The 109,528-nt window shown below is 60.2% G+C and carries 106 protein-coding genes and 1 pseudogene; 67 read left to right on the top strand and 40 right to left on the bottom strand.

Annotation, left to right across the window (positions count from 1 at the left end):
* The 13 genes from aspS to FZZ88_RS04340 all read left to right on the top strand — a co-directional run.
* On the top strand, positions 1 to 1,772 hold a 1,772-nt coding region (aspS, locus tag FZZ88_RS04395), incomplete at its 5' end, for an aspartate--tRNA ligase (RefSeq protein WP_230332819.1).
* A gap of 83 nt (positions 1,773 to 1,855) precedes the next feature.
* Positions 1,856 to 2,281 carry an esterase-like activity of phytase family protein gene (locus FZZ88_RS12135; protein ID WP_255453046.1) on the top strand — a complete coding sequence of 142 codons (426 nt, stop codon included), beginning with the start codon at positions 1,856 to 1,858 and terminating at the stop codon, positions 2,279 to 2,281.
* A 58-nt stretch (positions 2,282 to 2,339) separates the two neighbouring features.
* Positions 2,340 to 2,813, top strand: coding sequence for an esterase-like activity of phytase family protein (locus tag FZZ88_RS12130; RefSeq protein ID WP_255453045.1), 474 nt, complete (start codon positions 2,340 to 2,342; stop codon positions 2,811 to 2,813).
* Positions 2,814 to 2,817: 4 nt separating this feature from the next.
* Positions 2,818 to 4,974 (top strand): PhoX family phosphatase, encoded by a 2,157-nt coding sequence (locus tag FZZ88_RS04385; RefSeq protein ID WP_166016204.1) that lies wholly within the window; start codon positions 2,818 to 2,820, stop codon positions 4,972 to 4,974.
* Positions 4,975 to 5,113: 139 nt separating this feature from the next.
* Entirely contained in the window at positions 5,114 to 6,247 is a 1,134-nt protein-coding gene (locus tag FZZ88_RS04380) for an RpoD/SigA family RNA polymerase sigma factor (protein WP_166016202.1), read from the top strand.
* 29 nt (positions 6,248 to 6,276) lie between these two features.
* Positions 6,277 to 6,747 carry a Dps family protein gene (locus tag FZZ88_RS04375; protein WP_166016199.1) on the top strand — a complete coding sequence of 157 codons (471 nt, stop codon included), beginning with the start codon at positions 6,277 to 6,279 and terminating at the stop codon, positions 6,745 to 6,747.
* A gap of 69 nt (positions 6,748 to 6,816) precedes the next feature.
* Positions 6,817 to 8,466 carry a CTP synthase gene (locus FZZ88_RS04370; protein WP_166016197.1) on the top strand — a complete coding sequence of 550 codons (1,650 nt, stop codon included), beginning with the start codon at positions 6,817 to 6,819 and terminating at the stop codon, positions 8,464 to 8,466.
* Between the two features lie 9 nt (positions 8,467 to 8,475).
* Positions 8,476 to 9,093, top strand: a complete 618-nt coding sequence (locus FZZ88_RS04365) for a 7-carboxy-7-deazaguanine synthase QueE (RefSeq protein ID WP_166016194.1) — start codon at positions 8,476 to 8,478, stop codon at positions 9,091 to 9,093.
* Positions 9,094 to 9,238: 145 nt separating this feature from the next.
* A complete protein-coding gene (locus FZZ88_RS04360; RefSeq protein ID WP_166016193.1) occupies positions 9,239 to 10,933 on the top strand; it encodes a S8 family peptidase in 1,695 nt (564 codons plus the stop codon).
* A 3-nt stretch (positions 10,934 to 10,936) separates the two neighbouring features.
* On the top strand, positions 10,937 to 11,791 hold the full coding sequence (locus tag FZZ88_RS04355; protein WP_166016190.1) for an NAD(P)-dependent oxidoreductase: 855 nt from the start codon (positions 10,937 to 10,939) through the stop codon (positions 11,789 to 11,791).
* A complete protein-coding gene (queC, locus tag FZZ88_RS04350) occupies positions 11,788 to 12,468 on the top strand; it encodes a 7-cyano-7-deazaguanine synthase QueC (RefSeq protein ID WP_166016188.1) in 681 nt (226 codons plus the stop codon). Before FZZ88_RS04355 ends, queC begins: the two co-directional genes overlap by 4 nt.
* The gene (locus FZZ88_RS04345) at positions 12,465 to 13,763 is read left to right on the top strand and encodes an anthranilate synthase component I family protein (RefSeq protein WP_166016186.1); all 1,299 of its coding nucleotides are present in this window, start codon (positions 12,465 to 12,467) and stop codon (positions 13,761 to 13,763) included. The genes queC and FZZ88_RS04345 overlap by 4 nt, the downstream gene beginning before the upstream one ends.
* The gene (locus tag FZZ88_RS04340) at positions 13,760 to 14,572 is read left to right on the top strand and encodes an aminotransferase class IV (protein WP_166016183.1); all 813 of its coding nucleotides are present in this window, start codon (positions 13,760 to 13,762) and stop codon (positions 14,570 to 14,572) included. Before FZZ88_RS04345 ends, FZZ88_RS04340 begins: the two co-directional genes overlap by 4 nt.
* A 19-nt stretch (positions 14,573 to 14,591) precedes the next feature.
* Here the strand turns inward: FZZ88_RS04340 and FZZ88_RS04335 are convergent, their stop codons facing one another.
* Both FZZ88_RS04335 and FZZ88_RS04330 read right to left on the bottom strand, forming a co-directional pair.
* Positions 14,592 to 15,383 carry an HAD-IIB family hydrolase gene (locus tag FZZ88_RS04335; protein WP_166016181.1) on the bottom strand — a complete coding sequence of 264 codons (792 nt, stop codon included), beginning with the start codon at positions 15,381 to 15,383 and terminating at the stop codon, positions 14,592 to 14,594.
* Positions 15,380 to 17,119, bottom strand: a complete 1,740-nt coding sequence (locus FZZ88_RS04330) for an alpha-amylase family glycosyl hydrolase (RefSeq protein WP_166016179.1) — start codon at positions 17,117 to 17,119, stop codon at positions 15,380 to 15,382. Before FZZ88_RS04330 ends, FZZ88_RS04335 begins: the two co-directional genes overlap by 4 nt.
* Before the next feature lie 69 nt (positions 17,120 to 17,188).
* On the opposite strand from FZZ88_RS04330, the gene FZZ88_RS04325 reads away from it, so the two are divergent.
* Positions 17,189 to 18,439: a glycosyl transferase gene (locus FZZ88_RS04325; RefSeq protein WP_166016472.1), complete on the top strand. Its 1,251-nt coding sequence runs from the start codon at positions 17,189 to 17,191 to the stop codon at positions 18,437 to 18,439.
* A gap of 19 nt (positions 18,440 to 18,458) precedes the next feature.
* Here the strand turns inward: FZZ88_RS04325 and FZZ88_RS12125 are convergent, their stop codons facing one another.
* Entirely contained in the window at positions 18,459 to 18,590 is a 132-nt protein-coding gene (locus tag FZZ88_RS12125; RefSeq protein ID WP_255453044.1) for a hypothetical protein, read from the bottom strand.
* A gap of 325 nt (positions 18,591 to 18,915) precedes the next feature.
* Between FZZ88_RS12125 and FZZ88_RS04320 the strand changes: the two genes are divergently transcribed.
* Complete coding sequence (locus FZZ88_RS04320) at positions 18,916 to 19,161, top strand: DUF1830 domain-containing protein (protein WP_166016176.1); 246 nt, start codon at positions 18,916 to 18,918, stop codon at positions 19,159 to 19,161.
* 31 nt (positions 19,162 to 19,192) lie between these two features.
* On the opposite strand, the gene urtE is transcribed toward FZZ88_RS04320, so the two are convergent.
* From urtE to ureE, 8 genes are all read right to left on the bottom strand, one after another.
* On the bottom strand, positions 19,193 to 19,903 hold the full coding sequence (gene urtE, locus FZZ88_RS04315) for an urea ABC transporter ATP-binding subunit UrtE (RefSeq protein WP_166016174.1): 711 nt from the start codon (positions 19,901 to 19,903) through the stop codon (positions 19,193 to 19,195).
* Positions 19,900 to 20,655: an urea ABC transporter ATP-binding protein UrtD gene (gene urtD, locus FZZ88_RS04310; RefSeq protein ID WP_166016172.1), complete on the bottom strand. Its 756-nt coding sequence runs from the start codon at positions 20,653 to 20,655 to the stop codon at positions 19,900 to 19,902. Before urtD ends, urtE begins: the two co-directional genes overlap by 4 nt.
* Complete coding sequence (gene urtC, locus FZZ88_RS04305) at positions 20,652 to 21,779, bottom strand: urea ABC transporter permease subunit UrtC (RefSeq protein WP_166016170.1); 1,128 nt, start codon at positions 21,777 to 21,779, stop codon at positions 20,652 to 20,654. Before urtC ends, urtD begins: the two co-directional genes overlap by 4 nt.
* A gap of 4 nt (positions 21,780 to 21,783) precedes the next feature.
* Positions 21,784 to 22,938 (bottom strand): branched-chain amino acid ABC transporter permease, encoded by a 1,155-nt coding sequence (locus FZZ88_RS04300; protein ID WP_166016168.1) that lies wholly within the window; start codon positions 22,936 to 22,938, stop codon positions 21,784 to 21,786.
* Positions 22,939 to 23,032: 94 nt separating this feature from the next.
* Positions 23,033 to 24,331 carry an urea ABC transporter substrate-binding protein gene (urtA, locus tag FZZ88_RS04295; RefSeq protein WP_166016165.1) on the bottom strand — a complete coding sequence of 433 codons (1,299 nt, stop codon included), beginning with the start codon at positions 24,329 to 24,331 and terminating at the stop codon, positions 23,033 to 23,035.
* 119 nt (positions 24,332 to 24,450) lie between these two features.
* A complete protein-coding gene (gene ureG, locus FZZ88_RS04290; protein WP_166016163.1) occupies positions 24,451 to 25,056 on the bottom strand; it encodes an urease accessory protein UreG in 606 nt (201 codons plus the stop codon).
* The gene (locus FZZ88_RS04285; protein ID WP_166016161.1) at positions 25,056 to 25,727 is read right to left on the bottom strand and encodes an urease accessory protein UreF; all 672 of its coding nucleotides are present in this window, start codon (positions 25,725 to 25,727) and stop codon (positions 25,056 to 25,058) included. The genes ureG and FZZ88_RS04285 overlap by 1 nt, the downstream gene beginning before the upstream one ends.
* Complete coding sequence (gene ureE / locus FZZ88_RS04280) at positions 25,724 to 26,176, bottom strand: urease accessory protein UreE (RefSeq protein WP_226397515.1); 453 nt, start codon at positions 26,174 to 26,176, stop codon at positions 25,724 to 25,726. The genes FZZ88_RS04285 and ureE overlap by 4 nt, the downstream gene beginning before the upstream one ends.
* A 105-nt stretch (positions 26,177 to 26,281) precedes the next feature.
* Between ureE and FZZ88_RS04275 the strand changes: the two genes are divergently transcribed.
* The 7 genes from FZZ88_RS04275 (at position 26,282) to FZZ88_RS04245 (ending at position 31,018) form a co-directional block, all read left to right on the top strand.
* Positions 26,282 to 27,217, top strand: a complete 936-nt coding sequence (locus FZZ88_RS04275) for an urease accessory protein UreD (RefSeq protein WP_166016471.1) — start codon at positions 26,282 to 26,284, stop codon at positions 27,215 to 27,217.
* A gap of 18 nt (positions 27,218 to 27,235) precedes the next feature.
* On the top strand, positions 27,236 to 27,538 hold the full coding sequence (locus FZZ88_RS04270; protein WP_115024644.1) for an urease subunit gamma: 303 nt from the start codon (positions 27,236 to 27,238) through the stop codon (positions 27,536 to 27,538).
* A gap of 10 nt (positions 27,539 to 27,548) precedes the next feature.
* On the top strand, positions 27,549 to 27,869 hold the full coding sequence (locus tag FZZ88_RS04265; protein ID WP_115094764.1) for an urease subunit beta: 321 nt from the start codon (positions 27,549 to 27,551) through the stop codon (positions 27,867 to 27,869).
* A gap of 3 nt (positions 27,870 to 27,872) precedes the next feature.
* Positions 27,873 to 29,582, top strand: coding sequence for an urease subunit alpha (gene ureC, locus FZZ88_RS04260; protein WP_166016157.1), 1,710 nt, complete (start codon positions 27,873 to 27,875; stop codon positions 29,580 to 29,582).
* Complete coding sequence (locus tag FZZ88_RS04255; RefSeq protein ID WP_166016155.1) at positions 29,579 to 30,337, top strand: type 1 glutamine amidotransferase; 759 nt, start codon at positions 29,579 to 29,581, stop codon at positions 30,335 to 30,337. The genes ureC and FZZ88_RS04255 overlap by 4 nt, the downstream gene beginning before the upstream one ends.
* A 214-nt stretch (positions 30,338 to 30,551) precedes the next feature.
* Positions 30,552 to 30,719, top strand: coding sequence for a DUF4278 domain-containing protein (locus FZZ88_RS04250; protein WP_166016153.1), 168 nt, complete (start codon positions 30,552 to 30,554; stop codon positions 30,717 to 30,719).
* Between the two features lie 80 nt (positions 30,720 to 30,799).
* On the top strand, positions 30,800 to 31,018 hold the full coding sequence (locus tag FZZ88_RS04245) for a hypothetical protein (RefSeq protein WP_166016151.1): 219 nt from the start codon (positions 30,800 to 30,802) through the stop codon (positions 31,016 to 31,018).
* 79 nt (positions 31,019 to 31,097) lie between these two features.
* Here the strand turns inward: FZZ88_RS04245 and FZZ88_RS04240 are convergent, their stop codons facing one another.
* From FZZ88_RS04240 to FZZ88_RS04220, 6 genes are all read right to left on the bottom strand, one after another.
* On the bottom strand, positions 31,098 to 31,772 hold the full coding sequence (locus FZZ88_RS04240; RefSeq protein WP_166016148.1) for a DUF1028 domain-containing protein: 675 nt from the start codon (positions 31,770 to 31,772) through the stop codon (positions 31,098 to 31,100).
* Positions 31,769 to 33,058: a Zn-dependent hydrolase gene (locus FZZ88_RS04235; protein ID WP_166016146.1), complete on the bottom strand. Its 1,290-nt coding sequence runs from the start codon at positions 33,056 to 33,058 to the stop codon at positions 31,769 to 31,771. Before FZZ88_RS04235 ends, FZZ88_RS04240 begins: the two co-directional genes overlap by 4 nt.
* A gap of 94 nt (positions 33,059 to 33,152) precedes the next feature.
* A complete protein-coding gene (gene asnB, locus FZZ88_RS04230) occupies positions 33,153 to 35,177 on the bottom strand; it encodes an asparagine synthase (glutamine-hydrolyzing) (protein WP_166016144.1) in 2,025 nt (674 codons plus the stop codon).
* A 9-nt stretch (positions 35,178 to 35,186) separates the two neighbouring features.
* Positions 35,187 to 36,302, bottom strand: a complete 1,116-nt coding sequence (locus FZZ88_RS04225) for an aspartate carbamoyltransferase (RefSeq protein ID WP_166016142.1) — start codon at positions 36,300 to 36,302, stop codon at positions 35,187 to 35,189.
* Between the two features lie 161 nt (positions 36,303 to 36,463).
* Entirely contained in the window at positions 36,464 to 36,592 is a 129-nt protein-coding gene (locus FZZ88_RS12120) for a hypothetical protein (RefSeq protein ID WP_255453043.1), read from the bottom strand.
* Between the two features lie 17 nt (positions 36,593 to 36,609).
* Positions 36,610 to 38,040: a sodium:solute symporter family protein gene (locus FZZ88_RS04220; protein WP_166016140.1), complete on the bottom strand. Its 1,431-nt coding sequence runs from the start codon at positions 38,038 to 38,040 to the stop codon at positions 36,610 to 36,612.
* 316 nt (positions 38,041 to 38,356) lie between these two features.
* Here FZZ88_RS04220 and FZZ88_RS04215 point away from each other — a divergent pair, with 316 nt between their 5' ends.
* Genes FZZ88_RS04215 through FZZ88_RS04205 form a run of 3 tightly spaced genes read left to right on the top strand, consistent with a single transcriptional unit; the run spans position 38,357 to position 41,693 of the window.
* A complete protein-coding gene (locus FZZ88_RS04215) occupies positions 38,357 to 39,832 on the top strand; it encodes a circularly permuted type 2 ATP-grasp protein (RefSeq protein WP_166016138.1) in 1,476 nt (491 codons plus the stop codon).
* On the top strand, positions 39,826 to 40,821 hold the full coding sequence (locus FZZ88_RS04210; RefSeq protein WP_166016135.1) for an alpha-E domain-containing protein: 996 nt from the start codon (positions 39,826 to 39,828) through the stop codon (positions 40,819 to 40,821). Before FZZ88_RS04215 ends, FZZ88_RS04210 begins: the two co-directional genes overlap by 7 nt.
* Entirely contained in the window at positions 40,794 to 41,693 is a 900-nt protein-coding gene (locus FZZ88_RS04205; protein ID WP_166016133.1) for a transglutaminase family protein, read from the top strand. Before FZZ88_RS04210 ends, FZZ88_RS04205 begins: the two co-directional genes overlap by 28 nt.
* On the opposite strand, the gene FZZ88_RS04200 is transcribed toward FZZ88_RS04205, so the two are convergent.
* The 3 genes from FZZ88_RS04200 to FZZ88_RS04190 all read right to left on the bottom strand — a co-directional run bounded on the left by FZZ88_RS04200 (position 41,681) and on the right by FZZ88_RS04190 (position 43,864).
* Positions 41,681 to 42,172 carry a redox protein gene (locus FZZ88_RS04200; RefSeq protein ID WP_166016470.1) on the bottom strand — a complete coding sequence of 164 codons (492 nt, stop codon included), beginning with the start codon at positions 42,170 to 42,172 and terminating at the stop codon, positions 41,681 to 41,683. The genes FZZ88_RS04205 and FZZ88_RS04200 overlap by 13 nt on opposite strands.
* A gap of 79 nt (positions 42,173 to 42,251) precedes the next feature.
* Complete coding sequence (locus FZZ88_RS04195; protein ID WP_166016131.1) at positions 42,252 to 43,295, bottom strand: GTP 3',8-cyclase MoaA; 1,044 nt, start codon at positions 43,293 to 43,295, stop codon at positions 42,252 to 42,254.
* Positions 43,292 to 43,864 carry a molybdenum cofactor guanylyltransferase gene (locus tag FZZ88_RS04190; RefSeq protein WP_255606439.1) on the bottom strand — a complete coding sequence of 191 codons (573 nt, stop codon included), beginning with the start codon at positions 43,862 to 43,864 and terminating at the stop codon, positions 43,292 to 43,294. The genes FZZ88_RS04195 and FZZ88_RS04190 overlap by 4 nt, the downstream gene beginning before the upstream one ends.
* A gap of 286 nt (positions 43,865 to 44,150) precedes the next feature.
* Here FZZ88_RS04190 and FZZ88_RS04185 point away from each other — a divergent pair, with 286 nt between their 5' ends.
* Both FZZ88_RS04185 and FZZ88_RS04180 read left to right on the top strand, forming a co-directional pair.
* Positions 44,151 to 45,692 (top strand): NarK family nitrate/nitrite MFS transporter, encoded by a 1,542-nt coding sequence (locus FZZ88_RS04185; RefSeq protein ID WP_166016128.1) that lies wholly within the window; start codon positions 44,151 to 44,153, stop codon positions 45,690 to 45,692.
* 81 nt (positions 45,693 to 45,773) lie between these two features.
* Complete coding sequence (locus tag FZZ88_RS04180) at positions 45,774 to 48,005, top strand: nitrate reductase (protein ID WP_166016126.1); 2,232 nt, start codon at positions 45,774 to 45,776, stop codon at positions 48,003 to 48,005.
* Here the strand turns inward: FZZ88_RS04180 and FZZ88_RS04175 are convergent.
* Positions 47,986 to 48,453 (bottom strand): nitrate reductase associated protein, encoded by a 468-nt coding sequence (locus tag FZZ88_RS04175; RefSeq protein ID WP_166016123.1) that lies wholly within the window; start codon positions 48,451 to 48,453, stop codon positions 47,986 to 47,988. The genes FZZ88_RS04180 and FZZ88_RS04175 overlap by 20 nt on opposite strands.
* Positions 48,454 to 48,731: 278 nt before the next feature.
* Between FZZ88_RS04175 and FZZ88_RS04170 the strand changes: the two genes are divergently transcribed.
* From FZZ88_RS04170 to FZZ88_RS04155, 4 genes are read left to right on the top strand one after another with little or no spacing between them, the layout of a single operon-like run.
* Entirely contained in the window at positions 48,732 to 49,043 is a 312-nt protein-coding gene (locus FZZ88_RS04170; RefSeq protein ID WP_166016121.1) for a hypothetical protein, read from the top strand.
* A gap of 26 nt (positions 49,044 to 49,069) precedes the next feature.
* Entirely contained in the window at positions 49,070 to 49,768 is a 699-nt protein-coding gene (locus FZZ88_RS04165; RefSeq protein WP_166016119.1) for a carbonic anhydrase, read from the top strand.
* Positions 49,765 to 50,241 (top strand): cyclic pyranopterin monophosphate synthase MoaC, encoded by a 477-nt coding sequence (moaC, locus tag FZZ88_RS04160; protein WP_166016118.1) that lies wholly within the window; start codon positions 49,765 to 49,767, stop codon positions 50,239 to 50,241. Before FZZ88_RS04165 ends, moaC begins: the two co-directional genes overlap by 4 nt.
* Positions 50,225 to 51,475, top strand: a complete 1,251-nt coding sequence (locus FZZ88_RS04155; RefSeq protein WP_166016468.1) for a molybdopterin molybdotransferase MoeA — start codon at positions 50,225 to 50,227, stop codon at positions 51,473 to 51,475. The genes moaC and FZZ88_RS04155 overlap by 17 nt, the downstream gene beginning before the upstream one ends.
* Here the strand turns inward: FZZ88_RS04155 and FZZ88_RS04150 are convergent.
* Positions 51,460 to 52,269, bottom strand: coding sequence for a hypothetical protein (locus FZZ88_RS04150; protein ID WP_166016116.1), 810 nt, complete (start codon positions 52,267 to 52,269; stop codon positions 51,460 to 51,462). The two genes, FZZ88_RS04155 and FZZ88_RS04150, sit on opposite strands and share 16 nt — an antisense overlap.
* Positions 52,270 to 52,329: 60 nt before the next feature.
* On the opposite strand from FZZ88_RS04150, the gene FZZ88_RS04145 reads away from it, so the two are divergent.
* The gene (locus FZZ88_RS04145; protein ID WP_166016467.1) at positions 52,330 to 53,193 is read left to right on the top strand and encodes an NAD-dependent epimerase/dehydratase family protein; all 864 of its coding nucleotides are present in this window, start codon (positions 52,330 to 52,332) and stop codon (positions 53,191 to 53,193) included.
* Here FZZ88_RS04145 and FZZ88_RS04140 read toward each other — a convergent pair.
* Both FZZ88_RS04140 and FZZ88_RS04135 read right to left on the bottom strand, forming a co-directional pair.
* Complete coding sequence (locus tag FZZ88_RS04140; protein WP_166016114.1) at positions 53,157 to 53,585, bottom strand: molybdenum cofactor biosynthesis protein MoaE; 429 nt, start codon at positions 53,583 to 53,585, stop codon at positions 53,157 to 53,159. The two genes, FZZ88_RS04145 and FZZ88_RS04140, sit on opposite strands and share 37 nt — an antisense overlap.
* Positions 53,586 to 53,588: 3 nt before the next feature.
* Positions 53,589 to 53,825 carry a MoaD/ThiS family protein gene (locus FZZ88_RS04135; protein ID WP_166016112.1) on the bottom strand — a complete coding sequence of 79 codons (237 nt, stop codon included), beginning with the start codon at positions 53,823 to 53,825 and terminating at the stop codon, positions 53,589 to 53,591.
* A gap of 45 nt (positions 53,826 to 53,870) precedes the next feature.
* Between FZZ88_RS04135 and moaB the strand changes: the two genes are divergently transcribed.
* Entirely contained in the window at positions 53,871 to 54,368 is a 498-nt protein-coding gene (gene moaB, locus FZZ88_RS04130) for a molybdenum cofactor biosynthesis protein B (RefSeq protein ID WP_166016109.1), read from the top strand.
* A gap of 11 nt (positions 54,369 to 54,379) precedes the next feature.
* On the opposite strand, the gene cobA is transcribed toward moaB, so the two are convergent.
* Both cobA and FZZ88_RS04120 read right to left on the bottom strand, forming a co-directional pair.
* On the bottom strand, positions 54,380 to 55,168 hold the full coding sequence (cobA, locus tag FZZ88_RS04125; protein WP_166016107.1) for a uroporphyrinogen-III C-methyltransferase: 789 nt from the start codon (positions 55,166 to 55,168) through the stop codon (positions 54,380 to 54,382).
* A complete protein-coding gene (locus FZZ88_RS04120) occupies positions 55,165 to 55,827 on the bottom strand; it encodes a DNA mismatch repair protein MutS (RefSeq protein WP_166016105.1) in 663 nt (220 codons plus the stop codon). Before FZZ88_RS04120 ends, cobA begins: the two co-directional genes overlap by 4 nt.
* A gap of 27 nt (positions 55,828 to 55,854) precedes the next feature.
* Here FZZ88_RS04120 and FZZ88_RS04115 point away from each other — a divergent pair, with 27 nt between their 5' ends.
* From FZZ88_RS04115 to FZZ88_RS04095, 5 genes are all read left to right on the top strand, one after another.
* Positions 55,855 to 56,121, top strand: a complete 267-nt coding sequence (locus tag FZZ88_RS04115) for a hypothetical protein (protein WP_136987740.1) — start codon at positions 55,855 to 55,857, stop codon at positions 56,119 to 56,121.
* Positions 56,122 to 56,377: 256 nt separating this feature from the next.
* The gene (locus FZZ88_RS04110; protein ID WP_166016103.1) at positions 56,378 to 57,919 is read left to right on the top strand and encodes a ferredoxin--nitrite reductase; all 1,542 of its coding nucleotides are present in this window, start codon (positions 56,378 to 56,380) and stop codon (positions 57,917 to 57,919) included.
* A 27-nt stretch (positions 57,920 to 57,946) separates the two neighbouring features.
* Complete coding sequence (locus tag FZZ88_RS04105; RefSeq protein WP_226423599.1) at positions 57,947 to 58,126, top strand: ferredoxin--nitrite reductase; 180 nt, start codon at positions 57,947 to 57,949, stop codon at positions 58,124 to 58,126.
* A gap of 34 nt (positions 58,127 to 58,160) precedes the next feature.
* Positions 58,161 to 59,048 (top strand): formate/nitrite transporter family protein, encoded by an 888-nt coding sequence (locus tag FZZ88_RS04100; protein ID WP_166016101.1) that lies wholly within the window; start codon positions 58,161 to 58,163, stop codon positions 59,046 to 59,048.
* The gene (locus tag FZZ88_RS04095; protein WP_226423598.1) at positions 59,002 to 59,778 is read left to right on the top strand and encodes a HEAT repeat domain-containing protein; all 777 of its coding nucleotides are present in this window, start codon (positions 59,002 to 59,004) and stop codon (positions 59,776 to 59,778) included. Before FZZ88_RS04100 ends, FZZ88_RS04095 begins: the two co-directional genes overlap by 47 nt.
* A gap of 53 nt (positions 59,779 to 59,831) precedes the next feature.
* Here the strand turns inward: FZZ88_RS04095 and cynS are convergent, their stop codons facing one another.
* Positions 59,832 to 60,317 (bottom strand): cyanase, encoded by a 486-nt coding sequence (gene cynS / locus FZZ88_RS04090; RefSeq protein ID WP_170951222.1) that lies wholly within the window; start codon positions 60,315 to 60,317, stop codon positions 59,832 to 59,834.
* Positions 60,318 to 60,512: 195 nt separating this feature from the next.
* Between cynS and FZZ88_RS04085 the strand changes: the two genes are divergently transcribed.
* Both FZZ88_RS04085 and FZZ88_RS04080 read left to right on the top strand, forming a co-directional pair.
* Positions 60,513 to 60,683: a cyanate hydratase gene (locus FZZ88_RS04085; protein WP_166016099.1), complete on the top strand. Its 171-nt coding sequence runs from the start codon at positions 60,513 to 60,515 to the stop codon at positions 60,681 to 60,683.
* Positions 60,684 to 60,760: 77 nt separating this feature from the next.
* Complete coding sequence (locus tag FZZ88_RS04080) at positions 60,761 to 61,828, top strand: anthranilate phosphoribosyltransferase family protein (RefSeq protein ID WP_166016097.1); 1,068 nt, start codon at positions 60,761 to 60,763, stop codon at positions 61,826 to 61,828.
* On the opposite strand, the gene FZZ88_RS04075 is transcribed toward FZZ88_RS04080, so the two are convergent.
* Positions 61,789 to 62,256 carry a GNAT family N-acetyltransferase gene (locus tag FZZ88_RS04075; RefSeq protein ID WP_166016096.1) on the bottom strand — a complete coding sequence of 156 codons (468 nt, stop codon included), beginning with the start codon at positions 62,254 to 62,256 and terminating at the stop codon, positions 61,789 to 61,791. The genes FZZ88_RS04080 and FZZ88_RS04075 overlap by 40 nt on opposite strands.
* Between FZZ88_RS04075 and FZZ88_RS04070 the strand changes: the two genes are divergently transcribed.
* The 4 genes from FZZ88_RS04070 to FZZ88_RS04055 all read left to right on the top strand — a co-directional run bounded on the left by FZZ88_RS04070 (position 62,255) and on the right by FZZ88_RS04055 (position 67,575).
* On the top strand, positions 62,255 to 63,544 hold the full coding sequence (locus FZZ88_RS04070) for an MFS transporter (protein ID WP_166016094.1): 1,290 nt from the start codon (positions 62,255 to 62,257) through the stop codon (positions 63,542 to 63,544). The genes FZZ88_RS04075 and FZZ88_RS04070 overlap by 2 nt on opposite strands.
* Before the next feature lie 45 nt (positions 63,545 to 63,589).
* Positions 63,590 to 65,728, top strand: a complete 2,139-nt coding sequence (gene ppk1 / locus FZZ88_RS04065) for a polyphosphate kinase 1 (RefSeq protein ID WP_166016092.1) — start codon at positions 63,590 to 63,592, stop codon at positions 65,726 to 65,728.
* Between the two features lie 204 nt (positions 65,729 to 65,932).
* Complete coding sequence (locus FZZ88_RS04060) at positions 65,933 to 66,919, top strand: RpoD/SigA family RNA polymerase sigma factor (protein WP_166016091.1); 987 nt, start codon at positions 65,933 to 65,935, stop codon at positions 66,917 to 66,919.
* A gap of 5 nt (positions 66,920 to 66,924) precedes the next feature.
* Positions 66,925 to 67,575 carry a diacylglycerol/polyprenol kinase family protein gene (locus tag FZZ88_RS04055; RefSeq protein ID WP_166016089.1) on the top strand — a complete coding sequence of 217 codons (651 nt, stop codon included), beginning with the start codon at positions 66,925 to 66,927 and terminating at the stop codon, positions 67,573 to 67,575.
* A 2-nt stretch (positions 67,576 to 67,577) separates the two neighbouring features.
* Here FZZ88_RS04055 and FZZ88_RS04050 read toward each other — a convergent pair whose 3' ends face one another.
* Positions 67,578 to 68,645, bottom strand: coding sequence for a 3-deoxy-7-phosphoheptulonate synthase (locus tag FZZ88_RS04050; RefSeq protein ID WP_166016087.1), 1,068 nt, complete (start codon positions 68,643 to 68,645; stop codon positions 67,578 to 67,580).
* Positions 68,646 to 68,741: 96 nt separating this feature from the next.
* On the opposite strand from FZZ88_RS04050, the gene acnB reads away from it, so the two are divergent.
* From acnB to FZZ88_RS04035, 3 genes are read left to right on the top strand one after another with little or no spacing between them, the layout of a single operon-like run.
* Positions 68,742 to 71,324, top strand: a complete 2,583-nt coding sequence (gene acnB / locus FZZ88_RS04045) for a bifunctional aconitate hydratase 2/2-methylisocitrate dehydratase (protein WP_166016084.1) — start codon at positions 68,742 to 68,744, stop codon at positions 71,322 to 71,324.
* 18 nt (positions 71,325 to 71,342) lie between these two features.
* Positions 71,343 to 72,788, top strand: a complete 1,446-nt coding sequence (locus FZZ88_RS04040) for a ClC family H(+)/Cl(-) exchange transporter (protein WP_166016082.1) — start codon at positions 71,343 to 71,345, stop codon at positions 72,786 to 72,788.
* A 56-nt stretch (positions 72,789 to 72,844) separates the two neighbouring features.
* Positions 72,845 to 74,431 carry a radical SAM protein gene (locus FZZ88_RS04035; RefSeq protein ID WP_226423597.1) on the top strand — a complete coding sequence of 529 codons (1,587 nt, stop codon included), beginning with the start codon at positions 72,845 to 72,847 and terminating at the stop codon, positions 74,429 to 74,431.
* Here the strand turns inward: FZZ88_RS04035 and FZZ88_RS04030 are convergent.
* The gene (locus FZZ88_RS04030) at positions 74,349 to 75,626 is read right to left on the bottom strand and encodes an O-antigen ligase (RefSeq protein ID WP_166016080.1); all 1,278 of its coding nucleotides are present in this window, start codon (positions 75,624 to 75,626) and stop codon (positions 74,349 to 74,351) included. The two genes, FZZ88_RS04035 and FZZ88_RS04030, sit on opposite strands and share 83 nt — an antisense overlap.
* Positions 75,623 to 76,477 carry a formyltetrahydrofolate deformylase gene (gene purU, locus FZZ88_RS04025; protein ID WP_166016078.1) on the bottom strand — a complete coding sequence of 285 codons (855 nt, stop codon included), beginning with the start codon at positions 76,475 to 76,477 and terminating at the stop codon, positions 75,623 to 75,625. Before purU ends, FZZ88_RS04030 begins: the two co-directional genes overlap by 4 nt.
* Positions 76,478 to 76,548: 71 nt before the next feature.
* Here purU and psbQ point away from each other — a divergent pair, with 71 nt between their 5' ends.
* On the top strand, positions 76,549 to 76,998 hold the full coding sequence (psbQ, locus tag FZZ88_RS04020) for a photosystem II protein PsbQ (protein ID WP_115024687.1): 450 nt from the start codon (positions 76,549 to 76,551) through the stop codon (positions 76,996 to 76,998).
* A complete protein-coding gene (locus FZZ88_RS04015) occupies positions 76,995 to 78,065 on the top strand; it encodes an FAD-binding oxidoreductase (protein WP_166016464.1) in 1,071 nt (356 codons plus the stop codon). The genes psbQ and FZZ88_RS04015 overlap by 4 nt, the downstream gene beginning before the upstream one ends.
* Before the next feature lie 43 nt (positions 78,066 to 78,108).
* On the opposite strand, the gene dnaK is transcribed toward FZZ88_RS04015, so the two are convergent.
* A complete protein-coding gene (gene dnaK / locus FZZ88_RS04010) occupies positions 78,109 to 80,034 on the bottom strand; it encodes a molecular chaperone DnaK (RefSeq protein WP_166016076.1) in 1,926 nt (641 codons plus the stop codon).
* Between the two features lie 116 nt (positions 80,035 to 80,150).
* On the opposite strand from dnaK, the gene FZZ88_RS04005 reads away from it, so the two are divergent.
* The 4 genes from FZZ88_RS04005 (at position 80,151) to FZZ88_RS03990 (ending at position 82,369) form a co-directional block, all read left to right on the top strand.
* Positions 80,151 to 81,020: a shikimate dehydrogenase gene (locus FZZ88_RS04005; RefSeq protein ID WP_166016462.1), complete on the top strand. Its 870-nt coding sequence runs from the start codon at positions 80,151 to 80,153 to the stop codon at positions 81,018 to 81,020.
* Between the two features lie 25 nt (positions 81,021 to 81,045).
* Positions 81,046 to 81,522 (top strand): Tic20 family protein, encoded by a 477-nt coding sequence (locus FZZ88_RS04000; RefSeq protein ID WP_166016463.1) that lies wholly within the window; start codon positions 81,046 to 81,048, stop codon positions 81,520 to 81,522.
* A gap of 80 nt (positions 81,523 to 81,602) precedes the next feature.
* The gene (gene rpsF / locus FZZ88_RS03995) at positions 81,603 to 81,989 is read left to right on the top strand and encodes a 30S ribosomal protein S6 (protein WP_115025022.1); all 387 of its coding nucleotides are present in this window, start codon (positions 81,603 to 81,605) and stop codon (positions 81,987 to 81,989) included.
* Positions 81,990 to 82,030: 41 nt separating this feature from the next.
* Complete coding sequence (locus FZZ88_RS03990) at positions 82,031 to 82,369, top strand: hypothetical protein (protein ID WP_166016074.1); 339 nt, start codon at positions 82,031 to 82,033, stop codon at positions 82,367 to 82,369.
* Here the strand turns inward: FZZ88_RS03990 and FZZ88_RS03985 are convergent.
* Positions 82,361 to 83,572, bottom strand: a complete 1,212-nt coding sequence (locus FZZ88_RS03985) for an argininosuccinate synthase (RefSeq protein ID WP_166016072.1) — start codon at positions 83,570 to 83,572, stop codon at positions 82,361 to 82,363. The two genes, FZZ88_RS03990 and FZZ88_RS03985, sit on opposite strands and share 9 nt — an antisense overlap.
* Positions 83,572 to 83,760: a hypothetical protein gene (locus tag FZZ88_RS03980; protein WP_166015584.1), complete on the bottom strand. Its 189-nt coding sequence runs from the start codon at positions 83,758 to 83,760 to the stop codon at positions 83,572 to 83,574. The genes FZZ88_RS03985 and FZZ88_RS03980 overlap by 1 nt, the downstream gene beginning before the upstream one ends.
* A gap of 104 nt (positions 83,761 to 83,864) precedes the next feature.
* On the opposite strand from FZZ88_RS03980, the gene FZZ88_RS03975 reads away from it, so the two are divergent.
* From FZZ88_RS03975 to purT, 6 genes are all read left to right on the top strand, one after another.
* Entirely contained in the window at positions 83,865 to 84,134 is a 270-nt protein-coding gene (locus FZZ88_RS03975) for a DUF3134 domain-containing protein (protein ID WP_115024694.1), read from the top strand.
* Positions 84,135 to 84,271: 137 nt separating this feature from the next.
* Positions 84,272 to 85,306 (top strand): phospho-N-acetylmuramoyl-pentapeptide-transferase, encoded by a 1,035-nt coding sequence (mraY, locus tag FZZ88_RS03970; RefSeq protein WP_226423609.1) that lies wholly within the window; start codon positions 84,272 to 84,274, stop codon positions 85,304 to 85,306.
* Positions 85,307 to 85,615: 309 nt separating this feature from the next.
* Positions 85,616 to 85,864, top strand: a complete 249-nt coding sequence (locus FZZ88_RS03965; RefSeq protein WP_166016068.1) for a hypothetical protein — start codon at positions 85,616 to 85,618, stop codon at positions 85,862 to 85,864.
* On the top strand, positions 85,864 to 86,034 hold the full coding sequence (locus tag FZZ88_RS03960; RefSeq protein ID WP_166016066.1) for a hypothetical protein: 171 nt from the start codon (positions 85,864 to 85,866) through the stop codon (positions 86,032 to 86,034). Before FZZ88_RS03965 ends, FZZ88_RS03960 begins: the two co-directional genes overlap by 1 nt.
* Positions 86,035 to 86,134: 100 nt before the next feature.
* Positions 86,135 to 86,365 (top strand): hypothetical protein, encoded by a 231-nt coding sequence (locus FZZ88_RS03955; RefSeq protein ID WP_166016064.1) that lies wholly within the window; start codon positions 86,135 to 86,137, stop codon positions 86,363 to 86,365.
* A 163-nt stretch (positions 86,366 to 86,528) separates the two neighbouring features.
* Positions 86,529 to 87,707: a formate-dependent phosphoribosylglycinamide formyltransferase gene (gene purT / locus FZZ88_RS03950; protein WP_166016062.1), complete on the top strand. Its 1,179-nt coding sequence runs from the start codon at positions 86,529 to 86,531 to the stop codon at positions 87,705 to 87,707.
* Here purT and FZZ88_RS03945 read toward each other — a convergent pair.
* The 4 genes from FZZ88_RS03945 to recN all read right to left on the bottom strand — a co-directional run bounded on the left by FZZ88_RS03945 (position 87,693) and on the right by recN (position 96,210).
* Positions 87,693 to 89,816 carry an HAD family hydrolase gene (locus FZZ88_RS03945; protein WP_166016060.1) on the bottom strand — a complete coding sequence of 708 codons (2,124 nt, stop codon included), beginning with the start codon at positions 89,814 to 89,816 and terminating at the stop codon, positions 87,693 to 87,695. The two genes, purT and FZZ88_RS03945, sit on opposite strands and share 15 nt — an antisense overlap.
* Positions 89,817 to 90,022: 206 nt before the next feature.
* Positions 90,023 to 91,519 (bottom strand): alpha/beta fold hydrolase, encoded by a 1,497-nt coding sequence (locus FZZ88_RS03940; RefSeq protein WP_166016058.1) that lies wholly within the window; start codon positions 91,517 to 91,519, stop codon positions 90,023 to 90,025.
* Entirely contained in the window at positions 91,519 to 94,482 is a 2,964-nt protein-coding gene (gene uvrA / locus FZZ88_RS03935) for an excinuclease ABC subunit UvrA (RefSeq protein ID WP_166016056.1), read from the bottom strand. The genes FZZ88_RS03940 and uvrA overlap by 1 nt, the downstream gene beginning before the upstream one ends.
* 45 nt (positions 94,483 to 94,527) lie before the next feature.
* Positions 94,528 to 96,210 carry a DNA repair protein RecN gene (gene recN, locus FZZ88_RS03930; RefSeq protein WP_166016054.1) on the bottom strand — a complete coding sequence of 561 codons (1,683 nt, stop codon included), beginning with the start codon at positions 96,208 to 96,210 and terminating at the stop codon, positions 94,528 to 94,530.
* 77 nt (positions 96,211 to 96,287) lie between these two features.
* On the opposite strand from recN, the gene FZZ88_RS03925 reads away from it, so the two are divergent.
* The 8 genes and pseudogenes from FZZ88_RS03925 to purF all read left to right on the top strand — a co-directional run bounded on the left by FZZ88_RS03925 (position 96,288) and on the right by purF (position 106,133).
* Positions 96,288 to 98,147, top strand: a complete 1,860-nt coding sequence (locus tag FZZ88_RS03925; RefSeq protein ID WP_166016052.1) for an AarF/ABC1/UbiB kinase family protein — start codon at positions 96,288 to 96,290, stop codon at positions 98,145 to 98,147.
* A 24-nt stretch (positions 98,148 to 98,171) separates the two neighbouring features.
* Positions 98,172 to 98,753: an alpha/beta hydrolase gene (locus FZZ88_RS03920; RefSeq protein ID WP_166016050.1), complete on the top strand. Its 582-nt coding sequence runs from the start codon at positions 98,172 to 98,174 to the stop codon at positions 98,751 to 98,753.
* A 101-nt stretch (positions 98,754 to 98,854) separates the two neighbouring features.
* Positions 98,855 to 99,913 carry a threonine synthase gene (thrC, locus tag FZZ88_RS03915; RefSeq protein WP_166016461.1) on the top strand — a complete coding sequence of 353 codons (1,059 nt, stop codon included), beginning with the start codon at positions 98,855 to 98,857 and terminating at the stop codon, positions 99,911 to 99,913.
* Between the two features lie 45 nt (positions 99,914 to 99,958).
* The gene (locus tag FZZ88_RS03910; protein ID WP_166016049.1) at positions 99,959 to 100,162 is read left to right on the top strand and encodes a hypothetical protein; all 204 of its coding nucleotides are present in this window, start codon (positions 99,959 to 99,961) and stop codon (positions 100,160 to 100,162) included.
* A 182-nt stretch (positions 100,163 to 100,344) separates the two neighbouring features.
* Positions 100,345 to 101,502, top strand: a complete 1,158-nt coding sequence (dnaN, locus tag FZZ88_RS03905) for a DNA polymerase III subunit beta (protein WP_115024709.1) — start codon at positions 100,345 to 100,347, stop codon at positions 101,500 to 101,502.
* A 1-nt stretch (position 101,503) separates the two neighbouring features.
* Positions 101,504 to 102,262 (top strand): RNA methyltransferase, encoded by a 759-nt coding sequence (locus FZZ88_RS03900; RefSeq protein WP_166016047.1) that lies wholly within the window; start codon positions 101,504 to 101,506, stop codon positions 102,260 to 102,262.
* Positions 102,263 to 102,302: 40 nt separating this feature from the next.
* Positions 102,303 to 104,614 (top strand): annotated as a pseudogene (gene purL, locus FZZ88_RS03895) (phosphoribosylformylglycinamidine synthase subunit PurL).
* A 61-nt stretch (positions 104,615 to 104,675) separates the two neighbouring features.
* On the top strand, positions 104,676 to 106,133 hold the full coding sequence (gene purF / locus FZZ88_RS03890; protein ID WP_230332818.1) for an amidophosphoribosyltransferase: 1,458 nt from the start codon (positions 104,676 to 104,678) through the stop codon (positions 106,131 to 106,133).
* A gap of 7 nt (positions 106,134 to 106,140) precedes the next feature.
* Here purF and FZZ88_RS03885 read toward each other — a convergent pair whose 3' ends face one another.
* Together FZZ88_RS03885 and FZZ88_RS03880 are read right to left on the bottom strand one after the other, a co-directional pair.
* Complete coding sequence (locus tag FZZ88_RS03885; RefSeq protein ID WP_230332817.1) at positions 106,141 to 108,609, bottom strand: DNA topoisomerase (ATP-hydrolyzing) subunit A; 2,469 nt, start codon at positions 108,607 to 108,609, stop codon at positions 106,141 to 106,143.
* A 45-nt stretch (positions 108,610 to 108,654) separates the two neighbouring features.
* Entirely contained in the window at positions 108,655 to 109,524 is an 870-nt protein-coding gene (locus FZZ88_RS03880; protein WP_370629766.1) for a tetratricopeptide repeat protein, read from the bottom strand.
* Positions 109,525 to 109,528 lie beyond the last annotated feature (4 nt).

Below are 109,528 nucleotides of genomic sequence, written 5' to 3'. Positions count from 1 at the left end.
TGTGCGGCTGGGTTGATCGACGCCGTGATCACGGCGGGGTGATCTTCATCGACCTGCGGGACCGCAGCGGCACGGTGCAGATCACGGTGGACCCGGATCTGGGAGCCGACGCCTTCGCCGTCGCCGAGCATCTACGCAGCGAAACCGTGCTGCAGGTGCAGGGGAAAGTTCGAGCCCGCCCTTCCGAATCCCTGAACGACAAGCTGGCCACAGGGGCTGTGGAAGTCCTGGCCAGCGGCATCACCGTGCTCAACAGCGTGAAGGGGAATCTGCCGTTCCCAGTGTCCGTGCATGACGAGGAGAACACCCGCGAAGAACTGCGGCTGCGGCACCGCTATCTGGATCTGCGCCGGACGCGCATGAACGACAACCTGCGGCTGCGGGCCCAGACGATCCAGGCCGCCCGTCGTTTCCTGGAGGACGAAGGCTTCATCGAGGTGGAAACACCGGTGCTCACCCGCTCCACACCCGAAGGCGCCCGCGACTACGTGCTGCCCAGCCGAGTCTGCGGCGGTGAATGGTTCGCATTGCCCCAGTCACCGCAGCTGTTCAAACAGTTGTTGATGGTGGGCGGCATTGAGCGGTACTACCAAGTGGCCCGCTGTTTCCGCGACGAGGATCTGCGCGCTGACCGCCAGCCGGAATTCACCCAGCTGGACATCGAGATGAGCTTCATGGATCAGGAGCAGATCCTGGAGCTGAACGAATCGCTGATCTGCGCCATCTGGAAGGCCGTGAAGGGCATCGAGCTGCCTCGTCCCTTCCCCCGCATGACCTGGCATGACGCCATGGAGCGCTACGGCACCGATCGGCCAGACACTCGCTATGGCATGGAGCTCACCAACGTCAGCGACATCGTCAAGGACATGGGCTTCAAGGTGTTCAGCGGTGCCGTCAAGTCCGGCGGCGCGGTGAAGTGCATCGCAGTGCCCGGCGGCAACGATGCGGTGAGCAACGTGCGGATCAAGCCCGGCGGCGATGTGTTCAGTGAAGCCCAGAAAGCCGGTGCGGGTGGCTTGGCCTTCATCCGCGTGCGAGACGGCGGGGAGATCGACACGATCGGCGCGATCAAGGACAACCTCAGCGATGAGCAGAAGCAGGAGCTGCTCAGCCGCACCGGCGCGGAACCCGGCACCTTGCTGCTGTTCGGCGCCGGCGACACCGCCACGGTGAACAAGGCCCTGGATCGCGTCCGCCAGTACCTGGCCAAGGAGCTGGGCATGGTCAAGGCCGAGCGCGACAACGACCAGTGGAACTTCCTCTGGGTGGTGGACTTCCCGATGTTCGAGTTCAACAGCGACGAGAACCGCTACGAGGCGCTGCATCACCCCTTCTGCGCTCCCAACGCCGAGGATCTCGGCAACGACGCCTCGCAATGGGCTGACACCCTCCCGGGAGCTCGGGCCCAGGCCTACGACCTCGTTCTCAATGGTCTGGAGCTCGGGGGTGGATCCCTACGGATCCACGACTCTGCCCTGCAGCGCCAGGTGCTGCACACCGTTGGCCTGCCACTCGAGGAGGCCCAAGAACAGTTCGGCTTCCTGATGGATGCTCTCGATGTGGGCGCACCTCCCCACGGCGGCCTGGCCTTCGGTGTAGACCGCATGGTGATGCTGCTGGCCGGTGAGGAATCGATCCGCGACACGATCGCCTTCCCCAAGACCCAGCAAGCCCGCTGCCTGATGACCAATGCCCCTGGTGGCGTGGCCGACAAGCAGCTGGAGGAACTGCATGTGGCCAGCACCTGGGTGGAGCCCGACCAGGAGGACTGACCTCTGCGGCTGGACTGAGTCGGTACTGTTCTTGCCACTGATCAGCGACGGGTGCGAAGGTTCGACACCGGTTGCTGAGATCCATGGATCTAGCTCTTCCCTGTCCCCTGGATGCCGGGTGGGAGTTGGTTCGCATGGTGATCTTAACGAGGCAGGGGGATGATGGTCTTCCCCTGGGCGGGTTTTCCGCAGCCGCTTACCAACCGGAGCCAGATCGGCTCTGGCTGCTCAGTGATGCCCCCCAAGGTCATCTCGTTCCATGGGGAGGGTTGGCCCAGCTGCTCAACGGCATGGCCTCCGCGCTGGCCCCAGGGCCGAGGCTGCTGCTTCGCGATGCGAATGGGCAACCATTGCCCGAGGGTTTTGATGGCGAGGGCCTGGTACTGGAGGGCAGCAGTGCCTGGATCACCAGCGAGGGTCGCCGCACGCCGGATCGCACCGCCCGGCTGATCCGCATCGATATCAACACTGGCCAACAGAAGGAGGTGCTGCCGCTGCCGCCGCCTTGAAGGGGCACTGCCAGGTCGCGGTCTTGCACGCAATCAGGGGCCGGAATCCCTAACGGCGTTGGCCCCATCCGAGCTGCTGCTCGCCGCTGAGCGACCTCTGCTGCACAGCGCTAATCCATCGCTCATACCAATGGCGCGCCTGAACAAGGGAGCGGCGGTGCAGGGTGAGGGCGCGTTGGAGATCCACCCCTTAGCCAAGACCGCTGGCCTCACCGAGTTGCTGGCCCTGCCCTCACACCGCCGACTGCTGGCCCTTGTCCGCGGATTTCAACCGCCCATCACGTGGACCGCCCGGCTGTTGCTGTACCCCTACCCCACTGGCAACGCTGCTCCACCGCTGAAACCATTGCATGGCTGGGATCTGCTCACGGCTGGGCTGCCGCCGGACAACTGGGAAGCCCTGGCCGTCGGCCCACAACTGAGCGATGGACGCACCACGTTGGTATTGGGGAGTGACGACAACTTCAACCCTCTCCAGTCAAGCTGGCTCGCGGTGATGGCTCCTCGCCGCACCGAAGCCTGTTCCGACTGATGCGATGACTCTGCGCCGCCGCTCTGTTCTCTCCATGCTCGGCCTTGGCAGCGTGGGCCTGCTCACGGCCAAGGGTTTGTCGGGTTGTTCCTCCAACGGCGTTGGATCCGTCCCCAGCAACAGAACCTTCCCCTTCACACCGGTGCGGGTGCCACTGCCAGTGAACAGCGATGGCCTGACGGCCGCAGAACAGCAGACCACCTACCGCGAGATGGCTGTTGAAGATCGGCTCGTCGTGCCGGAAGAGTTTCGTTCCGATCTCCTCGCCGCATGGGGGGATGCCTTGGGTAACAGTCGCTTCGGGTTCAACAACGATCACCTCGGTTTCGTGCAGCACGATGCGAATCGGGCATCGATGACGGTGAACTTCGAGTACATCAGCCCGAAGCCCTGGGTGGATGGATTCAACGAGGTAGTGGGCCAACCTCTTCCCTATGCCGCTGTGGTGCGGGCGTTGGCGCCCGTGGATGGCGTGATCGATTGCACGGCGCTAGCAGCCAGGGACCCTCGCCTCGCACAGATCCGTGCCGTTGCTGATCAGGCGATGACCGATCTCGGCATGGGTGTGATGACCTTGAAACGGGACAGCCAGGGGCGCTGGGTGCGTGCCAAGGGTCACCAGGACCGGCGCATTGATGGCATCGCCGGCCTTGAGAATCCCGCAGAGCGGCTGCGCAGCACAGGACCAGCCACCAGAGTGTTCGAGGCTGCCAGCCGTCAGGGCTATGACGACGGCTTGGGCAGCGCAGTCATCGGCACTTTCGCCAACTGCGGCGGCGGCACCACCCCATGGGGCACGGTGCTCAGCGCAGAGGAAAACTTTCAGTCCCAAGTTCCAGAGCCGGTGTTTGCAGATGGCAGTTCGGTAGCACCATCCCAGCGACCATTCCTCTGCCGCGAGCGCAAATTGCAGGGGCTCGGCAACGTCTATGGCCTGGCTGGCAACAAATACGGCTGGATGGTGGAGGTGGACCCGGACGCCCCTGCTCAGCAGGCGGTGAAGCACACGGCTCTGGGACGGTTTCGCCATGAGGCGGTGGCCGTGCGTGCGGAAGTGGGGCAACCCCTGGTGGTGTATTCCGGCTGCGATCGACGCGGTGGCCATCTGTACCGCTTCGTCAGTAGCAAAACAGTCACGGATTTAAAGGACAAGGCCAATTCCCTTTTGCTGGAAGGAGGAGAGCTGCAGGTGGCGCGATTCCAGGCGGATGGCACGGGCGATTGGCTGCCGCTGACACCTGATACCAAGGTGGATCCGTTCCTACCCAGTCGGTTTGATCAAGCGGGTCTCACCTGTCCTGTGGAGCTGCCCAACAGTGATCGCGAGCAAGCCGTTGCCGAGCTGTTCCGCGATGATGCGTCCGTTCAGGCTTACCGCAAGCGCTATCCAACCCTCGCCAGCCTCTATCGCGGAGACGGGGAGGCTGTGCAGGGAGCGATTCTGGTGGATGCGCACCTGGCGGCCAGTGCCGCCGGCGGAACGCCGACAGCCCGTCCGGAAGACACCAAGATCGACCCAATCAGTAGTGATCTGTTGATTGCGTTCACCTCCGGTTCACCAGGGATGACCGGCGGCGCTGATCCTGAGGTATTTCAAGGACCAGAAGGGCAGGCCACCTGGCCCAACGGTTGGGTGATGCGTTTGAGCGACCAAGGTGAGAAGGACTTCCGCTGGCGCATGGCAGTCACCGGGGGGACCCCCTGGGCCGGTGGCCTGGGATTCACCAATCCAGACAACGTGGCCGTCGACGCCGAGGGCAATCTCTGGATCGTCACGGATCGCTCGATGAAAGGAGCAGCCGGAGATGTGTTTGGAAACAACAGTTGCTGGTTTGTTCCGCGCAACGGTGACCAAAACGAGACGGCCGCCTGTTTTGCCATCGGACCAATGGAGTGCGAGGTCACAGGTGTTTGCCTGGATCGTCCGGAGGAGACCCTGTTTCTGGCGATACAGCATCCAGGCGAGGTGCATGGATCTCACCAGTCAGGGGATGAAGAGTTCCAGGCCCACGACCTGGTGGATCGTGATGGCAAAGCGTTTCAACAATTGCGCCAGCTGCCGCTCGGATCCAACTGGCCAGCGCAGGCCCCCGGTCGGCCAGCGCGTCCAGGGGTTGTCGCAGTCCGTCGCAGTAGTGGTGAGCCTTTGCTGGGGGCCTAACCCGAGGCTTCACGATCCATTGGGCAGGAGAACCAAATCCATCAGCTTTACTGAGCAGATCCCGAAGGGAATCAGCGCATTTGTCGCACCGCGGTCAACGGCGAGGAACCCTGAAGTTGGACTTCACCAAGGCCAGCTTTTGCCCAGTAAGCCCCGACGGACAGGGGGAACCCGTGAGCGCCGCAGCAGCGGCACGACGGATCTGCTGCGGCTTTATCTCCAGGACATTGGCCGGGTCGACCTTCTCACCAACGAAGAGGAGGTCACCTTGGCGCGTCTGGTGCAGCGCCGCGAAGCACTACTGCACCAGCAACGGGATCTGGCCGAAAGCCATGCGGCCATTGGGGAACTGCATCGTCTCGAAGAGCTGCAGCGCCGCGAAGCGAACCAGCACAGCCACTGGCCGACCAAGCAGGAATGGGCCCGGGCGGCCGGGCTGCCCTTGCCGGAGTTGCAGCAGCGAATCGACGTGGGGTACCAGGTCTGGGCTGAGCAGGCACAACTGGAGGCCAAAGACCTGAGGGTGGCCCTCCGCAACGGGCGACGGGCCAAAGACCACATGATTCAGGCCAACCTGCGGCTTGTGGTGGCTGTGGCCAAGAAATATCAGCAACGGGGCATGGAACTCCTGGACCTTGTCCAAGAAGGGACGCTCGGTCTGGAACGGGCGGTGGAAAAGTTCGATCCCACCCGTGGCTTTCGCTTCAGCACTTACGCCTACTGGTGGATCCGTCAGGGCATCACCAGGGCCATCGCCACCCAGAGCCGCACCATTCGTTTGCCCGTCCACGTCACGGAAAAACTGAACAGGATCAAGCGGGTCCAGCAAGCAATTGCGAGCAACGAAGGACGCATCGCCTCAATCGCGGATCTGTCGAGAGAGCTAGGCATCAGTGAGGACACCGTGCGCCAGACCCTGGCCCGGGTGCCCCGCTCGGTCTCGCTGGACACCCGCGTCGGCCGCGAACAAGACACCCAACTCGGGGATCTGATCGAAGACGGTCATGCCACCCCTGAGCAGACCCTCACCCACGACGAACTCCACAACGATCTGGAACATCTCTTGGATGAACTCACCAGTCGGGAGGCCGCTGTCCTACGACGCCGCTTCGGGCTGGAAGATGACACGCCCCAAACGCTGGCCCAGATCGGAGAAGAACTGAAACTATCCCGGGAGCGCGTTCGTCAGATTGAAACCCGCGCCTTGCTCAAACTGCGACAACCCCAACGGCGCAGCAAAGTCCGCGATTACATCCAGGGCCTGGATTCCTAAACCCAAAGCCCACCTCTACCCACCGCTCCATGGACATCGACATCGGCCTCTCCCAAGAGCAGCGCAGCACCATCGCCGATGGACTCGGCCGGCTTTTGGCGGATACCTATGTGCTCTACGGAAAAACCCATGGCTTCCACTGGAATGTCACTGGGCCGATGTTCAACACGCTGCACCTGATGTTCATGGAGCAGTACACCGAGCTTTGGACAGCACTGGATGAGATTGCCGAACGGATTCGAGCCCTTGGCCTGATGGCCCCCCATGGCGGCAGCACCCTGGCGGCCTTGTCATCCATCACTGAAGCCGAGCAAAATCCAGCGGCCTTGGACATGGTGCGTGAGCTGGTGGCGGGCCATGAAGCGGTGGCACGAACAGCGCGCAGTGTTTTCGCTCTAGCTGACGCGGCAGACGACCAACCCAGTGCAGACCTTTTGACCCAACGCCTCCAGGTGCATGAAAAAACCGCCTGGATGCTGCGGAGCTTGCTCGACAGTTAGAGCAATCACCTCCTGGCCTCTGGAGCACACGACCAATGCCAGGTAATTTGAAGAGTCGCCTGGCAGGTCATGGCCAAATTCGTCTTCATCACCGGTGGTGTGGTGTCCAGCATTGGCAAGGGGATCGTGGCGGCGAGCCTCGGCCGGCTGCTGAAGTCACGGGGCTACGACGTTTCGATCCTCAAGCTGGATCCTTACCTCAATGTGGATCCGGGGACGATGAGCCCTTTCCAGCATGGGGAGGTGTTCGTCACCGAAGACGGCGCAGAAACAGATCTCGATCTCGGCCATTACGAGCGCTTCACTGACACGGCGATGTCACGGCTGAACAGCGTGACCACGGGCTCGATCTACCAATCGGTGATCAACAAAGAACGCCGCGGCGACTACAACGGCGGCACCGTTCAGGTCATTCCCCATATCACCGGCGAAATCCGCGAGCGCATCCACCGGGTTGCGTCCAACAGCAACGCCGATGTGGTGATCACTGAGATCGGCGGCACCGTCGGTGACATCGAATCGCTTCCCTTTCTTGAAGCCATTCGCGAGTTCCGGGGGGACGTAGGTCGCAACGATCTGGCCTACATCCACGTCACCTTGCTGCCCTTCATCGGCACCTCGGGCGAGCTCAAGACCAAGCCAACCCAGCACTCAGTCAAAGAACTGCGCTCCATCGGCATCCAGCCGGATGTGCTCGTTTGCCGCAGTGATCGCGACATCAGCGACGATCTCAAGCGGAAGATCGGCGGTTTCTGCGGCGTGCCAAACCGCGCCGTCATTCCCTCCCTGGATGCCGACAGCATCTATGCCGTTCCGCTAACCCTCGAACAGGAGGGATTGTGCCGGGAAGTGCTGGACGTGCTGAACCTCGCAGACCATGACAGCGATATGGCGGCATGGGAACAGCTGGTTCACAACCTGCGCAATCCCGGCCCGTCGGTGAAGGTTGCCTTGGTGGGCAAGTACGTCCAGCTCAACGACGCCTATCTCTCCGTTGTCGAAGCACTGCAGCATGCCTGCATTGCCCAGGATGCCTCCCTCGACCTGCACTGGGTCTGCGCGGAACAGATTGAATCCAACGGTGCCGATGCACTCCTACGCGGCATGGATGCCGTGGTGGTGCCCGGTGGCTTCGGGAACCGTGGCGTTGACGGGAAGATTGCCGCCATTCGCTGGGCCCGCGAACAGCGCGTGCCCTTTCTGGGGCTATGCCTCGGCATGCAAACCGCAGTGATCGAATGGGCACGCAACCAGGCCGGTCTCACGGAAGCCACCAGTGCCGAATTGGATGCTGGCACCCCGCATCCCGTGATTCATCTCCTGCCGGAACAGCAGGACGTGGTTGACCTCGGCGGCACGATGCGGCTTGGGGTGTATCCCTGCCGAATTGCTCCAGGAACCCTGGCCCAGAGGCTTTACGGAGAGGAGGTGGTCTACGAGCGTCACCGCCACCGCTACGAATTCAACAATTCCTATCGCAATCTGTTTCTGGAATCCGGATACGTGGTGAGCGGCACCTCACCGGATGGACGCTTGGTCGAACTGATCGAACTGAAAGGGCACCCCTTCTTCACCGCCTGTCAATACCACCCAGAATTCCTCTCCCGCCCAGGGAAACCACATCCGTTGTTCCGGGGGTTAATCGAAGCGGCACAACAACGACTACCCGACTCGCCCGCCCAGGCCCTGCGTCAACAAGGAGACATTGCCATCCCATGAGCCCGATCCATGGCTGATGCCTCGCCCCTCCCTGTGGTGGAGACGTTTCATTCCCTTCAAGGGGAGGGCCACCATGCCGGACGCAGCGCTTTCTTCATTCGATTAGCCGGCTGCACCGTGGGCTGTCCCTGGTGCGATACCAAGCACTCGTGGCCTACCCAGGGGCACCCTGAGCATCCAATCGATGACTTGGCTGAGGCAGCCAAAATGGCCGCCGACGAGGGGGCCAGCTTCGTTGTAATCACTGGTGGGGAACCGTTGCATCACGATCTCCATCCACTCACCCAGGCACTCGATGCGCGATGTGGCCTCCCCCTACACTTGGAAACCAGTGGGGTGGATCCGCTGAGCGGACGCTTCGACTGGATCACGCTCTCCCCCAAGCGACACCAGCCCCCCCTGCAGGGAGTGCTGGACAGCATGCAAGAGCTCAAAGTGGTGATCCATGCGCCTGCAGATCTGCACTTCGCTGATGGAATGGCACAAGCAGGCCAGGGTGAGGCGCTTCACTACCTTCAACCCGGCTGGGACAGCCCCGAGGGGCAGCAACTCGCGATTGAGCACGTTCGTCAGAACCCAACCTGGCGCCTCAGCCTGCAAACCCACAAATGGCTGGGCGTGAGGTAACCACCGACCAAAACACTCAGGAAACACTCAGCCAAACCTCAGCCTTTGCTTGCCAGACGTCGCAACTCCTGAGAGAAAATATATAAAATGAGTGGTTGGGACAGTCCCTAATCGCTCCACGAGTTGTTCAGCTAACTCGACAGCCATGTCCACCTTCATCCGCCGCCGCCGATCTCGCCGCCGACGCCGACGCCAGCGAGACGATTTTGGTGCGACCACTGAGCTATCAGGCCAGCTGGATGTTGGTGGCCGCAGCCAAGGGAGGCTGGAAAGCCACGGTGATCGCGATTGGTTTGGCATCAACCTGGACACCGACAGCAGTTATAGGGTTGATCTGAAGGGGCAATCGCTGCTGGATCCACACCTGCGACTGCGCGATAGCCGCGGGGAAATCTTGGCGGAGATCGACGACACCCCCACCAGCCTCGACCCGAGCGTCCAATTCAAGGTCTTGCAAGGGGGACGTTTTTACCTCGACGTGGGCAGTTTCCAGGGAGCTTATAGGGGGAGTTACACCCTCTCCGCCCAACTATTAAAACCTGCAGAACCGAGGCCACAAGACCCACCTCGGCGAACATTCAGCCGCTTGGATGGCTACGGCCAGGTGAATGCCAAAGGTGCCTTTGAGGCTCTGCTGAATCGCCCCCTGATAGATCAAGCTCCCCTCGGAGGCGAGCTTTGGAACCTCGACATGATTGGCGCACCAGAGGTCTGGGCGGCCAGAACAAACGGCACCAGCACGACGGGCAAGGGCGTGACCATCGCCGTGGTCGACACCGGCATCGACTACAACCATCGCGAATTCAAGGGGCGCATTGGAGCGGGCTACGACTTCGTTGATGGCGATTCGATCGCCGAAGACACCAACGGCCATGGAACCCATGTGGCCGGCACGATCGCAGCCGCCAAAGATGGCCGCGGCATCACCGGCGTTGCGCACGACGCAACAATCATGCCCATCCGCGTCCTCGATCAGGACGGTTACGGGTACCTCTCCGACGTGATTCGAGGCGTTCGCTGGGCCACAAACAACGGCGCCGATGTGATCAACCTCTCTCTCGGCGGAACGGGCTACAGCCAAGCCATGGCCGATGCGATCCACCATGCCTCCCGCCGCGGCTCCGTGGTGGTGATGGCCGCGGGCAACGCGGGAGGGGACTCGCCGGAATATCCGGGTGCCCATGCCATCGAGCATGGAATCGCGGTGGGGGCTGTCCAACGGGATGGGCGCATCGCGGAATTCTCCAATCGCGCTGGATCGCAACCCCTTGATTACGTCACGGCACCCGGCGTCGACATCACGTCCACCCTCCCTGGCAATCGCTACGGCCGCTACAGCGGCACCTCGATGGCGACACCCCATGTGGCCGGCGTGGCTGGGTTGCTGAAAAGCCAAAACAGCAGGCTGAGCAGCAGCGACATCGAGGATTTGATTACGGGCACGACACAGGGAAGAAGCAACACCCAGAGCGACCCAACCGGCACGCAGAGCTCAGGGTCGAGATCACTTGGTTCCCGGGTGATCACGTTGGACAACATCGACAGCCTCAATGCCGATGTCTTTGACGACCCTCTGATTGGAAGCCTGAGCGGTAACAGCAAACGTCGCCAATCAACGACGCAAATCATCCGCCGCAGAGTTCGGCGCGACCAAGGCAAATATGCAGCCGTCGACGACTTCATCAGTCTCGACAAAAGCGATCATCTCTTCGCCAGCGTTGACTTCAACAACGCGTCAGGATCGGATCAGCGGGATCTTCTTCGCCACTTGCTCGCCAACAATCACTTCGATTACTTCGAGATCGATCAAGCGATCCAGCTTGATGTCTTCAGCGCTTAAGCCATGAGCGGTGTTGCTCTGCTCGGCACCGGTCTGCTCGGCGAAGCGATCGGCCGACGCCTCCTTCAGCAAGGCGTTTCTCTTTATGTCTGGAACCGATCCCAGGGGCGCTCCAGGGCCTTGATCGATGCGGGCGCCCAAGCCCTGAGCAGCCCCTGTGAGGCCCCACGCTGTTGCAACAGCGTGATCACTGTGCTGCGCGACGGGCCGATCACAGTCGCAGTTTTAAAAGACATCGGACCCCTCGATGGCTCCACCTTGATCACGATGGGAACGATGGGGATCTCAGAAAGTCAGTCGCTGGCCAGACAAGCCGCTCAGCAAGGGGGGCGCTATCTCGAAGCCCCGGTACTTGGCAGCAAACCACAAGCGCTCAACGGATCACTGCTGGTGATGGCGGGCGGCGAAGCCCAAGTCTTCGAAGAACAACAACCGCTTCTCTCTCATCTATCCGAAGAGCCCCTACTCGTGGGCCCCATTGGCAGCGGCGCTGCCACCAAGCTGGCCCTCAATCAATTGATCGCCAGCCTTACCCATAGCTTTTCCCTTTCCCTTCAACTGATCCAACGGGCCGGTGTCCCTGTGGAGACGTTCATGAATATCTTGCGAACGTCAGCGCTCTACGCCCCCACCTTCGACAAAAAGCTGCAACGGATGCTTGATCACAATTACGCCGATCCCAACTTCAGCACCGCCTTGCTGCGCAAAGACCTGCGCCTGTTTCTTGAGGAAGCGACAACCGCTGGCCTCCAAGAGCATGGGCTCACCGGTTTGCTCAGCCTGCTTGAACAAGCGAAGGGCACCGAGCTGGACGACCAGGACTACTGCGCACTGCACGAGCTCACCGTCTTGCCATGAGTCGATGCACCGCGATTGCTCTGCTCTCAGGAGGGCTGGATTCCGCCACAGCTGCAGCGGTTGCCCTTGAAGCCGGCGATCGTGTCATCGGCCTTTCCTTCGACTATGGCCAGAGGCATCGCCGCGAATTAGACGCCGCCACTGCCGTCGCGAAGCACCTTCGATTGGCGGAACATCACTGCATCGCTGTGAATCTGGCCAGCTGGGGGGGCTCAGCACTCACCGATGCAACGATCAGCATTCCGAGCGAAGGGGTGGAAGAGGGAATCATCCCCACCACCTATGTGCCCGGCCGCAATACGGTTTTCATTGCAGTCGGACTCAGCCTGGCCGAAGCCCGGGGCGCCGAACGGCTGGTGCTTGGCGTGAATGCTGTCGATTACTCCGGCTATCCCGACTGTCGCCCCGACTATCTCGACACGTTCCAGGAGCTGGCGGCTCTGTCGAGCAAATCAGGGCGAGAAGGTCGTGGCACGAAGCTGTGGGCCCCCTTGGTGCACTGGAGCAAAACGCGCATCGTGGAAGAGGCACTACGCCTGGGCGTGCCAATCGAGACCACGTGGAGCTGCTACCGCGGAGGCAGCTCTCCCTGCGGCGTGTGCGACAGCTGCCGCATCCGTGATGCGGCACTGCGAGAGGCAGGACGGCCGGACCTCTGCAGCCAAGCGATTGAATGATCAGCCCGAAGCGGCTTGAACTGCCCTGGCAGGAGCCCCAAGCCATGGCCCGAATCCTAAGGGCCAGGCATGGAGAACAAGGCCTGGCCTGGCTGGATGGCGACGGAAGTGCGCTGGGCAGATGGGCAACCCTGGCCGTCGCCCCCCAGGAGATCATCTGCTGCCGCGGCCTCCCCGGAGAACCAGGAGCGACCAATCCCTTCGATGCCCTGCGTGGGCTTGCCCCAGGGCATTGGTGCGGCTGGCTGAGCTACGAAGCGGCCGCTTGGGTGGAACCGGGAAACCCCTGGGCCAGCGATGGCATGGCCACCCTTTGGATCGCCCGCCACGATCCGGTGCTGCGATTTGATCTCCAACAGCGCAAGGTGTGGATCGAAGCCACCAGCACGGCTGCTCTGGAGAGCCTGGCCCAAGAATTGGTCCCCAACGCTCAGCAACCCAGGGCCGAGACCGTATCGATTCCGCTTGCAGCATGGCGTCACCACACGACAACAGAGCAGTACGCCGCAGGCGTGCAACGCATCCGTGATCTGATCGCAGCCGGCGATCTCTTCCAAGCCAATCTCACGGCTTGTTGCAGCACAGCCTGGCCCCAGGAAAGCAGTGCCATTGAGCTGTTTCTCACCCTGCGGGAAGCCTGTCCTGCCCCCTTTGCAGGGCTGATCATCAGCGACCAAAACGAAGCGTTGTTGTCCTCGTCGCCGGAGCGATTTCTGCAGGTGAGTGCCCAGGGAGCCGTGCAAACCCGGCCGATCAAAGGCACCAGGCCGCGCCATTCCGAACCCGAACAGGATGCGAACCTCGCCGCAGAACTCGTCTGCAGCGACAAAGACCGCGCGGAGAACGTGATGATCGTCGACTTGCTGCGGAACGACCTCGGTCGTACCTGCCAGCCAGGTTCAATCCAGGTTCCTCAACTGGTGGGGCTCGAAAGTTATTCCTCAGTGCATCACCTCACTTCGGTCGTGGAGGGACAGCTGAAAGCCGGGTTGAGTTGGGTCGATCTCTTGGAAACCTGTTGGCCTGGGGGGTCGATTAGTGGGGCACCCAAACTGCGGGCATGCCAACGGCTGCATGAGCTCGAGCCCACCAGTCGCGGTCCTTACTGCGGATCACTCCTCCGAATCGACTGGGATGGCAGTTTCGACAGCAACATCCTGATCCGGTCTCTGCTGCGACAGGGCGACACCCTCCGGGCCCATGCTGGCTGCGGGATCGTGGCCGACTCAGATCCCCTGGGCGAAGCGGAGGAGTTGATGTGGAAACTGCAGCCGCTGCTGGAGGCACTGACATGACCTCATCCATTGCCTGGATCGATGGCCAATGGGGAACTGCAGCAAGCCTGAAGCTTCCCCTCGACGACAGGGCCCTGCTCCTGGCCGATGGCCTCTTCGAAACAGTGCTGGTCCGCAACGGCCAGCCACAACTTCTGCAGGAGCACCTGCAGCGATGGAGCGACAGTGCTGCGCAGCTGGGCATGGATGCACCTCCCGAGCGCGACACGCTGGAGCTTCTGATTGAAGACGCGATTCAACGCAGCCAGCTGAACGCAGCCGATGGAGCCCTGCGGCTCAACTGGAGCCGTGGCAGCACACCCCAGCGCGGAATCGGGCTTCCAGCCTCAGGACACCACCGCTTTTGGCTCACGCTCCAGCCCTGCACGCCGACGTTTTCACCCATCAACACCATCACCAGTCGCCATGAGCGTCGCAATGCCTCCAGCCGGCTAAGCCATTGCAAAACATTCGCCTACGGACAAGCCATTCAGGCCCGTAGGGAAGCGCAGGAGCAAGGGGCTGACGATGCCCTGCTTTTGAACACTGCTGGGGCCATGTGCTGTGGAACGGCAGCCAACCTGTTGATCCGGCGGCGCGGACAGTGGCTCACACCAGCACTCAGCAGCGGCTGTCTTCCGGGCGTGATGAGGGGCCGCGCTCTGAGCCAGGGCGTTGCAATGGAAACCGAGCTGGAGGCCGAGTTCGAGGCAGATGATCAGGCCGTTCTGATCAACAGCCTCAGCTGTCGACCGATCGCATCCCACAACGGCAAACCCTTGGCTGCAATGCCTGATGCATTGGAGGTATGGCAATCCCTGCTCCACTGATCAGGGGTCCGTCAAGCACCTAGATCATGAGAATCCGGCGCACAGCCTCATCCCAACCGGTGGCATGGGGGGCGCCGGCCAATTGAAATCGTCCAGCAGCGATGCCGGAACACAACTCCGGGTGGGGGCCATCAGGCCCTGGAACAACAACAGCTACATCGGCCACCTCGAGCAGCGGCAGATCGTTAGGAGAATCTCCCAAAGCCAAGACTTTCACCTGCTGAGCACCCAAATGTCGCTTCAGGGTTGCCAAGGCCTTGCCTTTGCTGATGTCAGGGCCCAACAGATGCCCCATGCGATTGCCCTGCACCACCGTGAGATCCATCTGCTGCGCCAAGGCTTCCAGTCGGCGCCGCCCCTCCGCCGAGGGCGGAACGAACGGCACACTGCAGCAACGCCGCTGGGCCTGGCGCAAGGACTCGCCGCCGAGCCCCAACAACTGCTGACCTTCTTCCTCACTGAGTTCATCCAACGGACGTAGCGGCTCACCCAACTCACGCTGGAGATTCTGCAACTGGGGTTTCAGCTCCGTCCAACCAGGGCCCAGCGGCAACTCCCAGGCATCCCCCTCAGGGGTTTCACCGTGCACGGCTCCACCGTTTTCAACGATGTATGGATCATGAAGCCCCGCTTCTGCGCGAAAGCTACGCACCTCCTCCGCCGTTTTACTGGTGCACGGAATCACAGGAATCCTGCGCTGTTGCAGCTGGCGGATCAGATCCTTTGCGGGAGACCAGTCGTAGGTGTGATCCAGCAACGTGCCGTCGAGATCGGTCACCACCCACCACGTCAACTCGACCTTCGCCGTCATGGCTGAACCAACCAATGCACTGCATAAGGCTCGAGCGAATGCAACTGATGTGGTGCGAACACATGACCGCTCAGACAATCGGCCCATGGCTGGTTCACATCACCCCCCAAGCGACCGAGGCGCAAGCTCAACCGCGACGCCGTCATGTTGTGAACAGCTACCAACGTTTCCCCCCCATAGGAACGCTGCAGGATGACGCGATCAAGGCGGTCAGCGCTCAGCACCTGCATGGGGGCATCAGGATGCAAAGCCAGATGAACAGCCCTTTCGGCAAGCGCACGCTTCAGCACCGGAAGCAGCGTCGTTGCATCGGCATCAGGATCCGCCAGGCGTCGCTCTAAGGCCTGGGCCGTGAATTGGGGCCGATTGAGATCCCGTCGATGACCCGTCCGACGAAAGCGAGTTAGATCATTGGGAGCCGCTAAAAGCGCCGGCAGATAGAACGCAGGAACCCCTGGCAAGGCCAGGATCATGAGTTGGGTGAGCAAAAACCGCTCCCGTTGGAGATAGGTGGGATCAATCCCCCCATCCGCCATGGCACTCCACCAACTGATGTTGATCTCGTAGGGAACTTCTTCTCCAGAACTGAGCACCCTATGGCTGACCAACCCACCCCGTTGCTCACAGCCGATCAACAGTTGAAGCAAACGTTTCTGGGACATCAGTCCCTCCAGCGGCCTTAAACCGATGCCGTCATGACAGGCGGTGAAGTTGAGCAACCCCGTCTGCTGCGGAAGGTCGGGCCATCGACTTAACCAGGCATTCAGGAGATCGGCGCGGCCACTGACGCTGGCCTCCAGCAGCAAGGGCGGCAGTGGAAAGTTGTAGGCCAGATGCGCTTCATCACCACTTCTCAGGTACGAGAGGTTTTCCTGCTCCGGCACGTTGGTCTCGGTGACCACAACGCCATCCGGTCCCACCTGATCGAGGAGCAGGCGAAGCACCTGGACCAGTTGATGCGCCTCAAGCAGATGAATGCATGAGGTATTGGGCTGCTTCCAGACAAAACCCACTGCATCCAAACGGATCCAACGCACCCCATGCCGGGCCATACGCTGCATCAGACGGGCAAAGCCCAGCAGCACCTCCGCACTGCGCCAGTTGAGATCCACCTGATCCGGGCCAAAGGTGGTCCAGACCTGACGCGCACCTTTTGGCCCCCTCAACTGCGTGAACAGATTGGAGCTGCGAGGACGAACGACATCCGACCAACAGGGATCGGGAGCAGCCTCCAGCACACAAGAGCGACCGGGATCTTCATCCCGCATGAACTGCTGCACCCAAGGATGAGACGCCGACACATGGTTGAGAACAAGATCGGCCATGAGCCGTCTCCCCTGGGCCAGGGCGGCAAGGTCGCTCCAATCGCCGAAACGCTTCTCAAGAGACGTGTGACTGGCCACCGCAAAACCTCCATCACTGGTGGATTGCAGGAACGGCAACACATGAATCACTGCTGCAAAGGGGTGCAGATGGCGATTCACAAAGGACTTCAAGGCTTGAAGACCAGGCACACCGTCATCAACAACCGTGTCGGCATAGGTGATCAAGACCACATCGCGGCCATCCCAACGCTCAACACGTCGCGCCGCATCTGTCTCGGTATCGCCATCTGCAGACGATTCGCTCAAGATCTGCAGCAATTGCGACGACAACTCCTTGCCATCCCCGGAAGAATCATTCGGGTACAAATTGCCAAGCAGGTTCCGCAGCGTCTCTTCGCGCGGGGGCTGCATTGCCTTCCTCCTCAACACCGTTCAGGTATGGGGCAGGACTCTGACCTCTGTTGTTGCATCGAACACCACATGGATTTTCAGCAGGGCCTGATCAGCACCGTTCACGACTACAGCTTGGGCAATCTTGATGCAGTTGCCTTTAACCAGGAGTTGAGTCAGCGACCAACCACGCTGCTGATCCCCTGCCTGATGGAGGAATTCAGCCGCCCGGCCCTCGGCCTGATCCGAGACACGCTCTCCGGACTAAAGGGCCTCAACGAGCTGGTGGTGGCGCTGGCGGCCAACAGCCCCGAAGACGTCAAAGCAGCAGAAAAGTTTTTTGAAGGGATGCCGTTCCCGGTACGGGTGCACTGGACCAACGGCCCTGCGGTTCGGGAGCTGCTCGAATCCGTCGGCGAGCTGGGGCTCGATGTGACCGGGCCACCAGGCAAAGGATGGGCCGTCTGGCAGGGGCTGGGGGTGGCTTGCCAAAACGCTGAGGTCGTTGGCCTGTTCGATGCCGACATCAGAACCTTTGGATCGGCGTATCCGGAGCGCATGCTGCGCCCGCTGCTGGATCGATCCCACGGCATTGCCTACGTCAAAGCCTTTTACAGCCGCCTGTCCCTTGAGACCCAGGCGCTTCAAGGCCGCGCCACACGCCTGTTTGTCGGCCCGTTGCTCGCGAGCCTGGAACAGATTTTCGGGCCTCTCCCTTACCTGGCCTATCTGCAGTCATTCCGTTATCCCCTCGCTGGTGAATTCGCCTTTACGAGCGATTTGGCCATGAATCTGCGCATCCCATCGGACTGGGGGCTGGAGGTTGGCCTGCTTTCGGAGGTGTACCGCCATGTGGCCTCCAGCCGAATTGCCCAAGTTGATCTCGGGCTGTTCGACCACAAGCACAAGGAGTTGGGCCATCAACCGACGGAAGGCCTGCAACGCATGGCTGGCGAAATCTTCGGCACCGTATTGCGTGGACTGATGGAACACGAAGGGTGCGTGATGTCGATGGACCAACTGCCAACGTTGGAGGTGCTCTATCGGCGGGTTGGAGAAGATCGAGTCCGTCAGTTCGGCCTCGACTCAGCCATCAACCGACTGCCCTACGACCGTCATGGCGAAGAACTCGCTGTTCAGAACTTCGCAAGCCTCTTGCGGCCTGGCCTCGCAAAACTGATGCAGGCACCCATTGCGCATCAACTGCCCAGCTGGTCACGACTTCGCAGTTGCAATTCAGCTCTGCAGGCTGATCTGGCTGAAGCTGGACAAGCTGATCGAAGATCTCTGAAACGGCCTAACCACCACCCACAACGCTTTGCCTCTGAGCTGGCTGCCTAAAGCAAGGCAATTACAACATTCAGCCCAACTGCTCACGCTGCAGCGTCACCCAGGCCGTTGCAGCCCGTTGCGAGTGCCAGGCCTGAAGCAATTGCTTAGCCAGTACCTGCAGTTGCTGTGCATCAAGCGTTGACTCAATGGCTCGATTCATCCGCTCAAGATCGAACTGCTGAGTAACACTCAAGCTGACTTGCTCCTCCATTTTTCAATCCCTCATATCGACGGAACAATCATGCGCAGGAGCAAGCAAAAGAATTGTTTCATTTGAAACGGAAGGCCATCCTTGTGTCGATCCAAACGTTGAACAAAAATCTGCAATTCAAAAGTCTTGGGCAGAACTGTAATAGTGATTACAAAAATGACTCGATCTGTATCAACGCATCTGTACCAAATCTAAAGCTGTGCTGATTCGGTGACCAATCAAACACTTCGCTTGCATCAAGAGCACCAGATTGGCATGATCCAATATGCTAACAATGATTGAGTGCGTTTATCAAAACGACACCAGCCGAATGGTGATCGTGAAATGCATTGGCAAAGACCACTTCTATCGAGAGAAGGTGGTGATGCCAGCAGAGGTTTTCTGGTTTGAAGCACCTCAAGATGCGCGCTTGGAAATTTGGAAAATGTCGATGACGGGGCAGATGCTGCATGTGCGAGCCGATGTCAGTGACTACGCCACAGATGAAGAGCCTGCCAGGGAATCCCTCTGGGCCAGCTGAACTGACCCGGATGGATTCGAGGAAAAGTGATCTAAACGCTTAGGAACTGGTCGACAACCGCTTGGCTGAGTTCACTTGTTGAACCACTGGCGACAATCCCGCCGCGTTGCATGGCGTAGTAGCGATCGGCCTGACGGACGAAATGGAGATGTTGCTCCACCAACAACACACCAATCCCGGTATCAGCAATAATCCGCCGAACAGCAGCTTCAATATCTTGAACAATATTGGGCTGAATGCCTTCGGTGGGCTCATCCAATAGCAGAAGTTTTGGTTTTCCTAGCAACGCTCTGGCAATGGCCAATTGTTGTTGCTGACCACCACTTAGATCCCCTCCCTTGCGCGGCAGAAACTCCTGCAGAATCGGAAACAGCTCATAGACAAATGGATCAATGTGGCGATGGCGCACCAAGCCACCCGGCAAAGCCTCCATCCCTAGAAGCAAGTTCTCTTCGACCGTGAGTTGCGGAATGATCTCGCGACCTTGAGGCACATAGCCAATCCCCGCCCGTGCTCGCTGATGGGGAGCCTGACGATCCAGTTCAGCGCCGTCGAAGGCCATCGTTCCGGAGCGAGGGCGCAACAAGCCGATCAGCGATTTCAGCAACGTGGTTTTTCCCACGCCATTGCGGCCGATCAAACACACCATCTCTCCCGACTTCACGCTGAGATCAACATCCCGAAGAATGTGACTTTCACCGTAAAAGGTGTTGAGTCCTTGGATCTCCAACAAATTCGTCATGGGTTCTCCTCCTCAGTGGTGCCGAGATAAACCTCAATCACCCGGGGATCTGCTTGCACCTGATCCATCGTGCCCTCACAGAGAACATGACCCTGGTGCAGAACCGTCACCGGACTTTCAAGCCGTCGAATGAATTCCATGTCGTGCTCAATCACCAACACGGTGTGATCCCCTGCCAACGACTTGAGTAGATCCGCCGTTAGGTCGGTCTCCTCATCCGTGAGGCCAGCCACCGGCTCATCCACCAGCAAGAGGTCGGGATCCTGCCCCACCAACATGGCGATCTCAAGCCACTGCTTCTGGCCATGGGACAACGACCCAGCAGCCCAATCGGCACGGTTTTGCAGGTTGACGATGCTCATCAAGTGATGAACACGGTCTCGCTGATCCCCATTAAGGCCGCCCACCAGCAATGACCAGGGCTGCTTCGGCTGGCTCACTGCCAGGGCCAAGTTCTCCTGGACGCTGAGCTTCTCGAAAACGCGGGGGCTCTGAAATTTGCGACCGATGCCCAGGCGAGCAATGCGATGCTCCGCTCGCCCCACGAGGGAACGACCTTGAAACATCACATCGCCTTCCGTGGGAGCCGTTTTGCCCGTGATCACATCCAGGAACGTGGTTTTTCCGGCCCCGTTGGGGCCAATCACGGCACGCAGCTCACCAGGCTGCAGGCTGAGGTTGAGATCTCGCAGCGCCAAAAACCCATCGAAACTGACGGTGATTTGGCGCAATTCCAATAAAGCCGTACTCATGACTGAACCTCCTCCTGACCTTCAAGATCGAGACGTGGATAGGTCTCACTCAGACGAGAGATTCCGAATCGGTTGAGCCAATTGCGAGGACCATCTCCTCGGAACCAACCAATGACGCCTTCAGGCAAGGCCGTCACCACGAGGATGAACAACCCCCCTTGGATGAACAGCCAACTTTGGGGGAGAGCTTCGCTCACCAAACTCTTGGCGTAGTTGATGGCCACAGCGCCAAGGATGGCTCCCACGAGCGTGCCTCGACCACCGACCGCAACCCAGATCACCATCTCAATCGAGAAGGGAACAGTCATGTATTGGGGCGAAACGATGCCCGACTGAACGGTGTACAGCGCGCCTCCGATACCAGCCAAACCACCAGCGATGGCAAAGACGATCGTCTTGAACAGGGTTGGGTTGTACCCCGCAAAGCGCAGCCGGGGTTCGTCATCGCGAATGGCAATCAACACATCACCGAATCGACCCCGCACCACCCAACGCAAAAACAACCACGCCAGGATCACAACAATTGCGGTCAGCCAGAAAAAACTGCGCTGCATCTCTGCCGAACCCACCACCTGACCAAACAACTCCGTGACATCGGTCTTGAGACCATTGGTGCCATTGATCAGCTTTTGCTGCCCATTGAAAAAATTGAAAAACACCAGGAGCGCGGCCTGGGTGAGGATCGAAAAGTAGACCCCTTTGATGCGATTACGAAAGACGAGATTGCCCAGCACCGCTGCCAAAACAGCCGGAACCAACCAAATCCCCACCAAGGTGACGAGGGGTGAGTGGAACGGTTGCCAGAACGCGGGCAAACGATCCACTCCGTAGAGACTGAAAAATTCAGGGATGCCATTGGGCAGGTCCGCTGAACTGTTCAGCTGCAAGTACATGGCTGCCACGTAACCGCCAAGCGCGAAAAAGATGCCCTGGCCCAGGCTGAGCAGACCGGTAAAGCCCCAGATCAAGTCAATACCCAGAGCAACGATCGCCAGGGAGAGGAAGCGACCCAACAAATTCAGCCGAAACACCGGCAGAACAGCAGGCGCAGCAACGATGGCCGCAACGATCACCACCCAAAGGATGATCAAGGGCCAACGGCGTTGTTGAAATGCTTGGAACATCAGATCAAGCCTCCACCATGCGGCCTTTTTGCGGGAAGAGACCCGCAGGACGGAACTGCAAAAACACCACGATCAGTGCAAACACCATCACTTGAGCCATGCTCGTTGTGGCGAAGAAATTGACTGCACCGGCCAGGGGAGCCGGCATGTCGGGCCAAATCGTGAGCAAACGACCAGCACCGATCAGATCGGTCAGGACGCCAATGGCGAACGAGGCCAGCACGGTTCCCAGCAAATTGCCGACACCGCCCAGCACCACCACCATGAAGCAGCCCACGATGTAAGACCCGCCCACGTTGGGGCCCACCGAACCAAGCAGCGAAACAGCAACCCCAGCCACACCGGCTAAACCCGAGCCAATTCCAAACGTGAGCACATCAACGGTCTCCGTCGGGATGCCAAGGCAGTCACTCATCGCGCGGTTCTGAGTGACCGCACGAATGCGCATGCCCCACACACTTTTGTTGAGGAACCAAGTCACCCCAACCACCGCAACGATCGTGAGCACGATGATCACGAGACGGGGCACTGGGAAGGTGATGTCCATGTATTCGATCCCACCGCGCATCCATTTGGGCGCCGTCACATCCACGTTGCGGGAGGTGGCTCGGGCGATGCGGCTGATTTGTGAGGCCAAGCCACCAGCCAACAACACACCTGCCAGGGCTGAAACAGCCCAGCTACCAGCCCGCACCAAGCGGGCTCGCGGCCCAGCCAAGAGAGACGACGGAAGCAGCAGAGGCAGACCAAAGCCCAGCACCAGCGCCAGAATCAGGCCGGCAGCGTGAGCCAGAGGGACACTCCGCACAAACTGCTGAAGAATCAGACTGACACCCCAGGTCGCCAAGAGTGTTTCCAACGGATTCCCGTAAAGACGGCGAATCACGGTGCGCTCTAACAAAATGCCGACAACACCGCTGACGATGAACGCCAGGGGAATGGCAACGAGAACGTAGGCGTTGTAAACGGGCTGCAGGGCAGGCAGCTTGAAGATCAACTGCACCACGAAGGTGGTGTAGGCCCCGAGCATGATCAGCTCGCCATGGGCGAGGTTGATGACACCCATCAAGCCAAAGACAATGGCCAGTCCGAGAGCAGCGATCAGCAGCACCGAGCCGATGGCCACACCGTTGAACAGGCTTTCAAGAAGCAGTTGCACAGAAGTCTGAAACGAAGCGTTCAGTGAAACGACAAAAAGGAGGAGCCCGGCAACGGGCTCCTCCCTGAAGAGCAATCAGGCTGTGATCAGAGGATCAGAGCTTGTACTTCTCGCCTTTCGCAGCGTCGGTCCAGTCGCAAGCGAAGCCCTTGGAGCTGGGCTCGAACTGGTTCCAGGCCTGAGGAGCCACAGGACCATCTGAAGATTCGAGGATCTCGAACTGGCCGTCAGCAGTGATCTGGCCGATGCGCACGGTCTGGGACAGATGGTGGTTGGGCATCACCGTTACAGGACCCTGAGGGGCATCGAATTCGATACCAATCAAAGCTTCACGCACCTTGTCGTCGTCGAAACTATTGGTTTTCTCGACGGCCTTCTTCCAGAGGTAAACCATGTTGTAGGCCGACTCCTGAGGGTCAGCGACCTGACGGTCGGCGCCGTACTTGGCCTTGAAGTCAGCAGCGAACTTCTTGGATGCCGGGGTGTCGATCGACATCATGTAGTTCCAGGCGCCGTAATGGCCCTCGAGGAACTCAGGTCCGATGGTGCTGATCTCTTCTTCCGCGATGGAGTAGCTCATCACGTAAAAGCCGTTCGCAGGCGTGAGACCGGCGTCTTGGATCTGCTTGAAGAAGGCGACGTTCTGGTCGCCGTTCAGGGTGTTGATGATCACACCGCCGTCGGGCAGAGCCTTCTTGATCTTGGCGATGATCGGAGCAACCTCGGTGTTGCCCAGGGGCAGGTAGTCCTCACCGACCACTTCGCCACCCAGAGAAGCGACCTGCTCCTTGGTGATCGTGTTGGAAGTACGGGGGAAGACGTAGTCAGAACCCACCAGGAAGAAGGGCTTGCCAGCGGCAGGCGACTTCTCATACATGAACACGGTTGCAGGCTCCGACTGCTGATTCGGAGTTGCACCGGTGTAGAAGATGTTGTTGGAACACTCCTGACCCTCGTACTGAATCGGGTAGTAGAGGAAAGCGTCCTTCGACTCGTAAACAGGCAGCATCGCCTTGCGGCTAGCAGAGGTCCAGCCACCGAAAACCACGGGCACCTGATCCTGATCGATCAGTTTCTTGGACTTCTCAGCGAAGGTGGGCCAATCGGAAGCACCGTCTTCGACGATGTACTCGATCTTGTAGCTCTTGCCGTCGACCTTGACGCCACCAGCGGCGTTGATCTCATCGATCGCCATCTTCTCAGTGTCCACCAGGGTGGACTCCGAGATGGCCATGGTGCCGGTCAGCGAATGCAGGATGCCAACGGTGACGGTGTCGTCAAAGTCGGTCGCTGGTGCAGAAGCTTTGTCGTCACCACCACAGGCGGTCACGGCGAGACCCAGCGATGCTGCGGCCATGCCAGCAAACAGACGCTTGGAGAGAGGGGTGCTCATGGAATGAGGGGGCACTTAAAAGCTTGGACGCAGGAAACGTCCTGAAATCTGACCATCGCTAGAGGAGGAGATTTGAAATGTCGCAACGAGAACACTTTTGAGCCAAAAAGCTTGTGTTTTCATGATTTTGGTAGCTGTTGAAACAAAAACTCCACCACTCCATCCATCCCCTCACCGCTGTGCAGATTCGTGAAACACCACGGCCTATCACCGCGCATCCGACGGGTGTCCTGTTCCATCACCGCAAGATCGGCACCGACCTGCGGAGCCAGATCAATCTTGTTGATCACCAAAAGATCAGACCGCGTGATGCCAGGCCCTCCCTTACGGGGGATCTTGTCGCCAGCAGCAACATCGATCACATAGATGCAGAGATCCACCAACTCTGGGCTGAAGCTCGCCGCCAGGTTGTCGCCGCCACTCTCAACAAGAACAAGATCCAGGTCAGGAAATTGGGCTTCCAGCTCTGCCACAGCTGCTCTGTTGATCGAGCAGTCTTCGCGGATCGCTGTATGAGGACAACCACCGGTCTCCACCCCGCGGATCCGCTCTGGATCCAAGGCACCGGCACGGGTGAGGAACTGGGCATCCTCCTGGGTGTAGATGTCATTGGTGACGACCGCGAGCTGCAGGTTGTCGCGCAAGCGGCGACAGAGCGCCTCCACCAGTGCGGTCTTGCCGGATCCCACAGGACCAGCCACCCCCAGGCGCAGTTTGCTGCTCATCAGCTTCGAAACAGGCGTGAATACAGCTCAGCATGGGCAAGCTGGGCCATGCCCGCACCCACACCGCTGCTCCAGAGCTGCTGCGGATCGGCAGCCTGAAGCAGCTGCGCTTGCGAGGCAATCATCGGTAGCAGCCGCTGTTGCAGCACCTGAGCTCGGGACGGACCCAACGGCAGCAGCCGCACCGACGCACTGAGCTGATTGGCAACCCAGCCGTAGAGATATCCCTCCACCATGTCTCTAGTTGGAACAGACAAGCCCACCGCAGCCCAAGCCCAGGCCGCTGGCCAGCTCAGGGGCACAGGTTCGGGCAGGTCCTGTCCCATGTCAGACATCAACTGCACCAGCGACATTCCCATCTGACGCTGTTGCGCTCGAAGCTCTGCTGCTTCACGGGTGGCCAACAGCCAACCGTCCAGATCGATCAGGCGCGCTTTGGCCGCGCCATCCGCCTGGGTTGACCACCCCACCAGCGACTCTGCAAGGGGCCTCAAGGCAGCGGCCTCCAGTCGCACCGCGCCCCGTTGCAATTCAGCCTCCAACCAAGCCTGAACGGCCTGCTCATCAGCGATGGAGCCAGCCTGAATCAGCACCTCGAGACCTTCCGAGTAGCTGAAGGCACCAACGGGCAACGCCGGGCTAACCAGTTGCAACAACGCCAGGGATGTCATCCGTGCTGATGCCCCCCATAGGCGCCACCTTCGGGAGCAAACGGCTGAAGGCAGCGACTGACCGTCAAACCACGCCCTTCCAGCATCGTGGCCAACACGGAATCCTCCGGGAGCAACAGCTCCTGCTCATGCAGCTCCAGGGCGACATGGCGATTGCCCAGGTGATAAGCCGCCTGCAACAGCTCCAGAGGATGCGACCCCTGCACCCGCAGCAACGCTTCCGGCGCTGCCGTCACCTCCACAACGGTCGAACCGGACTGATCGCCCAGCAGATCACCAGGCTGCAGGGAGCCCATACGGGGCAACTGCAGCAGCACCGGACGACCGCATGAAGTGGTGCGGCGACCGCGCAATACCGTGCGCTCTTCAGCCGTTAACGGCAAGTGCAGGGTTGCCATGGCACTGCTGTTCTGCAGGCGCTGCTCCAACACCACCACTGCATCTGTCACCACCATCTCCTTTCCAGTTCCACAGAGAAAGCCTGCCCAGACATCACCAGCACTTTGGTGTGCGTTGCTACAGAGATGAAGGCGATGGCAGCGGAGCGTGAAGCCATGCAACGTCTCGATCCTTGGCACGGCCGCTGCGACCTGCAGTTTCGTGCAGCCAACGGCAGCACCCGACACCAGGGGGGCTGCACGGCTCCGTTCAAATTGCTTCGCAGTGAAAGCGGTGATGACGGACGCTGCGAGCTGCCGATTCTGCACACCGCTGGAGGCCTGGTGGGCGGCGATCAACTCAGCCTCGACATCAAGCTTGAAGCCAGCAGCCGCAGCCTGATCACCAGTGTGGCGGCGCAGAAGGTTTACGGGTCCATCGGCCGCAGCCGCTTGCAGCCTGAGGGCTGCTCTGCACAACAGCACGTGTGCTGCTCGCTGGCCAGCGGCAGTGATCTCGAATGGCTGCCGCAGGAATTGGTGCTGTACGCCGATGCCTTGTTCGAGCAGCACCTGACGGTGACCCTGCCAATGGATGCCTCCTTTGTCAGTGCAGAAATCGTGCGCCTGGGTCGAACCGCCGCTGGTGAAACCCTGCAGCAGGGGCGATGGCGGTCCAGCCTCACGATTCAGCGCATCACTTCAACCAGCTCGACATGGGAGTTGGCTGATCGCGTGGAACTGGGCGGAGCCAGCCTGGAGGGGCCCCATGGCCTAGCTGGTGCACCGGTTTTCGGAACACTGATCTGGGCCGCACCCATGGCCATGAGCGCCGAAACAACGGCAACACTGCTGGACGGAGCGCGGGCCGACCGTGAAGGGCTTACGGGCACGATGCGCTGCGGGACCCTCGGGCAAGGGCTGATCGCCCGCTATTCCGGCAACTCCAGCCGTGATGCCCGCTTCTGGTTCAGTCGGATCTGGGAGCGCACGCGAACGCTCCGGGGACTGACACCGCCACGCATCCCCAGGGTCTGGCCCCTGCAGGAACAGCCTCTACGCCGACAAACGTCCACCATGAACGCTTTGGAGACCGCAGCGGAGACACACTGAAGAAGACCGAGCTTCGCTATGCATCTCAGTCCCCAGGAAAAGGACAAACTCCTGATCGTGACCGCGGCACTGCTTGCGGAACGACGATTGAACCGCGGCCTGAAGCTCAACCACCCCGAATCGGTGGCCTGGCTCAGTTTTCTGGTGCTTGAAGGTGCCCGTGACGGCAAGAACGTGGCGGAGCTGATGCAGGAGGGCACCACCTGGCTGCGTCAGGACCAGGTGATGGACGGCGTGCCCGAGCTCGTGCACGAGGTGCAGATCGAAGCCGTCTTCCCCGATGGCACGAAGCTCGTCACCCTGCACGACCCAATTCGCTGAGGCAGAACCCATGGCACCTCTCATTCCCGGCGAACTGCTTCCCGAACCGGGTGAACTTGAGCTGAATGCGGGACGACCCGTCACCACGGTGAGCGTCTCCAACAGTGGCGATCGACCGGTGCAAGTGGGCTCCCATTTCCATTTCGCCGAAGCCAACGCCGCCCTGCAGTTCGACCGGGCCGCAGCCCGCGGTCATCGTCTCGACATCCCCGCCGGCACCGCCATCCGCTTTGAACCCGGCGACAGTCGCGACGTGAACCTCATTCCCTTTGCCGGTGCTCGACGCGTCATCGGCTTCAACGGCCAGATCAACGGATCCCTCGACGCCTGACCCATGCCCTACCGCATCTCCCGCCAGGCCTACGCCGAGACCTACGGACCCACCACTGGCGACCGGGTTCGCCTTGCGGACACCGAGCTGATCCTCGAAGTCGAGAAGGATTTCACCGTGTACGGCGACGAGGTGAAATTCGGCGGCGGCAAGGTGATTCGCGATGGCATGGGCCAGTCCCAAACACCTCGAGCCGCGGGTGCCGTCGACACCGTCATCACCAATGCTCTGATCCTCGATTGGTGGGGCATCGTCAAAGCCGATGTCGGACTGAAAGACGGTCGGATCGTGGGCATCGGCAAAGCCGGCAACCCCGACACCCAGGAAGGGATCACGATCGTGGTGGGCCCCGGCACCGAGGCGATCGCTGGGGAAGGTCACATCCTCACGGCCGGTGGCATCGACACCCACATCCACTTCATCTGCCCCCAGCAGATCGAAACTGCTCTGGCCAGTGGAGTCACCACCCTGATGGGCGGCGGCACCGGACCAGCCACCGGCACCAATGCCACCACCTGCACCCCTGGGGCGTTTCACATCGGGCGAATGCTCCAGGCCGCCGAAGGCTTGCCGGTGAACCTGGGCTTCTTTGGCAAGGGCAACGCCAGCACCCCTGAAGCCCTGGAGGAACAGGTGCTCGCCGGTGCCTGCGGCCTGAAGCTGCATGAAGACTGGGGCACCACGCCGGCCACCATCGATGCCTGTCTGTCGGTGGCCGACCGGATGGATGTGCAGGTGTGCATCCACACCGACACCCTGAACGAAGCCGGCTTCGTGGAAGACACGATCGCCGCCATCAAGGGACGCACGATCCACACCTTCCACACCGAAGGTGCCGGCGGCGGCCATGCCCCAGACATCATCAAGATCTGCGGCGAAGCAAATGTGCTGCCGAGCAGCACGAATCCCACACGGCCCTACACCCGCAACACGCTCGAGGAGCACCTCGACATGCTGATGGTGTGCCACCACCTCGACCCCAAAATCCCCGAGGACGTGGCTTTTGCCGAATCGCGGATTCGCCGCGAAACGATCGCCGCCGAAGACATCCTTCACGACCTCGGCGCCTTCTCGATCATCGCCAGCGACTCCCAGGCCATGGGGCGCGTGGGTGAAGTGATCACTCGCACCTTCCAGACCGCCCACAAGATGAAGGTGCAGCGCGGTGCGCTCCCGGAAGACTCCAACCGTAACGACAACCATCGGCTGAAGCGCTACATCGCCAAGGTGACAATCAACCCCGCTCTTGCCCATGGCATCAGCAGCGAGGTGGGCTCGATCGAAACCGGCAAGCTCGCCGATCTCGTGCTGTGGAAGCCGGGCTTCTTCGGCATTCGCCCGGAACTGGTGATCAAGGGCGGTTCGATCATGTGGGCCCAGATGGGAGATGCCAACGCCTCCATTCCCACCCCCGGGCCCGTGCACGGCAGGCCCATGTTCGGCGCCTTCGGCAAAGCCTTGGCTCCCAGCTGCCTCACCTTCGTGAGCACAGCCGCCATGGATGCTGATATCCAAAGTCAGCTGGGTCTGGAGCGCACCTGCATGGCGGTGAAGGACACCCGCAGCGTGGGCAAAAGCGCTCTCAAACTCAATTCCGCCCTGCCGCAGGTGAGCGTGGACCCGCAGACCTATGAGGTGTTCGCCGACGGTGAACTGCTCACCTGCGAGCCCGCCGAAGTGCTGCCCCTCGCCCAGCGCTATCTGCTGCTTTGAGCACCACCCTGCTGGTGATCCAGCACGTTGACCACGAAGGGCCCGAACTGGTGGGACAACTGGCACGGGAACGGGGAATGACTCTCCGGACCCTGCGGCCCGACCGAGGCGACCGCCTGCCGCACCCAAGTGAATGCCCGAACAGCATCGCGCTGGTGCTGGGGGGACCAATGGGGGTGAACGAGCAGCATCATCCGGACCTGGACTGGCTCCAAGCCGAGCTGAACTGGTTGACGGCCTGGCACCAGCAGCGTCGACCGGTGCTGGGCATCTGCCTGGGGGCGCAGCTCTTGGCTGTCGCTGCTGGCGGATCCGTGGAACCCCTGCAGGTTGGAGCACCACCACAGCAGCTAAAGGAACTGGGACTGGGGGCAATCCACTGGGTTGCTGATCGGAGCGATGAGGCCTTACTGCAGGGACAACCGAGCAGCAGCTTGGTCCTGCATTGGCATGGCGATCGCATCCACCTGCCGGGCGATGCAACCCTTCTTGGTTCCTCGCTGCACTGTGCGGAACAGGTGTTTCGAATCGGCGATCACGCCATTGGCCTGCAATGCCACCTCGAGATCAACAGAGACGCACTGCAACGCTGGATCGCCAACGACCACACCTATGTGATGAGCGCCCTTGGGCCTGAAGGGCCCGAACGCCTGATGCGGGAGTGGCGCTGGCTTGGAGACAAGCTGCAGGAGCAAGGTCGATACTTTTTCAATACTGCGCTCGATCAGCTGCAGAAGTGCTGCAAGACCAGGTGATTCACATCAGCAAGGCCAACAAATTTCTACGGATAAAAATAAACAAAAGCAAAAACTTTTCAGATCAAGTATCGAACCGAACACCAACACCACGACTGAAAACGCTTGAATTGTTCTGTAGCAACAGCTACCGATCGTTCACTTCGCACCACGCGAAGCGCAGTTCGCCTCAGGCCATGGAACGGGGACCTGAGCTTGCTTCGAGGACCTTCCAATGACCACCCTTCTCTATCGCGGGCATCAGTACCAGCAAAAGAACGCCACTGAGGGCAAGCCCGGTGTGCAACTGGTCTACCGCCGAAACGTGTACCAATCCCGCCAGATCAACAGCCACCGCACTCCGGTGCAGCTCGTTTACCGCGGGGTGGGCTACACGCGCTAGGCCAACTTCTCAATCTGTAGCAACTCGAACATTCCAGTTCCGAGGATTAGGGCGTAATAGATCCAGCCTCAGCAACGACGTTGGATCTCATCACTTCCCGCCTCGACCAAGGCCTTGTGCAGGTGAACCCCTCCAGCGTGCACGGCGTCTTCTGGCTGCAAACCCACTTCCCAGCCAGCGAATGGGATGCCTTGCTGTCTGGCCAGGCTGCATTTGGAACAGATTGCATCGACGACCTCGTCAATGATGCGCGTCAAGCTGGTTTGAATGTGGAGTGGGAAGCCACAGTCCCCAGTTGAGCCATTCAGAGTTTTCCAAAAAGCCCTCGACACTCAGTGTTGATGGGCTTTTTTTAATGGCACAAACCAACTCGAATTATTAAGCCACCAACCGGTTGAGCATGGGCAACTCTGAGAGTTCATCCCTCCATTCCTGGGCCCAAAGTGCCTGGCTGCGTTCGTAAACCTCCATCAACTGTTCCACCGCACGCTCATGGAAATCAACCCGTAGGTCCAACAGCGGAAAGGCAGCTTCACCACTCACCTGCACCGCTGCTGAGGTGCAGAAATCGGAGCGGTGATCGCCTCCAGCAGCCTCCCCCGCCTGCAGGGCAGCCATCAGGCGTCGACCAAGTTTCCAGCTGGGATCGCTGGTGAGATACGCCTGCTCCATCGCCTCCACAACACCGTCGTCGACCAAACAATTGCCGGCGACAGACAGGTCACGCCGATGGCGGTGCCCAGCCCAAACCCCGCAATCCTGCCCCGTCCAACAGGCCGTTCGACCATCCAGGTCGATCAGATGAAACTGACGCCGATCACGATGCTGATCATCCGCCAGAAGGCTGGCCAAAACACTCTCCGCATCCGCACTCTGCTCCAAGCGTTCAAGGCCACAGATCCCCAGATAGGGATTGGTGTGGGCCTGGGTCGCCACAGCGCCAACTCCGGCGCGGATGTGGGGCACGGTGGATCCAACGGCCAGATGACAGGTGGCAACAGCCACGCCAAAGCGGCCGTTGCTTGGATCACGGGCCAGGATCGAAAAGGTCACGGCAGCTGGCGGTCGAGCCGCAGCAGCGTTTCCAAAAGCACCGCAGTGCCCGCCCAGCACTGTTCGTCGCTGGTGAACTCCGCAGCTGAGTGACTCAAACCGCCCCGACTGGGAACAAAAATCATGCCCATCGGCCAACGGCGACCAACCTCCTGCGCATCGTGGCTGGCTCGGCTGGGGAGATGGCTGTGAGACAAGCCGAGGTCGGCCGAGGCCTCAGCAATCGTGGCCATCACCACAGCATCAGCAGGGGTGGGATCAACACTGAACTGTGGGTCCACCGAAATCGGGCAGCCCGTTTCAGCACCAATGCTTTCGACCTGCTGCATCAACTCCTCCACCAATTGATCGAGAACAGTCGGATCAACATCCCTCAGGTCGACCGTCAGGGCGACAGCGCCGGGGACGACATTGGCGGCATTGGGCCAAACCTCCAGTCGACCCACGGTCGCCACAGGATCTCCTGGGTGGCGGGATGCCATGGCCTCGACGGCAAGAACAATGCGCGAAGCCGCAACGAGGGCATCCTGTCGCAGACCCATCGGTGTGGTGCCGGCGTGATTGGCCTGTCCCTGCACATTGATGCTGAACCGACGCTGACCAACCACACCCTCCACAACACCAATGGCATCGCCGCGTTGCTCGAGAACGCCGCCCTGTTCAACGTGCAACTCAAGAAAAGCCGCATAGGCCTCATCGGAGCGTCGGGCCGATGCCAGCGAAGGCCAGTGCCCCCCGATTCGCGCCAGATTCTCTTGAATCGACTGGCCGTTACTGGTGACATAACTCTCCGGGTTATCGGAAGCCGTCCCCACCAAGCCTTTGCAACCCACCATGGTCGACTCCTCGTCGGCAAAGGCGATCAACTCAATGCCGTGCCGCAGCCGCATGCCCTGGTCCTGAAGAGCGCGGCAGGCTTCCAGACCTGCAAGAACACCCAGGGCACCATCAAAACGCCCACCGGTGGGAACGGTGTCGAGATGCGACCCGGTTACCAAAGCAGGACGGCAGGGATCTAGGCCATCAAGACGCCCGATCAAATTGCCAGCGGCATCGACACGCACGTGCATGCCGAGCTGCTTCATCCAACTGGCGAGCAACTCGCGGCCCTGAACGTCTTCCGCTGAAAACCCGCGTCGACAAACGCTGCCGTCCGGCTTGGCGCCAATGCTGGCCAGCTGCTCAATCGTTCCAGCCAAACGTCCACGGTTTGGACTCGCCACAACATTGCTTGGCTCAATCTCAATTGCAGGGCTGATCTGAGAAGCCGAGATGAGCGATGGCAATGCCGTGACCTGCGTTTCAAAGGGAGAACAATTTTCACCCGAAAAAACACAGAAACCTGTAGCTAGCGCAACGATTTAATCCCGATCAAAGAATTCAAACGGGCATCAGCACCCGCCACCCCAGGCGGTCGGCCTCCCGACGGGCCAGGGCTGGCACGTCCTCTGCCACAAACATCCGGTGCAACATCTGCACACCCAGCAGATGATTGATCACGGCATCCATCTGCACACGCTCCGCATCGGTGGTGGCAGGGTCCGCATGACGTGCAAACAAGGCGCTAACGCCGGCCTTGCTCAATAAACCAGCGGCATCGATCGCCTCATCACTGAGGTAGTCATCGGCGAGTTGCTTCATCTGCTCCCACTTCTCGGGCTCCGTATGAGCTGGCGGCGCCATGAAGGCGAACTTCTCACGCCGATACAACACCTCCGGCAACAAACCCGCCATGGCTTCCCGCAACACGTATTTCTCGGTTTTTCCCTTAATCCGCAGTTCGGGAGGCACTTGCACGGCAACAGCGGCCAGATGGTGATCCAGGAAGGCCGGTCGCGCCTCCATGGAATTGGCCATGTCGACCCGGTCACCGCCCCAGGTCAAGATCTGGCCCTCCAACATGGTCTTGATCCAGACGTACTGGGCCTTGTCCAGGGCATGGCGCCCTTCAAGTTGATCCGCATCCAATTGCTCAGCAATCGCTTTACCCGGGGAGTAATCCTGCAGGGCTGCAGCATGAGACTCCGCCAGAAGCTCCGGCACCAAGGGCGCACAGGCCAGCCAAGGCTGCAGGCAACTGGGGGTAAAGCCAACCACCGCATCGAGGTCGGGATCGTCCACCTGGTTTTCAGCGAGCATCGCTCCCTGCACCAGGGCATTGGACTGCTGAAGCAAGGTTTCCCAGCTGGCGCGCTCCTCCTGAGGCAAGTCATCCAGACCGTGGAGGAACATGTCGCGGCGAAAGGCGGGATAACCACCGAACAACTCGTCTGACCCTTCACCGGTCATCACAACCTTGTAGTCAACGTTGTTGACATGGCGACTCATCAAGAACTTCGCCACCGCCAAGGTGTTGTAGATCGTTCGCTCCGCATGCCAGATGGTGCGCTCCATATGGCCATAGAGCTCCTGACCGGAGAGAAGCATCAGATCCTGCTCAGCCCCCGTGGCCTCGGCCATCTCCCGAGCAATCGGCGACTCGTCGTAACGGGCATCATCAAATCCGATCGTGAATGCCTTCACCGGTGCCTGGCTGACGGCTGACGCCAAACCGAGAATCGAACAACTGTCGATGCCACCGGAGAGATAACAACCCACAGGCACGTCGGCCACCATGCGCAGCTCGACCGCCTCCAGCAAGGACGCACGGACAGCAGCGATGTGGTCGGCCTCCGTGAGGCGACGATCGCGCTGATCCTGACGCGGAAAGTCGACATCCCAGTAGGTCGACTCCGACACCTCCAGCCGCCCATTCGCACGTTGCACCTTCAGCACATGGCCAGGCTTCACCTGCTGCACCCCAGCAAAGGCAGTGGTGCCAGGAACCATGGTCTGCATCAACTGGTGGAACAGACCCTCCGAAGTGAAGCGTCGCTCCACCGCCGGATGCGCGAACAGCACCTTCAACTCGGAACCAAACACCAGACCCTCAGGCGTCATCACCCAGTACTGCGGTTTGATGCCGAAGCGATCCCGCACCAGGTAAAGGCAATCCTCCGCGCGATCAAACAACGCAAAGGCAAATTCCCCGCGCAATAGAGGCAAGGTCGCCTCCAAGCCCTGGCGCTGATAAAGCCGGAGCAGGATCTCGGAATCGCTCTTGCTGCTGAAGCGCACCCCCTGGGCGGTGAGGTCCGCTCTGATGCGTTGAAAGTCGTAAAACTCACCGTTGTGCGCCATCAGCACCTCACCGTCATCGGTGAGAAAGGGCTGACGGCCACGTGACTCGTTCAGATCGATGATCGAAAGGCGGGCATGGCAGAAACCAACACCAGCCTGATCAAGCACCTCCACGCCAAAGCCATCGGGCCCGCGATGGGCCTGGATCGCCGCCATGTTGACCAGCAGCTGGCGGTCCACCGTCTGACGACGGTCTGCGTTGAAAACACCTCCGATTCCGCACATAACGCTCGCTCAGAAGACATCAATGACGCGTTCGGCCCGGTTCACCATGCAGGTGAGCAGCGCCATCCGCAGAAACACAGCTCCCCTGGCCTGGCTGAAGTACCAGTTGTGGGGTGTGTCATCAAGGCAGGTGCTCAATTCCGCTCCCCGCGCCAATGGGTGGAGCACGATCGCTTCAGGCTTGAACGGCATGTCGCGGGTGAGGCGAAATCCGCCTCCGTGCACTTCATAGGTATCGCCAACCCAGGCGATGGCGTTGATGTAAATGACATCCAGATCGGGCACTTCAGCCTGTAGATCGGTGCTGCAGCGCACCTTCATCCCGCAAGCCTCGAGCTCCCCCAACTGCCCTGGGTCAAACAGCTGCTGATCCGACTCCAGCCCGGGAGCATGAATCACCACCACCTCATCCACGGTCTGCGGGAATTTGGCCAAGATCCTCAGCAGTGAGCGAACCGTTCGCATGCGCGATGGAATCCCGACGATTCCGATGCGAATCCGATCAGCCGCAGCCACCTCAACTTCAGCAAGCTTGGGCCGCCACTTGAAGATCGTGTACAGATCCGCCATCGCCTGCGTCGGATGTTCATCAATGCCGTTGCCCGCATTGATGATCGGAATCCGCAGAGTTGACGTCATTGCATAAACAGCACCGGGATCGCTGTCCCGAAGCACCACGCAATCGCCGTAGTTGTTGAACATGTGGGCGACATCTTCCAGAGACTCGCCCTTGGCAATCCCGGTGGTAGCTCTGTCGGTGATGTTGATCGAGCTGCCACCAAGGCGATGCCAGGCACTGTCAAAAGAGAGACGGGTGCGCGTGCTCGGCTCGTAAAACGCGTTAATCAGAATCTTGCCGGTCAGCGGCGTGTTGTGGCGGCAATACCGATCTGGATTGCTCTCGAATTTCGCCGCCAGCCGAAACACCTGCAACAAGGCCTCAGGTCGAAACGGTTGGATCGACACCACATGCTGATTCACTAGATCCAGCAACGGCTCGCCGTCCTCGGCAATCGCGGCCAGCAGCTCCTGAGGTTGGTTCTGGCCATAGACATCGGGACCCATCGGCTGAAACCGAATCTGTACCGACGACGCTTCCACGACTGCTGAATTGGCCTGTGCCATAGCAAGATCGGATCAACACTCTGTTTGCCAAACCGAGTGCTAAAGCCAAGAACTACATCTTTTACCGGTAACAACAACAACACCCCTTCGTCCACGAAGAAAGAGCTTCTTAAGCAAAGATCCGGAAAAAATGTTCAGGTCGTTACTAATACTTGCAGCCATCACCACACACGATCGTTCCGCCACTCAACCCACCAAATCAGTAGCAACACGAACACAGACAGCACCAAGGCAAGCTGACTGGCCACCAGCAGAAACTGAAAGCCGGAGAGTCCAACGAGGCTGGCCATCAAAAAAAGATTTTGGATCATCCCTCCTCCTGCAACAAAGTGAAGTCAAACCGTTCCGGCCACGTGCGACTGCCGATCAGCATCACGACTGCTGACACGGCCGCCGAAAACACAGCGGCGCAGTAGGGCGCAATCAGCACATAGGCGAGCAGGCCAACAACGCTGCCAGCGATCATGGCCGCAATGGCAGCCGTGCGGTTGGCCGTGCGCCAGTACAGGCCGCACGCCACTGGCCAGACCGTGGAGGCCACCAACGCCCCGGTGAAGAACAGCACCGACGCCAAAGAATCAAGCCGCGGCCAGGACAGCGCCAGCGTGACGACCGCCAACCCCACCACCATCAGCCGCGCAGCCTGCTTGAGCTGCACGTCACTGGCCTGGGGCCGCAATAACCGGAAGTACACATCCTCCGCCAGAAGATCGGCAGTGGACGCCAGCAGCGAATCCAGGGTGGAGGTCAGCGAGGCGAACACCACCACAAACACCAGAGCAGCGCCGCCGGCGCCGAGCAGATCAGCTGCCATCACGGGGAACACCATGTTCACCTGCTCGAGAGGCAACTCACGCGCCAATGCCACCAGCCCGATGGAGCCCGTCACCATCGGCACGCTCATCCAGGCGACCCCCCCCAACACAAAGGAGGTCATCACCACCGAGCGACGGCTAGCGAAGACCCGAGACCACCAGATGTTGTTGTGAAACACCTCGCCCATCGAGAAGAGGGCGGAATTCCACGCGATCAACAAACCAGCAGGCAATAGCAGATCGAGCCGATCGGGATGCCGGGCAAGCAACGAGGCATGCACCTCGGGCATCGGGAATTGCCGGAAAGCGAGCACCGCCACCACCGCCAACAACACCATGATCAAGAGCGACTGGATGAAATCGGTGCCGATCACGGCCCGCATCCCCCCGAACAGGGTGTAAAGCGTGGCGACACCAATGACCACAACCATCCCCACGTGGTAATCGAAGCCTGAAAGGGCCTGCAGCAGCAGTCCGGCACCCATCGCCTGGGTCATCAGAAAACCCAGGGTGTAAATAGCGGTGATCACCATGAACACCCACCACGCCAGGCGCCCGTAACGCAACCGAATGAAATCGCCGCTGGTGCGTCCGTTGGGCATCAACTGCTTGATCCGCGAAGCCAGGGGGGCAAACAAGATCAGTCCAAGCCCTGCCAGGGCATAGCTGAACATGCCCCAAAGCCCGGTCTTGTAACCGAATTCAGGAGCAAGCAACGTGGTGTTGCCAGTGACCCATGAGGCCATCAACGTGGCGGTGCTTAGGGCCAGCCCAATGTTGCGCCCCGCCAGCATGTAGTCATCGGCATTGCCTTGACCACGCCGACCCCAGGCAATCCCGAGGGCAACCCAGAGAACGGAGAACAACACCACCAGCGCCCAAGCAATCCCTGGCTGGAGGAAGGGAACCGAGTCAGCGGACATCCGTCGACCCCCTGCGGTTCCAATAAAGGTGTCCGCGCAGAATCATCACCACAGTCGCCGCGGTTACGGCTGCACCGAGGGCAAAGATCAGTCGGGCCCAGAGCAATTCATCCAAAGCGAAGACCCTTTGAACTCCAGAAACAGATAAGCAAAAGAGTCTTCCCCGCCTGGCATTTCGCCCTCGATTCAGGTGCCTTCGGATACCCAAACATCAAGCGATCAGCGCCTTATCGCCTGAAATTGCGGAATGTGTAGCAACCACCACCCGAAGGGAAGTGGGGCGACGCATTGGATAGATATTGCTTACGCGACCAGGATGTTCACCGACTACAAACCCACGGTCGGATTCGACGAATATTTCTGCAGTGAAACGGCGAGGCCGCGCGAAGATCTAGCCACGCTGCTCGCATCGCTGGGGCAGATGGGGTTGCCCGAACTGAACCGCAGCCATGCCTCCGCCAGCCATCTACTGCGTCGCCTCGGCGCCACCTTCCGCCTGAACGATTCCGGCCTCAAAGGCAGTGAACGGATTCTTCCTTTCGATCCCTTGCCCCGGCTGATCGGACGCAGCGACTGGATCACCCTGGAGCGCGGACTGCTGCAACGCCTAGAAGCCATCGACTGCTTCCTCGCCGACATCTATGGCCCCCAAAAGATCCTTAACGACGGTGTGATCCCGCGAGAAGACGTTGAAAGTTCATCCGGCTGGCGCCCTCAGATGCAGGGCATCAGCCTGCCCCTCAACCGCTGGTGCCACATCTCTGGGCTCGACCTGATCCGGGACGGCAACGGCACCTGGCGTGTGCTGGAGGACAACCTGCGCTGTCCGTCGGGTGTGGCCTATTTCCTTGAAAACCGTCGGGTGATGAAACGGTTGTTCCCTGGCCTATTCGAAGGCCGTGCCGTTCAACCCATCGACGACTATCCCTCCCATCTGCTGCGCACCCTTCAAGACCTGGCGACCTGGAGTGACGCCCCACGCGTGGCGATCCTGACCCCCGGTGTGTACAACAGCGCCTATTTCGAGCACAGCTATCTAGCCCAGCAGATGGGCATTCCTCTAGTGGAAGGGCGCGATCTGGTGTGCGACAACGGCCGGGTGTGGATGCGCAGCACCAACGGCCTCAAGCCCGTGGATGTGATCTACCGCCGCATCGACGACGATTTTCTTGATCCCACCGTCTTCCGACACGACTCAATGCTGGGGGTGCCGGGCCTGATCGACGTGCTTCGGCAAGGACGGGTCGCCATCGCCAATGCCCCCGGCACAGGCGTCGCCGACGACAAGCTGATCTACGCCCACGTGCCAGCGATGATCCGCTACTACCTCGATGAAGAGCCGATCATCGAGAACGTTCCCACCTATCTCTGTGCCCGGCCAGAAGACCGCCGCTACGTGCTCGAACACCTTGAACAACTGGTGGTGAAATCGGTGGCGGAAGCAGGGGGCTACGGAATGCTGATCGGCCCCCAGGCCAGCCGCTCGGAGCTGGCTGACTTCGACTCAAAGATCCGTGCGAATCCCCGCAACTTCATCGCGCAGCCCACGCTGCAGCTCTCCACCGTGCCTTCCCTCAGTGACGGTGAGCTCTACCCCTGCCACGTCGATCTACGCCCCTATGTGCTGCGCGGCTCGAGCGACTGGGTGAGCCCTGGTGGGCTGACGCGGGTGGCCCTCAAGCGGGGCTCACTGGTGGTGAATTCGTCCCAGGGGGGCGGCTGCAAGGACACATGGATCGTCGAAGAACAACGGATCGCAGCAACGCAGCCAAAGGAGGCTGTGCCGTGTTGAGTCGCGTTGCCGATTCGCTCTACTGGATCAACCGCTATCTGGAACGCGCCGAAAACGTCTCACGTTTTCTGGAAGTGAGTGAAGCGATGGCGCTGGACTGTCCTCCAGGGAGCGCAGAACCATGGTTGCCGTTGGTGGAGGTGACAGAGGATCGGAACCGCTTCGACGTGGCCTATCCCGATGCCACTCCCAAACAAGTGGTGCGCTTCCTACTGCTGGACCGCAGCAATCCCAACAGCATCGTGAGCTGCATTGCGATGGCTCGGGAAAATGCAAGGCAGATCAGGGATGTGATCACCACGGAAATGTGGGAGCAGATCAATGATCTGCACTGGAGCCTGCAAGACGACGAAGACATCTGGCGGGAACCCGTGCAGGAGCAACTGCAGATCATCCGCCGCGGTTGCCAGCTCGTTTACGGGATCACCGACACCACACTGAGCCGCGATCTGAGCTGGCTGTTCAGCCAGCTGGGACGTCTGATCGAACGCGCTGACAAAACCTCCCGCATCCTCGACGTCAAATACTTCCTGCTGCTGCCGTCCACCGAGGAGGTTGGCGGGGTGCTGGATGAACTGCAGTGGATCACCCTGCTGCGCACGGCGGGCGCGTATCAGATGTACCGCCAGAGCGTCCAACAAGCGATCAGCCCCGCATCGGTGGCCCGCTTTTTGCTGCTGGATCCATTCTTTCCTCGGTCGGTGCGCTACTGCCTCCAGGGCATCAGCGACACCTTGCAACAGATCCAGCAGCACCCCAGCCAAGACACCCCGGATGACCTCGACTGTTTGCGCGGGCAGCTCCTGGCCCGCTGGAGCTACGTGCGGATCGACAACCTGATCGAATCCGGTCTGCATGAAGCGATTGACCGGCTTCAACAGGACCTCAATCAACTCCACATCCTGATCCAGACCCGCTACTTCACCAGCGCCGACCTCCGTTCCACCCCCACCGATCCAGCATGCGCGCTCTCATCGTTCACCGCCTGACGTATCGGTATGAGGCCACGGTCGTTCTGGGGGAGCATCGCCTCTGTCTGAAACCCAGGGGACAGGGGTTCCAGACCCTGCTGGACCATCACCTCAGCGTGCTGCCTGAACCTGAGCAACGTCGGGAACTGGTGGCCGCCAGCGGCGACGAAATCCAACGGCTCCACTTTCTTGGCAGCACCGAGCAACTCGTCTTTGAGGCCCGCAGTCTGGTGGAAACCCGGCCGGCACCACCGCTGCAGAGCTGCTTCAACGGACTCGAACCACCACTGCCCTACCCGCGGGGCCAACTCAACAGTGATCTGCAGGGCGCCTTAGAAGGCTGGTTGCCCAATGGCCAGCACGAACCCGCAGCCATCGACCTCACTCAGGAAGCGCTGATGGGCAGCAACCAACAGACCCTGGCCTTTCTGAATCAACTCATTGAACTGATTCAAGAGCGGGTGAAATACACCCAACGCCATGTGGGGCCGGCCTGGCCAGCGGGCCGAACCCTGCGCGAGCGAATCGGCTCTTGCCGAGATCTGGCCATGCTGATGGTGGCCTGCTGCCGCGTGGTGGGTCTTCCGGCCCGATTCGTGAGCGGATATCAACTGCAGCAACCTCCCCCGAACGAGTACGACCTCCATGCCTGGGCGGAGGTCTACCTACCTGGAGCGGGCTGGAGAGGCTTTGACCCCAGTGCCGGCAAGGAGGTCACCGAGCGCTATGTGGTGCTAGCCACCTCCTCCAAACCGGAACTCACCGCGGCCGTGAGCGGCAGCTTCAGCGGCCCCCCAGGAACAGCGAGTGAGCTGAATTGGCAGATTCAGATCAACGACGAAGCCTCCGGAACGGAGAACTCACAACACAACCTCGTTCAGGCCGCCTGAAGCAGAGGTTCCACCCCATGCAACTGGGGCTTCCGAGCAGAGCTATGGGTTGCAGCCATCAAGGCCGGGATCTCGGCGCTGTTGTAGACCCGAAATTCCCGCACAAGAGAGACGCCCTCCTCACGGACCGCCTGGTTCAGAACGACGGAGCCGTCGGGATCGGAAATCGAGCGGTGGAAGGTGCCGGGGGGAATGCGAAGGATGTCACCACCACTTTCCAGCCGAACGATGTGAAACGGCTCCTCCCAGGCCAGATTCACCAAAAAGAAGGTTCTCCCGCCACTCGCCGCCAGCAAATTGTCTTCCTGATGGGGATGCAAATAAAACTGCCAGGCTCCACTCTCAGGGTCGTTGGGTGGCGACACCGCAGGACCGCTGTGAATCACCAAGTCACGCGCGTTCGAGGTGTCCACAGTCACGTCGAAAAAACGAACCGATGGGGTGTCGCGAAAGCGCTCGTAGGCCAGCAGTTCGAACATCTCGATGGATCCTTGAAGATCCTTCAGCTGACCTGTTGTACCGGGAGCCTCACTCAAAAACGGTGACGATCACAACGGTTCAGCCCCCCAGATACGCCATCTCCGCATGCGTTGACGCACCGGCCTCTGGATCACGCTCCTCGCTGTAGCGGTCCTGGCGCCGCTGCCAAAGATCGCGTATGGCCTGCTCGAGGCAAGGCTCCGACGAGAGCACAGGCTTGAGATCCATGCCATGAGCGGAGAACAAACAGGTGAACGCCTGCCCATCGGCGGTGACACGCAACCGGTTGCAATCTCCACAGAACGGCTCACTGATGGAGGCGATCACACCGATGGATCCGGCGCCATCGCGATAGTTCCAACGCTGTGCCGTGCCACCCCTGGGGCGCCCCAGGGGTTCGAGCGGCCAACGGGCGTGAATGCGCTCCACCATCTGCGCCGCCGGCAGCACCTGGTCCAGCCTCCACTGATTGCGGTTGCCCACATCCATGAACTCAATCAAGCGCAGCTCCACCCCCTGCTGCCGCGCCAAACCGGCCAAGGGAAGAAGTTGATCATCATTCATCCCCCGTTGGATCACGGCGTTGAGCTTGAGTTCACCGGCCGAGGGGTCAAAACCAGCGGCACGAGCCGCCGAAATGCCGTCCTGCACCTTGCGCACCAACCGTTCACCGGCGACAGCGCCACCCTGGAGACCAGCCATGCGCGCTGCTGCCTCCCCTTCTGCTGCATCCAAGCTGATGGTGATGCGATTCAACCCTGCTGCGCGCAGCGACCGAGCCATCGGTTCCGAAAGCAAAACCCCATTGCTGGTAAGCGCCACCACTTCAAGACCTGCTACGGGATCTGATCGACGCCTCCGGGCCTGCGCCACCGCCTCAAGCAAGGGCAACAACCGGCGGCTCAACAACGGCTCTCCACCCGTGAGCCGTAGCGTTTGGGTTCCAAGGCGCGAGGCGACACGAATAACACGCATTTGCTGCTCAAGCGTGAGCAAGCCAGGGGGATCATCCACATCCGGACGGCAGTACGGACAGGCGAGATTGCAGCGGGCCGTCAGCGACAGCCGCAGTACTCCGAGGGGCCGGTTGAAACGATCTGCGAGCGGCAGCGAGGTGCTCATCCTTCCAACGCTGACAGATCTGCTGAGCAATTGGCATTCAGCAGAGCCTCTGCAGGCAACTGCACCGACTGATGAGGAACACGCATCAACCAGTCCATCCAGCGCAACTCTCCACGTTGCAATTGCTGATCGAGACAGGGGCGAAAGGGGGAGCCTGAAGGAATCACCGCCAACAACGGCTGCAGCCGCATACCGTCATGGGCCACCGCTGCTTGCTCAGGAGCACGGTTCCAGGCCGCGATGAGCTGAAGAAATACAGCCGTCCGCAAGCGCGGCATGTCCACCGGAAGCACCAGCAACGCCTCCCCGGGCGGAAGCGGCAGCACCCTGGCAAGCGCCTGCAGGGGGCCATTCCAAGGAGGGGGCTCCAACAGCACGGAACATCCGGGTCGGAGCCCCAGCACCTCTGCATGCTCGCGATGGCGACTCAACACCTGCACCGGATACCCCAAGGGCAGCAGCTGGTCGACCAACGCCGTTAGCCAAACACCACCGGATGGATGGGGCAACAGCGCTTTGTCACGCCCCATGCGACGGCTGCTACCGCCACTGAGCAAACAAACCCGCAAGCCTTGGTTCACATCTCTGATCAACAATCTGCACCAGCGAAGTCCAACAACCCAACAAAGTTGCAACCGCTACCAAATCATCCAGGCACAAGAACACCTGATCCAATCAATCAGCTCCATTGATGTTTGCGGAGGAACACAAAAACAGAAATTGGTAACCAATCTGACCAAAGAGTGGCCCGACGAATTGATTAACTGCGCGAGTTAAACGGATCTTCTTTTCGACCGTTTTGCCATCCCCGGGCACCCTTCGTTTTGACGCCCGAGGTTTCACTTCTTCTTCTCAATGCTTGGCGACCTCTGGTCGTTCCAGGGCAGGTATCGAACCCTTCACCTGACCTGGATCGCCTTCTTCCTGACCTTCGTGGTCTGGTTCAACTTGGCCCCTCTGGCCACCACCGTGAAAGCGGACCTCGGATTGACCGTTGGTCAGATCCGCACCGTGGCCATCTGCAATGTGGCCCTCACCATCCCGGCTCGCGTGCTGATTGGCATGCTTCTGGACAAATTCGGACCCCGGGTCACCTATTCCTCGATCCTGGTCTTCTCAGCCTTTCCCTGCCTGCTGTTTGCGTCCGCTCAGGACTTCAACCAGCTGGTGGTGGCACGTCTGCTGCTCTCCATCGTGGGCGCCGGCTTCGTGATCGGCATCCGAATGGTGGCCGAGTGGTTCCCTCCTAAGGAAATCGGCCTCGCGGAAGGGATCTACGGCGGCTGGGGCAACTTCGGCTCCGCCTTCTCCGCCCTCACCATGGTGGCCCTCGCTGGCTTCCTCTCCTTCTCCGGCGGCTTCGAACTGCCGACCGGCGCTGTTCTGAACTGGCGCGGTGCCATCGCCCTGACCGGCATCGTCTCCGCCGTCTACGGCCTCTTCTACTTCTTCAACGTCACCGACACCCCGCCTGGCAAGACGTACCAGCGCCCTGAGAAAACCGCAGGTCTGGAAGTCACCTCCATGCGCGACTTCTGGGGTCTGCTGGGCATGAACGTGCCCTTCGCAGCCATTCTCTGCGTGCTCTGCTGGCGTCTTGGCAAGGTGGGCTTCCTCACCCCAAGCACCTATCCGCTGGCCCTTGGTGCCGTCGCCGTCTGGTTTGCCTTCCAAACCTGGGGAATCATCCGCACCAACCGCGATCTGATTCTTGGCAACAAGGTTTATCCCAAGGAAGACCGCTACGAGTTCCGCCAGGTGGCGATCCTCGAGCTCACCTACATCGTGAACTTCGGCTCCGAACTGGCCGTGGTTTCGATGCTGCCCACCTTCTTTGAAACCACCTTCGATCTGCCGAAGGCCACGGCCGGAATCCTGGCCTCCTGTTTCGCTTTCGTGAACCTGGTGGCCCGCCCTGCCGGTGGTCTGATCTCCGACCGCGTCGGCAGCCGCAAGAACACCATGGGCTTCCTCACCGCCGGTCTCGGCGTGGGCTACCTGGTGATGAGCATGATCAAGCCGGGCACCTTCACCGGCACCACCGGCATCGCCGTTGCCGTGGTGATCACCATGCTCGCCTCCTTCTTCGTGCAGTCCGGTGAAGGCGCCACCTTCGCGCTGGTGCCCCTGGTCAAGCGTCGCGTCACCGGTCAGGTGGCCGGTCTAGTCGGTGCCTACGGCAACGTTGGTGCTGTGACCTACCTGACCATCTTCAGCCTCCTGCCGATGTGGATGGGCGGCGGCGGCGAACCCACCCCCGAGGTGATTGCTGCCTCCAACAGCGCCTTCTTCCAGATCCTGGGCGTCGCAGGTTTGGTCGTGGCCTTCTTCTGCTTCTTCTTCCTGAAGGAGCCCAAAGGGTCCTTCGCAGAGCTGCACGAAGGCGAAACGGCCTGATCCATCACCCTCCGCAGCACCCTGTCGCTGCACAACGACCCGGAGCTAAAGCTCCGGGTTTTGTTCTTTTTAGGTTCCTGCATGGTCAACTCCCCCCGCAGCGTGCGCAGCCAGTGCCCCTACTGCGGCGTGGGCTGTGGCCTGGAGCTGCTCCCACCTGCTGTGAAGGGTCAAGCAGTGAAGCGGGATGGTGAAGGCAATCCAATGTGGACCGCCCGCGGCGACCGCGAGCATCCCTCCAGTCTTGGTCAGGTCTGCATCAAGGGCGCCACGGTTGGCGAAACCCTGGCCCAAGGACGACTGCGCCAACCCCTATTCCGCGAAACGCTCGAGGACGACTTCGCACCGATCAGCTGGGACGAGGCCCTCGACAAAATCACCGGACAGATTCAGGCAAGCGTGACCCAGCGCGGCAATGCCGATGGCATCGCCATGTACGGCTCCGGCCAGTTCCACACCGAGGACTACTACCTGGCCCAGAAACTGCTGAAAGGCGCACTGGGCACCAACAATTTTGATGCCAACTCGCGGCTGTGCATGAGCTCAGCAGTGGCGGGCTACACCCGCAGCCTGGGCTCCGATGGCCCCCCCTGCAGCTACGAAGACCTCGACCACTGCACGGTGGCGTTTCTGATCGGCACCAACACCGCCGAGTGCCACCCGGTGCTGTTCCAGCGCCTGCTGAAGCGAAAACGAAAAAACCCTGGCAGCGTCAAGATCGTGGTGGTGGATCCACGCCGCACCGACACCGCCAAAGCCGCCGACATCCACTTGCCGATTGCACCAGGCAGCGACCTGGCCCTGCTGCACGGCATTGCCCACCTGGTGCTCCGCGAGAACGGCCAGGATCCAGCCTTCATCGACGACCACACCGAGAATTACGACGCCTTTTTTGACGTCGCCGCCCGCTGGACTCCAAGGCGGGTTGCCCTGTTCTGCAACATCCCCGAAAAACGCCTGCGGGAAGTGGCCGCTCTGTTCCACCGGCGCGAAAAGGTGCTCAGCCTCTGGTCAATGGGTGTGAACCAACGCCGGGAAGGAACAGCAGTGGTGCAGGGGTTGATCAATCTGCATCTGCTCACCGGCCAGATCGGCAAGGAAGGAGCAGGCCCGTTTTCCCTCACCGGCCAACCAAATGCCATGGGCGGGCGTGAGGCTGGAGGCTTGGCGCATCTGCTGCCGGGCTACCGCTTGGTGACCAACGCTGACCACCGTGCCGAAGTGGAACAGGCCTGGCGGCTGCCAAAAGGAAGGATCAACGCCAAGCCTGGATTGGCGGCCTGGCAACAGATCGAAGCAATGGAACAGGGCGCGCTGGATCTGTGGTGGGTGGCCGCCACCAACCCCCTGGTCAGCCTCCCGGATCTCGACCGGGTGAAGTCAGCCATGAACAAGTGCCCGCTGGTGGTGGTGAGCGAGGCCTATGCCGACTCTGAAACGTCCCATTACGCCCACCTGCTTTTGCCCGCAGCCCAGTGGAGTGAGAAGGCCGGTGCCATGACCAATTCCGAACGGCGGGTGACCTATTGCCCGGCCTATCGACGCCGCTTCGGCGAAAGCCGGCCCGACTGGGAGGTCTTCGCTGACGTGGGACGCCGCTTGGGCTACACCGAACAATTCAGCTTCGATTCAGCGGCTGAGGTTTACGCCGAATTCACCGAACTGACCCAAGGGCGCCTCTGTGACGTCAGTGGCCTGAGCCATGCGCTGCTTGAACAGGACGGTCCACAGCAGTGGCCGTACCCCCACGGCAGCAGCCCCAGCGCAGCAGGGAAACGCCTCTACGAAGACCATCAGTTCCCCACCCCGAACAAACGCGCCCGCTTCAGCACCGATCAACCGCTCGGGCTGGCGGAACCCCCCTGCGAGACCTACCCCCTGGTGCTGACGGTGGGCCGCTATCTGGGGCAGTGGCACACCATGACCCGCACAGGGAAGGTGGAACGGCTGATGAAACAGCATCCCGAGCCGCTGCTGGAGATTCACCCCGGTGACGCTCAGGATCTAAAACTGCGCAACGGCGCACTGGCAGCGATCAGCTCGCGCCGCGGTCACCTCACCGCGACCGTGAAGGTCACCGATCGCATTCGGCGTGGATCGGTCTTTCTGCCAATGCACTGGGGATTCACCCAGGAGAAGGCCTGCGAGGCCAACACCCTGATGCATGACGAGGCCTGCCCGGTATCGAAGCAGCCGGAACTCAAGGCCTGCGCGGTGATCGTGGCTCCGGCCGTCTCGGTGGTGAAGCCCGTCGAGCAGCAAAAAGGAAAGCTGGAGGCACTGCGCCGGCTACTCACACCAGCACTTCGCTGAAGGCTGCTTCAAGGTTGTGGTGATCGTGCCCCGGCCGGGCCAACTTGCACAACGCAAAGCGATCCAGCTCACTGAGCTGAGCCCATTGCTCCAGGGTCAGCAACACACCTCGCGCCGTGGCCGCCTCCCGTACCGCAGCGGGCAGCTCGGCCAACTGTTGCCAGGGGGCGCCGCTGACCGGTGGAAGATCCTTCGCCATGCCATCGGCCATGGCGCTCGTGCAATCGCGCAGGTGTTGGCGAAGCTGCTCGAGGGCGTCGGCCCCATCCGGCCAATCCACCAGGGTTTGACGTTGATCCCTGGAGAGTTGCAACCAGTGATTGAGCTTTAACTTCACCCCACAGAGATCAAGTTTCCGACGCACACACAGCGGTATGCAGCGCCAGTTGCCGATGAAATCCTGCTCAAAGGCAAAGCAATGGCTGGCGGAATCGCAACGGCTGGACATCAACCAAAGCCTTGATTGGTGTCAATGATGACAACAGAAGACCGCGGAAACAGAGATGTTTACGTTGATACAAATCTTGGCCTGTGCGCTTCGCCCTCTCCCTCGGAATGTTGCTGGGAATGTCCCACGGATGGGTCACGGCTGAAGCTCTCCAGCAACATCCAATGCAGGACTTTGATCCCATAGGAACTGTTAATTCCGCTACACAATTCAGCCCATCCAGTAGTCGTTCACACCAATTCTTTCCATACTGAAGCTCTGTTCTGAGAGTTTCTGCCGTGACCAGCAGCATCTCGTCCACTTCCGGCCGCAGCCCCATCACCCTGGCAGCCGGCTTCCTGGGTGCGTTCATCGTTGGTTCCCTCGCCGTGCAACTGGTGCGCAGCCAGACGGCCTCCGTACAGGCTGGCGCTACTGGCGTCGAGCCGGTGATCGCCGGTCCTGCCGCTCTCTGGGCTCCCTTGGGCGAAGCGGATGTCTCCTCCATAAGCGCGAATGTGAGTGCTCAACCGGCTGCTGCCAGCAAGCCCGCCGTGGAACCCGTGGTCGGCTCCGAGGCCACGCTCTGGGCCCCCTTCGGCGAGCGCTGATCACACGGCCTAAATAAGCTGGCGGCATGGGGATCCAACGCCGTCACTTCCTCCAGCGAACGGGCGGTCTGGCCTTGGCCGCCCTAATACAAACGCGGCCTGTTGATGCTGCCGAAGATGGGTTCTGCGTTCCCGACGATCCACTTCAGGCCCTGATGGCGGGGAACCGCCGTTTTACAGAAGCGTGGCGCCTGGCGCTTCAGGAGAACAGGGCAACGCTGCGGACGACCGATCCTGACCCACGCTGCTTCAATTCCCCCAGAGCTTTGGCCACAAGCCAACGTCCCTGGGCGACTGTGCTCACCTGCTCTGATTCACGGGTGTCACCGAGCTGGGTGTTCGACACCACCCCTGGCGAACTGTTCGTGATCCGCAACGCCGGCAACAGCGCTTTTGACGAAGCGATTGCCTCGGTGGAGTACGGCGTCAGCTTTCTCAAAACGCCGCTGGTGATGGTGATGGGGCACAGCGGCTGCGGAGCTGTCACGGCAGCGATGGACGACAAGCCTTTGACCCCTTCGCTGGAACGGCTGATCCATCCCATCGAGGAGACCATTAGCGGCAGCAGCAATCTGGCGGAGGCCGTCAGACGCAATGCCCTTGCCACAGCATCCACGCTGATCCAACGCAGCTCGGCCTTGGCCGAAGCCAAAAGCAGCGGTGCCCTGAAACTGGTAGTGGGTTATTTCGAACTCACTAACGGTGTTGTGACCTTGATCGAATGACGGAAGACCTAAGTCATCTGAACCAACAAGGCGAAGTTCACATGGTGGACGTGGGGGACCGTCCTGCCAGCAAGCGCGAAGCCCATGCCAGTGGAGCCATTCGTATGGAGCCCACAACCCTGACCCTGATCCAGCGGGGAGAGACACCCAAAGGGGATCTTCTGGCGGTCGCCCGGGTGGCTGCCATCCAGGCCGCAAAACGCACTTGGGAATTGATTCCCCTGTGCCACCCCCTACCGCTCAGTGGCATGGATGTGACGATCGACGCTGACGAATCCCTGCCTGGCCTGGTCGTCCACTGCCGTTGCCGCACAACGGGCCAAACCGGCGTGGAAATGGAAGCAATGACAGCCGTTTCCGTGGGGCTGCTGACCCTTTACGACATGCTCAAGGCGGTCGATCCAGCCATGACGATCGAGGCCATCCAGCTTCATTTCAAAGAAGGGGGGCGAAATGGTGTTTGGAAGCGCTGAGCCGTACGGACGCGAAGGTCTACCCCTGGAGGAGGCACGCCGACGGGTTCTGGCGGCAATCGAGCCGATCACGCTCAGCAGCACGGTGCCCCTCCAGGACGCCCTGGGCCGCGTGAGCGCAGCAGCTGTACTGGCCAGCGCGGCCGTTCCGGGGTTTCCGGCCTCAATCATGGATGGCTACGCCTTGGGGCAAAGCCACCAGCCCAAGCTCGGAGAAATCTGGCAGCTGAAAGGGCGCTCCGCAGCAGGCCAACCCTTCAACGGGACCCTGGCCAACGGCGATGCGATTCGGATCCTCACCGGAGCTCCACTGCCGGACGGTGCCGGCTGGGTGCTGCCCCAGGAGCTCATCACAGTGAACGGCAAAACCCTCCAGCTGGCGAAAGAAGCGTCGGATCGTCCCTGGATTCGCCCGAAGGACGAGGAATGCCGGCCAGGGGACCTGCTGCTGGCCGCTGGACAGCGACTGGGGTCCGCCGATCTCGCACGCCTCGCCGGCTGCGGCATCGCCGAATTGGCCGTTGTGTCGCAACCCCGCATCGGGCTGCTGATCAGCGGGGACGAGCTGGTGCCCCCCGGAACAGCGCGGCACCCCGGTGCCATCTGGGAGAGCAACGGCACGCTTCTGGAGACGATGCTCCAGGCCCTCGGGCAGTCGGTGACCCAGCGACGGGTGGTGGCCGATCAACCCAACGCCCTGCGGCAGGCCCTGCTTGATCTTGCCAACGACTGCGACGTGGTGGTGAGTACCGGCGGCGTCTCCGCCGGCGACACCGACTGGATCCGACCGCTGGTGGCGGAGCTGGGTGCCGTGGACTTCTGGAAACTGTTCCTTCGCCCGGGTCGCCCCTTCGCCTTTGGAAGCATCGGTGAGGGCGTGCCGTTTTTCGGACTACCGGGCAATCCCGTGGCGGCGGCGGTCACCGCCCTGCAACTGCTCTGGCCCGCCCTGCAGGCCCTGGAGGGGCAGATCGAACCGGAACTGTTCCCCCGGGTGATGGTGGAACTCGCCGACCCTTTAAGCCGCCGACCGGGACGGCCGGAACTGGCCCGAGCCCGCCTCGACACCAACGCCGCAGGAGCGCTGCTGGCTCGGGTGGATGGCTCGCAGGCCTCCTCCCGAATCGGCTCCCTGCAACGGGCCGATCTTCTGTTGGAACTACCGGCCGAGGCCGGCTCGTTGCAAAGCGGTACGCGCCTCTGGGCCCAGGTGATCCGTCAGCGAATCTTCTGAACCGTCGCTGGGCGAAAGCATCGGCGCTCCCAGGCCAAGAGCTGGCCCGATGCATCGAAATGGATGCTGACCTGCTGAAACAGCGCAGCACCGAGACGTCCAGCGATTTCCAGGCTGAAAGGCTCCGCTGGAATTTCACTGGGCACCGAGAACACCAAGCCATCGGGCATCACGGCTGAGCAGTCGTTGTGGAGAAATTGGTGCGCATCAAACACCACGGGAGCAGCGTCCTCGGCCTCGGCGTTCACCCCCAGCTGAGGTCGCAGCGTCTGCCGCTCACCGCTCCATCCCTTCACCGAATCCAGCAGAGCCTCGGGTGTCCCGCATGCGGGACGCTCGGGTTCGGGATCGGGGCTCAGACGACAACGAAAGCCCACCGCCCCAACGCGCTGCAAGCGCCAACGGCCGTTCCGCGGTTCCCAGAGCAGCACCAGCATCGAGCGGGAGCGACCGCAAAACAGGTTGATCTCGTGGCCGAAGCGCGGACGATCGGCATCCAAGCCAAGGCTGGACTGGCCCCCCGCCCCGGGAAACTGCCAACAACCGCCACCGGTGTTGTATTTGGCTCGGCTGATGGGATAGGTGGCCTGGCCAGCGGGAGCAAACGCCAGCCCCGACCCATCCCAGACCCCGTGGTCATCATCGGAAAAGGAAATCGCGTATGTGGTGGGGTCAATCCGGCGGAATGGACGCTGTAGGTCCAGCCGATCGGCGCCGTCGCGTTCAAACCAGTGGCCACAGCCCTGCCAGTGGCCGGCGAAATTGCGACGGTTGAGGGTCCATTGATCAGTCATCTCCGTGACGGCATGGAACGGTCGATCTCCTTAGGGTCGCTGCAACAGCCATCCCCCGCCATGGACCTCACGATCGTTGGCTGCGGGTATGTGGGGCTTGCCCTGGCGGAGCGGCTGCAACTGAAACGGCCACAGCTAAGGCTGACGCTGACCACCACCAGCAGCGAACGGCTGGAGCACCTCAGCTCCTTGGCGGATCGGGTGAGGGTGTGCGATGCCACCAACCCTGTCCAATTGCTGGATGCACTGCGGCAGAGCAGCAGCGCCGTGTTCTGCCTCGGTCCCAAGGGAGATCGCCAGGTGGATGCCGACGGCTACCGCCACACCTTCGTCAACAGCTTCCGCTGCCTGAAGTCGCTGTTGCCACAACTCCCCAATCTTCGACAGATTCTCTACACGAGCAGTTGCTCGGTGTATGGCGATGCCCAGGGTGACTGGGTGGATGAGCAAACGCCGCCCGACCCGGGCCGCGGCCATGGCGATGTTCTGCTGGAAAGCGAGCAACTGCTCAACAGCATCGGCGACCGGCGCGTTTGCATCCTGCGCCTCGGAGCGCTGTACGGCCCCGGCCGCGATCTGGATCAACGTTTGAGCGGACTCGCCGGCCTGGAACGCCCCGGCCGCGGAGGCTCTTACAGCAACTGGCTGCATGTGGCGGATGCCGCCGGTGCCCTGGAAGCAGCAGTGGATGGTGAATGGGGCGGCGTGGTGAATGTGGTCAACGACGAACCGATCCTGCTGCGGGATCTCGTGGAGCGAAGCCTGCAACGCCAAGGGCTGGCACCGGTGCACTGGCTTGGACAAGACGATCCGAGTTCAGCGGGCCGACGGATCCGCAACACCCGGCTCAAACAGCTGGGCTACCAACTGCAGCACCCAAGCGTTGATCAGAGCGGCGTATTTGCCGCCAGCCAGGTTCCCTGACCGCTGCACCACTCCCGCTTCCAGAACGGTGCCTGATGCTTGAGTTGCTCCAACAACGCAGCAGAGCAGAGCTGCGCTGCGCCGCGCCGATCCGCCTGGACCGCCACCAGCACAATCGGGTCCCCAGGGGCGAGCCTCCCCACCCGATGCAGCACCAAAATCGGTCCCACCCGGTGCTCCTGCTGCAAACGCTGTGCCATGGCCGTGATCTGACGTTCGCAAAGGCCAGGGAAGTGCTCCAGCTCAAGCGCCTGCAGAGGCCGGCCATCCATGGTGGTGGGACGCACCCGACCAATGAAGATCGCCGCGGCCGCGGCATCCCCACTCCAGATCGCGAGCTGCTGCCAAGGATCAAAGGGATCCGGGCACACCTCCACACAACAACTGCTCATGCTTCAACCCCCCGTGAACGGTGGAAGAAAGGCCAGCTCATCACCGGCCTGCAACCGCTGATTCGCACCGACCAACTCCTGATTGACCGCAATGCTGATGCCCTCGAGCGGGCCAAGATCCAACTGTTTCCAGACCTCACGGGCCGTTGATACCCCTGGCGTGAACGGAAGGGAACGCTCCGCCCAACCGGCACGTTCTCGGAGGGAGGCGAACAACAGCACCTTCAGCACCGCGTCCATGGCAGCTGGAGCGGTTCTAGCGTCCGAAGGCTCCGCCGCTGTGCCATGGGCCTGTCCATCGCCCTGCTCACCATCTCCGACACACGCACCCTGGCGGACGACAGCAGCGGAGATCAGCTGCTGCGCAGCCTTGAAGCCGCCGACCATTGGCTTCACGAGCGCAGACTCTGCCCCGATGATCGCTATCAAATCCGCAGTGAACTGAGCCGCTGGATCGCCGATCCCGCGGTTGATGTGGTGATCACCAGTGGGGGTACCGGTCTGACCGGCCGCGATGGCACCCCCGAAGCCGTGGCACCTCTGCTGGACAAAACAATCGAAGGATTCGGGGAACTGTTTCGAGTGCTCTCCTTCAAGAGCATCGGCACCAGCACCCTGCAAAGCCGCTGCCTTGCCGGCGTGGCCAACGGCACCTTTGTGTTTGTGCTGCCGGGATCTCTGGATGCGGTTACCACGGCTTGGGACCGGCTCATCCGTGCTCAACTCGATACCAACACCCGGCCGTGCAACCTGGCCCAGCTCCGGGCTCGCTTGAAGGAATAGAGCGTGGATTGTCAGAACGGAATCGGCATCGTGACCGCTGCCGGTGTGGGCATGCAGGCCTCAACCTGCTGGTCAATCACCTCACCAACCACAACGATCGAGGGTGACTTGAAGGCTTGCGCTCGGCATTGATCGGCAACGTCAACCAAGGTTGCTTTGAGGCAGCGCTGCCCCGCCACCGTGCCCTGCTGAATCACCGCTACGGGAGTTGTCGAAGCCAAACCACCCGCCATCAGTTCCTCCGCGATCCTGGGCAGATTGTGCAATCCCATGTAAATCACCAAGCCGTCACTGGCAGCGGCCAAGGCACGCCAATCCACAGAGGGACGGCGCTTGTCGATTTCCTCATGACCGGTGACGAAGGTCACCGATGACCCCGCCCGCCTGTGCGTGACGGGAATTCCGGCGTAAGCAGGGGCAGCGATGCCGGCCGTCACGCCCGGGACCACCTGAACAGAGATGTTCCTTTCCGCCAAGTAAGCCGCTTCTTCACCTCCACGACCAAACAGAAAGGGATCACCCCCCTTCAACCGCACCACCGTGCTGTGTTTCTGGGCCATTTCCACGAGCACGGCGTTGGTGCTTGGTTGCGGCACTGAATGATGCCCACGACGCTTGCCGACAAAACAGCGTTCGCAGCCATCAGGGACAAGATCCAGCACTTCCTTGGGCACCAGCGAGTCGTACACCAGGGCATCGCACTCACGAAGCAGCCGATGCGCCTTCAGCGTGAGCAACTCGGGATCGCCAGGACCGGCTCCCACCAGATAAACGGTTCCGGATTGTTCAGCGATGCTCACGGCAGAGAAACAAGCAGATCGATCAAGGCCTGACGGGTGGGGGGATGCTCCAGCAGAGGAGGCAATCCACCAGCTTCGCTTAGCGCCTCCGTCATGCGATTCGGAGCTAGAGCCAACGGGAGTGGCCGGGCGCGGGGATGGCGCTGCTGGAACTCCGGCCAGGCATCGAAGGAAACCAACGGCAACGCCAATCGAGACGACAGCATCGTGAGAAACCGATCCGCCACACCTGGACGGAGAGGATGGTGCACCAGCACGGCATCACGCCGTTCAGGCAGAGGAAGCGCTGACAGCACAGCGTCCCACCAGGAGGTCCATGCACCGAGAAAGGGCAGCAAACGCACACTGGCCCCAACTCCATGAAGCCTGTCCCGAATTGCAGGCACGTCCGTTCGTGCGTGAGCTCCAGGCAGCAACAGCAAAGGAACGATCCAAGCGGGTTGGAGAGGAGCCGAAACGGCCTGTTCAGCTGTCAGCACCTCGAGCTGTACCGGCGCCGATCGCCGCTGAGCCAGAAGAGGCGGCAGGGATGCCAAACAGTCGGGAACAGCACCGCCACTGCGGCCGTGCACCACGAGATGCAGACCACGCCGTCTCCCATCGGAAGCGTCATTCCGTAGCAATGGCCACGGATCGATGACCGTGCCGGCTGATGTCATCGGGTTGTTCTGAACGTTGAGGAAGTCATGGCGCCCCGCCGTAATTTTGATCGTGCTCCATTGGACAGCCGCTCCTACCGCGAGCCTCTGGACGGACGAATCGAGCGATACGACGCCCGGAACGACCGCTACCGCAGGGGATACGACCCCAGGGACGCCCGCTACGACAGAAGACTCGATCGAGCGGCTGGGCCGTCCGAATTGGACCAAGACTTCGCTGCGATGAAGCGCGTTTGGCAAATGCTCCGGGCCGGAGCGGTGCGGATGGTTGGCGAAATTGGACGCCAATACTGAGGCTTAATCAGGTTGCCTTTTACGGCCTCACGGGAACCACCAGATGTAGCCGGAATTACAAATTGGCCAAATCAGAGCCCTGCAATCGATCAACTCCAAAAGTGTTCTCTTTGTTACGGACCAGGGTTCCCATCACGGTGATTATTCAATCAACCCAACGCTCCCTTCGTTTTGAAGCGTTGCCGGTCTTCGGGCCATCTCGATTGATTCGCACCTCGTCTTTGAGCAATCAATCCGCCCACTTTTCAATCGACTTATGACTACTAGCTCTCCCTCCAGGCCTTACCTGGATGGCAAGAAGCTCAACAAGATCGAGCAGAACAAGGCGGCCAAGGATGGCCTGTTGGTCGGTAGCGAGATCGAGAAATTCGCCGCACTAGGCTGGGAGCAGGTGGATGAGACCGACCTTCAACTGCGCTTGAAGTGGTACGGCATGTTTTGGCGTCCGAAAACGCCAGGCAAGTTCATGCTCCGCCTGCGTGTGCCCAATGGAGTACTAACCGCAGATCAACTGCGTGTGGTTGGTTCGATCGTCGAGCGCTACGGCGAAAACGGCAGTTGCGACATCACCACGCGGCAGAACCTGCAGTTGCGTGGTGTGCTGCTGGGCGACCTGCCAGAGATTCTTAAACGACTAACGGAAGCAGGTCTCAGCACGATTCAATCCGGCTTCGACAATCCCCGCAACGTCACTGGCAACCCAATCGCCGGCATCGATCCCAACGAGATCGTCGACACGCGGCCCTACACAACCGAGCTGCAGAACTTCCTCACCAACAACTGCCAAGGGAACCCGGAGTATTCCAACTTGCCCCGCAAGTGGAACACAGCCGTTGCAGGGGCGAAGGACAACTTCCTGCTCCACAACGACATCGTCTTTCACCCCGTGGAACGGGATGGGGTGATGGGTTTTGGTGTGTGGATCGGCGGTGTTCTGTCATCGCAGATGAATGCCTATGCCATTCCTCTGAATGCCTGGGTGAAGCCTGAAGAAATCTGCAAGATGACCGACGCCGTGATCCGGCTCTGGCGCGACAACGGCGAACGGGACAAGCGCCCCAAAGGCCGCTTCCGCCTCTATCTGGATCAGGTGGGCCACGACGTGTTCCGCAGCCAAGTGGAAGAACTCTTCGGTCCGCTGACACCGGATCCTGGCTCCGTGTTCAACACCACGCCCCGCTCCCACTACGGATTCCATCCCCAGAAACAGGAGGGCCTGTCCTACGCCGGTCTGCACGTTCCAGTCGGCCGCCTGACCGCCCAGGATCTTCAGGATTTGGCCACCGCAAGCCTCAATTACGGCAGCGGCGAAGTGCGTCTCACGGAAGATCAGAACGTCATTCTCGTGGGACTGGCCAACGACAAACGGGAAGCCTTGAAGGCCGATGCCCTAGTGCAGCGCTTCCCTCTGGAACCTGGTCACATCTCGGCTGGAACGGTGTCCTGCACCGGCAACACCTACTGCGGCTTTGCCCTAACCAACACCAAAGACCAAGCCCTTGAAGCAGCCAAGGAACTGGATCAGGAGCTCAACCTTCCCGACGAGCTGAAGATCCACTGGACCGGCTGCCCCAACACCTGCGGCCAGGCCTACATGGGTGCCATCGGCCTCACCGGCACGAAGGCAAAAAACAGTGAAGGCGTGATGGGCGAGGGCTACACGATGACCATCGGCGGTTCCCAAGGCGCCAACCCAAGCATCGGCGAAATCCACCGCAAGGCCATCCCCGCCGATGAGATCAAGGCAGCTCTGAAAGAGGTGTTGATCGACAAGTTTGGGGCCACCCCGAAGGCCTGATCGCTGCCGTCGCCGTGACGCTTCCTTTTGAAGTCACGGCTCCAACGCAACGACCACACCCCCCTCACCATCATGGCCAACCGCAACGACGTGTTCTCTCGTTTCGTCAACTGGCTTAGCGCCAGTGGTCGCGACGGAGCCGCCATCAACCGTCAGGGCGGCAGCCCTGATCTGTTCTCCCGCCTGATGAACCGCATCAGCGGCTGACATCAAACCTTCGTCCAACTCTCAATCTCAACCGATGGACTACGTCCTACCTAATGAGCTTGTCGACGGCATGATTGCCGCCGGCGGCAAAAAATCAACGGTCAGCGTGAAGAACCTGCTGATCCGAGGCTTTTACTCCGGAGCCATCCTTGGCCTGGCAGTGATCCTGGCCCTGACAGTGGGCATCACCGTGAAAGCGCCCTTCGTCGGCTCGCTGCTGTTCCCCTTCGGCTTCGCCAGCATCGTGCTGTTCGGCATGGAGCTGGTCACCGGTAACTTTGCGCTGCTACCGATGGCCACCTGGGCTGGCAAAAGCACCTGGGGCGCCACCTTCCGCAATTGGGTCTGGGTCTGGCTCGGCAACTGGATCGGCACCGCAGTTGTGGCCGTGATCATGGCGATCAGCCTCACCAGCGGCACCATGGATGGCGCTGCTGACAATGTCGGCCCGCCGATCTGGGATGCCGTGGCCCAGAAGATCATGGCTCTCAATCAAATCAACGTTGAGAAGAAGTACGAGGCCCTGGGAAGCATGGGCTTTTTCCTCGCCTTCCTGCGCGGAGTGGTGGCCAACTGGCTGGTCTGCCTTGGCGTAACCATGGCTCTGGTGAGCAAGAGCGTTCCTGGCAAAATCCTGGCCTGCTGGCTTCCGATCACGGCCTTCCAATCGATGGGCATGGAGCACATCGTGGTGAACCAGTTCCTGCACACCGCTGGGCCGATCCTTGGTTCAGGTGTCCCCTTCACCAAGGTGATCTTCTGGAACTTCCTGCCGGTCACCCTGGGCAACATCGTGGGGGGCATGGTGTTCATCGGCATGCTCTTCTACAGCACCCACCGCACACATATGGAGAACGTGCTGCCGACCGAGCACGATGAAAAGCTGGAGCGTGAGCTCGCTGCTGAACTGGGTGCCCGCTGATCCATCCATGAACGACGAAGCCGTTCTCTGGGAACGGCTCGCCCGATCACGACGCGCTCCTTTGGAGCCCGCTTGGCTGGGGGAGGTCTACTCCCCCAGCCTTTCTGTTGATCTGCGGCGAGCCCTCTGCGAAAAACTGGGAATGCAGGCCGAGCGGGGCTGGCCCGTCATCCAAGAACTCCTCGCCAACCATGGGGTTCAAACCGATTTAGTGATGGCAGCAGGGCTGTGCCATCAGAGCGAAGCCCGCGATTGGTTGTTAGTTCAACTCGAGCAAACCTCGGACAACGAGGACGCCAACCTGATGGTGGTTCAGGCTCTGGCCTGCTGGGGAGCCGACGTTCCAGAGTCAGTTGTAGTGAATTGCCTGCATCACCCAGGCCAACTGCACCGCCTCGCCGGTCTGCAACTGCTCAGCTTCCGGTCCCACTGCCTCGACGACGGCGAACTGCTGCAGTACTGCCAAGAAGTCTTGAATGATTTTCGCGATCCAGTCGTTGTGGCCGCTATTCGGGTTCTGCAACGCCGCGATGGCGTATTGATCAGCGAAAAGCTGGCAGAACTGTGTCGCAACGGTTCCCTCCCTGTTGCAGAGGCAGCATTCCGCGCGCTGGGTTGCATCGCCACACCTGCCAGTCAGCGCTGTCTGCTGGAACTGAGCGAAGAACTGAATGACGACACTCGAAGGAAGATGGCAAGCACCCAGCTGAGCCAACAGTTTCGCCAATAAAAAAGCCCCGCTTTTGCGGGGCTTTGATGTCTTTAATCAAGACAACTGGTTGTTCACCACTTTTTGTAAGGCAGAAACTTGCCGCACATGGTGATTTTGACCCGATCACCTTTGGGATCTTCCACTTTGTCGACATCGAGGGTGAAATCGATCGCGCTCATGATGCCATCACCAAAATGCTCCTGGATGACATCCTTCAGAGGCATTCCATAGACCTGCATGATCTCGTAGAAGCGATAGATCAAGGGATCGGTGGGGATCACAGGATCAAGACTTCCCTTGGTGGGGAACTCCTGCAAAGCCGCGGTGATGGCCGGATCAAGGGAAAGAAGCGCAGCCAGCTTGTCAGCCTCTTCCTTCGAGGCCGTGGCTTGACCGTAGAACAATGAAGCAATCCAGACCTCATCAAGGCCCATGGCCGCTTCCAGATCGGCAAAGCTCATTCCCTTGGCTTTCTTGGCAGCCATCAAGCTGGCTGTGACGGTCTCCTGAGAAGGAGCTGACAACGACGGGGTCGAAGGAACAGCTGAAACAGTCATGATTAAACGAAAAGTTGTTATTGCCGCCTCAAAAACAGCGTTCCAAACCGGAACGTCTCAGCAGCTCAGAAACTGTTGCGCAAACACTGACTTAACAATGAAGCATCAACTACAAAACAACAGCCTGTTTTGAAGCAATCGGCACAGCCAACAGGCTCGTGGTGCGAGTGAAATTGAATTCAAAGAAGAATTTCGATGAGCCAATTTTTCCAATCCATGGCAACCCTGCTTCAGGGGCAATTCCTTCCACCGACCACAGCACCCCAACTGATGCTGGAACGGCTCTATTACGCCGATGGCCGCCACCACCCGGAGCATCCACGTCATGGCAGCTTCGAGGGGCTATCCCGTCTAGGCGGGCCCTGAGCTTTCGTAGCAATTGCTACCCCTGCCGGGTCAGTCGCTCCTGAAGACTGACCAAATCTTTAGGCCGGAACTTTGAGATGAGCGGAGTTCTCTCCGGCCGCGACCGCTTCAAACAGCACCTGCGCAAGGTGGGAAGCGGTGAACACACCAGCAAGGGCATGAGTCGCGAGGAAGCGGCTGATGCCATGGAGCTGATGTTGCAGGGCGCAGCGACGCCCGCACAAATCGGAGCCTTTCTGATTGCCCATCGCATCCGACGGCCCGAACCCCAAGAACTCACGGGGATGCTCGACACCTACCGAACCCATGGGCCGGTGCTGCAGTCGATGGCCGGCAGTCGAGCACCGCTGTGTTTCGGCATGCCCTACGACGGACGCACGCGGACAGCACCGATTTACCCGCTCACCACTTTGGTGCTTCTGGCCTATGACCAGCCGGTGGTTCTGCAGGGCGGTGACCGGATGCCGATCAAATACGGCGTCACCGCTGTTGATCTGTTCCGCCTTCTCAATCTCGACCTCTCAGGCCTGCCGATCAACGCCGTTGCAGACGGGTTCCAGCAAAACGGCTTCGCCCTGATCCATCAACCGGATCACTTCCCCATCGCGGAAACACTGATCGGTTACCGCGAAGAACTGGGCAAGCGTCCCCCGGTCGCCAGCCTGGAATTGCTCTGGACTCCCCATCAAGGCGACCACCTTCTCGTCAGTGGCTTTGTGCACCCGCCAACCGAGGCCCGCGCCTGGGAAGCCCTCAAGCAAGGCGGCGAGACCGATGTCCTCACTGTGAAGGGTTTGGAAGGAGGAACCGACCTGCCCATCGGCCGTGCCTGCATCACGGCACGGGTGCGGAACGGTGAAGCGGAGCGGTTGATCCTGCATCCCCGCGACCATGGTTGCCATGACGCCGACGTGGAATGGGCTGACGAAAGCACCTGGGCCGAGCAGGCGCGGGACGCCCTGCAGAACAAAGGCCCTCTCTGCGATGCCCTGCGCTGGAATGCCGGCGCCTATTTATGGTTCTCCGGTTGCAGTGAATCCCTGGAACAGGGCATTCAACGGGCGGAATCCATCATGCAGACGGGCCAGGCCCAAGCCAGGCTGGATCAACTGTGCACTTGGCGAAGCAGCTTGACCATCCGATAGCGCTCAAACGGCACGCCTCCGATCAGGATTGTTTCCGGCGACTCCACCACCCAGCCACGACGCTGCAGCAACGATCGGCTGAGCTGGCTGGCCTCCGTTCGCAATTGCAGGACGCCGGATGCCCAGGCATCCGCCTCAATCTGGTTCAGAAGGGCACTGCCATGGCCGCGCCGCGATGCCCGACCGCGGCAGTAGAGCAGCGACAGACGGTCTTCGGGATGACGGATCGCAAAAGCTGAACCGTCCGTGGTCAGCCAACCCGAGCCATCCCGGAACGTCGCATCCAGCACACCGGGCAACCAGGCCAGGGCAGCCCAAGCCCTGACTTGTTCCTCCGAATAAAGAAGAGGGGCCTGCGATTCGATCGCGTCGGCATAGATCTCCCGCAGAAGCGATTGATCCTCCGGAGCAATCGGACGCAAAGCCATGGCAACCGCCTGTGGGAATGTGAGTCTCTCCTGCGTGGCGACAAGCTTGCAGCGTCCCCGGATTCCCACACTGCTCAGCGCATTTCTCACGCTGCTCAACGACCGGCTCAGCGAAAGCATTGTTTTTCCGCTATTGCCATTTCTCCTGGCCCAGTTCGCCCCAGACGGTCGAACCCTGGGTCTGCTGGCGGGAAGCTATGCACTCGCTCAATTCCTGGTGACCCCGTTGATAGGAGCGCTGAGTGATCGTTACGGGCGCCGACCCGTGATCAGCATCTGCGTCGCAGGCTCAGTTCTTGGACTCGGGCTGTTTGCAGTAACCGTTTCCCTGCCTTGGCCCAGCCAAAGCCTTCTGCCCTTGCTGATGCTGTTCGCAGCGCGGATCATTGACGGCATCAGCGGCGGTACGGCTGCAACGGCTAGCGCAGTGCTTGCCGACATCACGCCTCCCGACAAACGAGCCCGTGCCTTCGGATTGATCGGCGTGGCCTTTGGCTTGGGTTTCATCCTTGGCCCCTTCGTTGGCGGACAACTGGCCCGGGTGGCGGTGTCACTTCCCGTTTGGGTCGCCACAGGATTCGCTGCACTCAACCTCTTGGTGGTACTCAATCTGCTGCCGGAGACCCATCCCCAAGACTCCCGCAAAAGCCTTCCCAGAAAACGCGACCTGAATCCGTTTGCACGGCTGAGCCAAGTGCTGATGAACCCCAGCGTGGGTCGACTCTGCGCTGCATTTTTCCTCTTCTTCCTGGCCTTCAACGGATTCACAGCCATCCTGGTGCTCTATTTCAAGCAGCGCTTCGGCTGGGGCCCTGAGCTGGCCACCACCGCATTCCTTGTGGTGGGAGTGGTCGCCACCGTGGTCCAGGGAGGGCTGATCGGTCCCCTGGTCAAGCGGTTCGGTGAATGGCGTCTGACCTTGCTTGGCCTGGGTCTGGTGATCATTGGATGCCTGCTGATCCCCAGCGTCGGCTCATCAGACCGAGCCGGCGCGATTTTTACCGCCGTCGGAATCCTTGCTCTGGGCACAGGCCTGGTCACACCAAGCCTGCGCAGCCTGGTGTCCAGACGCCTAGGCCGGGAGGGGCAGGGCAGCGCCTTGGGCAGCCTTCAGGCCCTGCAAAGTTTGGGAAGCTTTCTCGGACCCCCTTTGGCGGGGTTGAGCTACGACCTGCTCGGTCCTATGAGTCCCTTTGCAGCAGCGGCAACCGTTCTGGTGCTTGTTATCGGCCTCGTCGCCGGAAGCCCTCTTCCAGACATCTCCGATACACGAACAAGCGAATCCTGATTGCTACGTTTTGGCTAACGACACGAACGCCGAGACGTTCAGCCCATGTGCGCAGCAGCCCTAGCCCCGGAGCACTACATCAACCGGGAGCTGAGCTGGATCGCCTTCAACGAGAGGGTGTTAGCCCAGGCCCTTGATCCGCGCACACCCTTGCTGGATCAAGCCAAGTTCAGCGCCATTTTTAGCAACAACCTCGACGAATTCTTCATGGTTCGCGTGGCTTCCCTGAAGTCACAGGTGGAGGCCGGCGTCAGCAAACCGAGTGAAGACGGCATGTCACCCCTGGAGCAGCTGCTTGCGATCCGAGAGCAACTCATTCCCCTGCTGAAGCAGCAACAGGTGCACTACCGCCAACACCTGAAGCCAAAGCTGCTGGAACACAACGTTGAACTGCTCGATTACAAACAACTCAACGAAGACCAGCGCACCTGGGTTGACAACACCTTCCAGACGTCGGTGTTTCCGGTGCTGACGCCCCTGGCTGTCGATCCAGCCCATCCATTCCCTTTTGTCAGCAATCTGAGCCTGAACGTCGCCGCTGTGGTTGTTGACCCGGAGACAGGGCAACGTCAATTTGCACGCGTCAAAGTTCCGCAGAAGAACCTTGCTCGTTTCATCGCCATCCCCTCAGAACTGAGCGGCACTGAAGACAAACCAGTTCACACCGCCATTGCTCTCGAGCAGGTGATCGCCTTCAACCTTGAGGTGCTGTTTCCTGGCATGACGATCGAAGGGCACTACTTCTTCCGCGTGACGCGGGATGCGGATCTGGAACTGAGGGATCTGGAAGCCGATGACCTGATGCTGGCCCTGGAACAGGGGCTGCGGAAACGGCGGATGGGCGGTGAGGTGGTGCGCCTCGAAGTTCCCAACGAGATGCCCAGAGACGTTGTGGAGATGCTGATGACCGGGTTGAGCGTGGAAGAGGAAGACCTTTACGTGATCGATGGACCCCTGGGCCTGGACGACCTCTTCGGGCTGACCGGGCTATCACTGCCGAAACTCAAAAGTCGTACCCAGGGAGGCCAAACACCGGCTGTGCTTGCACGCAGTCAGCAGCACCTTGTTGAAGAGGGCGCGATCAAAGCGGATGAATTCGAATCGATCTTCTCGGTGATTCGGCGTCAGGACATCCTTCTGCACCATCCCTACGAGCTCTTCTCCACAACCGTCGAAGAGTTCATCAATCAGGCAGCGGACGATCCCCAGGTGATGGGCATCAAGATGACGCTCTACCGCACCTCCAAAGACTCTCCGATCATCGCTGCCCTGATCCGCGCTGCTGAAAACGGCAAGCAGGTGATGGCACTGGTGGAATTGAAAGCACGATTTGACGAAGACAACAACATTCAATGGGCCCGGCACCTGGAGCAGTCAGGGGTTCACGTTGTCTACGGCGTGCTTGGGCTCAAAACGCACACCAAGATCGTTCTGGTGGTTCGTAAGGAGAAAGAGAAGCTACAGAGTTATGTGCACATCGGCACTGGCAACTACAACTCCAAGACCTCGAAGCTTTACACCGATCTCGGGTTGCTCACAGCCAACCAAGAGCTGGGACAAGACCTGGTTGAACTGTTCAATTACCTCACCGGTTTTTCGAAGCAGCAAAGCTTCCGTCGCTTGCTCGTGGCACCCGTCACGTTGCGAAAAGGTATGGAGCTGTTGATACGACGAGAGATTGAGCATGCCCAACAAGGCACACAGGCCGTGATCCGAGCCAAAATGAATTCCCTGGTCGATCCCAGCATCATTTCGCTTCTTTATGAAGCGTCTCAAGCCGGAGTCAAGATCGAATTGATCATTCGCGGCATGTGCAGCCTGTATCCAAACCGCCAGGGGTTGAGCGAAAACATTCGGGTGATCAGCATCATCGGCCAATTCCTAGAACATTCGAGGATCTTTTGGTTTGCCAACGGTGGCTCTCCAGAGGTTTATATCGGCAGTGCCGACTGGATGAGCCGCAACCTGGACCGCCGTATTGAAGCGGTCACACCAATCGAAGATCCAGAACATCGCCAGAAACTGGAACGCCTGCTGCAGCTTTACCTGAATGACAACCAAGGCGCCTGGGACATGCAGAGCGACGGCACATTTACACAGCGCAAACCAACGAATGAGGCCCCAGAACGCAATTCCCAGATTCAATTGGTCAAGGAATGGAGCAAGGGCATCCAATCCTTGTAATTCTTTGGTTTTTTCAAAAGCGCTGCGTCTGTGATGTCCGATACAACATCACTTCAAAAACAAACTTGAAGCAGCCACGATCACGCCCGCAACAGTTGCTTCGAGAACGAAAAGATTTAGATCCGGAAATTCTTCCGATTCGAAACAGTCATCGCTGTTGCTCGGTGCTAAGTTCAGCCCAAATTCATTCAGGAGACCAGGGTGATGGGGATCCCTCTGGAATCTTCCGGCACGACACATCAGTCGTCCCGGAGAGAACCTGCGTTGCCGTCCACTGGACGTCGACCATCTTCGCGACAAGGAGGGCGGCTCGCCACCGACTCCATCGGTTTTTACTTGAGCAGCATCGGACGTATTCCGTTGCTGACGGCAGCCGAAGAAATCGAACTTGCACATCATGTGCAAGCAATGAAACAACTTCAGGAGTTGCCTGAGGAGGAGCTGACCTCTCGGCATCGGCACAAGATCCGCATGGGCAAACGGGCCCGCGATCGGATGATGGCAGCCAACCTCCGCCTCGTGGTGAGTGTGGCCAAGAAATACCAGAACCAAGGTCTTGAACTTCTCGACCTGGTTCAGGAAGGTGCCATTGGCTTGGAGCGAGCGGTCGACAAGTTCGACCCCGCCATGGGCTACAAATTCTCCACCTATGCCTACTGGTGGATTCGCCAGGGCATGACGCGGGCCATCGACAACAGCGCCCGAACCATTCGCCTGCCGATCCACATCAGCGAAAAACTCTCGAAGATGCGTCGCATCTCCCGAGAACTATCCCACCGCTTCGGTCGTCAACCAAATCGGCTTGAGTTGGCGAGTGCCATGGGCATCGAACCCAGGGAACTGGAAGATCTGATGTCCCAGAGCGCACCCTGTGCATCGCTGGATGCCCATGCCCGTGGCGAGGAAGATCGCAGCACCCTTGGCGAACTGATCCCGGATCCCAATGGTGAAGAGCCGATGGAAGGGATGGATCGCAGTATCCAGAAAGAACACCTCGGTGGCTGGCTGTCTCAACTGAACGAGCGCGAGCAAAAGATTCTGAAGTTGCGGTTCGGTCTTGGCGGTGAAGAGCCTCTGACCCTTGCGGAGATCGGTCGTCAGATCAATGTGTCCCGCGAGCGCGTCCGACAGCTGGAAGCCAAAGCGATTCTCAAGCTGCGGGCCATGACCAACCACCAACAAGCCGCATAAGCAACTTGCTTTCCTTCACCGGACCCATCGCCATCCTCTGCTGGATGGCGATGGTGACAGCGGGAGCCGTGTTGTGTCGTCGCCTTCGTCCGAACCAACGGGAACTCAGTCGAAAAATTGTGCACATCGGAACCGGAGCCGTGGTTCCGATGGCCTGGGTCTTTCAGATTCCTTTCGTTGTCGCCATCCCAGTTGCGATGGTGATCACTCTTGCTACGGCGATCAACCACCAATGGCGCTTCATCCCCGCCGTTGAGGATGTGAATCGCAACAGCTACGGCACAATCGCCTACGGAATAGCGATCACAACGCTGCTTCTGCTGTTCTGGCCAACCCGAGCCGATGCCGTTTCCGTAGGGGTTCTCGTGATGGCACTGGGAGATGGGTTAGCAGGGTTGATCGGCAGGGGCGTCGACTCACCGAAATGGGAGCTCTTCGGTCAGACCAAGTCAACCGTTGGCACCATGACCATGGCAGGTGTCACGGGCCTGGTGCTGATCGGACTGGCCCGATGGTCGGGAGCTGACCTGCCCCTGCAAGCAGCCTTCAGCATGGTGGCCATCGCAACCGGCCTGGAACAGCTCAGCTGGCGCGGACTCGACAACCTCAGCGTTCCCCTCAGCGTTGGCATTCTGTGGAGTCGACTGGTGGTCTGATCTCAAGCAGTGACCGTCTGTTTGCGACTGGCAACGGCCGCGGCCAGATCATCCAGCAACGCTTCGGTGGTCTCGAGGCTGATACAGGCATCCGTGACGCTCTGGCCGTAGGTCAGCTGCGACAAGTCGGAGCTGAGCTTCTGATTGCCTTCCACCAGATGGCTCTCAATCATGACGCCCATCACGTGATTGGAGCCACTCCGCAACTGCTCGGCAACGCTGGCCAGCACCTCCGCCTGCCGCCGGAAATCTTTGTTGCTGTTGGCATGGCTGCAATCCACCATCAGACGGTCCTGCAGACCGGCCTGGCTCAACTCCGCCGCGGCCGCCTGCACGGCCTCCAGGTGGTAGTTGCTGCCTGGGCTGCCTCCGCGCAGCACGAGATGTCCATAGGGGTTACCCGTGGTGCTGACGATAGAGGCATGACCCTCACGATTGATGCCGAGAAAATGGTGCGGCTTCGAGGCAGCCTGCATGGCATTGATCGCGATGATGACGCTGCCATTCGTGCTGTTTTTGTAGCCGATCGGCATCGACAAACCTGACGCCATTTCACGGTGGGTCTGACTCTCCGTCGTCCTTGCACCGATCGCGGTCCAGCTGATCAGATCAGCGATGTACTGCGGGACCACTGGATCGAGCAGTTCCGTTGCAGCAGGCATTCCCTCACGGGCGAGATCCAGCAGCAATCCCCTGGCCCGACGCAAACCCGTGTTGATGTCATAGGAATCATCGAGATGGGGATCGTTGATCAACCCCTTCCAACCGACCGTGGTCCGGGGCTTCTCGAAGTACACCCTCATCACCACATCCAACTGATCCTTCAGGCGCTCACGGATGGGTGCCAAACGCTGGGCATACTCACGGGCTGCTTTGACATCGTGAACGGAGCAGGGACCCACCACCACCAGCAAGCGGTCATCACGACCGCTGAGAATGTCCTGGATGCGCTGGCGGGCGGACGCCACGGTCTCGAGTGCCGCCACATCAATGGGCAGCTCCTGATGCAACACCGCAGGGGCAACCAGGGGACGTGTCTCCACCACATGCAAATCGGAGGTGGTGGCCATGAGTGGACGCGAGAGTCCGACCAAGGCTACGCACCCCGCTCACTGTCAACAGACACGGTCCGGAAGAATGGTGTTCGTCCCTGAACAGAGATCTCCATGCTGAGCGCTTACCGCGAGCTGGCCGCCGCCCGGGAAGCCCAGGGCGTTCCCGCTCTTCCGCTCAACGCCGAGCAGACCCAGGGACTGACCGAACTGCTGCAGAACCCTCCTGCCGGCGAAGAAGCGTTCCTGATGCACCTGCTCAGCGACCGGATCCCCCCGGGTGTGGATGAAGCCGCTTACGTGAAGGCCACATGGCTCAGCGCCGTGGCCCAGGGACAAGCCACCAGTCCCCTGGTGTCACCGCTCGAAGCCACGCGCCTGCTGGGGACGATGGTGGGTGGATACAACGTGGCCGCCCTGATCGAGCTGCTGAAGAACCCTGACGCTGCACTGGCCGGCTGTGCTGCTGAGGGACTCAGTCGAACGCTGCTTGTTTACGACGCGTTCAACGAAGTGATGGATCTAGCGGCAGACAACCGCTTTGCCCAACAAGTTGTGGACAGCTGGGCCGCAGCCGAGTGGTTCACCTGCAAGCCGGAACTGGCCGACAGCATCACCGTCACGGTGTTCAAGGTCGAGGGCGAAACCAACACAGACGATCTCTCGCCGGCCACCCACGCCACTACCCGGCCGGATATCCCTCTCCATGCCCTGGCGATGCTCGAAACCCGGGATCCAGAGGGTCTGAAAACGATCGCGACCCTGAAAGACAAGGGCAATCCCGTGGCTTACGTCGGTGACGTGGTGGGAACAGGAAGCTCCCGAAAGAGCGCCATCAACTCGGTGCTGTGGCACACCGGCAATGACATTCCCCATGTGCCCAACAAACGGGCCGGTGGCGTGATTCTTGGCGGCAAGATCGCCCCGATCTTCTTCAACACCGCCGAGGACTCCGGCGCCCTACCGATCGAATGCGATGTCAGTGAACTGAACACCGGTGATGTCATCACGATCCGACCCAATGCCGGCACGATCGAACGCGACGGCACCGTGGTGAGTCGGTTCGAGCTCAAGCCCACCACGATTAGCGACGAGGTGCGGGCCGGCGGTCGCATCCCCCTGATGATCGGTCGCGCCCTCACCGACAAGATACGCACCAAGCTTGGCCTCAGCCCTTCGGAACTGTTCATCCGCCCCTCGGCACCGGCGGACACAGGCAAGGGCTTCACCCTGGCTCAGAAAATGGTGGGCAAAGCCTGCGGCCTCGCCGGCGTCCGACCCGGCACCAGCTGCGAGCCGCTGATGACCACCGTCGGCTCCCAAGACACCACCGGCCCGATGACACGGGACGAAATGAAGGAACTGGCCTGCCTGGGCTTTTCCTCCGACCTAGTGATGCAGAGCTTCTGCCACACCGCCGCCTATCCGAAGCCGGTGGATCTGCAGACCCAAAAGGACTTGCCCGACTTCTTCGCCCAACGCGGTGGCGTGGCTCTGCGGCCGGGTGACGGCATCATCCACAGCTGGCTGAACCGGATGCTCCTCCCCGACACCGTCGGCACCGGCGGCGACAGCCACACCCGCTTCCCCCTCGGCATTTCCTTCCCAGGAGGCTCCGGGGTTGTGGCCTTTGCGGCCGCCATCGGCGCCATGCCGCTGGACATGCCGGAATCCGTGCTGGTGCGCTTCAGCGGGTCATTGCAACCCGGCGTCACCCTCCGGGATGTGGTGAATGCCATCCCCTGGGTGGCCATTCAGCGGGGGCTACTCACCGTTGAAAAGGCCAACAAGAAAAACCTGTTCAATGGCCGGATCATGGAAATCGAAGGTCTCCCCGACTTAAAGCTAGAGCAAGCCTTCGAACTCACCGATGCCAGCGCCGAGCGCTCCTGCGCCGGCTGCACCATCAAGCTCTCAGAAGACACAGTGAGCGAATACCTGCGCAGCAATGTGGCGCTGCTTAAGAACATGATCGCCCGCGGCTACAGCGATGCCCGCACCCTTGCCCGCCGAATCAAGGAGATGGAGGCCTGGCTGGCAAACCCGCAGCTGATGAGCGCCGACCCTGACGCTGAATACGCCGAAGTACTGGAAATCAATCTGAACGAGCTCACCGAACCCGTGGTGGCCTGCCCCAATGACCCCGACAACGTGAAGTTGCTCAGCGAGGTGGCCGGTGACCCGGTACAGGAGGTTTTCATCGGCTCCTGCATGACCAACATCGGTCATTACCGAGCCGCGGCGAAAGTGCTGGAAGGCGCCGGTCAGAACACGGCGCGCCTCTGGGTCTGCCCCCCGACTCGAATGGACGAGGAAACCCTGAAAGCCGAGGGCTACTACACCACCTTCGAGGCCGCAGGGTCCCGCATGGAGATGCCGGGCTGCTCCCTTTGCATGGGCAACCAGGCCCGCGTGGAGGACAACACCACCGTGTTCTCCACCAGCACCCGCAACTTCAACAATCGCCTGGGCAAAGGTGCTCAGGTGTACCTGGGAAGCGCAGAACTGGCCGCTGTCTGCGCCCAGCTGGGTCGAATCCCCACCCCGGAGGAGTACAGCAGCATCGCGGCCGAGAAAATTGATCCCCTCTCCGACGAGCTCTACCGCTATCTGAACTTCGATCAGATCAGCGGTTTTGAAGACCAGGGGCGTGTGGTCAGTGCTGACGACGAAGCAACTGTTCTGGCTCAGGCCTGATCCCTAATCACCTCATCTGTGCCAGCCCTGAGCGAACCCAAACAACGACGCCACCTCCTGGGCTCCAGCCGGAGCATCAGGAGGTTGTTGGAGCGCCGCTGGCTGGTGGTGGTCCTGGCTCTGGCGCTCACTGGACTCGGAGCAGCCATCACCGGCCTGCTGTTTACCAGCGGCATCAACCTGCTGCGGGACTGGCGGCTTGATCTGCTCGATGAATTTCCTGCCTGGGTGGTGCTCCCCGCCCTCGGCGCCATCGGGGGCATGGTCTCCGCCTGGCTGATCACCAACCTGTCTCCAGCAGCTGGCGGAGCGGGGATCACCCACATCATGGGTTTCCTGCGCCACAGGTCGGTACCGATGGGGCTTCGGGTGGGCCTGGTGAAGCTCGTGGCCGGCATCATTGCCATCGGCTCAGGCTTCCCTCTAGGCCCAGAAGGCCCAGCTGTGCAGATGGGCGGCTCCGTTGCCTGGCAGATGTCCCGCTGGCTTCGGGCACCGGTGGCCTTTCGGCGAGTGATTGTCGCTGCAGGCGGCGGAGCAGGCATTGCCGCCGTGTTCAGCGCTCCCATCGGCGGATTCATCTACGCCATCGAGGAGCTGCTCCACTCCGCTAGGCCCGTGGTCCTGTTGCTGGTGATCATCACCACCTTCTCGGCCGACACCCTGGCAGATGTGCTCGGCTTTCTCGGTCTCAACCCTGGGGGCAGTGGGTTGAACAGCACCATCGGTTTTCAACTGGAGCGGGAATACACCCCCCTAGTGCGCTTCCTGCCTGTCGATCTGCTGTACCTGATCGCTCTCGGCGTGGTGATCGGCGTGCTGGCGGAGCTGTACACCCGCTACGTGCTCACCATGCAGCGGCAGGGCAACCGTTGGTTCGGTGACCGGCTGATTCTGCGCATGACCCTGAGCGGACTCGTGCTGGGCTGCGTCTATGCGGCCCTGCCCGACGCCTTCCACAACCCCAGCGAGCTGAAGCACCTGATCGGAGCCGGCAAGGCCGACATCAGCCTGGCCCTCGCCAGCTTTGTGGTGCTGTTCTTCAGTACCGGTCTGGCGGCGGGCTCAGGAGCACCGGGGGGACTGTTCATGCCGATGCTGACGCTGGGAGGAGCCATTGGTTTGGCCGGCGGCATTGGCGTTGAGGCCCTCACCGGCCACGTTCCCACCACTTACGTTTTCGCTGGCATGGGTGCCTTCGTTGCCGGCTGTTCGCGAACCCCGATATCAGCCATGTTCCTGGCGTTTGCGCTCACCAAGGATCTGCTCATCCTCAAGCCCATCCTGGTGGCCTGCCTCACCAGTTTCCTGGTGGCCCGGTTGTTCAATCCGGATTCCATCTACGAGCGCCAGATGGGTATGGAGCTGGCCTCCGAAGACCGAATGCAACTGCGCTTGAACCGTCACCGCCGACCGTTTGAAGCCCCCACACCAGCCAAAGGCCCTTCAGGAGATCCACTCTGAACCAGGAAACACTGCTGTTTGAGCCGGCCTTACCTGAGCCCGGAGCCCTGCAGGCCGTGTTGGCCTTTCCCAGCTCCTATTCCGTGGGGATCACAAGCCTGGGTTATCAGATCGTCTGGGCCACATTGGCGCAGCGCAGTGATGTGGACGTTCGGCGACTGTTCACGGACCAGCACGATCCCTTGCCCCGCCATTGCGATCTGTTCGGGCTCTCCCTGAGCTGGGAACTCGACGGCCCTGTGCTGCCGGAGCTACTGCAGAACCAACGGATTCCGGTCTGGGCCCTGGAGCGGGGAGATGAGGACCCCATCGTGTTCGGCGGCGGACCGGTGCTCACGGCCAACCCCGAACCCCTGGCACCGTTCTTTGATGCCGTGCTGCTCGGAGACGGCGAACTTCTGCTGCCCGCCTTCATCGACGCTCTGCAGAGCTGCCGGCAGGCATCGCGGGCGGAACGACTCCGACACCTGGCTCAGGTTCCAGGGGTATACGTGCCGTCGCTGTATGCCCCGCAATACGACCCAGACGGCGAGCTGATCGGCATCGAACCGATTGATCCAACAGTTCCGGCCCTCGTCGAAAAGCAGACCTGGCGAGGCAACACCCTCAGTCACTCAACGGTGGTCACCCCTGAGGCCGCTTGGCCCGACATCCACATGGTGGAGGTGGTGCGCAGTTGCCCTGAACTTTGCAGGTTCTGTCTGGCCAGCTACCTGACCCTTCCGTTCCGGACGCCGTCGTTGGATGACGGTCTGATCCCAGCCGTGGAGAAAGGCCTGGAAGCCACCAAACGCCTTGGCCTGTTGGGTGCTTCCGTCACCCAGCATCCCCAGTTCGCCGACCTCCTCCACTGGCTGGATCAGGACCGTTTCGATGACACCCGCGTCAGCGTTAGCTCGGTGAGAGCAGCCACCGTGACCCCGGATTTGGGTCGGATCCTGGCCAAACGGGGCAGCCGCTCCCTGACCATCGCCATCGAAAGCGGCAGTGAACGGATGCGCGAGGTGGTGAACAAAAAACTCACCACGGAGGCCATCCATGAGGCGGCCCGACATGCCAAACAAGGCGGCCTCTCGAGTCTCAAGCTCTACGGGATGGTGGGCTTGCCGACGGAATCGGATGACGACGTCGAAGCAACGGCAGATCTCCTGCTGGCTCTCAAAAAAGGAACAGCCGGACTGCGCTTCACCCTGGGGGTGAGCACCTTTGTACCCAAAGCCCAGACCCCCTTCCAGTGGCAAGGGGTCAGACCGGAAGCTGAGAAGCGCCTCAAACGCCTGGCCAAAAGGTTGAAACCGAAGGGAATCGAGTTCCGACCGGAGAGCTATGGATGGAGCGTGATTCAGGCCCTGCTCTCCCGCAGCGACCGTCGCCTGGCCCCGGTGATCGCGGCCGTTGGCGAAGACCGCAACAGCATGGGCGGCTGGAAAAAGACCTACCGGGCTGCTCTCAACGGTGAGCTCCAACCAATGCCAGGGCCAGCCCTGCCGCCGCCGCCGCAATGGAGTGCAGTGATCCACGAACCATGGGAGGCCTCACGGATCCTGCCCTGGACCCACCTCAGGGGCCCCCTAGCTCCGACGACGCTGCGGGACCATCACGATCAGGCCTTGGATCAGGTGTCTGCGCAACCTCCTGGTTAAAGGCAGCCAAACCCGCCAACAGCGTCCAGCCGAGAATATTGAGGCGACTGTCGAAAAACGGCAGGTCGGTGGCATGCATCGCCACCAGCACAAGCGTGGCGGTCCACCAGGCCCGTTCCATCGGTGCTTTTTGCAGGATCCCCTTTCGCAGGGCCACAACCAGCAACAGGAGCACCGTTCCGACAATCAACACCATCACCGGAAGGCCGTGGCTGATCGCCAACTCCAGCGGGAGATTGTGGGAATGGCCATGCCAACGCTTGGCCGCATAAATCGGATAAAGCACGCTGAACGCGGCTGCCCCCCAGCCGAGCCAGGGACGGGCCGCAACCAACTCCAAGGCATACCCCCACTGGCCCAGACGGGTGTGTTTCCACGCGGTGGGCCCTCCCCGCTCCAGAAGCCGATCGAGAATCGGCTCCGGCACCACAGCCATGCCCAGTTGACGCCATCCAGGGGGGACACCGGGCAGCACCACCAAGAACAACGGAGAGGCCAACAACAACAGGAGAGGGAGCAACCAGAACCACTGCATCGGTCCCAGAACGAAGGGAATCGCCAAGGCCAGTGCTCCCATGGCATTGCGCGACTGGGTGAGCAAAACAGCAACAACCGTCGAAAGCGTGAGCAACAAAGCCGCACCACGCCGCATCCACCCATCCGGTCGCAGCACAGCTGCCAGCATCAAAGGCCAAACCACCCCGAGCCAGGCTCCCGCCATGTTGGCGTAATCAAACAGGGCCGAAAGCCGCCCTTGCGGCTGGCCACCGGGGGCAACGAACCAGATGATGGCGCCGCCTCCAAGTTGCCAGGGACCCTGCCAACCCAGAAACATTTGCCCCAGGCCGGTCAGCAGCACCGGCAAGGTTCCGGCCAGCAACATCCAAGCCGCCTGGCGGCGCTGCCGTTCGCTGGCGAGATGGGGCCGAAAGGCCCAGAAAGCCCAGAAAAATGGCAACCAATTGGCCAACCCAGCCCAGGCAAGGGATCCTGTTTCGGCCACCAGGGACCCCACCAGCATCAACAGGGAAGCGACAAGAAACGGTTGCGTCCAGCGGTCCTGCCAAACAGGACAATCCCTGCCACGACTTCCGCTGACACAAGCCACAAGGAGACAGATGCCCGAGAGCAGAGCACTGGAGGGAAGCAGAAAAAGGCCGAGCTGGAACGCCTGACCGCCGCGATGAGACGTCATGCAAAAACGGCGGTGCGTCCTCGGTAAACCATCACCTGACGGCGCAGATGCAAGCGAAGGGCCCGCGCCAGAGCAAGGCGTTCGGTGTCACGGCCCTTGCGGATCAGATCCTCCACCTCATCCCGGTGGCTGACGGGAACCGTGGTTTGCTCAATGATCGGACCATCATCCAGATCCTCAGTGACGTAATGCGCTGTGGCACCGATGAGCTTGACCCCACGGTCCCAGGCCCGGTGGTAAGGCTGCGCGCCCTTGAACGCTGGAAGGAAGGAATGGTGAATGTTGATGACCTGTGGAAATCGCTCGAGAAACTCCGAACTAAGAACCTGCATGTATTTGGCCAGCACCGCAAGTTCAACGGCGTTCTCCTCAAGCAGCTGCAAGATTCGGTGCTCCGCTTCGGCCTTGGCATCCTTTCTGACAGGCACATAAATAAAAGGAATCTCGAACGACGCACACAGGGGTTCCAGATCCGGATGATTGGCGATGACCAAGGGAACCTGCATCGGCAGCTCTCCGCTTTGGACACGCCAAAGCAGATCCTGCAAACAATGGCTCTGCTTGCTGGCAAAGATCGCCACGCGGGGAAAGGCGTCTGAGAAGTGGAGCTGTGCCTCACCACCAAGCTGCTCTCCTAGGGCCTGAGCTGCCTCGGGCAGGGCATCCCGGGGAATGCCGAAACCCTTGAGCTGCCATTCGATCCGGCTGAGAAACAACCCTGCTCCGGCGTCGGTGTGGTGATCGGCATGGCGAATGCTGCCGCCATTGGCTGCCACCCAACCCGCTAATTCGCTGACCAAGCCCGGGCGGTCGGGACAGATCATCTGGAGGATGACCGTGGCGTCACTCACAACAACCTTTGAAAAACAAATTCTCCCGCGCAGGAGGGGCTGGTTAAAGTCGCAGAAAATTTTTGATCACCATGCTGAAGGCTCTGAGACGCCTGGCTGCTTTCTGCCTCTGCGTCGCGTTGAGCATGGGTCTGATGGCCCCGGCTGCTGTCGATGCTGCCGGCATCAATCCTGATGATTTGGGGGTGATCCGCCGCCAGGCCGCAGCATTTGAAGCCACCAAGTCTCGTCTGCCTGATCTAGCCCGGCTGGTGAGTGAAGAAGACTGGGTGTTCACTCGCAACCTCATCCATGGCCCCATGCAGGAAGTGGGCCGGGAAATGCTGTACATCAACCAGCGCTTGGATAAGAGCGACCGCAAAGCGGCCGACAAGGTGGCCCGCTCCTTGAAGGAAGCCATGGCCGATCTTGATGAGGCAGCGCGTCTGCAGGATTTCAGCCGCATGCAGAAGTCCTACAGCGCCGTCGCAGCCGGATTTGACGCCTACAGCGATCTGATCCCTGCTGAGGCCCTCAGCTGACCCGCTCCATCGGTGTCATTGGTGCTGGAGCCGTTGGCCTCAGCACCGCCTGGCATCTGGCCCAACGAGGTCATCATGTCTCTGTTTACGACCCTCGCCTGAACGACCCCGTTCATCGCCAGGGATCGGCAAACGATCTCAGTGGCACGTCAGCCTCTCTTGGGGTGCTGATGGGACATGTGTTTCGCCGCAGCAGCGGGCGGGGCTGGAGGCTTCGCCGCCGGAGCATGGAGCTCTGGCCGCAATGGATCGGAGCGCTACAAACGCACCAGCCTGAGCTCAAGCTGCATCTGGGCTTATTGCAAATCGCCGAGGACGAACAAGCGGCTGAACGGATGGAGTGGCTTGCTAGCCAACGCATCGACCTAGGCCTGGAAATAGTCTCCAAAGAAGCGCTGAACAAGGTCTGGCCGACAGCCACCCATGGTGGGCTCCACTCGCGTCACGACGGTCGAATCGACCCGCTGCTGCTTCAGCAAGCTCTGCGAGAGGCTCTGAAGGAACAGAGCGTGGAGCAGACCACCACAGCAGTGGTCCACCTGGAGCGCAACAACAACCAGTGGAGTGTGCATCGATCCGACGGTGAGAGCACAATCCATGACGTCGTTGTGCTGTCCACAGCACTGACCACGGATGCTCTGCTGGAACCCCTGGGCCACGCCCGAGCGATGACGCCGGTGTTGGGCCAGGCTCTGTCACTCCAGCTAACGACGGGGCCAACAAGCTGGACCAACTGGCCCTCAGTGCTGGTGGATCAGGGCTTCAACCTGATTCCCACATCACCCGGGTGCTTGCTGCTTGGGGCCACCGTGGAACCGGGTGATTGCGCTGGCGCAGCCCCCATGACCCTGATGCGCAGCCTGAATGGGCGAGCACCGGAATGGCTGCGCACAGCCACCGTGGTCGACCAGTGGAAGGGCCTGCGAGCCCGCCCCATGGACCGCCCGGCACCCCTACTAGAGGAGCTGGAACCTGGACTGATTCTTGCCAGCGGGCATTACCGCAATGGCGTACTGCTCGCACCTGCCACAGCGGAGTGGGTTGCCGCTGCACTCGAGCAGCCATAAAAAAGGGCCCCGCAGGGCCCTAACGCGTCGATGGATCAACCGATCACTTGGTCTCGGTGAACTCCGCGTCGATGACGTCGTCGCTGGCGTCACCACCACCGGCGTTAGCACCGGCACCAGCACCAGCACCGGCATCAGCACCAGGAGCTCCGCCGCCCGCTGCAGCACCCTCCTGCTGATAGACGGAAGCACCAACGGTGTAGAGCTCCTGCTGCAGTTCCTCCAGCAGGGTCTTCATCGCGTCGTAGTCGTCTTTCTCAGTGGCTTCCTTGAGCTTGAGGCGCTTCTCCTCCAGCTTCGCCTTGGCGTCAGCATCGACTTTGTCGCCCAGTTCGCCCATCTGCTTTTCAGCTTGATAAACGAGGGTTTCAGCCTGGTTCTTGAGGTCGATCTTCTCGCGCTTCTCCTTGTCAGCGCTGGCATTGGCCTCGGCGTCCTTCACCATCTTGTCGACTTCGGTATCCGACAGGGTCGACGCACCGGTGATCGAGATGGACTGCTCCTTGCCGCTGCCTTTGTCCTTAGCGGTGACGCTGAGGATGCCGTTGGCATCGATGTCGAAGGTCACCTCGATTTGAGGCACGCCGCGGGGTGCTGGAGGAATGCCATCAAGACGGAAGGTTCCGAGCGACTTGTTGTCGGATGCCATCTCGCGCTCACCCTGGAGCACGTGAATCTCCACATTGGTCTGACCATCCACAGCCGTGGAGTAGGTCTCTGTCTTCTTGGTGGGAACCGTGGTGTTGCGGGTGATCATCTTGGTCATCACACCGCCGAGGGTCTCCACACCCAGAGAGAGGGGCGTGACGTCGAGAAGAAGGATGTCCTTCACCTCTCCGGCCAGCACACCGCCCTGGATGGCAGCTCCAACAGCCACCACCTCGTCGGGATTCACCGTCTGGTTGGGATCTTTACCGGTGATGCGCTTGACCAGTTCCAGCACAGCCGGGATGCGGGTGGAACCACCCACCATCACGATCTCGTCCAGCTCACCGGAAGAGAGCTTGGCGTCCTTGAGCGCCTGCTCCACGGGCATGGCACAACGATCAATCAGCTTGGAGGCCAGTTCCTCGAACTTGGCGCGGGTCAAGGTGAGGTCTAGGTGCTTCGGACCCTCAGGCGTGGCCGTGATGAAGGGGAGGTTGATCTCGCTCTGAGTGGCATTGGACAGCTCAACCTTGGCTTTTTCAGCGGCCTCGGTCAGACGCTGCAGAGCCTGCTTGTCCTGACGAAGATCAATGCCTTCGTTGGATTTGAAGGTCTCGGCCAGGTGATCCACGATCACCTTGTCAAAATCGTCACCGCCGAGGTGGGTGTCACCGGCGGTGGAGAGCACCTCGAACACGCCGTCGCCGACTTCCAGAACGGAAACGTCGAAGGTGCCTCCGCCGAGGTCGAAGACCAAGATGCGCTCATTGCTCTTCTTGTCGAGGCCATAGGCCAGAGCCGCAGCGGTGGGCTCGTTGATGATGCGCAGCACCTCAAGACCAGCGATCTTGCCGGCGTCCTTGGTGGCCTGGCGCTGGGAATCGTTGAAGTAGGCGGGAACCGTGATCACCGCCTGGGTGACGGTTTCACCGAGATACTTTCCGGCATCCTCAGACAACTTGCGCAACACCTGCGCTGAGACCTCCTCAGGTGCGAATTGCTTTTCGAGAACCGGGCACTTCACCTTCACGTTGGAGCCGGCCTTCTCAACGCCGTAGCTCACCTCCTTCGATTCCTCGTTCACCTCATCGACACGACGGCCAATGAAGCGCTTGACGGAATAGAACGTGTTGTCCGGGTTCATCACCGCCTGACGTTTGGCGATCTGACCCACCAACTGATCCTGGTTCTTGGTGTAAGCAACCACGGAGGGCGTCGTGCGGAAGCCCTCGGCGTTTGCGATCACGGTGGGCTTGCCGCCCTCCATCACGGAAACACAGCTGTTCGTGGTGCCAAGGTCAATGCCGACAACCTTTCCCATCGTTGCCCACCTCCTGAGATGGTGATTTGAATGGGCTCATCCTCCACATCAGACCCGGTGACAGGCGAGGTGTGGTTCCCGAACAGGCAGGCTGGTGGAGCGATCCGGCCCTGGCAATGATCAACGGCGGCACCAGCCTTTTGGGCCTGCTCGGCAATCCAGTGCGCCACTCGCTTTCGCCGGTGATGCACAACGCAGCCCTCGAATCAATGGGGCTCAACTGGCGCTACCTGGCCCTTCCTTGCGAAAGCGAGAGCCTTGGTTTGGTGTTGCAGGGTCTCAGAGCCGTTGGCTGCCAGGGCCTCAACGTCACCATCCCGCACAAGCAGGCCATCGCTGAACTCTGTGATGAGCTGAGCCCTCTGGCGCGGCGACTTGGTGCCGTCAACACCCTGGTCCCAGGGGTCGATGGTGGCTGGTACGGCACCAACACCGACGTGGAGGGCTTTCTGGCACCACTTGGTGCCAACGAAGACTGGGCCGGACGCGATGCCGTAGTGATCGGCTGCGGCGGATCGGCCCGTGCGGTGGTCGCCGGCCTGCAAAGCCTGAAGCTGAACACAATCACCGTGGTGGGACGACGAAGCGAAGCCTTGCAGGCCTTTAACACCGATCTGCAACAAGACAATGCCCCTTTAACGGCCTGCCTCGAGAACGCGCCCCAGCTCAAAGAAGCCGTCGCCCAAGCAGCTCTCGTGGTGAACACGACCCCGGTGGGAATGGCACAGCACGGTGACCCCAAAGCAATGCCCCTGGGTGCGGAACTCTGGTCAGGGCTGAGCCCAAAGGCGGTTTTGTACGACCTGATCTACACACCAAGGCCGACCAGCTGGCTCGCAACTGGGCAACAACGGGGCCATCGATGCATCGATGGCCTCGAGATGCTGGTGCAGCAGGGCGCTGCCTCGCTGCGGCTCTGGAGTGGTCGAAACGACGTTCCAACCGAAGCGATGCGAAGCGCCGCCGAGACTGCTCTTGCGACCTAACGTCGCAGTAAGTCCTAGCCCCACCGTGCAGATTCCCCTCTGGCAGCGGCTACTCGCACCGCTGGTGTACCTGCTCCCCTGGAGTGACGCCATTCCCTTTGGCCTCGGGGCTGACGGTGTGTTTAACCAAATCCCTTTGCTCAGACTGCTGATCGTTCCAGCAGTGCCTCTGATCCAACTGAGGGTGGGGGTGCCTTTTGGTGGCCTGCTGCTGTTCTTCGTGCTTTTTCTGGCGGTGGTTCGGAATCCAGCCGTTCCCTACTTCCTGCGATTCAACACTCTGCAGGCCTTGCTCACAGACATCGTGATCGTTGTTCTGAGCTTTGCCTTTGGGATCCTGCTCCAACCAATTGCTGGAGGCAGCTTGCTGCTGAGCACCCTTTCCAGCACGATCGTGATCGCGGTGCTGGCCATTCTGGTGTTCGCTCTTGTGGAGTGCTGGCGAGGGCGTGAACCGGATCTGCCAGGCCTCAGCCAAGCCGTGCGCATGCAGCTCTACTGAAGGTGGAGGGGCACACCAGGGGATAAGGTGTTGGATCCGTCGCTCACTCCGGTGAGCCTGAAGCCCCGTTGGAGCTGCCCATGACGCACGATCCGTACTACGAAACCATGTACATCCTCCGTCCGGACATTCCGGAAGAGGAGGTCGAAAGCCATGTCACCAAGTACCGCGACATGCTCGTGGAAGCCGGTGCTGATGTGCTGGACAACCAGATGCGCGGCAAGCGCCGCTTGGCCTATCCGATTGCCAAGCACAAGGAAGGCATCTACGTGCAGCTGAGCCATAATGGCGATGGCCAGCACGTTGCTGTTCTCGAGAAGGCCATGCGCCTCAGTGAGGACGTGATCCGCTACCTGACCGTGAAGCAGGAAGGTCCCCTTCCCGCCCCTCGGGTGATGCCTGGTAGTGAAGCGGCTCAGCAACAGCAAGCCGAAACAGCTACAGCTGCAGCTGCATCAGCTGACTGATCAGCATTGTGTGATCCGTGGGCGGGCGATAGCGTCCGCCTATGAATCCCTCGGAACAGCAACATCAGGCACCAGAGCCCCAGTGGACCCAACCGGTTAAACCTTCTGATCCATCGAGTGTTTATCTGCGAAGGATCGCGGACCTCGAGCAGCAGGTTGAGACCTATGAAGCATTGCTCGATGAACTGCCCGATCTGTTCGAGCGGAAGTTTCAACAGCGCTTGGAACCGTTAATCGAGCGCTATCGCTTGTTGGCCGATGCAAGCGGGCATCCCAACTGGCTCGAGGCAACCCCGAAACCGACGGAAAGGGGAAACGTCCTGCGCTTCCCCCGCTTCCAACTACCAGGGTTTCTCAAGACACAGCGCCCCTCAGCCTGAAAGTCGGTGGGATGCTGACCAGAGTCGGGTTGGCAGACCCCAGACGTAAATGAAGCCCTCCGCAGCGCGGTGGTCAAACTGATCCTCACTGCCGTAGGACGCCATCTCTGGGACGTAAAGACTGCTGTCCGCCGAGCCGCGACCGGTGACCGTGGCTGTTCCCTTGTGGAGCCGGAGACGAACGACACCATTGACGTAGGTCTGGGTGCGATCCATGAAGCCGTCAAGAGCATCCTTGAGGGGGCCATACCAAAGACCTTGGTAAACCAGGTCAGCCCACTGCATCTCCAATTGCCGCTTGCTGCGCAGAACATCGGCGGCCAGGGTCAGGCTTTCCAGTTCCTGGTGGGCCTGGATCAGAAGCAACAGCCCCGGCGTTTCATAGATCTCCCGGGATTTGATTCCCACCACCCGGTTCTCGATCATGTCGAGACGACCAATGCCGTGGGTTCCCGCCAAACGGTTGGCTTCACGGATCAACGCCACGGGATCCAGACGCTGCCCATTGATCGCAACAGGATTGCCCGCTTCAAAAGCAATCTCGATCTCTTCTGAGGCGTCGGGAGCAGCCTCCACCGATCGAGTCATCGCGAAGACCTCTTCCGGCGGAGCCACCATCGGATCTTCCAGAGGTCCAGCCTCGATGCTGCGGCCGAGCAGATTCAGATCAATTGAGTAGGGCGATTTCTTGCTCACCGGGGCGGGCATCCCAAAGCGTTCGCCGTAAGCGATGGTCTCCTCTCGGCTCATGCCCCACTCACGGGCGGGGGTGAGGACCTTGAGATCAGGGGCAAGCGCTGCGATAGCCACATCAAAACGCACCTGGTCGTTGCCCTTGCCTGTGCAGCCATGGGCGACAGCATCAGCACCCACTTCCCGGGCCACCTCGACAAGGCGCTTGGCGATCAGAGGCCTGGCCAGAGCGGTGGAGAGGGGGTAACGGCCTTCGTACAGGGCATTGGCACGAATCGCCGGAAAAGCGAAATCCTTGATGAACGGCTCGATCAGATCTCCCACCAGCGACTGACTGGCACCGGCATCGAGCGCTTTCTGACGAATCGGTTCCAGCTCATCGCCCTGGCCGAGATCTGCAGCAAATGTGATCACATCCTCCACGCCCCATTCCTGCTTGAGGTACGGGATGCAGACACTGGTATCCACTCCCCCGGAATAGGCGAGTACCACCTTCTTGGCGCGGCCCATCAATGGGTCTCCTGATCACACTCCTCTGATTCTCTCGTCTCGCCGGCCGCATCCTGATGTGAGGTCACAAGCAGCCATGCACCCAACACCGCAGCCGGAGAAAAGACCAGGAGCAGCGCAAGGATCCAGGAGGTCTGCAACGGTTCAGGCCGCTGCAGACCCCACCAGTGCAAGCCAGCACTGATCATCAGAGCCAGACCCCACAGGACAACCAGAAGCGCAGGTTTATTCAGCTGGAGCTCGAAAACAGCACGTGGTCTATCTTGGTTGATTGGCCTGTGTCCGTCCCTGCATGAGCGATCTGGTTGATTTAAACGCCCTGGACAGCGTCAACCCGTCCCTCACCCGCTACGGGCGCCGTGACCCAGCACCCGTGCTGCCCCTGCGAGAGGAGCCCGATCTCCTGTCCTGGCTGGAAACCAGCGGCCGTCTCGTCGCCGACGAAGAATCCGGTTCGCCCGAAGTGAGCACTGTCGAAGAGGAAGAACTCTCGGCGCTCATGGGTGAGAAAGAGGATTACAACAAGGATGACGAGCAGAATGAGGAGCAGTGGGAAGACTGACATCCCCCAATCACTGACTGGTCGTCACTGAGCGACTCATCTAGGGTCCCAGCGACCAGTCCAGTGCTGCTTTGCAATCCACGGATTCGATCCATCGTCCTTGGTGGGAGAAGGGCTCGATTACTGCCAGCTTGCTGATGCTGGTGGTCTTGGCGAGCAGCTTTACAGCCGACAAATGGATTCCCAATTCGCAGCTGAGCCTGCCTCTGTTGATTTCAACGGTCTGCGCAACGACTGCGGCAGCTTTGGGCATTCCGCTTCTGCGTCGCTTGAAGATGGGGCAGTTCATCCGAGATGAAGGACCGGAATCCCATCGGAGCAAAGCGGGAACGCCAACGATGGGGGGACTGCTCGTGGTTCCTGTCGGAGTCATTCTCGGCAGCTTGATTACACGGGACCCCGTAGCATCGCAACAACTGCTCAGCCTGGCTTCGCTGACGTTGGCATTCATGCTGATCGGCGGGGTGGATGACTGGAGCAGCCTCACCAAACACACGAACACAGGTCTGACAGCACGAGGGAAATTGCTACTGCAGGCCCTTGCGGCCCTTGTCTTTCTCGTCATCGCCGCCTGGCAGGGCTGGATCAATAGCAGCATTGCCTTGCCCTTTGGCCTTGAACTGCCGCTGGGGATCCTGATCTGGCCTTTGGGATTGTTTGTTGTAATGGCAGAGAGCAATGCCACCAACCTCACCGATGGCCTGGATGGTCTGGCAAGCGGTTGTGGAGCACTGGTGTTTACGGGTCTGGCGCTTCAGCTAATGCTGCGAGGAGACAGCGGAGATCCCGCCCTAGCTGGTTTCTGCATGACCATGGCCGGGGCGTGGCTGGGATTTCTCGTGCACAACCGAAACCCGGCTCGAGCGTTTATGGGAGACACGGGATCCCTGGCGATGGGGGCAGCCCTCAGTGGTGTCGCCCTGTTGTCCAACAGTCTTTGGCCCCTGCTGGTGATGGGAGGCGTCTTCGTAGCGGAATCGCTCTCCGTGATCATCCAGGTTTGGGTGTTCAAGGCCACGAAAGGGCCTGATGGACAGGGCAGGCGCGTGTTCCGAATGGCGCCACTCCATCATCATTTTGAGCTGGGAGGCACCGATGAACGAAGCGTTGTACCAACGTTCTGGCTGGTCACAGCAGGTCTTGTGCTTCTGGGGCTGGTGCTGCATCCCTAAGCGTTGATCTTCGATCAAATCCTGGGAAACATCATTTTTGGAAAGATCTCAATGATGAAGCCGTTCAGATCGTCAATGAGTCGAACTTGAATTCGTAACACACAAAATCAATATCTTTTTCGAAAGATTGATCGTCAACTAGCAGAAACAAGTGACGTTTTAAAGATCAGAAGATGACCACAACACAGCCCGCCAAATGGAAGGAGGCGTGAACTAAAAATCCTGAACTGAGGAGATTTCTACATCCAGCACGAAAGCTTTCTTCGGCTCACATCCCTTAAAGTCATGCTTTCGAGGCATCAAGGCAGGATGGCCTATTTCACCTGGCGTGAATCCGGTCTCACAGCTGACTGTTCTAGCCTCGAGGCGATGGCTGCCCGCTTTGAGGAGTCAGCAAGTTTGATGCGGCGCATGTCCAGCGAAGGGTTCCAGCTGGAACGGCATGGAACGGAGCAGCGCATCACCCATCCCGATCCCACGGTGTTTGAAGCCTGGGGATTCGTCAGCGAAGAATCGCCGGTCCGCCAACTCACGCTGATCCCCGATCTTCAGAACTGATGGACAACTTGCTTGCCAAAACCGCTGAGCTGCTTGCCAGCGCAGCGGCTGATCCCGATCGGGTTCTGCGTTGGGTACTGATCTATTTCGGCCTGTCTTCGCTTGGATTCATGGGCGTGTGGTTGATCGGAGAAGTGCGTCGTCAGAGCAACAACGCCGATTCGAACTGACCCGTCAGCGAATCGCTTCCATAGAACGCTGACGCCACTGAGGCGTCTGCTCCACCGATTTCAGCTGCTCAGCACTGGGGCTTTCAAGTGCGTCAAGGAGATGCAGTGGTTCCGCTTCAAAGTGAAGATGAGGAACGGTCGACCAACGACCCGTGTTCCCGCAAAGACCAATGATCTAGCCACGGTTATAGGAACCAGCGGGAGCACCAACACTCAGATGGCTGTAGCGGGTCTTGACACCGGCAGCAGTGCCAGCGCCTCTGCATCGCTCAGCCAGGGAGCAACCGGTGGAATGGGATCAGCAGGCCTGGCTCTTGCCGCCCCGAGCTGAAGACATCCTCCAGCGAGAACCGCCAACAATGTCGCCCGAAGCACTGGACTCCATCAAGAACTCATCCTTGACGTAGCGGCTCATCGAACCCTGCACTCCCAGGCTGCGGAAAGTCTCAGGACTTGCATTGATTGATGATGCGGCCAGCCATTCAAAGATCACCATGCCGTCGTTTCCTCGCACCGTGATGCTGCTGGGCAGTGGGGAACTGGGCAAAGAAGTGGCCATCGCTGCCCAACGGCTCGGCTGCCGGGTGATCGCCTGTGATCGCTATGCCGGTGCTCCAGCAATGCAAGTGGCTGACATGGCCGAAGTGCTGCCGATGACCGATGCCGATGCCTTGCTGGAGGTGGTCAGGCGCCACCAACCCGACGTGGTGATTCCGGAAATCGAAGCACTAGCCGTCCATGCCCTGGCTGAACTCGAACAGGAGGGAATAAACGTGATTCCTACGGCCCGTGCGACGGCCGTCACCATGAACCGCGACCGCATCCGAGACCTAGCGGCCGGCGATCTTGCTCTCCGCACCGCCCGGTTCGCTTATGCCTCCAGTGCTGAAGAACTCACAGACGTGGCGGAACCTTTGGGATGGCCGGTTGTGGTGAAACCAGTGATGAGTTCCTCGGGCAAAGGCCAGAGCGTGGTGACCTGTGCGGACGATCTACCCAAGGCCTGGGACGCCGCCATGGCCGGAGCTCGGGGCACCTCAACTCAGGTGATCGTGGAGGAATTCCTCCGTTTTGACCTGGAAATCACCCTGCTCACCATCCGTCAGCGCAATGGCGAAACCCTGTTCTGTTCACCGATCGGCCACGAACAGGAAGGTGGCGACTACCAGTGCAGCTGGCAACCGGCTCAACTAACTGACCAGCAACTGCTTCAGGCCCAGGCCATGGCCAAGACCGTGACCGACAACCTCGGCGGTGTGGGCCTCTTCGGTGTGGAATTTTTCCTCTGTGGTGATGAGGTGATCTTTTCGGAACTGTCTCCCCGCCCCCATGACACCGGCCTGGTCACACTGATCAGCCAGAACCTGAGCGAATTCGAACTGCACCTGCGCGCTGTTCTTGGCCTGCCGATCCCCGAGATCACCTCAGCTGATGCCGCCGCCAGCCGTGTGATCTTGGCCGAAACTCATCTCGACTCCGTCGCTTTCGACGGGATCGAACAAGCGCTCACCGAAGCCGACACCCAACTTCTGCTGTTCGGTAAGCCTTCAGCCCGCCCAGGTCGGCGGATGGGTGTGGCCCTCGCAACAGGGGGTGATCTGAGGGAGGCACAAACCAAGGCAGATCAGGCTGCTGCCTGTGTGAATGTGATCCCAAGATCAGCGGCTACCTGAAAATCGGTAGTGGGTTAAACCATCCAGCACCGCTCCAACACTGGGACGTTTCGACACGTAGACCCGCTGCTGAGACCGATGACCCAACAGACAAGGATCGTGATCCGCAGGCACGACCGTGGCGGGTAAACCATCCAGCAACTCTCCATCCCCCTGCTGACTTGCCACCACAAGTACCCGCTCCAGGGGGAGCCCCCAAGACTGAGCCAGGAAGCGGATGGCCTCGCTGCGGGAGGCGCGCTGCGGCAGAACATCCAAGAACCAGTGGCAGCGGAGCTGGGGTTCAGCCTGCAAAGCATGGCGCCGCAAGCACTGACGGGCCAACCCGATCAACCCGCGGTTGGAAGCACGCAACAAGTAGCTGACCTTGAAACGACTTTGATGATCAAGGTCCTGAAGCTGGATGTGTTCCTGCAGTTGGCCCATTGCTGCAAGAACAGCATCGCGATCCCAGGCCTCGCTGATCCGCTGCGCCCAGACGGGGTCCGCTTTGCGATCCAGACCATGGTGAATCTCGGTTCCAGCCCTGCAGATCCAGGCCTTGGGATCGGGAAGATGCAACTCGTGGTAGCGCTGACGCGCCTGAGCCAGGGAGCGCCCCGTGAGGATCACCAATCCTGTCGAGGCAGCAAAGGGTTCGGCTTGAAGCCGATCGCGCAGATGCGCAAGGGAGCTTTCCTCCGGCAACTCCAAACTGCTGTCGAGATCCAACGCCAGGAGCCTGGAAACAGGACTAGGTCGCCGCACCACCGACAACGCTCGAACAGGTGTCGAACGAATCCTTTGCTGCATCAGGGCGAGGTATTGGCACACATGGGCATCCCAACTGAAGTGACGACTGATCGCCTCGACCCCGTTGTCACTCCAACGTCGCCAACGGGGTGCGTCACTGCCGGCGAGTTCCAGGGCTTCCTGAAGTGCCCCAGGATCGGTGACGTCTGCCAACAGACCGTTGTCGCAACGGTGTTGGATATCCCGTGGCCCCCCATCGTCGGTCGCCACCATCGGCAAACCACAGGCCGCGGCCTCCAGCAGGGTGAGTCCGAAGGGTTCCGTTAAAGCCGGATTCACAAACAACCCGCCACGACGGGCAGCCCAGCGATACAGAGCAGGAATCTGGGCACGACTGTGTTGTTTGGGATAAGCCACCTGGCCATAGAGGTCAAAGCGATCCACCAGATCGAACACCTGCTGAAGCACATCGCGCTGCTGCTTCTCGAGCTGACGCGGGTCATCCCGACAGCCCAGCACAAGCACGAGGTTGTGACGCTGCCGTAGGACCGGTGACTGGCCATAGGCCTCCACAAGCGCAGGAATGTTCTTGCGACGAACCGCACGGGAAATCGCGAGCAGGGGTGCGCGATCTGGCTCCCTCAGGAAAGGCTGCAAGAGGCATTCCACAGCAGAGCATTCCTGCGACGAACCGTGGGGATGGAACCGTGTGGCATCGACCCCGGGGGGGACCACCTCTGCCTGAGCCGCCTGAAAGTGGCCATAGCGCGAGTACTGCTGATCGGCTTCCTGACGGGTGCTGGTGATCACCAGATCGGCTTGCGCCAGAGCGCGCTCTTCGGCGTCGATGCGTCGGCTGATGGCATAGGTCTGCTCAATCTGGGAGCGATCCAGACCACCAGCCAGAAGACGGCGCTGTTTCTCCCGGCCAAGGGAATGCCCTGTGAAAACCAGCGGAATTCCCAGCCGCTGACTGACCAGAGCACCCACCAAGCCGGCATCGGCGTAATGGGCATGAATCCAGTCCACCCTCTGACCAGGCTGGCTCAGATGTTCCACCAGCTGATCAGCCATTTCCTCGAGATGGGGCCAAAGCAGCTCCTTCCGCAGATACCGCTTCGGTCCGAATGGGAAACGCAGGATGCGGGCACCCGGACAAATGACCTCCTCCCGTTTGCTGTAGTCGAGATCAAAACGACGGTCCTGAATCAACCGCGTCACTACATCAACCTGCTCGACCTCGGCCCGCTGAGCAAGGCTGCGCGCAAGCTCAAGAACGTACAGCGTCTGGCCACCGGTATCAGCATCCCGTCCGAGTTCGAGCTCATGGGAACGAAACAGACCGTGAAGATGCAGATGCAACAACCGGATCCCCATTCGCTCACCTCACAAACAACAACGGGACACAAATTCAGTGCCGTTGGTTTTTCTTTAGAGGCGGAAGAAGAGCTAAAAAATGAAAAAAACCTTAGAAGGCACGCAAATCAAACAGCTAAAAAAAGCCGACTCTCTTTGTCTAGCAGGTGATCTGAGCTCAAGAAACTGCACTCATGCCAACTGCTGTATGTAACAACCCGGCAACGTCAGAGGCGGTCGCTCACGTCGACCAGACTGCCCTGTTCGTCACCCCAACCACCCCTGGAGAAGGTGATCGCGCCATCCACCTCAAGCTGCTCATTGATCCAGCCAAGGATGGGCGGCCCAACCTGTGCGGGGGACGGCTCACCTTGAAAATTACGAAGGCTGAAGTGGTCGGCACCCTGCACCAACACCAAGCGGTGACCAAACCGCACGGCCTTGCTCTCACGCATCGGAGCGATGGCTTCCGGACCCGAAGGCACCACCCAATCACGGGTACCGCTGATCAGCAACAACTTGGCTGGAAGGCTCTCCAAGCGGCTGCCGTCGAACAACAAACGCAAAGGCGGGCTGACGGCCACAACAGCCTTGACCCTTGGATCGGCAACAGCGGCTTGGTTAACCCCGGACAGCCAACTGCATTGGAGCACCCAGCTGATGTTTCGCTCCGGATCCTTGAGGTCGTTGCAACGGGCTTTGAGTCTGTAATCAATAGGAACACCACCGGCCAATTGAAGCGTGGTGGTGGCTCCCCAGGAATGACCCACCACCGCTACGGCATCGGTGTTCAAGTTGGCCCCTGGCCGAAAACGTCCTGAACTGATGGCATCCAACAAAGCGGACACATCAAGGGGCCGAAGACGCAATTCTTCAGGCCCCGGCGGCGGCGCATCACCAGCGAGCATCGCCTTCTGCTGATTGAGATCGCTGCCGGGGTGGTCTGGCAGCAGCACGGTGTAGCCATGGGCAGCCAGCACCTCAGCCCAACCTTCAAAGGATTCCGGATCGTCCCAGAGCCCGTGGGAAATCAAGACCAAGCGACCATTCCCAGGCGCTGCAGGCTGAAGCATCAGAACCCGCAGGGGTTTCGGCCGATGGGGCACAGGCACCTGAACAACCTCACGGGACCAACTGGGCCGCAGTGGCCCCCGCAGAGCAGCCGTCACGGATGCGGGCTCAACGGAACGGGCTAAAGCAACCCCCTCCTCAAGATTGGTTTTAAGCCGATTGGCCACCTCAGCGAGACGCGACAGATCGATCGATGCCTGTTCCCCAGGCAACTCCCGCAAAAAACCAAGGATGTTGGGTTGCCCCCGGCGTTCAGCATGAATCAGGGCCTCGGTCAGCATCCGCCCGCTCACATCCGGCTCAACTCCTTCAAGAGCCACCACCTGCGTCGCCGCATGGAGGGCCTGCTCCAGAAGCGGCTGACCGGTCGATCCCGCCAGCAACGCCTTGGTTTCCAAGGGCAGTGGCGTGAGGAACACCTGGCGCAACAGCGGCGACAACTTGCCACCACTGGCCAGTTCCAGATCCTGCAGATCCGGACTGGACTGGATCAATTGTTCAGCGGACTCACCGTCATCGAAGTTGATCGTGATCTCCGTTTCCAGGAACGGCAGTCGCAACACCAGCCGCTCCAATGCTGAAGCGGGACCCCCGCTGAGGGCAAGCGACATGCCAAAAGCCAGGGCGGCTAGGTGTGTCCGAAGTCGAGCCATCAAGCTGCCAGGGGAACGGGAAGTTCAGGGGGATGCTGCTCCAAAACCCGGCTGAGATAACGGCCTGTGTGACTGGTGGGGTGCTGGGCAACCTCCTCTGGAGTCCCCGTGACCAAGATCTCGCCTCCACGATCACCACCTTCAGGGCCGAGATCGATGACCCAGTCACTGCAACGGATCACATCGAGATTGTGCTCAATGCAGATGATTGAATTGCCCTTGTCCACCAATCGCTGCATCACGTCCATCAGCTTGTGCACGTCGTAAAAGCTGAGGCCGGTCGTGGGCTCATCGATCAGATAGAGGGTCTTGCCGGTGGCCCGCCGTGACAATTCCGTCGCCAACTTCACCCGCTGGGCTTCACCCCCCGAAAGAGTTGGCGCCGGCTGACCAAGTTTGACGTAGCCCAAGCCCACATCAACCAGCGTGCGTAACCGATCTGCAGCCTGAGGAATCGCATCGAACACCTCAGCGGCCTGCTCCACCGTCATCTGGAGCACATCAGCAATGGTGTAACCCTTGTATTTGACCTGCAGGGTTTCGCGGTTGAACCGAGCGCCCTTGCAGACATCGCACTGAACGTAGACGTCCGGCAGGAAGTTCATTTCAATCACGTTCACGCCCTGACCGCGACAGGCCTCACAGCGGCCGCCCTTCACGTTGAAACTGAATTGCCCCACCTGGTAACCACGGGCCTTCGCCTCCACCGTGGCAGCGAACACCTGCCGGATCGGATCAAAGGCACCGGTATAGGTGGCCGGATTGGATCGGGGCGTCCGTCCAATCGGGCTCTGATCGATCACGATCACCTTGTCGATCGACTTCAGCCCCCGCAGCTCCCCAACACCCTGCGGGAAGGGGACTTTGAAACCCAGGCCGTTTTCCAGAGCCGGATGCAAAAGCTCATTCACCAGGGTGCTCTTGCCGCTGCCGCTTACACCGGTGACGGACACCAGCCGTCCCAGTGGAAACTCAACCGAAACGTTCCTGAGGTTGTTGCGATTGCAATCGATCAGCTTGAGGGAACGTGAACCGCTCTGGCGGCGTTCCGCCGGCGTGGGAATGGAACGGCGGCCGCTCAGATAGGCACCGGTGAGGGATTCGCTGCTCGCAACCAAGTCATCAAAACTTCCCTCGGCCACGATGTGGCCACCATGGACGCCGGCACCGGGACCGATATCCACCACGTGATCTGCAGCACGGATGGTGTCTTCATCGTGTTCCACCACCACCAGGGTGTTTCCAAGATCCCTGAGCCTCACCAGAGTGTTCAGGAGACGATCGTTGTCCCGCTGGTGCAGGCCGATGCTCGGCTCATCGAGCACGTAAAGCACCCCTGTGAGACCAGCGCCGATCTGGGTGGCCAACCGAATGCGCTGGGCCTCACCGCCGGAGAGCGTCATCGCCGGACGATCCAAGCTGAGGTAATCCAGACCGACATCCAGCAGAAACTTCAAGCGCAGGCGGATTTCCCTGAGCACCAGATCACCGATCTGAATCTGACGGGGACTCAATAAAGGCTCTGAACCCTCATAGGCACCAACGCCCATCAATTTTTCGATCCGTTCCAGGGTCTGACCGACGCTGACAGCAGTGAGTTCTGGAATCCGGTAATGACCGACCGTCACAGCCAGGGCTTCCGGTCGGAGCCGCTGACCGCCACAGGCTTCGCAAGGTACGAGCTCGAGATACTTCTCCAACTTCTGCCGTTGGGCTTCACCGCTGGCATCGCGAAGCTGCCGCTCGAGAATCGGAAGAATGCCTTCGAAAGGGCGGGTGTATCCCCCTTTGCCCTTGCGATACCGGCTATCGGCCTGAATCAGAATCGGTTCACGGCTTCCGTTGAGCAGCACATCCCGCTGTTCATCCGTGAGCTCATTCCATGGGGTCTTGATCTCAAAGCCGAAGGCTTCACCAACCGAGAACAGCAGTGAAAAGTAATAGCTGTTGTCTTTCTCTGCCCAAGGGGCAACGGCGGAATAAACGGGCTGACTGGGATCCGGAATCACCCGGTCCACTGTGAATTTGCGTAGATGCCCGATGCCATGGCAAGCCTCACAGGCGCCGTAAGGGCTGTTGAACGAAAACAGTCGCGGCGATAGTTCCTCCATCACAGCGCCGTGAACGGGGCAGGCGAAGTTCTCGGAGTAGAGCCGTTCCCGTTCAACGCCGTCGGGAAGCTCCTCACCTTTCTTGGGCACGACCTCCACAAGCGCCAAACCATCGCCACGTTTGAGAGCCGTGCGCAACGAATCGGTCAGCCGTTCCTGCACCCCCTCACGGGACACAAGGCGATCGACCACCACCTCGATGTTGTGGCTGTGGTTCTTGTCGAGTTCAATGTTGTCGGCCAGTTCGCGCACCTCACCGTTGATGCGCACCCGAGCAAAACCCTCAGCCGCCAGGCCACTGATCAGCTTGGTGTGGGTGCCCTTTTTGCCACGCACCACTGGCGCCAGCAATTGATACCGGGTCCCCTCCGGCAACAAAAGAATCTGATCGACCATCTCGTCGATGCTCTGCGGCTTAATCGAGCGACCGCATTTGGGGCAATGGGGTTCGCCAGCCCGGCCGAACAGCAAACGGAGGTAGTCCTGGATCTCCGTAACGGTGCCCACCGTGGAGCGCGGGTTGTGACTGGTGGATTTCTGATCAATGGAGATCGCGGGGGACAACCCTTCGATGGCATCCACATCGGGCTTGTCCACCTGGCCTAGGAACTGCCGGGCGTAAGCCGACAGACTTTCGACATAACGGCGCTGCCCTTCCGCAAAGATCGTGTCGAACGCCAGCGAACTCTTGCCGCTGCCACTCACCCCGGTGAAGACCACCAGCTTGTTGCGTGGAATCGTGACGTCGACGTTCTTGAGGTTGTGCTGTCGAGCACCCCTCACCCGAATCACGTCATCCTGATTGGCCAGCGGGTCAGCTGAGTCAGTGATTTTGGCAGCAGCTCGCGCCATCAGGACCCGTTGGAAGGCCCAAAAGCTTAGGAAGAACCGAAGCCTTCAAGCTGTTCGATGGTCCAGCAGGCTGGCTGCATAGGCATCGGCCCGATCGCCACCAGCGAGATCAGCCAGCTCCTGGCGACGTTCCTGGGTGTCCCGCAGTCGGGACACTCGCGAATGGGTCACGCCGTCCTCCACATCCTTGCTGACCCGGAAATGGTGATCAGCAGCCGCTGCCACAAGCGGTTGGTGGGTGACGCAAAACACCTGACGCTGACGGGCCAGAGTCTGAAGGAGATTCGCCATCGCTCCACTGACGCGTCCACTGACGCCGGCATCAATCTCATCGAACAGCAGCGTGCTGGACCCATCCACAGCGGCAAGAGTGGTCTTGAGCGCCAGCAGAAAACGGGACATCTCACCCCCAGACGCCACCTCCGTCAACGGTGCCATCGGCTGGCCGGGATTGGCAGAAAACAGGAACTGCACAGCATCCGCACCATGCTCAGCGGGATCACAGAGGGTGAGATCCACCTTGAAACGCACGTTGGCCAGCCCCATGGGAGGCAACAAGTCCAGCAACGAGGCCTCCAGAGCCTCCGCCGCATTGGAACGCTCGCGATGCAGCGCCGCATTGGCCTGATCACGCGTCTGGCGTCGGTCGTTCTCGTCCTGGTGCAAGCGAGCGAGATCCGCCGCGAATCCCTCAGCACCCAGACGATGAAACAGGTCATCTCGACGCTGAATCAAACCGGCCAGATCAAGGCCATAGCGGCGCTGCAGGCGTTTTAAAACCGACAAGCGGTCTTGGATCCGCTCGAGATGGTCTGGATCGCTCTCGAGTGCAAGACCGTACTGATCGAGGGAACGCAACAAAGCATCCACACCAGCCTCGAGATCCAGAGCCTGATCCCGCAGGGACTCAAGGGAACCATCCAGCTGGGCCATGGCCTGCAGCTCCTGGATGCACACCGCGAAATGATCCTGCAGAGAAGGCCCCTGATCCGCGCCATCACGGAGACGCCCAAACAGCACGGCTAGCCCCTCCAGCAGCCTCACGCCATGAACAAGGCGGTCCTGATCCTGTTCAAGCCGCTCCTGTTCGTCGGGGTCTTCCAGATCGGCAGCCTGCAGCTGCTCCAGCTGCTCCTCCTGTTCAGCCCGCTCCTGTTCGGAACGCTGCTGCTCCTGCTCGAGGGCCATCAGAGCATCAGCAGCCAGGCGCCATTTGCTCCAGGCATCAGCCACCTGAACCTTGACCTCGGCCAGCGGAGCACCACCGAGACGGTCCAACCAAAGACGTTGTTGGCCAGCGCGTGACAACAACTGGGTCTGGCCTTGAACGGTGAGATCAATCAGCAGTGGTCTGAGCTCAAGCAACTGCTGACGGTTCACCGTGCTGCCGTTCAGACGGCAGCGACTGGAGAAGCGATCACCGTCTTGCCGTTTCCACTCACGGCTAATCAGGAGCTCCTCTTCTGGGTCAAACTCCGCCGCAACCAGCCACTGTTCAAGGGATGGGCTGAGTTGAAATGCAGCCTCAATCCTGGCTCGATCAACCCCAGCGCGAAGCAGACGAATACCAGTGGCCCCCTGGGCTCCACCGAGAACCGCATCGAGGGCATCAAGAAGAATCGACTTCCCTGCTCCGGTCTCACCGGTGAGCACCGTGAAGCCCGAGCTGAACTCCAGTTCAAGACTCTCGATCAGAGCAATGTTCTGCAGCAGCAGACCGGTGAGCACGTCCAGCCCTGTGATGATGCCGACCGTAGCGGCAGCTCGGTTCGTTTAGAAGGGGTGTCGGACATCCCGATGAATTGATGGCGCAGGAGCTCGGGGATTTCATCGAAGCCGCGGGGTTGCTCGAGTACGACCCCGCCGCCATCACACGTATTTATGCCGGCCATCCCCAGCGGCTGATCCGACGGCTCTGGCAAACCCTGGTGCCCATTGGCCTGTTGCTTCTTGGCGTCGCCTTCGACTGGATCTTCCAGTTACTGAAAGACGAGCAACGGGCCCGGGATCGAGCCCGAGAGTGCGCAGAACTGCTGGTGGATCTCGGCCCCGCCTTCATCAAGGCCGGCCAAGCACTCTCCACCCGACCAGACATCGTCCCGCCGCTGCTGTTGGAGGAATTGGCCCAGTTGCAAGACCAACTGCCTGGCTTCGACAGCGGCCTGGCCATGGCCTGCATCGAGGACGATCTGGAGGCACCGGTGGATGACATTTTCGAGCAGCTCGACCGGGATCCGATTTCCGCCGCCTCCCTGGGACAGGTGCACAAGGGAACCCTCAAGGGTGGCGCCAGGGTGGCGGTGAAAGTGCAGCGCCCCGGCCTGCGCGAACAGATCACCCTGGATCTGTACATCGTGCGCAACATCGCAGCCTGGCTGAACAGCAACATCGGACTGATCCGCAGCGACCTCGTCGCCTTGATCGACGAACTGGGGCGACGGGTGTTCGAAGAAATGGACTATCTCAACGAGGCCTCGAACGCTGAGACCTTCGCTGAGCTGCATCAGCACAACCCTCGAATCGCTGTTCCGACGATCTACCGCAGCGCCACCAGTCGCCGCGTGCTGACGATGGAATGGATCGACGGCGTCAAACTCACCAATCTTGATGCCGTTCGAGAACTCGGTGTAGATCCAGACGACATGGTGGAGGTGGGCGTGAATTGCAGCCTTCAGCAGTTGCTGGAGCATGGCTTCTTCCATGCCGACCCCCACCCCGGCAATCTCCTGGCCCTCGAGGACGGACGCCTCTGTTATCTCGACTTCGGGATGATGAGCGAGGTCAGCCGCGAGTCACGCACGGGCTTGATTCAGGCGGTTGTTCATCTGGTGAACCGGAACTTCGGGAAACTCTCCAAAGACTTCGTCACCCTTGGTTTCCTGGCGGAAGACGTGAACCTGGAACCGATTGTTCCGGCCTTTGAGAAGGTCTTCAGCCAAGCGTTGGAAGCCGGCGTCAACCGCATGGATTTCAAAGCGGTCACCGATGACATGTCTGGTGTGATGTACAAATTCCCGTTCCAGGTGCCGCCCTATTACGCCCTAATCATTCGGTCACTGGTCACCCTCGAGGGCATCGCTTTGAGTGTGGATCCGAACTTCAAGATCCTCGGTGCGGCGTATCCCTACTTCGCGCGGCGGCTGATGGAAGACCCGGATCCGCAATTACGTCAGAGCCTCAAGGAGATGCTGTTCGACGGAGACGCCTTCCGCTGGACCCGTCTAGAAAATCTTGTGTCTAGCGCTGCAAGTCAGGCCCAACTGGACCTGGAAGCGCTACTCGACCAACTGCTCGACTTCCTGTTCTCTCCCAAGGCGGGACTACTTCGGGATCAATTGGTGACTGCCGCCGTGGAGAGACTGGACGCTCTGGGGTGGTCCACGATGCAGCGCCTGGGTCGACGTCTACCCAAACGACTGCAACCCTCCGCCATCGCCCAGACGCCTCCAGGGCTCTCGGATCCACTGATGCAACTGGAGCCAGTACGAGAATTGATTCAGGTGTTGCAGTCATTGCCGGGGTTCAAACCGGAACTTCTGCTGCGTCGGATGCCCAGAGTTCTGAATGAGCCGGACACCCGCCGTATGGGATTCCAGGTGGCTCAAGGGCTGGCCGAACGAGGAGTTGTCCGCCTGGTACGGGTCGCCGCTGGAGTTCCTGCCTAAGTTCCTGAGAACACCGTCAGCGTGATGCTTCTCAAGCCCTTCACCCGTTCGTCACTGCTGGCCGTGGCGGCAGGACTTGGAATCGGTTGGAGCAGCGTCATGCAACCTCTGCATGCCGCCACGGATGTAGCCCTTGTCAGTGGTGCCTTCCGCCGCTCGATTCCCGTCAAGGAATTTGAACACCTGGCCGAGACCGGTGAAGGCATCGGCCTGCTGGGCAATCTGCTTGAACTGTCCGAGCAGAACCCTCAGGAGGTATCGCGGATGCTCAATCAGAGCCTCGAACTTCCGCTAGTGCTTACCAGCCGTTTAATCAATACACGGATCGGTGAAGCCATCCTGCGCCGTGCTTCACGCATCATCTACCCCATCTACACACCGGAACCCGAGGTCAGTGTTCCGGCGATCCGAGCAGGGGTGATCAGTGGATTGCAAAGCGAGGAAGGCCTCACCGCTGTGAGCTTTCTGAAGGGGTATCCCAATGCCGTTATGGCGGTGAACCTGCCAGCTTTGTTTGGGGTGATTGAGAAAGCAGAATCAATTGCCGGCCTGGTGCAGTTTTTCTCCGACTCCCCCTTGGACGGACTGAAGGACGCGCAACCCTGACCAATTCCTAAACGGACGCCGCCTAGATTCCGGAAATCCCCCCATCCCAGCCGGTGTCCCTGTTTCAGAACCTCCGTCGGCGTTTCACTGCCACCCCTGTGATGCAGGACTGGCCTGGACTGATTGAGGCCTATCGCAGCTGGCTTCCCGTCACCGATGCAACCCCGGTGATCACCCTTCAGGAGGGAGCCACTCCTCTGATTCCCGTGCCGTCGATTGCGGAACAGATCGGCAAGGGCGTGAAAGTGTTCGTGAAATATGACGGCCTGAATCCCACAGGGTCCTTCAAGGACCGGGGCATGACCATGGCCATCAGCAAAGCCAAGGAAGCCGGTTGTGAAGCGGTGATCTGTGCAAGCACAGGCAACACCAGTGCAGCAGCAGCGGCCTATGCCCGGCGGGGAGGAATGCGGGCCTTCGTGTTGATCCCTGATGGCTATGTCGCCCAGGGAAAACTGGCTCAAGCTCTGGTGTATGGCGCTGAGGTCTTAGCGATCCGCGGCAACTTCGATCGTGCCCTGGACATCGTTCGGGAAGCGGCGGAGAAGTATCCGGTCACCCTGGTGAACTCGGTGAACCCCTACCGGCTTCAGGGCCAAAAGACGGCTGCTTTCGAAATCGTGGATGCCCTCGGAGACGCACCCGACTGGCTTTGCATTCCCATGGGCAACGCGGGAAATATCACCGCCTATTGGATGGGTTTTCAGGAATATCAGCAGGCGGGCCGGAGCCGGAACCTGCCCCGGATGATGGGCTTCCAGGCCAGCGGATCAGCTCCTCTGGTGAACAACACAACGGTGACGGACCCCGAAACCATCGCCACAGCCATCCGCATCGGCAACCCGGTCAACCGAGCCAAGGCCCTGGCGGCACGCGAAGCCAGCAAAGGAGCGTTCCTGGATGTCACCGATGCGGAAATCATTGAGGCTTACAAACTCTTGGGCGGCCAGGAGGGAATCTTCTGCGAACCCGCCAGTGCTGCATCTGTGGCAGGCCTGCTCAAACGCAAGGATGAAGTACCAGCTGGCTCAACGGTGGTCTGCGTTCTGACCGGTAACGGCCTCAAGGATCCCGACTGCGCCATCAGCAACAACGACGCCGCCTTCCACACCGACCTCAATCCCGATCTCGACACCGTTGCAAATGTCATGGGCTTCTAAAACAGCTCCATCGAAGTCCTCCAGCCCCCCAACGGGGGCTTTTTCATGGCCATTGGACAAAACCAGCCGACAAAGCGGCTGCAGAAAACAACCAAAAACCGAATGCACACGCTGTGGAAAACAAGTGAAAACAACTCCTCCAGCCAAGTGGATGGTTTTCCACCTGCTGTGAAGACGTGGAAAACAGGTCTGCACTCCCCATTCCGTAAAAAATTCTCCTCAAGCATTGGTGAAGCAGAACTCTCTTGACCACTGACTTTCAAGCAGCTTTCCCCCTTTTCCCCAGGCCCTACTACGACTGTTTTATTTTTATTTTTTTAAATCCATAAGAACAAAACAGCCGAAAAGAGGATCCCGTTGCGCTGGCCATTGCACTTCCCCTCAGCCTGTGAAACGGTGGGGCACCTCAGCGCACTCAGGTCGTCAGGACGATGAAGGTGGTCTGTTCACAGTCCGAACTGAATAGCGCCTTGCAATTGGTGAGCCGTGCGGTGGCAACCCGGCCCACCCATCCGGTTTTGGCCAATGTGTTGCTTACGGCCGATGCTGGAAGCAATCGCCTCAGCCTGACGGGGTTCGATCTGAGTCTGGGGATTCAGACCTCTCTCGCCGCCAGTGTGGAAACCAGTGGAGCGATCACGCTTCCGGCCCGATTGCTGGGAGAGATTGTCTCCCGTTTATCCAGCGATTCTCCGGTCACTCTCGCGGTAGAGGATGCCGGCGAGCAGGTTCAGCTCACCAGCCTCAGTGGCAGCTATCAGATGCGCGGTATGAGTGCTGATGACTACCCCGATCTCCCGATGGTGGAGAGCGGCATGACACTCAAACTTCAGCCTGAACGGTTGGTGCAGGCGCTCAAGGGCACCCTGTTCGCGAGCAGCGGCGATGAAGCGAAGCAACTGCTCACCGGTGTTCATTTGAAGTTCAACCAGCGGGCTCTAGAAGCTGCTGCCACCGATGGACACCGCCTTGCTGTGCTCAATGTTGACGACGCTCTGCAGGATGCGGCAATTGCTGATGCCGTTGATGAACAGGGTTTCGCGGTGACCCTCCCCGCACGTTCTCTTCGAGAGGTCGAGCGTTTGATGGCGTCCTGGCGTTCCGATGAACCCGTCAGTTTGTTTTGTGATCGAGGCCAAGTGGTGTTTCTCGCTGCCGACCAGATGGTCACCAGTCGCACGCTGGAGGGCACGTACCCCAATTACGGCCAGTTGATTCCCGATGGATTCACCCGCACGTTCGGGATGGATCGTCGTTCATTGATTGCTGCTCTGGAACGCATTGCTGTTCTTGCTGATCAACACAACAACGTCGTGAAATTCAGCAGTCAGCCTGAGGAAGGTGTTGTGTTGATCAGTGCTGATGCACAGGATGTGGGCAGCGGCTCTGAGTCACTACCAGCCAGCCTTGATGGTGATGCCATGCAGATTGCTTTCAATGTTCGTTATTTGCTGGATGGTCTCAAGGCCATGGGTTCTGATCGGATTGTTCTGCACTGCAATGCACCCACCACGCCGGCTGTGCTTCGTTCCGATGAAACGTCTGAAGCTTTCACGTATCTGGTAATGCCCGTTCAGATTCGTTCCTGATGTGTCTCTTCCGGATCAGCTTCTCCTCAGTGATCTTCTGAGTCATACCGTCCGTTGTGATCTGGGCTTGGATCACGGACCTGGGGTGATGGCCTGGATGCATCCGCCTGTGCATCGGTTGCTGGGTTGGGTCAGCCGACCGTCAGCTCTGCGTATGTCTCGCGATGTCTGGCGTTTGAACCAATGTTGTGGTTTTACGGATCAGCAGGTGTTTGTGCGCGGCGAACCGGCGGTCACCGATCAGGTAATGCTGGAACGCTTGCCGACTTTGATGGAGGCAACGTTGCTGGATCGTGATGGTGAGCGCATCGGCAGCGTTGTTGATCTTGATTTCCGACCAGCGGACGGCGCGATTCTTCACTATCTGATCGCCCGCAGTGACCCCCGACTTCCAGGGAGTTCCCGCTGGCGTTTGGCTCCGGATCGCATCCTTGACCAGCAACCGGGCCAGATTCAAAGCGCCCTGATGGGATTGGATGATTTGCCGATGGCCCGCGCCAGTGTCCGTCAGGACCTGCTCCAACGCACCCAACGTTGGCGGGACCAGTTGCGCGTCATGGGTGACCGGGCCGGCGATCGCCTGGAGGGTTGGTTGGAGGACTCGCCAATGGATGATCTGCGGCCAGAGCCCATCCGCTCTTCGCTAGGGGACGTCGAATCAGAGGCCGTCTCTGAGCGTGAATCTGAGGTCTGGGACGACGACAGCTGGGAGGAAACTCCGTCTCCCCGCCGCCGACAGGACGAAGACCCCTGGGTCTGACGGTCGGTCGGCAACACTGGGGGGAGGTGCTCCGCGATTCGTGGTTTCCTCCCCTGCGTACGACATAGCTGCAGCTCTGAAGCAGGAAGGGCTTAAGCCCAGTGACTGGGATGAGATCTGTCGACGGCTCGCTCGCGAGCCGAACCGAGCTGAGTTGGGCATGTTCGGTGTGATGTGGTCCGAACATTGCTGCTATCGCAATTCCCGGCCCTTGCTGAGTGGTTTTCCCACTGAGGGACCGCGCATTTTGGTAGGACCTGGAGAAAATGCCGGCGTGGTCGATCTCGGAGGGGGCCACCGGTTGGCCTTCAAGATCGAAAGCCACAACCACCCCTCCGCCGTTGAACCCTTTCAGGGGGCCGCAACAGGGGTGGGCGGCATCCTTCGCGACATCTTCACGATGGGAGCCCGTCCGATCGCGTTGTTGAATGCCCTGCGCTTCGGTCCCCTTGAGGATCCCGCCAACGTTGGCCTGATGGAAGGTGTTGTGGCGGGCATTGCCCATTACGGCAACTGCGTTGGGGTGCCGACGGTGGGTGGTGAGGTGGCTTTTGATCCCTCCTATTCCGGCAATCCGCTGGTGAATGCCATGGCCCTCGGGTTGATGGAGACCGAGGAGATCGTCAAATCCGGCGCGATCGGCGTCGGCAATCCTGTGGTGTACGTGGGCAGCACCACCGGTCGGGTCGGGACGGTATGGGGGGAGCCAGCTTTGCCAGCGCTGAGCTCAGTGCTGATTCCCTGGATGATCGCCCCGCCGTTCAAGTGGGTGATCCGTTTCTGGAGAAAGGGCTGATCGAAGCCTGTCTTGAGGCGTTCGCCAGTGGTGATGTGGTGGCCGCTCAGGACATGGGCGCCGCTGGTCTCACCTGCAGCTGTTCGGAAATGGCTGCGAAAGGGGGCCTGGGGGTGGAACTGGACCTGGACCGTGTTCCGGCCCGTGAAACCGGGATGACGGCCTACGAGTTCCTGTTGTCGGAATCTCAGGAACGGATGTTGTTTGTGGTGAAGGCTGGCCGGGAGGATGCCTTGATGCAGCGGTTCCGTCGCTGGGGCTTGCAGGCGGCGGTTGTGGGCAAGGTGCTCCAGGAACCGATTGTGCGGGTGTTGCATCACGGTGCCGTCGCCGCTGAGGTGCCGGCCACGGCTCTTGCCGATGACACGCCGATTGAAAAACATGCCCTCTTGCAGGAGCCCCCGGCAGACCTTCAGGCGCTCTGGGGTTGGACCGAGCAGGAGCTTCCGGAGCTGAGCGATGCCGCGGCAGCCCTGCTGCAGCTTCTGGATGACCCCACCATTGCAAGCAAGCAGTGGGTTCACCGTCAGTACGACCAGCAGGTGCTGGCCAACACGGTGGTTTCGTCCGGTGCAGCTGATGCCGCTGTGGTGCGTTTGAGACCCCAGCAGGGCGATGGATCCATGGCTGCATCCAATCGTGGTGTTGCCGCCACGGTGGACTGCCCCAACCGTTGGGTTGCCCTGGATCCCGAACGCGGCGCTCAGGCGGCTGTCGCCGAAGCGGCACGCAACCTGAGTTGTGTGGGGGCGGAGCCCCTGGCGGTGACCGACAACCTCAATTTCCCGTCCCCGGAAACACCCAAGGGGTTCTGGCAGCTGGCCATGGCCTGCCGCGGGATCTCCGATGCCTGCCGCGCCCTTAATACCCCCGTCACCGGCGGCAATGTCTCGCTCTACAACGAGACCAAACAGGACGACGGCACGATGCAACCGATCCACCCCACGCCAGTGATCGGCATGGTTGGTGGGGTGGATGACATCAGCCGTGTGACTGGCTTGGCCTGGCAACAGCCCGGCGATGCGATCTTCCTCATTGGTGTTCCGCCAGAGGATGGTGCCGATCCCAGCCTTGGTTTGGCCGGCAGTGCCTATCAGCAGCAGACTCTTGGTTCCTTGTCCGGACGACCGCCCAAGCCCGATCTTGCCGTTGAAGCAGCGGTGGGGAGTCTGGTGCGCGAGGCCATTGCTCAAGGTCTGTTGGCCTCCGCCCACGACTGCAGTGATGGCGGCCTCGCGGTGGCGTTGGCTGAATCCTGCATCGCCTCTGATCTGGGCATCAGCGTGACGCTGTCCAAAGGCTCGGCACGCCTAGAGCGGGTGCTGTTCGCCGAAGGCGGCAGCCGGGTGATTGTGTCGGTGAATGCCGCATTTCTCCCTGCATGGGAGCAGTTGATCGGATCCAATCCAGCGCTCTGCGTCACCCAACTCGGCAGCGTCACCGCGGAGGCTCGATTGCTGATTCGATCGGAATCAGCTGTTCAGCTCGATCTTGAGGTGGAACGCTGTGCTGCTGTATTCCGTGATGCGTTGCCCCGACGGATGCATTCGGAGTGATTGAGTCAGGCGTTGCCTGACGGTCGTTTCTCTTCCTTATCTCTCTGACTTCGGATTCATCATGTGCGGCATTATCGGAATGTTCTGTGTTGACTCAGTCAACCAACAGATCTACGACAATCTGCTTCTGCTTCAGCACCGTGGTCAGGACTCGGCAGGGATTGTCACGATGGACAATCACACCTTCCATGTTCACAAACAAAGGGGACGTGTGCGGGAAGCCTTTCGCACACGAGACATGCGAAAGCTGCTGGGCAATGCCGGGATCGGTCACGTTCGTTATGCCACCCGTGGTGCTGCTGCATCAGAAGAGGAAGTTCAGCCGTTCTATGTGAATGCCCCCTATGGCATCACTTTTGTTCACAACGGCAATCTCACCAACACCCATCAGCTTGAGCAGGATCTGTTCAAGATTGATCGTCGTCACACCAATTCGACCAGTGATACGGAGATGCTGGTCAATGTGTTGGCCACGGAGATTCAATCTCAGCTCACAGGTCGTGATCTGACACCGGATCAGTTGTTTAATGCGGTGGCATCACTGCATCACCGCGTTCAGGGTTCCTACGCAGCGATCGCTTTGATTGCGGGCCACGGAATGCTGACGTTTCGGGACCCCTATGGAATTCGTCCCCTGATTCTCGGCAGGCGGTTGTCTGAACAGGGCCGAGAGGAGTGGATTGTCGCCAGTGAATCCCTGGTGATTGAAAACAGCGGCTACGAGATCGTTCGTGATGTGGAACCTGGAGAAGCGGTGTTCATTGACGTTGATTCGAACTTGCACCAGCGTCAATGTGCGGATTCTCCACGATTGATTCCCTGCGCATTTGAGTACGTGTATTTGGCGCGGCCGGATTCCGTCATGAACGGTATTTCGGTGTATGAGTCCCGTCTGCGCATGGGTGATCGCTTGGCTCAAACCATTGCCGAAACGTTGCCTGCGGGTGATATCGATGTTGTGATGCCGATTCCTGATTCAGCAAGGCCTTCGGCGATGCAGGTGGCCAAGCAATTGGGTCTTGATTATCGCGAAGGCTTTTACAAAAACCGCTATGTCGGCCGAACCTTCATCATGCCGGGTCAAGCTGAACGTAAGAAGTCGGTTCGGCAGAAACTCAACGCTCTCGGTACTGAATTCGCCGGAAAGAATGTCTTGATTGTGGATGATTCGATTGTTCGTGGCACAACGTCCCGCGAGATTGTTCAGATGGCACGCAGCGCTGGTGCCAACAAGGTGACGTTCACGTCGGCTGCTCCACCGGTTCGCTATCCCAATGTTTATGGGATCAACATGCCAACTCGTGCGGAACTCCTGGCCCACGGCCGAACCAGTGATGAGATTTCAGATGTTCTCGGTGCCGATCATGTTGTCTACCAGACCGTTGAGAATCTGCTGGAAAGCATTGTTGCAAACACCGAGATAAAGGACCTCGAGATGTCTTGTTTTGATGGCCACTATGTGACCGGGGGAATTGACGAAAATTATTTCCAATGGCTCGAGCAGAATTGCAGCTCCTGATCGCGGCTTAGGGATTCGGTTGAATGGCGTTGATCACTTCAACGATGGTTTCTCCGCTCTGAAGAGACATTTTCTCCATCAGTTTGTCTCCGGGTTTTGACATGGTGATGTTGTCCGGATTTAAACGTCCGTGACGGTCCTTGCTAGTGCGTACTCCGACAAGACCTGGCCCAGCGCTGATGCCCACCAGGCGATCTGATTCTGCATCAACCTGCACCGCCATGCTGCCGAGATCGCCCCTCTGGTTGTAGCGCACGCCCGAACAATCGATGCGGCCGATCATTCCCCGTTGGCTGAACAGCATCAGCGGTGCTTGCTCCGTGCAGACGGCTCCGACGATCTGTTCTCCGGGGAGCAATCGCATGGTCATGGGTCCCTGCGCCAATCGACCCATCAGCGGCAGGGATTCTTCGTTGATGCGCAGCCGCAGCAGGCGACCGATGTTGCTGATCAGCATCAGTGTTTCCTGGTCGCGGCAGATCACCGCGTTGTTGAGCTCAACGCCCTCTTTCAACTTGAGAACGCTGGTGGCCCGACCGGAAAGGTCCACGACTTCACTGAGGGGGATTCGCTTAAAGCGTCCATCGCTGCTGAGCAAGCCGAGACTCAATTCATCGATGTTTTGGCTGGGCAGGGACAGCAGCGAAACGATGGGGTCGCCGTCCAGGCCCGTGGGCAGGAAACGGTCAATTGGGCCGGGTTGCTGGCCAGCAAATTCCCAGCGCACCTGGGCGATGCGTCCTCCCGCGCTCACCGCCAGCAGTCGCGGTGGTGGTTCGATGGGCAGGATTACCCGTGCCGGAGATGGTGCATCACCAACGGGGCAGGGATCATTGAGGTGCAGCCGGCCCAGCACCTGGGGGGTGACGATCTTCACTTGTCCATCGGCTTGGATCAGCACCCGACCATCTCCGGGCAGTGCAGCCAGGGCCTGCTGACGCAGCAGTTCCGTGTTCGGGCGTTGGCTGGCCGCTCGTTCGGCCATAAGGGCATCACCGCCTTCCACCAAGCGTGTTCGCCGCGGGGTGCTGAAGCGTTTTTTCAATCCTTTGAGTTCCGTCACCATCGCGTCCAGCAGTTGGTCCCGGTTGTCCAGGAGCAACTTGAGGCGTTGACGTTCCGCTCGAAGCTCATCCAACTCCTGGCGCAGGCTTTCCTGTTCGAGTCCGGTCAGGCGCCTCAGGGGCATGGCCAACACCGCATCGGCCTGACGTTCGCTGAGGTCGAGGCGCACCATCAGGCTGGCGCGGGCTGAGGCGGCGTCATTTGCCTCCTGGATCATGGCGATCACGGCCTGAAGATTGTTTAGGGCAGTGATCAGCCCTTCCACCACTTCAAGCCGGTCTTCGGTCTTGCGCAGGGCATGACTGGTGCGCCGGATCAGCGTCAGTTCCCTGAAATCGAGGAAGGTCTGCAGCAGTTGGCGCAGCGAAAGCTGCTGGGGTTGTCCATCAACCAGGGCCAGCAGGATGGCTCCGAAGTTGCTCTGCAGCGCTGTTCGACGCTGCAGATCCTTCAGCACCTTCTCCGGATCTGCATCGCGGCGCAGCTCCACCACCACGCGCATGCCCTCGCGGTCGCTTTCGTCGCGGATGTCGGCGATCCCGCCGATTTTTCCGTCGTTGACGGATTCCGCAAGTTTTTCAATCCAGCCGGCCTTGCTGAGCTGATAGGGCAGTTCCGTGACCACAACGGCATTTCGTTTGTGGCGCCCTTTGCCGGGTTGCACCTCTTCGGTGTGGGCGACGCCGCGCATGGGGATGCTGCCGCGGCCATGCAGGTAGGTGTCCCGCAGGCCTGAACTGATCAGCACTTCACCGCCGGTGGGGAAGTCGGGTCCCGGGATCAGTTCCAGCAGTTTCTCGTCACTCAGCTCCGGCTTGCGGATCAGGGCGACCAGACCATCCACAACTTCTCCCAAATTGTGAGGAGGGATGCTGGTCGCCATGCCGACGGCGATGCCAGAGCAGCCGTTCAGCAGCAGGAAGGGAAGCTGGGCCGGAAGAACGGTGGGTTCCTGTTGGGACCCATCGAAGTTCGGCGCAAAATCAACCGTGTCCTCACCAATCTCCTCAAGCATTGCCTGATGGGAGATGGGTGCCAGACGGGTTTCTGTGTACCGCATCGCCGCCGGTGGGTCGTCGTCCACCGAGCCGAAATTGCCGTGACCATCGAGCAGGGGATGACGGCTGGAGAACGTCTGAACAAGCCGGACCAGGGCGTCATAGACCGCCTGATCACCGTGGGGGTGGTACTTGCCCAGAACATCACCAACGACTCTTGCGCATTTGCGGTACGGACGGTCTGGGGTCAGCCCCAGTTCCTGCATCGCGTAGAGGATGCGTCGTTGGACGGGTTTGAGACCATCGCGGGCATCGGGCAATGCCCGACCCACGATCACGCTCATCGCGTATTCGAGGTAGGAGCGCTGCATCTCCTGATGCAGGGCGATCGGTTGAACGCGCTCCTCAGCCATTCGGTCTGTCGTTCTCCGACCGGAAGGCGCTCAGCCTACAGATGATCACTGGTTTTTCTTCCACGTTGCGTTGGCTTGGGCTCGTTCCACGCTGTTGGTGAGCTGCGGCTCGCTCAGCAATTGTGCCGTCGCCTCACGGATGCGCACCCCCCAAAGCTGTTCCGCTTGATGCAGGGGCAGGACGTAGTTGGGATTCTTGGCCAAAGCTGTGGACGCCAGCTGGATCGCTTCGCTCTGCTCACCCCGTTGATGCAGAGCTGCGGCCAGGGCCAGCATCGGTTCTGCGTTGTTCTCCAGCTTCAACACGCGGCGCCAACGTCGCACAGCCTCCTGACGCTGGCCCATCTCAAAAAGCACCAGGGCTTGGTTGTTCAGGGCTTCCCAGAACTCCGGCTTCAGAGCGGTGGCTCTTTCGAATGATTTCAGGGCCAGAGGGAGTTCGCCCTGCATGATCCTGGCGTTGCCGAGGTCGAAATAGGCCGGAGCGTTGTCCGGATCCAGTTGAAGTCCGCGGGTGATCAGGGGAACGGCATTGTCCGGTCGTTCTGCCCGCAATGCGATCGCCGCTTCGGCGAACCACAGGCCTGCCTTTTCGGGATTCAGCTGCTTGGCGCGGGCCAGAGATCGGCTTGCATCCTCGAGGTTGTTGTTGCGGAGTTGAGCCTCCGCCAGGATCGACCAGAACCGTTCGTCATTGGGGTTGAGCCGCACCGCCAGCGCCGCGAGTCGTGCAGCGTCCTTGGCTTGCCCCAGCTGAAGCAGCTGTGCAGCGGTCCGTCCGATGCCGATCGACGAGCCCTTGAGCTCCTCTTCTGTGGGCAGGTAGACGTAGGGGATCAGGGCGTTGGCTGATGGGGCACCGAACCAACCCCCCAGAACGACCAGTGCAGCCGCCAGCGTTGGACGCAAGCCAATTCGA

It is taken from the genome of Synechococcus sp. PH41509 (genome assembly GCF_020514285.1).
GTDB lineage: Bacteria > Cyanobacteriota > Cyanobacteriia > PCC-6307 > Cyanobiaceae > Parasynechococcus.
The sequence above is the reverse complement of the archived record's forward strand: the minus strand, read 5'-3'. Positions and strand labels throughout refer to the sequence as shown.

Bases quoted from the DNA above. Each gene is read 5' to 3' on its own strand.
- FZZ88_RS03945 (WP_166016060.1), bottom strand. From the start codon at position 89,816: ATGGGGATCCGGTTGTTGCATCTGCATCTTCACGGTCTGTTTCGTTCC.
- purT (WP_166016062.1), top strand. From the start codon at position 86,529: ATGCCGTCGTTTCCTCGCACCGTGATGCTGCTGGGCAGTGGGGAACTG.
- FZZ88_RS04120 (WP_166016105.1), bottom strand. From the start codon at position 55,827: ATGACATCAGCCGGCACGGTCATCGATCCGTGGCCATTGCTACGGAAT.
- FZZ88_RS04355 (WP_166016190.1), top strand. From the start codon at position 10,937: ATGAGCGGTGTTGCTCTGCTCGGCACCGGTCTGCTCGGCGAAGCGATC.
- FZZ88_RS04200 (WP_166016470.1), bottom strand. From the start codon at position 42,172: ATGTTCGAACTGCTGGCCTACGAGCGCTTTCGCGACACCCCATCGGTT.
- rpsF (WP_115025022.1), top strand. From the start codon at position 81,603: ATGACGCACGATCCGTACTACGAAACCATGTACATCCTCCGTCCGGAC.
- dnaN (WP_115024709.1), top strand. From the start codon at position 100,345: ATGAAGGTGGTCTGTTCACAGTCCGAACTGAATAGCGCCTTGCAATTG.
- psbQ (WP_115024687.1), top strand. From the start codon at position 76,549: ATGCTGAAGGCTCTGAGACGCCTGGCTGCTTTCTGCCTCTGCGTCGCG.
- ppk1 (WP_166016092.1), top strand. From the start codon at position 63,590: ATGTGCGCAGCAGCCCTAGCCCCGGAGCACTACATCAACCGGGAGCTG.
- dnaK (WP_166016076.1), bottom strand. From the start codon at position 80,034: ATGGGAAAGGTTGTCGGCATTGACCTTGGCACCACGAACAGCTGTGTT.
- FZZ88_RS04165 (WP_166016119.1), top strand. From the start codon at position 49,070: ATGGGGATCCAACGCCGTCACTTCCTCCAGCGAACGGGCGGTCTGGCC.
- FZZ88_RS04080 (WP_166016097.1), top strand. From the start codon at position 60,761: ATGAGCGGAGTTCTCTCCGGCCGCGACCGCTTCAAACAGCACCTGCGC.
- FZZ88_RS04335 (WP_166016181.1), bottom strand. From the start codon at position 15,383: ATGACGGCGAAGGTCGAGTTGACGTGGTGGGTGGTGACCGATCTCGAC.
- FZZ88_RS04070 (WP_166016094.1), top strand. From the start codon at position 62,255: ATGGCAACCGCCTGTGGGAATGTGAGTCTCTCCTGCGTGGCGACAAGC.
- uvrA (WP_166016056.1), bottom strand. From the start codon at position 94,482: ATGGCGCGAGCTGCTGCCAAAATCACTGACTCAGCTGACCCGCTGGCC.
- FZZ88_RS04175 (WP_166016123.1), bottom strand. From the start codon at position 48,453: ATGTCCAGCCGTTGCGATTCCGCCAGCCATTGCTTTGCCTTTGAGCAG.
- FZZ88_RS04250 (WP_166016153.1), top strand. From the start codon at position 30,552: ATGACCACCCTTCTCTATCGCGGGCATCAGTACCAGCAAAAGAACGCC.
- FZZ88_RS04110 (WP_166016103.1), top strand. From the start codon at position 56,378: ATGACTACTAGCTCTCCCTCCAGGCCTTACCTGGATGGCAAGAAGCTC.
- queC (WP_166016188.1), top strand. From the start codon at position 11,788: ATGAGTCGATGCACCGCGATTGCTCTGCTCTCAGGAGGGCTGGATTCC.
- FZZ88_RS04285 (WP_166016161.1), bottom strand. From the start codon at position 25,727: ATGACATCCCTGGCGTTGTTGCAACTGGTTAGCCCGGCGTTGCCCGTT.
- FZZ88_RS03985 (WP_166016072.1), bottom strand. From the start codon at position 83,572: ATGGGCCGCGCCAAGAAGGTGGTACTCGCCTATTCCGGGGGAGTGGAT.
- FZZ88_RS03975 (WP_115024694.1), top strand. From the start codon at position 83,865: ATGAGCGATCTGGTTGATTTAAACGCCCTGGACAGCGTCAACCCGTCC.
- thrC (WP_166016461.1), top strand. From the start codon at position 98,855: ATGCAGGACTGGCCTGGACTGATTGAGGCCTATCGCAGCTGGCTTCCC.
- FZZ88_RS04085 (WP_166016099.1), top strand. From the start codon at position 60,513: ATGAGCCAATTTTTCCAATCCATGGCAACCCTGCTTCAGGGGCAATTC.
- FZZ88_RS12120 (WP_255453043.1), bottom strand. From the start codon at position 36,592: ATGGCCAGCCTCGTTGGACTCTCCGGCTTTCAGTTTCTGCTGGTGGCC.
- FZZ88_RS04270 (WP_115024644.1), top strand. From the start codon at position 27,236: ATGCATCTCAGTCCCCAGGAAAAGGACAAACTCCTGATCGTGACCGCG.
- urtD (WP_166016172.1), bottom strand. From the start codon at position 20,655: ATGAGTACGGCTTTATTGGAATTGCGCCAAATCACCGTCAGTTTCGAT.
- FZZ88_RS04005 (WP_166016462.1), top strand. From the start codon at position 80,151: ATGATCAACGGCGGCACCAGCCTTTTGGGCCTGCTCGGCAATCCAGTG.
- FZZ88_RS04385 (WP_166016204.1), top strand. From the start codon at position 2,818: ATGACTCTGCGCCGCCGCTCTGTTCTCTCCATGCTCGGCCTTGGCAGC.
- moaC (WP_166016118.1), top strand. From the start codon at position 49,765: ATGACGGAAGACCTAAGTCATCTGAACCAACAAGGCGAAGTTCACATG.
- ureC (WP_166016157.1), top strand. From the start codon at position 27,873: ATGCCCTACCGCATCTCCCGCCAGGCCTACGCCGAGACCTACGGACCC.
- FZZ88_RS03925 (WP_166016052.1), top strand. From the start codon at position 96,288: ATGGCGCAGGAGCTCGGGGATTTCATCGAAGCCGCGGGGTTGCTCGAG.
- FZZ88_RS03965 (WP_166016068.1), top strand. From the start codon at position 85,616: ATGGCCTATTTCACCTGGCGTGAATCCGGTCTCACAGCTGACTGTTCT.
- FZZ88_RS04100 (WP_166016101.1), top strand. From the start codon at position 58,161: ATGGACTACGTCCTACCTAATGAGCTTGTCGACGGCATGATTGCCGCC.
- mraY (WP_226423609.1), top strand. From the start codon at position 84,272: ATGCTGGTGGTCTTGGCGAGCAGCTTTACAGCCGACAAATGGATTCCC.
- FZZ88_RS04365 (WP_166016194.1), top strand. From the start codon at position 8,476: ATGGCTGATGCCTCGCCCCTCCCTGTGGTGGAGACGTTTCATTCCCTT.
- FZZ88_RS04325 (WP_166016472.1), top strand. From the start codon at position 17,189: ATGGATTTTCAGCAGGGCCTGATCAGCACCGTTCACGACTACAGCTTG.
- FZZ88_RS12125 (WP_255453044.1), bottom strand. From the start codon at position 18,590: ATGAATCGAGCCATTGAGTCAACGCTTGATGCACAGCAACTGCAGGTA.
- FZZ88_RS03960 (WP_166016066.1), top strand. From the start codon at position 85,864: ATGGACAACTTGCTTGCCAAAACCGCTGAGCTGCTTGCCAGCGCAGCG.
- FZZ88_RS04225 (WP_166016142.1), bottom strand. From the start codon at position 36,302: ATGGCACAGGCCAATTCAGCAGTCGTGGAAGCGTCGTCGGTACAGATT.
- FZZ88_RS04275 (WP_166016471.1), top strand. From the start codon at position 26,282: ATGCAACGTCTCGATCCTTGGCACGGCCGCTGCGACCTGCAGTTTCGT.
- FZZ88_RS04375 (WP_166016199.1), top strand. From the start codon at position 6,277: ATGGACATCGACATCGGCCTCTCCCAAGAGCAGCGCAGCACCATCGCC.
- asnB (WP_166016144.1), bottom strand. From the start codon at position 35,177: ATGTGCGGAATCGGAGGTGTTTTCAACGCAGACCGTCGTCAGACGGTG.
- FZZ88_RS04215 (WP_166016138.1), top strand. From the start codon at position 38,357: ATGTTCACCGACTACAAACCCACGGTCGGATTCGACGAATATTTCTGC.
- FZZ88_RS03980 (WP_166015584.1), bottom strand. From the start codon at position 83,760: ATGATCAGTGCTGGCTTGCACTGGTGGGGTCTGCAGCGGCCTGAACCG.
- moaB (WP_166016109.1), top strand. From the start codon at position 53,871: ATGGGCCTGTCCATCGCCCTGCTCACCATCTCCGACACACGCACCCTG.
- FZZ88_RS04140 (WP_166016114.1), bottom strand. From the start codon at position 53,585: ATGAGCAGTTGTTGTGTGGAGGTGTGCCCGGATCCCTTTGATCCTTGG.
- FZZ88_RS04330 (WP_166016179.1), bottom strand. From the start codon at position 17,119: ATGCAGCCCCCGCGCGAAGAGACGCTGCGGAACCTGCTTGGCAATTTG.
- urtA (WP_166016165.1), bottom strand. From the start codon at position 24,331: ATGAGCACCCCTCTCTCCAAGCGTCTGTTTGCTGGCATGGCCGCAGCA.
- FZZ88_RS04220 (WP_166016140.1), bottom strand. From the start codon at position 38,040: ATGTCCGCTGACTCGGTTCCCTTCCTCCAGCCAGGGATTGCTTGGGCG.
- FZZ88_RS04060 (WP_166016091.1), top strand. From the start codon at position 65,933: ATGGGGATCCCTCTGGAATCTTCCGGCACGACACATCAGTCGTCCCGG.
- FZZ88_RS04145 (WP_166016467.1), top strand. From the start codon at position 52,330: ATGGACCTCACGATCGTTGGCTGCGGGTATGTGGGGCTTGCCCTGGCG.
- acnB (WP_166016084.1), top strand. From the start codon at position 68,742: ATGCTGAGCGCTTACCGCGAGCTGGCCGCCGCCCGGGAAGCCCAGGGC.
- FZZ88_RS04180 (WP_166016126.1), top strand. From the start codon at position 45,774: ATGGTCAACTCCCCCCGCAGCGTGCGCAGCCAGTGCCCCTACTGCGGC.
- FZZ88_RS04115 (WP_136987740.1), top strand. From the start codon at position 55,855: ATGGCGCCCCGCCGTAATTTTGATCGTGCTCCATTGGACAGCCGCTCC.
- FZZ88_RS04345 (WP_166016186.1), top strand. From the start codon at position 12,465: ATGATCAGCCCGAAGCGGCTTGAACTGCCCTGGCAGGAGCCCCAAGCC.
- FZZ88_RS04340 (WP_166016183.1), top strand. From the start codon at position 13,760: ATGACCTCATCCATTGCCTGGATCGATGGCCAATGGGGAACTGCAGCA.
- FZZ88_RS04195 (WP_166016131.1), bottom strand. From the start codon at position 43,295: ATGAGCACCTCGCTGCCGCTCGCAGATCGTTTCAACCGGCCCCTCGGA.
- FZZ88_RS03940 (WP_166016058.1), bottom strand. From the start codon at position 91,519: ATGGCTCGACTTCGGACACACCTAGCCGCCCTGGCTTTTGGCATGTCG.
- FZZ88_RS04370 (WP_166016197.1), top strand. From the start codon at position 6,817: ATGGCCAAATTCGTCTTCATCACCGGTGGTGTGGTGTCCAGCATTGGC.
- FZZ88_RS03990 (WP_166016074.1), top strand. From the start codon at position 82,031: ATGAATCCCTCGGAACAGCAACATCAGGCACCAGAGCCCCAGTGGACC.
- FZZ88_RS03920 (WP_166016050.1), top strand. From the start codon at position 98,172: ATGCTTCTCAAGCCCTTCACCCGTTCGTCACTGCTGGCCGTGGCGGCA.
- FZZ88_RS04320 (WP_166016176.1), top strand. From the start codon at position 18,916: ATGATTGAGTGCGTTTATCAAAACGACACCAGCCGAATGGTGATCGTG.
- FZZ88_RS04150 (WP_166016116.1), bottom strand. From the start codon at position 52,269: ATGACTGATCAATGGACCCTCAACCGTCGCAATTTCGCCGGCCACTGG.
- FZZ88_RS04095 (WP_226423598.1), top strand. From the start codon at position 59,002: ATGAAAAGCTGGAGCGTGAGCTCGCTGCTGAACTGGGTGCCCGCTGAT.
- FZZ88_RS03910 (WP_166016049.1), top strand. From the start codon at position 99,959: ATGGCCATTGGACAAAACCAGCCGACAAAGCGGCTGCAGAAAACAACC.
- FZZ88_RS12135 (WP_255453046.1), top strand. From the start codon at position 1,856: ATGGATCTAGCTCTTCCCTGTCCCCTGGATGCCGGGTGGGAGTTGGTT.
- urtC (WP_166016170.1), bottom strand. From the start codon at position 21,779: ATGTTCCAAGCATTTCAACAACGCCGTTGGCCCTTGATCATCCTTTGG.
- FZZ88_RS04135 (WP_166016112.1), bottom strand. From the start codon at position 53,825: ATGGACGCGGTGCTGAAGGTGCTGTTGTTCGCCTCCCTCCGAGAACGT.
- FZZ88_RS04075 (WP_166016096.1), bottom strand. From the start codon at position 62,256: ATGGCTTTGCGTCCGATTGCTCCGGAGGATCAATCGCTTCTGCGGGAG.
- ureG (WP_166016163.1), bottom strand. From the start codon at position 25,056: ATGAGCAGCAAACTGCGCCTGGGGGTGGCTGGTCCTGTGGGATCCGGC.
- FZZ88_RS04265 (WP_115094764.1), top strand. From the start codon at position 27,549: ATGGCACCTCTCATTCCCGGCGAACTGCTTCCCGAACCGGGTGAACTT.
- FZZ88_RS04030 (WP_166016080.1), bottom strand. From the start codon at position 75,626: ATGACGTCTCATCGCGGCGGTCAGGCGTTCCAGCTCGGCCTTTTTCTG.
- purF (WP_230332818.1), top strand. From the start codon at position 104,676: ATGTGCGGCATTATCGGAATGTTCTGTGTTGACTCAGTCAACCAACAG.
- FZZ88_RS03955 (WP_166016064.1), top strand. From the start codon at position 86,135: ATGCAGTGGTTCCGCTTCAAAGTGAAGATGAGGAACGGTCGACCAACG.
- FZZ88_RS04050 (WP_166016087.1), bottom strand. From the start codon at position 68,645: ATGGCCACCACCTCCGATTTGCATGTGGTGGAGACACGTCCCCTGGTT.
- cynS (WP_170951222.1), bottom strand. From the start codon at position 60,317: ATGACTGTTTCAGCTGTTCCTTCGACCCCGTCGTTGTCAGCTCCTTCT.
- urtE (WP_166016174.1), bottom strand. From the start codon at position 19,903: ATGACGAATTTGTTGGAGATCCAAGGACTCAACACCTTTTACGGTGAA.
- FZZ88_RS04205 (WP_166016133.1), top strand. From the start codon at position 40,794: ATGCGCGCTCTCATCGTTCACCGCCTGACGTATCGGTATGAGGCCACG.
- FZZ88_RS04185 (WP_166016128.1), top strand. From the start codon at position 44,151: ATGCTTGGCGACCTCTGGTCGTTCCAGGGCAGGTATCGAACCCTTCAC.
- FZZ88_RS03885 (WP_230332817.1), bottom strand. From the start codon at position 108,609: ATGGCTGAGGAGCGCGTTCAACCGATCGCCCTGCATCAGGAGATGCAG.
- FZZ88_RS04360 (WP_166016193.1), top strand. From the start codon at position 9,239: ATGTCCACCTTCATCCGCCGCCGCCGATCTCGCCGCCGACGCCGACGC.